Genomic DNA, 112349 nt, shown 5'->3' on the forward strand with positions numbered 1-112349 from the left:
GGATAGTGTAGCATTAGCTATGTGAAAGTAGGACATTCTACTGCGTAGCGCACCGACTTCAAATTGTAGAAAGCCCGACTAGCGATAGTTGGTTTTTTTACGTCTGCAGGAAAGTGAAATGTGTACAGTTAATATACACTTACCTGACAACAATTACGTAAGTTCGAGGGAGCGAAGCGACTCCCGATGCTAAAGTCACATCGGTAATAGCTATAATGTTCTTATTTCACGAGCTGGATTACCCGCTACTACGGTATTAGCCGTTACATTTTTAGTAACGACAGATCCCGCCCCAATAACACTGTTATTCCCAATAGATACGCCCGCCAAAATAATAGCGCCTGCGCCAATCCACACGTTATTTCCTATTGTGATGGGTGATGCAAAGTTTTCTTTATTGAGTCGCTGTGTAGGGTTAACAGCATGGGATACTGCTAACAACTGCACGTTAGGACCAATTAAACAGTCATCACCAATTGTAATTGAAGCTTCACTAATTGGGGCATCTAATACAGTACAGTTAATATTTATAAAGCTACGATCACCAATAGTTATTTGATTACCATAATCGCAATGAAAACCTGATTCTATAATTACCCCTTCACCGCATTGAGCGAATCGCTCTTTAATACGTTTTAAATTGCCTTTACTCGGGCTTTTATTAAAGAGTCGGCATATTTCACCTGTTTGTTTACGTAGGGCTAAAAGCTCTTTGTTTAAGCTATTAAATGGCTGCATTATGGTTTCTTTGTTTAGTTAAGAGATGCTAAAGCTATTTTACCTTTATTATTACTCGTTGAAAGCTGCTTTATTTTTGTTCGTTCACTTGCCATTTAACTTGTTTCGTTTAAACTTGCACATCTTTCGAAACGAAACTTAATATCTTACTTTATGACTAAACGAAACACACAGCAGCGTCGCCATAATATATTGGCTCAAGTTAATGAGCTAGGTGAAGTGGCCGTTGAAAAGCTTGCTGAGCAGTTTCAAACATCTGAAGTAACCATTCGTAAAGATTTAACCGCGCTTGAAAAAAGTGGCCTGTTACTGCGCCGTTACGGCGGTGCTATTGCACTGCCTAAAGAAATTGTAAGTGACGAAATAGACTCTAAGCGCAAAGTAGCAATAGCAAAGGCTGCTGCGGCACTTATAAAAGATCATAACCGTATTATTATTGATAGCGGGCGTACTACGGCCGCCATGATCCCAGAACTTGCAAATAAACGCGGGTTAGTTGTAATGACCAATGCGATTAAAGTGGCGAGCCGTTTACTTTCACTTGAGAACGAGCCAACACTTTTGATGACCGGTGGAACATGGGATCCGCATTCTGAGTCGTTTCAAGGCCAAGTTGCTGAAAACGTATTATGCTCTTATGATTTTGATCAGCTGTTTATTGGTGCTGACGGCATAGATGTAAAACGTGGCACGACTACCTTTAATGAGTTAGTTGGCTTAAGCCAAGTAATGGCAAAAGCAGCCCGCGAAGTAATCGTTATGGTTGAATCAGATAAGATTGGCCGAAAAATACCAAATTTAGAATTACCGTGGAAAATAGTAACCACTTTAATAACCGATACTGGCTTAGCAGAGGATAAACGCAAAGCGATTGAGGCGTGTGGTGTAAAACTAATTTGTGCAGAGATTATTGATTAGTAACTACAAAGTGAGTTACTAGAATTAAAAAATTAATGGAGACACTATGTGTGGAATAGTTGGGGCAGTTGCAGAACGTCCAGTAAACAAAATTTTAGTTGAAGGCCTTAAACGTCTTGAGTACCGTGGCTACGACTCTGCCGGTGTAGCACTACTAGAAGGCTCTACGTTAAATACTGTAAAAGCCGTAGGTAAAGTAGTAAACGTAGAAGCTGCACTTGAGAAAGCAGGCGTTAGCGGCCATACAGGTATTGCACACACACGCTGGGCAACACACGGCAGCGTTACTGAAGAAAATGCTCACCCGCACGTATCAAACAACCAACTAGCACTTGTGCATAACGGGATTATTGAAAACCACGCAAGCCTACGCGCATCGCTTAAAGAAGAAGGTTACGAGTTCCTATCTGAAACCGATACCGAAGTAATGGTGCACTTAATTCATAAGCTTCGTAAGCAACACACTACGTTACTTGCATCAGTACAAGCTGCGGTTAAGCAATTTGAAGGCGCGTTTGGCACGGTTGTATTTGATAAAGACAACGACAATGAAATTATCGTAGCGCGCTCAGGTAGCCCGCTTGTTATTGGTTTAGGCCTTGGCGAAAACTTTATTGCCTCTGATCAGTTAGCACTATTACCGGTTACTCGCAGCTTTATATTTTTAGAAGAAGGCGATGTAGCCCGCATTACACGTGACACTGTTGAAATTTTTGATGAAAATGGCGACGCTGTAGAGCGTGAAGTGATTGAATCAAATATCACGCAAGATGCCTCAGGTAAAGGCGACTACCGCCACTACATGCTAAAAGAAATTTACGAGCAACCACTTGCAGTACGTAATACCCTTGAAGGACGTTTAAACGACGACCGCGTAGCAATTGACGCCTTTGGCGACAGCGCTCAGCAAATATTTAAAGACGTAAAACACGTACAAATTATTGCCTGTGGTACGTCATACCATTCAGGTATGGTTGCCCGTTATTGGCTTGAGCAATTTGCAGGCGTTAGTTGCAATGTTGAGATTGCCTCTGAGTTTCGTTACCGCCAATCGTATGTACATGAAAACAGCCTACTTGTGACTATTTCACAATCGGGTGAAACAGCCGATACGTTAGCGGCATTACGCTTAGCTAAAGAGCAAGGTTACATGGCTTCAATGACCATTTGTAACGTACCGGGTTCATCGCTTGTACGCGAATCTGACCTTGCCTTTATGACCAAAGCCGGCGCTGAAATTGGCGTTGCATCGACTAAAGCGTTTACTACGCAATTAGTTGGTTTGTTAATGCTTACTGCGTCTATAGCGCAAGAAAAGCAGTTAGATCAAAGTGCTATTGTAAATGCTATAAAAGTACTTCCCGCTAAGCTTGAAGAAACCTTATTGCTTGCTGATGGCATTGCAGACCTTGCAGAAGAATTTGCCGATAAACACCACTCACTGTTTTTAGGTCGTGGTTCGCAATACCCAATTGCAATGGAAGGTGCGCTTAAACTTAAAGAAATTTCGTACATTCACGCAGAAGCTTACGCAGCGGGCGAGCTAAAACATGGGCCACTTGCACTTATTGATGCCGACATGCCAATTATTGTTGTAGCGCCAAACAATGAGCTATTAGAAAAGCTTAAATCAAACGTAGAAGAAGTACGCGCACGTGGTGGTATTATTTACGTATTCGCAGATAAAGATTCACACTTTGAGTCAGACGACACAATGCGTGTAATCAACGTAAACCACACTGACGACATTATTGCGCCAATTGTTTACACACTGCCATTACAGTTACTGTCGTACTACGTAGCGGTAATTAAAGGTACCGACGTTGACCAACCACGTAACTTAGCTAAATCGGTTACTGTTGAGTAAAATCAATAGGTTGGTAATTACCTGTTAAAGATAAAAAGGCGCTTAATGCGCCTTTTTTTGTGAATAATTTTAGCCGTGTTTTATTACTGCAAGGCACTTAAATTAAATAACAGTGAAAATAACTTCGTTTGAATACAAAGTTTCGTAATCAATGTCTTCATGGCAATATAGCTATAAACAAAATCAGGAACTCTGAAAATGACACCATGGAATGATGATAAGTTAAATAGAAAAGAAGACGCGGAGTATCTAACTACCTATTTACTCAGTAGGTTTACAATAAAAAAAGAAGAACCTTTTGTTTTAAATATTGATGCAGAGTGGGGATTTGGTAAAACCTATTTTCTTACAAATTGGCGAAGTGATTTAAAATCAAAAGGGTGCGAAGTCGTTTATTTTAATGCTTGGGAGAAGGACTTTACAAATAACCCTTTGCTTGGTTTTATTTCTGCAATCGATAAAGAGTTAAAACCTTTTTTTAGTAAAAAGGCCAACGCAAGTCAAAAAACTAAATGGGATAAATTTAAACTTGCCGCAGCCCCGCTGCTTTTATCCTTTATAGCACAAAGATTGACAGGTCTATCTCGCGATCAAATAAACGAGTTGATGTTGGGCAGCGATGAAGCAAGTAAAACATCCGATGTAGATAATAAAGCTACAAATAAACTAGTCGAAGGTTTAACTACTCAAGCAACAAATATTGCGTTAGAACATCAAGAAAGTATAGAAAATAGTATTATTACTTTTAAGGCTAATTTAGGGGAGATCGCGAAAAAGGCTGGTAAGGATATAAAGCCAATTTTCATATTCGTAGATGAGTTAGACAGATGTAGACCTAGTTATGCCATTGAACTACTAGAGACAATTAAGCATCTATTTCAAATACCACGCGTTTATTTTGTTGTTGCTACTGCATCCGAGCAATTAAGTCATTCAATAAAGGCTATTTATGGTAATAATTTTGAATCTAAAAAGTATCTAAATAGATTTTTCGATCAAATTTATCAACTACCATCACCAAATCTTTTGTCTTACTCAGTGTATTTATGGAAAACAGAGCTTATTAATGATGATAAGTTAATTGCTGTGCATAAAAATGGTAATGCTTATTTGTTGGCACAAACGGCCATTCTATGTGATGCGGGTTTACGAGATATTGAACAAGTCATTAAGGTTTTACAAGCTATTCAGCTAACAACTAAAGAAAAGCTATATACGTTACCGTTAGTATTTTTAGCTATTCTAAAAATAAGTAAGCCAGAATTATATAAAATTATGATACCAATGTGGAAAGATAAATTTCGAAATAACTCCAGTAAAAATTGGAGTATTTTTATTGAAAAAATGAATAATTCAGAATCGAATTTGGACCCAATGAGAGCCTCTAAAGGTAAAATTATTAGCATTATAAGTATGTTACTAGGAAAAACTGGAACAAAATCCTCAGAAATTCAACGTGGTACAACAGAGCTTGGCGATATGATCCTACATGACTTTAGCTATAACCAAAATCGACAGTTTTCGATATTACATTACCCTGAGTTAGTTGAGCGTGCAGGTCGTTTTATATCTTAAATAAAGGGGGAAACTCCCTTTTCGTATTAATGAGCAAAAATAATCAGAGCTAAAGTATGCTTAGAGCTTGTAGCTCGAATCGCGCAGCTGTTACCTATAAAAACATTAAAATCACTAATCCCTACTTAATAAGCGCTAAATACGCTAAAATTACAGGCTACTTTTTTAGCAATAAGCCCACAAATTTATGACCTCAGCAACAAGCCCTAGTACCTTTAACGATCTTGGCCTTATTCCAGAGCTACAAGCTCGTTTAACCGATTTGGAATATAGCCAACCTACGCCAATTCAAGCTAAGGCGATTCCAAGTGTACTGGCTGGTAGCGATTTAATTGCGGGGGCAAATACTGGCTCAGGTAAAACAGCAACGTTTGCGTTGCCTATGCTACAAAAGCTATTTGTAGAGCAAGGCGCTAATAAAGCGCCGAGCAAAGGTAATTTTGTAACTGGGCTTATTTTGGTACCTACCCGTGAGCTTGCAACGCAGGTGGCCGATAGTGTTAAGTCGTATTCTGCTAACTTTAATGGCGCAATTAAAACGGTGGCGGTATTTGGTGGTGTGTCGGTTAATACACAAATGCAGGCTCTACGCGGCGGCGCCGATATTATTGTTGCAACGCCTGGTCGTTTGCTCGATTTAATCTCAAGCAACGCGATTAAGCTCGATAATGTAACTACCCTTGTGCTTGACGAAGCCGACCGCATGCTAAGCCTTGGTTTTACCGAAGAGCTTGCTGAGTTATTAGCGCTTATGCCTGCTAAAAAACAAACTATGTTGTTTTCAGCGACCTTCCCAGAGCAAGTCACACAATTAACGCAAGAGCTGTTAACTAACCCTGTTGAAATACAAGTTCAAAGCAAAGACGAAAGCACCTTAGTACAGCGCGTATTTAGCGTTAATAAAGGCGAAAAAACCACGGTTTTAGCGCATTTAATTAAAGCGCATAAATGGCGCCAAGCACTTATTTTTGTAAACGCTAAAAAAGACTGTGAGCATTTAGCAGGTAAGCTTGAAAAGCGTGGTATTAACGCACAAGTATTCCATGGTGATAAAGGCCAAAGTGAGCGTACTCGCGTAATTGAAAAATTTAAAGCCGGTGAAATAGAAGTACTTATTGCCACCGATATTGCAGCCCGTGGTTTAGATATTGCAAAACTGCCTGTTGTTATTAACTTTAACTTACCGCGCAGCCCCGCTGATTACATGCACCGTATTGGTCGAAGCGGCCGTGCCGGTGAAGTGGGTTTAGCGTTATCACTGATTGATTACGAAGATTTTCATCACTTTAAAATAATCGAGAAGAAAAACAAACTTCGCTTAGAGCGTGAGGAAGTAACGGGTTTTGCGGTAAACCAAGCAAATCGTGACGCGGCCCTTGCACTTAAAAACGAAAAGCCAATGGCAAAGCCTGAAGGCACAGGTAAGAAAAAGAAGAAAAAATCCAACCAAGAAGATGACGTATGGAGCGGCTGGAGAAAAAGATAAGCCTTAATATATATAAGTTATTAAACTCGAATTAATAAAAACCCTGCAAATTTGCAGGGTTTTTATTATTAGCTAATATTGCTATACAGCAAATTAAAACTTAGACGGTGCTGGTGGCACTACTAAAGGTTGCTTAGGGTTTTCTTTAAGCTCTTTTAATAACTCTTGTACAGCACGTTCTATTGATGGATCTTGGCCTTTATAAATAAGCTCTGGGCGATCAACCACTTTAATATCAGGAGCAACACCTTCGTTTTCTATAATCCAGTTACCTTGTGTATCTAAAATACGGAATGTAGCCGCAATAACTTGCCCGCCATCTACAAGAGCAGGGTTGCCAGAAATACCAATTAAGCCACCCCATGTACGCGTACCAATTAGCTTACCTAAACCCGCTTGGCGGAAGTAGTAAGGAATTGCGTCACCGCCTGAGCTTGAATAGCCGTTTATTAGCATCGCTTTAGGACCGTCATGTGCAAACTGTGGTGTTTTAGTGGGCTCGGTACCGCGGCGTTTCCAATAGTTAAGTGGTTTACGCGCAAGCCACGTGATCATGTGCTCAGGAATAAAGCCACCACCGTTGTATCGGTCATCAATAATCATGGCGTCTTTAGTGGTTTGCGGCATGTAGTTTTTAAACATGGCGCGGTTGCCTTCATACGCGGTATTTGGCAAGTGTACGTAGCCAATGCGCCCATTTGATAGCTTGTCAACGTAGGCTGCACGCGAGTTAACCCACTCTAAATAACGTAAACCTTGCTCACTGGCGACCGGTTTTACAGTTACTTGCCACGCGCCTTTGCTACGCGGTTTGCTGTTTAGTACCAGTTCAACTTGCTCGCCTTGGGTGTTTTCAAGTAGTTCGTAAAAGTTAGCAACATCTTTAACCGAACGGCCATTTACCGCAATAATGTAATCGCCGTTATGTGCTTTTACGCCTGTGGTACCCAGCGGAGATCGGAAATCGTCATGCCAGTTTTCACCTTTGAAAATTTGCTCTATTTTTACGTAACCCGATGGGTCACTTGCAAGCTTAGCGCCTAATAAACCGTGGTTTTTACGTTCGACTTTTGGCATATCGCCCGATTGCAAGTAAATATGACCTGAGTTAATTTCGCCGGCAATTTCACTCAGTACGTAGTCAAGGTCGCTACGGTGGCTAATGGCATCAGCCATAGGTTGGTATTTAGCTAAAATAGCATCCCAATCTTGACCGTGGTGGTTTTCATCGTAGAACCAGTCGCGCAGTGTGCGCCAACCTTCTACGTACATTTGTTGCCACTCAGCTTGCGGGTCAATTTTAAGCGTCATTTTGCTTAAATCGAGCTTATTAGCGTTTAGGTCTTGCTTTGGCTTAGGTTCTATTAAACTAAAGTCGTGACCGGCTTTCACTAAAATATGTTCAGCGTTGCTAGAAACAGTATATGTGCTTACATCTTTGGCTACGGTTTCTAGTTTACTGTCGTGCTCGGTACCTATAAGTTGCAATGCGCCATTGGCAAGCATCAGTACGCCGTCTTTTACTGCGGTTAAGCCGCGGTAATTGCCCGCTGGTGCGTTAAGTGCGGTAACACGCTGCATAAAGTCGCTGCTTTGCAGTGCGTTTTTAACTTTTTTGTCGTCTTCTTTCTCGTCGTCATCGTCTTTTACAATCGTGGTTTCGTCACTTTGTAAGGCTATAAGCGGTTTAACACTGTCGTTTACTGCGGCCGCATAAATACGGGTTGCACGGTTAAACATGTAGTCAAACTCGTAGCTGCTAAACGCAAGGTTAAAGTCGCGCTCTGAGCTAAAGTAAAGGTATTGCCCATCTGGTGAAAATGTTGGGTTTTGCTCATTACTCATCTCGTCTGTTAAGCGTGTAACCTTTTCTTTTTTAAGGTTGTAGTGCCAAAGCGATGCATATCGATTTTCGTTATTTTTTACATACACAATGTCTTGGCTGTTAGGCGACCAGGTATATTGAGTAATACCGTCTTCGTCGTAAATGCCGGTATCAATTTTATGTTGCTTGCCCGATTTTGCATCTAACCACCACAGTGTGTGGTTTTTATCTGCAAACAATAGCTTGGTGCTATCGGGTGACCAAATAGGTGTAAAGCGCCAAATAGTGCCATTGCTAGTAAGTTGTTTAATGGCATTATTTTTACTGCGATCTTTTAAGTAAATTTCGTACTCGCCGCTTTCATCACTCATGTAAGCAATGTAACGCCCATTTGGCGACCAGCTTGCGTCTATTTCGCGGCTCTTATCTGTGTACGATAAGTTACGCGTAGGGCCTTGTTTAACAGGTACGCTAAATAGCTCGCCACGGGCTGTAAATACAGCACGTTTGCCATCGTGAGAAATCGACATAGAATCAATAAAGTCGCTTACATTTTTGCTGTACGGCATAGCGTATTGGCGCACACCAGCAATATTAATGCTCAGCTTCGCGCTTTTTTGTGTTTTTGCGTCAAAGCGATATAAGTAACCGCCGTTTTCATACACAACCGCATTAGGGCCCGCTGAGGGCCAAAGTACGTCAAAGTTCTTATAGTTTGTAAGCTTTTTAGGCTCACTGCCTTTACGGTATTGGTAAAGGTTTAATGTGTAATCACGATCAGATACAAAATAAATATTGTCGCCAACCCAGGTCGGTTGCTGGTCGGTAGCGCGGTTAGTAGTAAGTTGCTCTGAAGTGTTATTTTCTAAATCGTAAATCCATACATCTTGCGCACGGCCGCCACGGGTGCGTTTCCAGGTGCGAAACTCACGGTCAATGGGCGTATAAACATACTTGCTACCATCAGGGGAGAGCATACCGCCGCCAGTTTCTGGAATAGCTAAAGGTTGCTCAAGACCACCGTCGGCTGGGACCATATAAGGGCGGCCCATTCTTTTGCCCCACGGTGTACGGTTTGCTCTAAATACTACATTTTTGCCATCGGCTGTCCAATCTAAAACGCGGTAATCAAAACCACCACGCGGTGGCATTGGGCCAACATCGTTATAGTAGGTAAGTTGCTTAAGGCCTGAGCCGTCGCTGTTAATTACATAAATTTGGCGGCTGCCGTTATATTCGGCTGAAAATGCAATGCGTTTACCGTCAGGAGAAAATTTAGGAAAGGTTTCAAAACCAATGTGGTCGGTTAAACGTTTACTTGCGCCTGTTTGTGTATCAGCAATATAAATATCGCCACTGTAAACAAAGGTCACGTTTTGATTATGAATATCCGGAAAGCGCAGTAAGCGTGTGTCTTTAGTTTCATAAGCAGATACACCCGGTGCGATAACCGCAGCCAAGAGTGCTAAGGTTGTTATTTTTTTCATGGGATTACATCCTATATTAAAAGCGGTTACATCATAACAATCAGGTTATAAATAGCGATGCACTTGTGATAAAAGGTCTGTTACAAAATGTGAATAAAAAAGGTTGGCATTAAGCGGCCAACCTTTATGTAAATGCTCTTTATTTAGCGCATAAAATTAATGGTCGTGGTCATCTTCAACCTCAGCAATACCTAACCATGTTAAGCCAGCTGGTGGAAAAGTTAACTCTAGTTCACCTTCAACTTCTAAGTCTTCAAGGTGTACTTGCACAACATGCTGAGCAATAGGGTCAGCAACATAAGCAAACTCACCATTTTGAGCCACCGTCATGCTAAAGCTCATACCTTCAGGCATGGTTGATACATCTTGTTCGGTAATATCAACTTGGCCTGCAAGTTCCCAGTGCATTTCGCCATCATGGTCATGCCCCGTAAGTACATTTAAAAAGCCTAAGCTGTCGAGCACTAAAAAGTGTTCACCACTGGCCGAGAAAGAATAAGATACAGCACTTGCGCCATCGGCTAGTTGCCATTCTACTTCTTCCATTTCGGCATTTTCAGGATGAATATCCAGTAATACTGAGCCACTGCCATCGTGTCCTGCGGCAATACCAAAAATAGTGTCGCTATTTTCGTGGCCATATAAAGTACCAATGCGTTCAGTGCCTACCGCTTCTATATTTGCTACTTTTTGTGCTTCGTATACATCACCTTGCTGGTGAGCTATTAGCACACCATCACCACAACCAAATACAACATAGTCGTGATTTTGTGCTGCACCGTGTAAATCAGGGCACGTAACTTCTAAGGTCTGTTCAAGCTCGTATTCACCATCATGAAAGTGATAAACACCTACTTGATCTGGCAGTACTTTAGCAACCGATGTGTTATCTGCATCGTCGCGACGAATAGTTGATAGCAAATGCTCACCTCGTGGCTCTGCTACACCGTGCATATTTATATCGTAGCTAATACCAGGGAGTGTTGGCGTTGCGTTAGTGATATCGCTATCAGTTAACACTTCAACCGAAGCTGGCGCACCTGAATCTGCATCGCCATCGTAAAATATGGCTAATTGCCCGTCGTGTGTCATTAAGTGTGTAGGGCGGCTGCCACTTGTTAGCTCGTAGCTACTAAATGCAGGGCCTTGCTCGTAATCATGCAAGTGCTCACCGTGATCTTCGCGCCACATACCGCCGTCTATAAACCCTAGGTAATCTTGAGTTCGGTTTGTAATTACAGCGTAACGAAAGTCAGGCGAAGCTGACAACGTATTTGACTCATCGTTTAATACAAATGTATCAAGCAGTGCGTTATCGTCTAAATCAAAAAAGCTCGCTTCGTTGCTATCTCCAGCCAGTACGGCAAGTCTGCCAAGTGAGCTTATGGTAAAGCCGTCGTCATGGTCGTGATCATCATCATCATCGTCGTGATCGTGTTCATCTTCTACAACAATAGGATCTTGTTCCACAATGTTGGTTTCTGCATCACCACAAGCTGTAATAAATGTAGTGCTAATTGCCAGTGCAATAAGCTTTAATTGATATAGTTTTTTCATGTTTATTTCCTTTAATTATAATTTTTTAACGCTTAAAAATAACCGCGAATACCTAGCGCAAAGCTACGTCCTGGACGTGGCGCTATATCTTTTACAAACGAGCTGTGCACGCGTGCCTCTGTATCTGTTAAGTTGGTACCTCGCAGGTACACAGACATATCTTGGTTTAATACTGAAAGGTCGTAAGAGATGCTCGCATCAACCAATGTGTAACCGTCTGTGGCTGTTTCTTGTGGGGCTGTGCGGTCTTGCTTTTGATAGCGAGTAACGTGAATATGCGCACTGAGTTTATCTGTTTGATAGCTTAGCTCGCTACCAAAACGAAGCGGTGGTGTACGGGGTAAATCGCCACCGTCTTTAAGGCGTGCACGAACGTAATCTGAGAATAAATCTACTTTAAATTCATCAGTTAATTGCCACGCAATTTGCGCTTCAAACCCGTGTAAAATTACGTCGTCTGTTTTAAATAAATAAACCGGCAGTTCTGATGAATGGTCGTGTTCGTCAGCCCCTTCTTCTTCATCGCCATGGTCGTGGCCACTTTCGGCGAATAAACCGGTGTCTATTTGGTAATAGTAATTATCTACTTGGTTGTAAAAGGCATTTAAAATAAAGCCAACATCACCTTGGGTTTTACGCAGGGTTAAATCGATATTATTGGCTGTTTCCAAATCAATTGCTTGATCAGATAAACCCAAATGGCCGTCTTCATCTAAATCAAATAGTGCACCTACTTCGTAAGTGCCAGTACCAATGTGTGGCCCAAACGATAACAATTCAGAGGCAGAGGGCGCACGTTCAGAGCGCGATACAGAAAGGCCTAAGTTATAGTTAGGTGTAAAATCCCATACTACGCCTGCCGATAAACTGATTGGTGTAAATTCATGCTCTACGTCAAATACGCGGGTAATTTCTGCACTTTCTTCATGATCATGTTCGTCGGCTTCTTCTGCTTCATCGTGTGCGTGTGCGTCAATATTTGGCAGTAATACGTCGCCTGCTTCAATGGTTACACGCTCTATACGCCCACCTACTTGCACTAAAAAATCACCAAAGTGTCTTTCTTCCATTAGTGCTACAGCAAAGCTTTCGGTTTCTGATGGAGGCGTAAAGGCCTCTTCACCTTGTGCTTCAACATCGCTTTGTTTGTAATGAAAGCTAATGCCGCCATTCCACTCGTTAAATTGGTTATGTAGTAGGTCTATGCGTAATTCATTTGTTTCGTTTTTAAAAGTAGTGCCTACAGCGCCACCTTCAATTTCAGCGTGTTCGTAGTCGGTATGGCCAACGCGCAGGTTTACTTTGTTTAACCATTTATTATCTAGGTTGTACTCACCTAATAATTGCACCTTAGTTTGTTCTAAATCAGCAAATACGCTTTCTTCTTCGTCGCTGTGCTCTTCCTCTTCTTCCTCGCCGTGCGTATGGCCCGGAATACCGTATTGACGATTAAATTGCTCTACTGCTAAGCCAATAAAGCCGTTATCCATTAAGTAGCTAGCGCCAACAGTAAAACCGTCAGACTCTTCATTACTGTTTTCAACTTTGTAATCGCCACTATGGCTTTCACTATCGCTATCTATATCTGCGGCTACAGGTACCTCGTAGTCGTCGGCCTCACGCCAAAATGCATCGGCGTAAAAAGCCACCGAGTCTGTGCCTGTGGTGGCATTAAACGAGGCTACTTTTTGGTTATCTACCGAGTTATGTTCTACGTTCCACTCGCCGCGTGTTGTGCTGTCGGTTGGTACACGGCTATCTACTACATTAACCACACCACCAATCGCTCCGCTACCATAAAACAGTGTTGCTGGGCCGCGTAATACTTCAATTTGTTGTGCGGTAGAGGCTTCTGATGCAACAGAGTGATCAGGGCCAACGCGCGACACATCGCTTACATCAAGGCCATTTTGAGTAATGAGTACACGCGGGCCGCTTAAACCACGAATAATTGGTGTACTGGCTACTTTACCGTGAAAATTAGTATTAACGCCTGGGAGCTTTTCAAGGCTATCGCCAAGTGTTGCAGCTTGTTGTCGTCTTAGTTGTTCGCCAGATAAAACGCTAACAGGTGAGGCAGATTCCATTGCCGACATATGAATAGGGGTTGCTTCAATATCAATAACTTCAATAGGCGAGCGCTTTAAATTAAACGTAACCGATTGGTTTTCGGCATTCGTTATTGTTATATCGCGATGAAGATGCGCATAGCCAGGGGCTACAACGTGAAGTTCTTTTAAGCCATTGTTTAGCTCTGCTATAACAAATTTACCGTTTTCGTCGGTGGTGACTGTAAGGTCTGAGCCTTCAACTTCTATGGTTGCATTGGTAACTATTTTACCTTGATTGTTTAAAACAACGCCTTCAATTGTGGATGCCAGCACACTTGCTGGTAATAAAGCTGCGATGAGAACAGCTAATTGTGATCTAGGTTTCATTTGACTACCTTGTTAGATGTTATATTATATCAATAATGCGAGAAATGTTATAATGTATCAATAGTAATTAACTGTTGTTACTAAAATGTCTCCTTAAAGGTAACGCTTTTGAGTAGAGGCACTAATTTAGTAGAGGAAATAATGAAGTCGAGTCAAAGTGTTATGGATCGTATGGCGATTGGGTTATCGTTAATGTGTACAGTACATTGTTTTGCAACCCCGGTTATTTTAGCGCTATTGCCAAGCTTTGCTGTACTGCAAATAGATAGTGAACAATTTCATTTATGGATTCTTGCAGCGGTATTACCCACCAGTTTATTAGCACTGAGCTTAGGCTGTAAAAAGCATAAGCGTAAACGTTATATGGCCTGCGGCGTTATTGGGCTGTCTTTTATGATATGTGCGGTATTGCTAGGGCATGAAATAGCCGAAAAAGCGCTAACCTTAATAGGCTCAGCGTTTATTGCTGTGGCTCATTGGTTTAATTACCAACAATGCCTTAAACAAAATGATGATAATTGCCCGTGTTCAGGCGATGAATCTGATCAGGCAGCTTAGCGCTATCAGTGCTACAAACAGCTAATATGTAGCACTGTTCTAAATTTTAATAACCTAAAGCTAAAAGTGAGTTAAAGTAATCATCCAATATTGGTTTATTACGCTTGGTTTAGGTTAGGGCGTGCTGATCTTTGCGGATTGAAATTTGTTCAATCTAGGGGCGATTAAATCGCGGCGCGAGGTTTGTAACCTAGTGGGCTAAGTAAAAACCGAGTAACAAAGAGTTTATCGCCCCTAGGCAGAACCCGAAGGGCAGCGCATGTTTGGCATTTATGCTGCGTTATCGCCTATTTATGGGGAGTAACCACACTTCATAGGCTCTGCCTTGCCTAAAAACCAAACATACTGCTGCAAATTCAACCATCAAGGATCAACACGCCCTAATGAATACTGCTTTAAAATCCCTGCTGTTACTTTGCGCTTTAATGTGTTTTAAATTAAGCGCAAATACCCCGTACCAAATCCCTAGAAGCAGCGTTATTGAACTCACTGAGCCCGTGACCAATCGGGTATACCCTGTTTTTATTCAGCTTCCTAAGTCATATAAAAAGCACCCTGAAAAAATATATCCAGTTATTTATTTAACCGATGCGCCGTATACGTTTCCTATTGTGGCAGGTGCTACACGGTTTCCTATGAATAGCGGTAAAATGCAGCAGGCTATTATTGTGGCCATTAGCTATGAAAAAGGCTCTAAAGGGTCTAATAGCCGTATTAGAGACTACACACCAAATAAGGCTAAAAGCTGGAAAAAACAAACCGGTAACGCTAAAAACCATGCGCTGTTTTTAAAAAATACGGTACTGCCATATATAGAAAATGCCTACCGAGCAAGTAGCACACAAAAAACCTATATAGGTAACTCTTTAGGCGGCTTATTTGGTGCCACTATTTTATTTACGATGCCCGATTTATTTAACAATTATATTATTGGCAGCCCATCAGTTTGGTTTAATAACAATGCAATTTTAGCGCTACAAGCACATAAACCTAAAGTGCCTACTAAGGTTTATATATCGGTGGGGGCAAAGGAAACCCCAAGTTTTGGTGAAGGTCAAAATATGGTGGAAGGGGCAAAGCTGCTAACGCAAAAAATTAATGCACTTAGCAGTGAAAATATTGAATTAAAAAGCGTTGTTATTGAAGGGGCGAGCCATGCAACCGCGTTTCCTACTACAGCTATACAAGGGCTTGATTGGGTACACCAATCGACTTAAATATTTAATCATTCTAGCGTGCTAATAGAGCGCTAACAGTGTTATAAATTTCTCATGTAGAACACTACATGTCGATATTTATGCCTTGTTATCACGCTATTTATCTGTCGCTATAAATGCCTAATAACTTAACACGATTGGTGTAGCCAATAAGCTCTAAAAATTACTAAAAGCTTAAGCGCTTTCGAGATCTTGTTTCCAGTTTGCCAGTACTTCAATAAACTCTGGGCCAATACCACAGCAGCCGCCGATAATGCTTGCGCCCTGGCTGTGCCACTTTTTAGCAAAGCCTAAGTATTCTGAAGGTGAAATATCGCGGTACGCTTGCGATCCTTCGTTGGCTTTGTAGTCGCGCGCGATAGGCGTAAAGCCATTAGCAAACGCGCCTAAAATAACGCTTTTATTTTGCTTGGCTAATACCGCGTTGGTATCGCTAAAGGCTTGCTCTATAACCTCAGGAATTGAGCAATTAAAGAAAATACCCGCAACATTTTTCTCAAGCAAAGCCGCTACTGCGTCACTTACCAGTTCACCAGAGCGCAGTTTAGCTTGCTCGCTTATTTCATCATTTAGGGTAAATGCGTAATAACATGGCTTGTTTGAGCTTTTAAGTACGCTTGCCATAACGTGTGCTTCTTCAATGCTCGATATGGTTTCGCCAATCCATAAATCTACATACTCGTCTTGCGCTTTATATAACGTATCTAAAATAGTAAATGCGCGCTCGCTTTCAAATAGTTCAGGGCGGTAAGAGCCAAATGCGGGTGGTAATGAACCAGCTACTAATACATTTTGTTTAGCGTTTTGAGCGACTTCTTTTGCAATAACGGCCGCTTGCTGTGCAAGGGCTGCGCCTTGTGCTTGGTATAGCGCTTCACCTAAATGAAAGGGCACACAGGCATAACTATTAACGGTAATTATTTCAGCGCCGGCATCTATAAAACCTTGGTGAGCCTGCGTTACAAAATGCGGGGCTTCTATTAGTGCTTGTGCACTCCACAGTGGCTGTGTAAAAGGCGCGCCAATGCGCTTAAGTTCGCGCCCCATACCGCCATCTAAAATAGTGAGTTTATTCATAACAAGCCTTTGTGTATCTGTACAATATGGCGTTATTCAACCATGTTTTTAATAAAATCATAATGAAACTTCATCACCTTTAACATGAAAGAAGCTCAATGCTTTTCAATAGGTATAAAAAAAGCGACATCTCGTAGGAGAGTCGCTTATTTAAGTAAGATTGAGCTTACTTATAAAATACCTCTACCGTACCTTTTACTTTCATAAGTAATGGCTGACCGCGACGGTCTAGCGCTTTAGGTGCGGCAATTTTAATCCAACCTTCGCTAATGCAGTATTCTTCTACGTCAAAGCGTTCTTTGCCATTTAAGCTTACGCCAATTTCGTGTTCAAACACTTCTTCTACGTAATGCTTGCTGCGTGGGTTAATAGAAAGCTGATCAGGTAATGCTGGTTTTGTTGAATCGGTCATGGTTTTAATCTTTATTAAAAAGTGATGCGCTATTGTAGGCAATCCACTCAATACGCTCAAGGTTTAATACATTAGTGATTAAGGTCTGCTGACCTTTCAAGATTAAACTTGCAGCAAGCTATTTGGTATTTAGACCGGCTGAGACTATGAAGTGTGGTTATTCCCCACAAATAAGCGATAACGTAGCTTTAATGCCAAACAGGCGTCTTTTTGGTTCTGTCTAGGGGTTATTTACTCTTGTTGCTTACATGAGTGTAGATAAGGGAGAGTGGGCTGGACACGAAGGATTTGCCCGGTTTTTAGTTATTCTTACATGGATGTAAGTCATCTAGCTCAAAGCCTTGCGCCGCGATTTAATTGTCTGGCAGAAACCGTAGTTTCATGTCTAGTCCACTCTGGTTTAGGTGTAACATTTGTGCCAGTTTTAAATAACTCTTTTAATAATTTACCTTACATGTGTAGCGTTTAACCGCTGCGCTTTTTTTGTCTTATTTTTGTAATGGTTTAGTCATAGTTTCTTCATCAAAAAGTCCTTTGGTAGTCATCTCTGTTTTTTATAGTGCTGCGGTTACAAATTTGAAGCATGCGCTTCAAGCAAAAAATAACCACTACACTATGGGAATAATAAAGGATGAAAATTAAAAAAATTGCTGCGGCAGTTGGCTTAACGCTTATGTTAAGCACAGCAAGCCATGCCAATGTATTACCGCAAAGCCAAACAGATAGTAGCTGGTATACCAATGCCCAAACCACGTTAGCTGCTAAAACGGCTCAAGCACAAAATGAAAACACAACAAAAGCTAAAAACGTTATTTTATTTGTAGGCGACGGCATGGGTGTATCTACCCTTACGGCGGCACGTATTTTACAAGGCCAGCGCGCGGGTGAGTTAGGTGAAGAAGGTTATTTAAGTTTTGAAGAGTTCCCATACTCGGCGCAAGTAAAAACGTATAACGTAGATGCACAAACACCTGATTCTGCGGGCACAATGACCGCGATGATCTCAGGCGTTAAAACCGATGTAGGCGTAATTGGTGTAGATGAAGATATAGAGCGCGGCGCGTGTTCAACTGTTGCGGGCAATGAGCTTTTAACGGCTACGGAGCTTGCTGAAATAAAAGGCCTAGCAACGGGTATTGTTTCAACAGCGCGTATTACTCATGCAACACCTGCGGCAACGTATGCTAAATCGGCAGACCGTAACTGGGAAGACATCTCAGACATGCCAGAGGGCTCAGAAGCCTGTGAAGATATTGCTTCGCAGCTGGTAAATTTTGAAAAAAACCTAGAAGCACGCTTTGTAGGTACCGACGTAGATGGCCTTGATTTTGTAATGGGGGGCGGTCGTCGTCACTTTTTACCAAAAGATGCTGCCGCTAACTCAGCTGATGCAATAAGTGAGGTAGAGGGCGATCGTACTGATGAACGTAACTTAGTGACTGAGTGGCAAACTCAATACCCACAAGGTACTTATGTAATGGACCAAACGGGCTTTGATGCCATTGCTGACGACGCTACTAAAGTATTTGGGTTATTTAACGAATCTCACATGCAATACGAAGCCGACCGCGCAAACGATGTAGCGGGTGAGCCTTCATTAAGTGAAATGACCAGCAAAGCAATTGACGTATTAGGCAAAAACGAAAATGGTTTTTTCTTAACGGTTGAGTCGGGCCGTATTGACCACGCACATCACGCGGGCAATGCTTATAACGCACTTAACGACACCATAGAATTTGCAAAAGCAGTACAAGCTGCGGTAGATAACACCAACCCAGAAGAAACCCTTATTTTAGTCACCGCCGATCACAGCCACGTGTTTACGATTGCTGGCTACCCTAAACGCGGTAACCCAATTTTAGGCCAAGTAGTTGCCGTTGGCGAAACCACACCAAGCCTTGCTGCCGACGACATGCCTTACACCACAGTAGGTTATGCAAATGGCTTAGGGTTTAGAAACTTAGTTGATGAAACAGATGCCGATGCTGCTTATTTAACTGGCCCAGTTGCTGGACGTGTTGAGCTTACAGGCGTTGATACTACTACACCTGGTTTTCACCAAGAAACTACAGTACCCCTTGGCTCAGAAACCCATGCCGGTGAAGATATTTCATTGCATGCAAAAGGCCCAGGTGCACAGCTAGCTCAAGGCGTAATTGAGCAAAATGTAGTATTTCACTTAATTGATCAAGCTCTTGAACTAACTCAGCAATAATGGCGGCTAACATGAACAAATTAACAGCACTTTCTTTAGCAATAATGGTCGCGCTTGCAGGTTGCAGTGACAACGACAAAGACGAAAATAATATACTCGCGGTAGATAACACCATAGCCGTAGGCTCTGAGCAATGTGTTAATGGCGGAGTAGAAACTCAAACCGGCGTAGATACAAACGGCAACGGCGTGCTAGATAGCGACGAAGTTAGCTCTTCTAACTTGGTATGTAACGCACCGGCTACGTCACTTACCAGCGAGCAACTTGAATCACTCACCAGTAATACATGGTTTAGCGGCGCACAAGCACAGCTTGAAAAAACACAGCAAGCAAATGCAAGTGTAGTTACAGAGTCAGGTAAAGCTAAAAACGTTATTTTATTTGTAGGCGACGGCATGGGTATTTCTACCGTAACGGCTGCACGTATCTTAGCAGGCCAGCTTGAAGGCGGCTTAGGTGAAGACTACCAGCTAAGCTTTGAAAAAATGCCGTACTCAGGTTTTGTAAAAACCTACAACGTAGATGCACAAACGCCAGACTCAGCAGGCACTATGACGGCAATGGTATCAGGTGTTAAAACTGATGTGGGCGTCATTGGTGTAGATGAAGACATTGAACGCGGTGACTGTTCAACCGCCCAAGGTAATGAGCTAGTTACCTCACTAGAACTTGCAGAAATTGCCGGTAAAGCAACGGGCCTTATTTCAACGGCGCGTATTACCCATGCAACGCCTGCAGCAACGTATGCTAAATCGGCTGACCGTAACTGGGAAGATATTTCAGATATGCCAGCAGGTTCAGAAGCATGTGAAGATATTGCATCGCAACTGGTTAACTTTGAAGCCAATCTAGAAGCGCGTTTTGCCGGTATTGATGTAGATGGCATAGACGTAGTAATGGGTGGCGGCCGTCGTCACTTTTTACCAAAAGATGCAGCAGCAAATTCAGCCGATGCAGTCAGTGCGGTAGAAGGCGACCGTACTGATGGCCGTAACCTAGTGACTGAGTGGCAAACAACTTACCCAAGTGGCACATACGTTATGGATCAAACTGGTTTTGATGCAATCAGCGACGACGCCACTAAAGTATTTGGCTTGTTTAACGAATCGCACATGCAATACGAAGCCGACCGCGCAAACGATGTAGCGGGCGAGCCTTCGCTTTCGCAAATGACCGAAAAAGCAATTAACGTACTAGATAACAACGACAATGGCTTTTTCTTATCGGTAGAAGCAGGGCGTATTGACCACGCGCACCATGCGGGTAACGCATTTAATGCCTTAAACGATACTGTTGAGCTGGCTAAAGCGGTAAAAGTGGCAATGGACAATACCAACCCAGAAGAAACGCTAATAGTGGTAACTGCTGATCACAGTCACGTATTTACCATTGCAGGTTACCCTAAACGTGGCAACCCAATACTAGGTAAAGTGGTGGCCGTGGGCGAAACCGAGCCAAGCCTTGCCGCCGACGATATGCCATACACAACGGTTGGTTACACCAATGGTTTAGGCTACAGAGATTTAGGCGATGAAACTAACGCCGATGCCTCTTATTTAGCCGCACCGGTTACAGGGCGTGTAGATTTATCAGACGTTGATACAACTACACCGGGCTTTCACCAAGAGGCACTTGTTCCCCTTGGTTCAGAGACTCACGCAGGTGAAGATGTGGGCGTATACGCAATGGGTCCAGGCGCTCATTTAGTAACAGGCACTAATGAGCAAAGCTTTTTATTCCATGTAATGGACTTTGCGGCTGATTTAGTTAAAACAGCCGACGAAAAAGTAACGCAGTAAGCCGCTAACGTGTATGTTTAAAAACAACTCGTACGCTGTGCGAGTTGTTTTTTTATGTCATAAAAATGCCATTGTAAGTCGTTATTGTATAGCTATTACAGTGATGTTTAAAAAGAGAAAATTTAATGAAACTCGCATTATTTTTAATGGCAACACTTGCCAGTACCAGCACGTTAGCGCAGCAATGTAATATTGATAGCGCACATTTAAAAGCAGACTATAAAATTACGAATACTCATAACCATGAGCAAAGCACACAGTCGCTAACGCTTTGGCGAAACAACTCTCAAGTTGCGCACCAACGTGAGGTTATTACCGAGCTTTGGCAGCACTTAGCTAACAAGCAAATTCGCCCAATTCGTTATTTTAATGCTGAGCAACGCGGTATTGAGTATCAGCCGTCTGAGGTGCGTGGCATACAAAATTGGAGTGCTAAAAACCAGCTGGTGGATGCGCATTTAATCGAAAAAATGACCCTTTTAAACACCCAAGGCACAGGCTGCGATGAAGTAAAAAGCTACACACTTAATGAGGGTAACAACCAATTTAAACTCGCTTTATTTATCAAATCAAACTTAGTTAAAAGCTTTAGCGTAACTAATAATAAAAACCACACTCACACTTCACTTACTCTAAATGATGTAAGCAGTAATAAAGCAGAAATAACTGCACAGTTTGCCAAGTGGGATCGCTTTCAAACCACCGACTACGCCGACATAGGCGATAACGAAAACGACCCGTTTTTAGCAAAAATGATCAACCTTGGTTTTATAGAACACAGCGCAACGGGGTTTTATAACCAGCAAGGTAAAGCGATTCAAGGTGGTCACCACCACTAGGTTTTAGCGTTTTTAAATGTAGTAGCTCATAGCTGGAAGGATGATAGGTGGCTATGGGCTACAAGTAGGTATTAAAAAGTAGATTAATTAAGCCATTCCCGCCCAAGTAATACCGCAAACACTTTCCCATTTTTATAAAATACACACCGTCAGCCGCATAATATTTTTAGTTGGTAATGGATTACACTATTTGATATTAATAGAAGTTCACACAATAGGGACGTTTAATTGCTAAGGGAAGTTTATGTCAGAATTCAAAATCTTAAACAACATCCTTGATTATATGGAATCTAAGGGGCTTACGTATAAGAGTGTAGTAGTCACTATTGATGAGGAACTTGTTGAGGAAGTAAATACTATAAACAAAAGCTCCCACACTTTAGAAGAATTACAAAAGGCGGCAGATAAGTGTTTTGCTCATGAATGGCTCAAACGGAGAGGTGAGGGTGGGGATAAATATACCCATTTATATATAACACCAAAAGGCATTGGAGCTGCGAGGTCAAAACAAAGATCTGAGGAATTAAAAAAATCTCGTTCTTTTCTGAAAAAAACTTCTGATTATATTGAAGAGCACAAAGGATTATTTATTGTCTTCGGTTTCTTATTAACACTTGCTACATTCGCACTGAAAATCTTCGGAGATAAGTAATGAATAATAAAAAATTTACGATCTCTTTGAAATGTTTGTTTTGTGACAGCGAGCTTCAGAATGATTCTGAAATAGAGTTCAGTTCTGGCGATATGCTTGAGTGCAAAGAATGTGGTGAGCTCAATGATTACGATGCATTGGTTGACGTTGCAATTGATGAAAGCAAAGAGCTCGCTGAAAAACATGCAAAAGAAGAAATTGAAAAAATCTTCAAAAAGACATTTAAGTAAACATAATCTTATAAATAAAATACAAACACTATCGCCTGACGCTACTCCAAATGAGCATCATCAGGCTTTTTAGGCCTATCAGCTAGCTCTGTTAAGCCATCTTCGCAGTCGCCGCTGTCGCAGGTATTTAAATCGCTTTGTGCCTGTTTGTCTTGTTGCAGCACTTGTTTTAAATCTTCCATGCGTTGGCGCACGGCTACGCCGTAGCTGGCATCGTCGCCCCACAGCTCGGCAAGTTGCACAACGGCAGCGCGGTCGTGATCTCTAAATAGTTTTCCGGCGCGCTCGGCATCTTGTTTATTGTTACCTAACAGCTCAAGTGCCTCTACTGCAAGGTTAATGGCTGAGTCGACAGTTTCGCGGTTAAAGGCATCTACTTTTAAATTAAGCATTTGATACGCATGGCGGCGGTCTATTGCGCGGGCAACAATTTTAAGCTGCGGGTAGTTTTTACGCGCGAGCTTAATTATTTGTATGGTTTTATCTGGGTCGTCTATTGCTACTACTAACATTTGTGCGGTGTGTGCGCCTGCGGCTTCAAGCAGTTCTTGGCGGGCGGCATCACCATAAAATACGGTATTACCAAAGCGCCGTAGGAGTTCTATTTGGCTTGGGCTGTGATCAAGTACGGTAATGTCGTAGCCTTGGGCGTGTAATAAACGCCCCATAATTTGCCCAAAACGACCGTAGCCCGCAATAATTACGTGTTTTGCTGTGCTAATTTGCTCAGGTTTATCAAACTCAGGCTGAGCACTGCTGCTGCTGCGTTTTTGTATTTGCTCGTACACCATTAATAGCAGCGGGGCAATGAGCATTGAAACAGCGACCACTAAGGTCACTAACCCTGTTTGCTCTGGTGTTAAAATGCTTAATGTGGTGGTTACGCTTAGCAGTACAAAGGCAAATTCGCCGCCTTGCGCCAGCGCTAAGGCAAACAGTAAACGCTGCTTTTTACTAATATTAAAGGTAATGGCAAGGGCAAATAAAATGCAGGCTTTTACCACAATGAGAAGGGCAACGAGCGCGATCACAGTAGTAAACTCATCAGCTAATAATTCAAAGTTTATTGATGCGCCCACTGTGATAAAAAACAGCCCTAACAGTAGGCCTTTAAAGGGTTCTATATCGGCCTCTAACTCGTGTCTAAATTCGCTTTCGGCAAGCACTACACCGGCTAAAAATGTACCGAGTGCCGGAGATAAACCAATGCTTTGCATCACTAGCGCTATGGCCACCACTAAAAACAGTGCAAAAATAGTAAATATTTCGCGCATGTGGGTTTGTGCAATGTATCTAAATAGTGGCGCTGAGACATATTTACCGCCGGCAATAATAGCGGCAATAACCGCTACCGATACGCCTACTTGCTGCCATACCGGCCAGCTTGCAATAATAGAGTCGCTAATCTCTTTTGAGCTACTCTGCGGTGCAAAAGCCAGTAGTGGCAGGAGCGCTAAAATAGGAATAATGGCGATGTCTTGAAACAACAAAACCGAAAACGCGTTTTGCCCGGCTTCTTGCTTTAACCAGCCTTTTTCTTCAAGGCTTTGCAGCACAATAGCGGTAGATGAAAGCGCCAGCATTAAGCCTATTGCTAAAGCAGTTTGCCAATGCATGGTAAAAAACCAATAACAAAACGCAAAAATAGCTGCGGCGGTTAGTACCACTTGTAAGCCGCCAAGTCCTAATATTGAATGGCGAAGCTTCCATAAACGCGAGGGTTGTAGTTCAAGGCCGACCAAAAATAGCATCATCACTACGCCAAATTCAGCAAAATGCATTACATCAGTTTGATCGCCCACCACACCTAAGGCATAGGGGCCGATAAGTATGCCCGCAATTAAATAACCAAGTACCGAGCCAAGCCCAACACGCTTGGCAATAGGTACAGCCACTATGGCCGCTGCTAAGTAAATTAAAGCTATTTCTAACACGCGTATGTCCTAAGACCCTAATAATATCAAGGCTTTTAGCATGGCTTAGTCGCTTTTAAAATACAATGGGTCATGTGGCTGAAAATGCTAAATTAATCAGCTACTTTTACGGGGCCGTTAATGTTATCAATGCTTACATCGCCTGAGCCTGCCTCAGTAATAGTAAGCCCCTTAGCATGATTTACACGAATGTCGCCCGAACCATCTTCAATAGTTACGTTTGCTTGCACGTGCTCAATGACTAAATCGCCAGAGTTATCGTCTACATCAACCGGACCATTAATATTATTAATAGCCATGCTGCCTGAATCGTCTTCAACAGTTAAGGTGCCGCGCACATTGCTAATGCGCATATCACCCGAACCATCATCAACAACTGCATTGCCGCTAACATTATTAATATTTATGCTGCCAGAGCCGTCGGTAAGTGCTAAGTTACCGGTGATGTTTTCAAGGGTTATATCGCCTGAGCCATCTTCAATGGTGAGGTTTTTAGCGCTGTTTATAGATAAGCTGCCAGAGCTGTCTTCTACGTTAATGTTATTTTGCATGGCGCTTATAACAATGTCGCCAGAGCCATCATCAATATCTAGGTTTAAGTTGCTTGGCACGGTTACAACTACATCTATATGTGGAGATTGGCCGCTGTAAAAACTAAGACCAATGCGGCTTTTATTTTGGGCAACAAGCTTTGCCTGTTTACCGTCTTGCTCGAGCGTCAGCTCGTACTCATCTTCAATGTCGGCGGTAAAAATTGTGGCATCTACACTGATGCTGGTGGCATTGGGCGAGCCTTTTATTTCAAGAGAGCCTGGACCGCTTAATACGTTTAAATATTCTAGGTTATTGCTTGGCAGTGATAACTGCTGAGTTTGTTTTACTGAGGCAACGCTTGGCGATATATGAAATACACAGCCGCTTAATAATAAAATGCCGCCAATAAGTGAAAGTGGTTTTGTAATGTTAGATACAGTTGATGAGCTCATGTTTAGTCCTTTGTGTTTGTTATTTATGCTTGTTTTGTATAAGCATAGTAGAGCAAAAACGAGACCAACTGTAAGTTGTTGATTTTATTATGATGAGATGTGTTTATGAAAGATGGACTTACTAATAAGTGGTTAAAAACACTAAAAGTTAGCAAAAAGGATGCACATGGCATCCTTTTTAAGTGTTTGCTTTTAGGTTATTTATTAAAAGCTGTAAGTAATATTACCGTACAAGAAACGCCCGTCTAGTCCGTAAGGTGCATAGGGGCTGTATGGGAATATTTGGCCAAAATCAGAGTAGCCAATGTTATCTACCGTTGCTTGCGGGTACTGATCGAACAAGTTGTTTGCACCTACTGCAAATTTCCATGTTGCGTCTGGACGGTAGGCCACTTCTAGGTCGGTGATCCATTTAGGATCTAGGTATTCGTCGCCCGCTGCGGTGGTTGAAATATCAGCCACTTCACCGTAGCGCGTTGCGCGCAGGGTAGTTTGCCATTCGTTAAAGTTCCACACTGCCGATAAGTTCCATTTGCTATCTGGTGTGCCTTCTTCAAAGCGGCCTACTTCACGACGTGCAAATACTACGTAGTCGTCGCCTAGTGAGTTTAGCTCGCTTGGGTTGTCGTTTACGTGCGTTACTTCGGTGTCGTTAAAGTTAGCTGCTACGTTTAAACGTAAATCACCTAAGTTGTCTAAATCTAGGTTGTAGGTAGCAACAATATCAACACCTTGCGTGCGTGAGTCAATTGCGTTAGTAAAGTAACGTACGCTTTCTGTATTTAGCTCGCCGGCATTTTGTAGTATTTCTACTACGGCATCGCCTTCTAGGTTTTCAGACAATACAATACGGTCATCAATATCAATGCGGTACGCATCAACAGTTAAGCTAAAGCTGCCTTGGGTGTAAATAAAGCCCGCTGTTAGGTTTACCGATTCCTCTGCGTCAAGTGGTTGTGCGCCTAGTGCTTGTGCAGCGGCTGAATCGGTTGGGAATAAACCTACTTCAAATGGTTCGTTGTTTTCAAGCACAGTTGAGATTTGCTGGTACGAGCTTTGTGCAAGCGATGGCGCACGGAAACCTGTGCTAATTGCACCGCGTAGTGATAGGTTTTCGGTCATGCTGTAACGCGAGGCAAGCTTAGAGGTAAACGTATCACCAAAGTCGGTGTAGTCTTCGTAACGTCCGGCTAAAACTACGTTCCAGTCTTCTGTTAGGTAAGTATCAAATTCTACAAATAAAGCGACATTATGGCGGCTTCTATCAGTAACGCTTTGCGGGCTAAAACCTGCAAGTACTTGCGCGCCACCGGCTGCGATTGGGTTGCCATCGCTATCAAGGGCTGTAATGTAAGAGGCTTCTTCGCCTTGCTCTATTTTATAGCTTTCATGGCGGTACTCTGTACCTACCGTGAAGAATACGTCATCTGGTAAGCCTAAATCTAGCGTGGTATTGGCTGTGGCGTTAACTAAAAGCTGATCGTAAACCAGTGCGCCGTTGTCAAATTCGGTTGGGCTGTTTGCACCTAATGATGTATTAATACTGTTTACAACACCAAAGCCAAAGTCGTTACGGCCGTAGTTGGTACTTACATCCCACGTCCACTCACCGGTTTCGCCTTTTAGGCCAAGTGCTAATGAGTAATCTTGGACGTCGGTTTCAATTTGCGGTAAAAAGCCGTCTGGGTAAACTTCTAAGACGTTGCGGCTGTCTTGTGCGCGGCGGTAAAAACCACCTGAATTACCTTCGCGTTTTGAGTAGCTACCAAATGAGTAAAGGTTATAGCCGTTATCTAAATCGTAACCCATGTTGTAAAACAAGGCGTAGTCTTCAAGGTCTGCTTTACCAAAGCGATGATTGTAACGGTCGAAGGTAAATTCGCGCGGGTCTAAGCTGCCATCTTCTAGGCGGTCGTATTGTTCGCGTGGATCAAAACCTGAACGTTGCGTTGAGTCGTTATCGCGATATTCAATAGAGACGTTTACAAAGCCGCTATCTGCTAATGCAAAACCAGAGTTTGCGCTAATTGTGCGAGTTGCGCCGTCGTTTACTTCACGGTCGGCGCCGGTATTAAATGCAAGGTTACCATTTGCGTCGGCGTAAGTGCTTTCTAGGTTAGGTACACCTGCCATTTGGGTGTCGTATTCGCCGTAGGTTACGCTTACGCTGCCGCCTTCGGTGGCATCTTTAAGTACAATGTTAATTACACCGGCAATTGCATCAGAACCATATTGCGCTGCTGCGCCATCACGTAATACTTCTACACGTTTAATGGCTGATGTTGGGATCATGTTTAAATCAACTGCCGTTGAGCCACGACCAACTGTACCACCTAAGTTTAATAAGGCGCCTGAGTGGCGGCGTTTGCCATTAATAAGCACTAAGGTGTGATCGGGTGCTAAACCACGTAAAACAGCAGGTTTTGCGTGGTCGGTACCATCTGCAAGTGTTGCACTTGGGTAGTTAAAACTAGGTACTTGGTTTGCAAGTACTTGGCTTATTTCTAGCTGACCGGTGCTTTGCATATCACCGCTGGTAATAATATCTACAGGTACTGAGCTTTCGGCAATACTGCGTAAGCTACGGCGAGTACCTGTTACTGAAATCACTTCAATGCTTTTTTCGGCTTGAACATCTTGCTCTGCAGCAAATACAGAAGAATAGGGTGCACTAAGTGCAGAAGAAACGGCCAGGCTAAGTGCTACTTTTTTGGCTGATAATGGCTTTAACATGATGTTGATTCCCTTAAGGGCTGCTGACTATTGATTTTAAAAAGGAGCGCATAATATAAAAGGCGCTACCTGTGTGCAAAGATAAAAACTGTCTAAGATATGCTAACTTGTTAACACATGAGGTCACTGTTTACGTGTGTTAAAGGCGTTTCGATCGCTGCAGTTGCAATCTTGTGTCGAATGGTTACGAATTCAAGGTAATTGTGATGAAAAGTTAGGGATAAGTAAAAAGGCCAAGTTAGGGCGTGTTGCACCTTGCGGATTGAAATTTGTTCAATCTAGAGGCGATTAAATCGCGCCGCGAGGTTTGTAACCTAGTGGGCTCAGTAACTGCTCCTGCGTTACCCTACTGGCTTACATCCATGTAAGAATAAGTAAAAATCGAGTAAAGCTTCCGCGTCCTGCTCACGCCCCTTACCTACATCCATGTAGGCAACAAAGAGTTTATCGCCCCTAGGCAGAACCCGAAGGGCAGCGCATGTTTGGCATTTATGCTGCGTTATCGCCTATTTATGTGGAATAACCACACTTCATAGGCTCTGCCTTGCCTAAAAACCAAACATACTGCTGCAAATTCAACCATCAAGGTACAACACGCCCTGAAAGCTTGACCTTTATTTATTTTATAAATTACGCAAAAAATTATTCAGGCGCTACTTCAAGTGTTGTAAATAATGCATAACGACCTGAATCTACGCCTGCTTCATTAACGTCCACATCTGATGATGTTTCAATTAGGTATAAGCCAGGCTCTTGCCATGTTGCTGTGAAAAAGCCGTCTTTGTCGGTGGTTACTTTTACTTCGCCACGTTCATTACGGTAGCGTGTGTCGCCTTTTAAAATACTTACTTCAATACCAGAGCCTGCAGGCTTACCATCTTGTAAAAGCTGAAATTTAGCGCTCTCACCCACAAATAAGTCATTTGGGTGTGTAGGGCCGCTTAGTTCTAATCCTTTACCAAGTAATGCTGGTTTTGATGTGCCGTTACGACTAACAAAGGTATCGACTGTTGAAATCATTTTGGTTGTTTTAATTTGAGTTGCATCGCTTGGTAGTTTTGCTTCTGACTTTTTACCAAATACACGTTTACGTTTGCCTTGTGCGTCTTTGTAAAAGGTCATGTAGCGAGGCGTTTGTGTCATTGCAATGTGATAAGTGCCTTCTTCGCTAAGGCTCACTGCTGCTGAGCTTTTACGCTTTAGGTAATAAGCACGAATGGTGTCGCTTACTGGTTCGCCATTAGGTGCAAGCGCCATTAATAAGTTGTCGTCGTACTCTGCACCTTTCTCTTTTGGTTTAAAGGCTTTGTCTGGTGCAAAAATTTCGTTAGAGATGCTGGCATCAATCATAACGTAATGTGCTTTGTCACCAGATAACGATGTGTGCGAAGGGTGTAACCAACGACCATGTGCACTTGCCGATGTAGACACAAGCGCTGATAAACTAAGTGCGCCGATTAATGCAGTTTTCAATAAATTAATTTTCATTGTATTTCCTTAAATTCAAATAATTAAATAGCAGCTACTTAGTGCTTACTGTGACGAAACTTGTCGAAAATTCTTTTTTACCCGCAATGGTAATTTTACCTGGTTTTGTTAAATCAAGCTCAACGCGGCTGTAATCACGGCCACCTTCTTCACGAACTACTTCAATATTTAAAAGGTATTTACCCGGTGCGACGGCGTTGCCCTCTAAATCTTTGCCATTCCAATTAATTGTATAAGTACCAGCGCGCTTAGTGGCACCGCTAATGCCGTCAAAGTTAATGTCGGTTTTACCCGCTTTACGCCACCATTGGCGTAGGTCTTTAAACCATTCTGCTTTTTGTACCCATAGCGCAAGCGTTGTTACGTGTTTGCGCTCTGGGGTTTCTAGCCATATAGCTACGTACGGGCGATGATACGGCTGTACGTCAAGGTCGGTTTGGGTAAATTCAATTTCTAGCTGTGGCGTTTGTGCCTGCGCTGTTGTTTGAAATAAAGCGGCAACTAATAATAGGGCTGCGCTAAATACAGTACTTACTTTTAACATTAAGACACTCCTTTAATTTGTGGCACCCAGCATAAATAAATAACTAACGGCGTTGCGATGCCGAGAACAGTTATCCATACGCCGAGAAGTCGTTTTTTTCTATTTTGAAATAAAATAATCATGCCGGTGATGGCAAAAATAATCATTAATACTGCTGATATATCAATTACCCAGCTCCATACTTCACCGGTGTAGCGACCTTTATGTAAGTCGCCAATAAGGCTTAAAAAGCCTCCGGTTTGATAATCTAGGTTTAACTCGCCAGTTGTAAAATCAAGTTCTGCGTAGGCAAAACCCGCTGGCAGTGGGTAGTCAATCATCACTAGTGCGTCTTCTTTTTCCCACTCAATGCTTTTTACTTTGCTTAAAGAGTATTGCTTGGCAAGAAAGGCTTCTATTTCTGGGTAAAGCGTTGGCAGTGTATCTAGTTGCGCATTAGCTTTAGTGACTAACTCTGCTGGAATAGCCGCAGTTACTTGACCATTATTTTTATCGTTTTTAAGCCAGTCGACATGGTTAAGCACAATGCCACTTACGCAAAACAAAATGAGCAAAAAGAATAAAGCTGTAGAGATATAAATGTGTAGTGTGCGACTAGTGCTATACAAAGTACGCTTGTTTATAAACGCCATAAAAACAGTAATTAAGTTAATTTTACAACATGATAATGATTTGCATTAACCATTACAAACTTACTTACTTAACTTTACGTTAAAAATTTATAAACACAGTTTATACGGCAAATTTAAATGGTAATTAATGAGCTTTTGGTGGGTGAGAAGGTCTTAAAATTAGATAGATCATGACTGATATTTCTATTGCGGCGACTAAATACACAACCCAAATTGGAGCCCCGGAATAAAGTAAAAATATAAATCCGACAGTCATACCAATACCCGCGTAACATTTTGCCTTTACAGGCACTACTTTATAGGCTTGCCATTGTTGTAGAGTAACGCCGTAGCGAGGGTGGGTTAATAGCCATTGTTCAAGCGCGGGGGATGAGCGCGTAAAACACGTAAGGGCTAAAATAAAAAAGATGGTGGTAGGCATCACTGGCAATAAAATACCAATAATGCCAAGGGCTACTAACAATAACCCAAGTGCTTTAAGCCATAAGTTTTTATAACAAATAAATACTGATTTTATATTCACTTAGGCTCTTTGAGTTATGGCTGATACTTTGGATTGTAGGCCAAATAACTATAAAACCGAAGTCTAAAACCAATAAAAAAGGACAAACTAAGTTTGCCCTTTTAAAATACTAAACATGTTTAATTGTTTAGAAGTAGTAACCTACATTAATGTTAAAGCGACGCTCTGTGTCGCCATCACCAATAATTGTGCCGCCGATAAATGGCTGGTTACGTGCTTGAATGAAGTCAAAGTAGGTAAACAATGGGCCAGCCGATACGCTCATACCGGTAACGTTCATCCATGTATCTGCACTGTCGTCAGATTTGTCGTAGATGATGCCGTAATCGTTATAAAATTGAACACCTGATACAGGGCCCCAATCAAGCGATAGGTCGTAAGCTACGTTAAAGTTAGTCATTGTTGCTTCGCTTGATACGGTGTCGTAGTAATCAAACGCACCTACAACAAAGCGGTTGCTGTTGTCATCTAGGTCGTAGTCGTACTCACCGTGCTGAAATTGAACATTCCAGTTGTTAATTTGGCTATTTACGTGGAATGCCCAAGCACTGTAGTTACCTGCGCGGTCGTTTCCATCGTGTAGGCCACCACTTAATAGTGATACACCAACATCAGTTTTTGCGTTTTCGCTGTGCTCAATTTGATATACCGTACGCGCTGCAAACGTGTTGTATTCACCAAGGCGTGAACCTGGCGCATCGTACGTGCCTTCAGTTGTTGCACGGCTACCAACTATATCAAAAGAGTAACGCTCGTTAACTTCTGAACTGCCATCAACGCCACCGACTTCATCATTTTTGAAAAAGCCTAGGTCTAGTTTCCAGTTGTCTTTAAGTTTACGGTTTACTGTTACACCTAAATCAAAGTCGTCTTCTAGGCCAACATAGTAGTTAGTGCTAAAAAAGTAGCTGTGTGAATTATAAGGGCCGTTACCAAACGGAACTGGAGCAATACCTGCTTGTGCTTCCCAACCATCTGTAAATTCATAACCTAAGTAGGCATACTTCACCACGGTCATGTAGTCGTAAAAACGAAAATCACCATTTACAGAAATATCGCTTATTTCGCCTGATAAGTTGATGCGAAATACTTCAAAATCTAAATCGCCACTGCGATCTTGTGTGTCTTCATCGTACGAGTTAGTGCTGTAGTTAAAACGTACTGCGCCGCCAACCTTAACACCTTCGTCTTTTTTCTCAGATTCTGCGGCTGCTACTACAACCTCTTTTTGGTCTGCTTTTTTACTAATTTGTGCAACTTCTTGTGCGTGTTGCTCATTAATTTTTTGCTGTTTAGTTTTTTCGTCAGCTAGCTTGTTTTCAAGCTGCTGCATTTGCTGCTTAAGCAGTTTAAGCTGTGTTTGAAGTGCGTCTAGATCTTCTGCTGCATAAGAAGTGCTTGTAACACCACCTAAAATTAGTGCTAGTGTTAATTTTGAGAGTTTAGTCATAATTGCCGCTCAGATTTTGATTAAAAAATAAAAAATTCAAGACGTCGAAAAACGCCTTACGTTTAGAGTAAGTACTAAATTATTGTATTTTTTTTATTGTTTATTCTTTAGGAGCTTGAGTAAGTGCACCGACTTCTAGAAGGGGTGATGCATCTAATTTATCTGCATCCATCATAGCGGCAACTCGCTGCATTGATGAGAGTAAAAGACTCTGTTCCCACTCAGCTAACGCAGAAAACTTTTCAATAAAGTGTTCTTGCAATGGCTGAGGTGCTTTTTCAAGTAACTCTTTTCCTTGCTCGGTGAGGTATAAGCTCACTCGGCGTTTATCCATTTGACTGCGTACGCGTGTTACTAAGTTTCTGCTTTCTATTCTGTCGAGAATATTGGTGACCGTTGCCGGGCTTAAATTTACATTTTGAGCAATACGGCTCGCCGTAATTCCATCGGTTTGGGAAACTTCTTGCATTATAAGCAATTGAGGCCCGGTTAAACCTGAAGTTTTATTTAGTTGCTTAGAATGTAAATCAATCGCGCGGATTACTTTACGTAAAGAAACCAATAACTCGTCATATCTTTGCATTTGCTTATCTCGTCGATGGGGCGGTGGTATGCCGTAATCGCGAAATGTTACACATCAAATAAATTGAATTCAAATAATAAATTGCACTTTAGGCTGCTTTTATTGGTTTTTAATAGTTAGAGCAGTAACTAATGTACAACTGTGTTGTTTAAATTTTATGAAATATTCTTTGCATCTTGTATGCATTAAGTTGCGCACATTACGTATGTTGCGAATAATTGGCAAGCCTTATTATATAGACTTTAGTATTATTCATTTACAGCTGTTAGTACGAAGTAATTGTTTGTAAGTTAGCTGTGTATGTATTAATCGGCAATGAACAAATTCAGCAATCAGTATTTAATGCGTATAGCGTATACTTTGAGTATGCATTATTGTTTGTGTGTATATGTTAAAAATCTTTAGTATCAATATTATAGGGGGAAATATGAAATTATCGCCATCGGTTAGCATTGAACAAAGCAATACAGGCCTTGAGTTTATAAAAATAGCTAGCGAAAAGTGTGATGCAAAGATATTTTTGCAAGGCGGGCAAATTACCGAGTTTATCCCTAAAAATAAAAAGCCACTTATTTGGGTTTCTCAAAATGAAACCTATCAAGAAGGCGCAAGTATTAGAGGCGGTATTCCAATTTGTTGGCCTTGGTTTGGAACACATAAAAATGATGGTTGGCCTGCTCATGGCATTGCGCGAACTAGCTTATGGCAAGCCGACGAAGTACATGAAGATGATGAGCAAATTACTATTAGCCTAAAGCTACCAATGAAATTGGTAAACACGACATATTGGCCGCACCAATCATCGTTAGCTGTTGAGTTTATTTTAACGGATAAACTGCAAGTGCGTTTAACTACAACTAATTTAAGCACTGCTGCATTTAATTATACTCAAGCACTGCATACCTACTTTCCTACATCAGATATTAAAGAGACCGTTGTTGATGGCCTGCAAGGCTCGCAATATATTGAATTTGGCGAAGGGCCTTTTGCACAAAACGAGCAGGTTAGCTTTGCACGTGAAACTGACATGGTATATACCGGCGCAGGCAGCACTCAAAATATACGCACCCCAGAAGGGGTTATTAATGTGAGCCGAGAAAACTCAAGCTCGTGTGTGCTGTGGAACCCGTGGATCGAAAAATCAAAACGCTTATCTAATTTTGCTGATGATGAATATTTAACTATGGTGTGTTTAGAGGCTGCTAATGTACTGGAAGATGAGATAACACTTGAGCCAAAACAAAGCCACACATTAGTAACGACTATTGGCTGGGCAGATTAACTTAATAAATAAACTCGATAGGAAGCGATTGTGTTTAAAAATCAACAAATAATGGATTTACCAACGCATAGCGCCATTAGCTTTATGCCTTTAGCTGATAAGGCGTTACTGCATAAGCAGCTAAATTGGCTTGCGTTTTATATCCCGCTAATTGGTGTGCTAATAGCCCTTTGTTATTTTAACGAAGCGTTTGCCAATAATACGCAAACACATTTATTGATTGGCATGCCCATTTTGATTGCAGTCTCTATGTTATACAACATGGTTAATATTAGGCTGCAAGGCTTTGCTGTGAGAGAACACGATGTTGCCTTTAAAAAAGGGGTGATTTGGCGCCAAGTAACTATTTTGCCATTAGCGCGTGTACAGCATATGGAAATCCATCAAGGGCCTATAGAGCGCAAGCTTGACCTTGCGAGTATAAAATTATTTAGTGCAGGAGGCGTTAGTGCCGATTTACAAATAGGCGGCTTAACGCATGCTGATTGTAAAAATATGCGCCAGTTTGTGCAAAACTACCGCCAAGAAGATACAAACTCTCGAGCTGAGTTTATTAATGAGTAACACAATTAATGAGGAGCTAAAGAGTTCTCTTCACTGGCAAAAAGTGTCGCCTTGGGCACTATTATATTTTGTGGTGTATTTTAGTGTGCGCTTTGTAAAAGATGGCCTTTTAAACTTGTTGCCTATGCTTGTGGTGTTTGTAACACAGGTGGAAAATAAATTATTTTGGGCACAGGTGGCCGGTGGCGCTGCATTTATTTCGTTGCTAGTTTATTCATTTTTATACTATTTGAATTTTAGGTTTTGTATAAGCGAAGATCACGAAATACTGCTAAACAAAGGCGTATTCAAAAAAGAGCGACTAACGCTTAAATTTGGCCGCGTACAAAATGTAAATATTGCCGAGCCATTTTATTTTACCCCTGTAAGCTTGGTTAATTGTATTTTTGATGCCGCAGGTAGTGTGTCGCAAGAAGTTGTTTTACCGGGCGTCACTAAAGACTACGCGCAGCAAATGCGTAAGCAAATTTTTGCATTCAAGGCGCTACAGCAAAATGAATATGAGCAACCAGCGCCAAGCGAAGCCGACTTAGCTGAAAACAGCCTACGTATTAGTAATAAAGAAATAGCCAAGTTTGGTTTAATGTCGAACATGGCTATTTTAGCAATTGCAGCACTTGCACCGTTTATAAATGTGTTTATTGATTTTTTAGAGCAAAAAATAATTTATAAAGTTGAAGGGTTTTATCAGCAAGAACTTGGCATGCTAGCAAACGCAGCCACTTTTGCGATGATTACTCTAATTGTAATGCTTGTTTTGATGGCTGTTATGCTTTCAGTGACCATGTCGCTTATTCGTTTTTATAACTTTGAGCTTTATTTTAAGGGGCAAAAGTTTAAACGTATTGCAGGCTTATTAGAGCGGCACCAGCTTTCTATGAGCATGGATAAGGTGCAATCTATTGTTATAAAGCAAAACCTAATGGGGCGGTTACTAAAGCGATTTACCGTTGAGTGCTTGCAAACAAGTAGCGGAGGAATAGCTGCTGGGGTGGCTGCTAAAAAAAATAAACAAACCTTAGTATTGCCAGTATTAAATAGCGAACAAGTAGATAGCGTGTGCCAATGGATTTACCCTTGGTTTAATAGTAAAAAACTGCTTTTCAAACAAGCCGAACGTGCATTACTTTATAAAAACCTTGGTTTTTATGCTGTGCTACCGAGTGTTGTAGTGCTTTTAGTATGTTATTTAGGTGAGTTTAATTACTGGCTAAGCTTAGGCGCATTCGTTATTTTTACTGGGTTGGTAAGCTTATCGTATCAGCGCTATGGTTATTATTTACATGAAGATAATGGCCGTTTTTATATGGTTGTACGAAGAGGAATGATAGGCGTGCATTATCGTGTATTTGAGCTTTATAAAGCACAAAGCGCACGCAGTATAAGTACATATTTAATGCGCCGTGCGGGGCTTGAAAGCCTGTATATACAACTTGCGTCAGGCCAGGCGTTTATGCCGTATATAAAAAAGCAAGACGCTGACTTTATTATAGATTTTACTCTTTATCAGGCTGAGTCAAGCAACCGTAGCTGGATGTAAACCCCCTCTAATAAAACATGTGCAAACGCATATTTGCACATGTTTTATTACACTTTTTTATCACTAGCCAGTTCGACAAGACTTTGTTTAGAGGGGGCATCGAGTTTGCTAAACAATGAATGATTAAATAGCTTGCAAGCCTTACCTATGCTCAAATAGCTGAGTTTCAGTTGTGTTACACTCAACTAAAATAAAAAAGTAATACTGACCGCTATTTCTTTAACTCATAAAGCCACCTCACTGTGATTTTTAATCATTACAATGAGATGAACTGTTAATCAAGCACTTACAGTGCGGTGCTTACTTAAGCGATTTTTTTGTGATTGCTTTTTACGTTTACGGCGGGTAAACCATAAGTAAAAACCTGTACCACCAAGCCACACTGGGCTTAAACCAATAACACACCACAGTATTTTACTAATTAAACCTGCAAAGTAACCAAAGTGAAGTTTTCTAAAGCTATCAATCACTTGCCAACCTACACCCACTTCGCGGATGTCCCAGTTTGCCATATGCTCGCCCGTTAGCTTGTTGTAAGTAACGGTGTTGGCATATTCACTCGCAAGCGGATTAGGGGTATCTACTTCACCAAATAACGTTATGTTTTCGTCAGGCTCAAGGGGCATCACTAAAAAAGTACCGTTAAAAGTGGGGATTTGTTTTTGGCTGTCATCAAGCACATGTTGAAAAGAGATTTCCTCATTGTATAAGTTTTTAGTTAATACAAAGTGCTCTTCTTCTGCATGCTCAATTACTTCGTGATACCACACAGCGCCGTTAAAGTAGCCACCAGTTATGGCTAAAATAATAATAATGGGTGAGCCAATCACGCCTGTCATTTTATGAATGTCGCTAAGTACTATTTGCAGTGTTGCACGCCAGCGCACACTAAATAAACGCTGCCAAAACTTACGATAAATAATAAGACCGGTAATACCTAGTACCAAGAAAAACACGGCAAAAAAGAAGCCTAAAACAGTGCCGGTTTGCCCTGGTAAGCTTTTTAAGTCGTTAAGTAAAAAAGTATAGTGTAAGTCTAAAAACCAGTCGGTAAAATAATGGCTTGTGCCCACAGGCTCAGAAAGGATGTTTCCAGTATATTGATCTAAATGAAATTTATACCAATCTTCCGTGCCGCGTTTTATTAAATAAACCCGATCAGCGGTATCATCGTTAAATATTTCCCAACTACCAACAACATACTCGGGGTAAGCCATTTGCGTTTTTTCTATGAGTATATCTATTGGTAGGCGCTGGGTCTGTTCTTTAACTACAAAGTGACTATCGGGCATTAGCAAGCCGTCTATTTCACTTTTAAATACTAAAACGCTACCTGTAATACTAATTACAATTAGTGGTATGAGCGCTATAAGTGCAACCCAGCTGTGAATTTTAAATAGTGTTTTTCTCATAGTCGCTATAGTAATAAATTGTTAATGACTTGCACATGATAACAATTATCAGTTTTATTTGGTAGTTATGCGTTCATTCCTTAAAAACTATATAGCTGTTAACTTAAGGCAACGCTTTTTGTATGCTCAAGTTGCCAGTACCAAATATAAAAACACGGTAATTAGTTGAGTAAATTTTATTCACCATTACAATGCCGCGCTCACATTAAAATGTTATTAAAAACAGATGCTTATTATGTGTTTTTATTTAATGTTTTATTAACAGTTACGTAACGGAAGAGGTGTGTTTTGGCGCATTATTTGCCTATCTTGTCAGCTTTTATTTTAGTTTTTAGTTTTTTACCGCTATTAAATAAAATAAGAAAAAACCGAAGTGTGTCTGGCTTATCATTACTAATGATGACCTTTGGTTTAGCGCAAAGCCTCTACTTTATAGCGTACAATATTTATTTTGAACGCTTTTATATAGCACTGCCATTTTTTGTGACGGGGGCGCTTAGCAGCTTAATTTTATACTTTTTTGCACGTTATAACGCAAAAAAAACAGAGCGAATGCAGCTCATCGCTATGCTTACCTTTTCATTGTTGCCTTTTGCATTACTGCTTAATCCTAATTTAGATACAGCGGCAGTTTTAAATGGTTTAACCTACGTGGGCTTGGTAATGAGCTCAGTACGTGTAATGCCACAAACTTATAAAACTCTTCGCAGCGGCAATATTAGCAATTTGAGTGCGCGTTATTTTAGCTTGCAATTTATAGCTGGTATTTGCGGCCTAACAGTTGAGCTTTCTATGGCTGTGCCAAGTACATCACATGTATTAATGTTTATTATGCTATTGCTTACCAATGCTGTGCAATTTGCATGTATGCAGTATTATAAAATTCGCCCAGCAATGGCTTAACTTACTTATTAAAATAAACGTGATTAATGTATCCGTATATGGCAGTTTTATATTTTCTGACTATTACGGGTTTAAATTATGCAGTTAACTATTCATCAAATTGATGCATTTACGAGTGAGTTATTTAAAGGTAATTATGCTGCGGTGATCCCACTTGAGTCATGGTTAAGTGATGAGTTAATGCTTAACATTGGCGCTGAGAACAATGTATCCGAAACCGCTTTTACCTGCAGGCAAGATGATGGTAGTTACACTATTCGTTGGTTTTCGCCTTTGATGGAAATTGACTTTTGTGGGCATGCGACTTTAGCGGCTGCGTATGTTTTATGTGAAGAGCATAATATATCGCAAGTGCGCTTTACTGCCGAAGCCGTTGGGGAGCTTATTGTAAATAAAAAAAGCGATGGTAGTTTTGCCATGACCTTTCCTAAGCAAGCACCCACAAAGGTTGATGATATACCTGATGCACTATTAAAGGGCTTGTCTATACAACCATTGCAAGTGCTCAAAAATCGTCAAGCTTACTTTGCCATTTATGACAATGCCCAGCAAATACATGAACTAACTACCAACTCAGCGCTTTTAAAAACGTTACATCCATTTGATGTTGTGATTAGTGCAAGCTGTGCTGAATACGACTTTGTATCTCGCTATTTTTGGCCTGCCAGTGGTGGAGAGGAAGATTTTGTAACAGGGTCTATTCATACCGGGCTTGCTCCTTATTGGGCACAGCAGTTGGGTAAAAATAAATTAAATGCATATCAGGCCTCAAGCCGAGGTGGTTTTATACAATGTGAAGTGGGTGATGCTACTGTTACATTAACAGGCCATGCTGTTAGGTATTTAAAAGGCACTATTTATATTTGAGTTATTCCCTTTGCAACTATTTTTGTTTATTTCATATCTTAATTGTTTGATACAACACTTTTGTAACAGTTGCTTACAAATGTCACATTAATGTTTTATCTACCTCTGTTATTATGGCGTTAATAGAAATTTGGGATAATAGGATATGCAAACAAATTCACTTAGATGGGTTTTCCCATTTGTAGCGCTGGCCATAGGTATTGTTGGCTTTATGGGTGTTAATGCTATAGCGCAAGAACCAGAGCAAAAAAAGGCGGTAGATACGCGCCCTACGGTGCAAGTTGAGCCTGTAGCAGCAAACGATCACCAAGTAATTATAAATAGCTATGGTGAGATAAAGCCGCTTGAGAATACACAACTTTCGGCGCAAGTGTCGGGTGAAGTATTAAGTTGGCACCCTAACTTTGTTGCCGGTGGTGTGGTTGCTCGTGGTGAAACATTATTCACTATAGAAAAAGATAACTATGAAGCTGCAGTACTTGTTGCTGAGGCTGATGTTGCTCGAGCACAGGCTGCACTTATTGAAGAGCAGGCTCAGGCTCAGGTAGCCGAAGACGAAGCAAAGCGTTTTCCTAGTAAAGCGCGTACCGATTTATTTTTACGTAAGCCGCAAGTGTTAAGTGCTCAAGCTGCAGTTAAATCGGCGCAAGCAGCTTTAAAGCGTGCGCAACGTGATTTAGATAATTGTGAAGTGACAGCGCCATACGATGCTTTAGTGGTTAGCCGTAATGTAGGTGTTGGTCAGTTTGTTACTATGGGCTCACAAGTTGCTGAATTAAATAATATTGAAACCGCTGAAGTGATCATTCCTATTGCAGGGTTCGATAGCGTGTTTTTACCAGAGCGTATTAAAGGCATTACCGCTACCGTGATTCAAAAAGGGCTAAACAGCTTTACGCGCGAAGGGATAATAGACCGTGATTTAGGAATTGTAGATAGCGCTACACGTATGAGCAGCTTAGTTGTGCGTATTGAAGACCCATATGGTTTAAAAACAAAACAACCTGCTATTAAGTTTGGCAGCTACGTACAAGTTAATTTTGCTGGGGCTACGCTTAATAATATTTACCGCTTACCGCAAGAGTTAGTTAATAACAAAACCGTATGGATCGTTAATGAAGAGCAGCAACTTGAGCCGCGCAAAGTTACAGTTATTCGTGAAGAGGGTGAGTACTTTTACATCAGTGATGGTTTGCAAGCTAATGACAAGCTGGTGATTACGTTGCCAGAGTATCCGCAAAAAGGTATGGCTGTAAAAATTGCGGGCCTTCAAGATACTAAAAAAACAGAGGCACTTGAAAATGCTTCCACTGAAAAATTATAAAGGTAGGCTGAGTTATGAGTAACACTGAACTACCAAATACAGCGTCTAACGCTGAAAAACAAACCGGTATTATTGCTTATTTTGCCAATAACTCCGTTGCTGCCAACCTAATGATGATTTTTATTGTGGTGATGGGGATTATTAGCTTTCTAAATATCCAACGCCAAATGTTCCCTAATGTAGAAATTAACTACATTAATATTGAAGCTAACTATCCTGGCGCTTCACCACAAGAAATAGAAGAAAGCATACTTATAAAAATTGAAGAGTCGCTAAAAGATGTGACCGAAATTAAAAAAGGCGTGTACAGGGCATTTAGAAATGGCGGTACAGCAAGTCTTGAAATTAATACTGATGTAGAGCTGACCGATATACTCGATAAAGTTAAATTACGGGTTGATGGTATAGCAACGTTTCCAGCCGGTATGGAACCGGTCACCATAAGTCAAGTTGAGTTTAGGCAAGATGTTATAGGTATGACGCTCGTTGCTGACTTACCGCTAACTGAGCTTAAGCCTATAGCAAACCAAATAGAAGATGAGTTACTACAGCTATCTAACGTGTCGTTAGTGGTAAACGATGTTCCTCTTGATGAAATAGCAATTGAAATCGAACCCGATACGCTGCGTCAATATAACCTAACGCTTAGTGATGTAATGAATGCAGTGCGTCGTTACTCAGCTAACTTTTCGGCGGGGCAGCTAAAAACAGACGCAGGTGTTATTTCTGTTCGAGTAGAAAACCAATTTTACTCTGGTGAAGAATTTAGACAAATACCGGTAAAAATAGGGGCTAATGGCGCTAAAGTGTTACTGCAAGATATTGCCGTGATTAAAGATCAGTTCACTGAAGGTGAGCGTTACTTTAAATTCAATGGTGAAAATGCAGTTTATATATCGGTAAAAGCGACTGAAGAGCAAAGTATTATCCCAGTTGCTGATTCAGTAAAAGCATTTATAGAATTAAAAAACAAAGAGCTACCACTGGGGGTTCGTTTAGAGCCACTAATGGATTTTACGTATTACTTAAATGCCCGCTTGGATATGATGGTTACAAACCTCATTCAGGGCGCTATTTTGGTTGCAATTATGTTATCAATCTTTTTACGCTTTAAGTTGGCATTATGGGTGATGATTGGTTTGCCAGTGTGCTTTTTGGGCGCAATGATGATGATGCCATTGTTTGGTGTAACCATTAATATTTTATCACTTTTTGCCTTTATTATGGTGCTAGGGATTGTGGTGGACGACGCCATTGTCATAGGCGAAAGTGCCTACACCGAAATAGAAAAAAAAGGCGGTGGTGTTGTTAATGTGGTTAATGGCGCAAAACGCGTAGCAACCCCTGCAACTTTTGGTGTACTAACGACCATTGCAGTATTTGCTCCGTTTACGTTATCTACAGGCCCAGAAAGTGCCTTCTTTTATGGTATAGCCGTGGTGGTAATGTTGTGTTTAGTATTTAGTTTGATTGAATCAAAGTTGATACTGCCAGCCCATATTGCTCACACTCATTTTTCACCAATAAAAGAGGGTGGCTGGCGAGATCGGTTTAATACGCGATTTTTTGGTTTTGTAAATGGCCCATATAAGCGCTTTGTTATACGTTGTGTTGAATGGCGTTGGTCAGTGTTATTTTCATTTATTGCCCTATTGATCGTAACCTTTGCTTTGATCTCATCAAATCAAGTTCGTACTGGGTTTATGCCAAAAATTCCGCATGACTACCCACAAATAAATCTAGAAATGAATGACAATGTATCTGACATACAAACAATAAATGCTATTCGTGAAATAGAGGCGATGGTGATTGCGATTGATGAAGATACCGAGCGCAAATATGGTCAAAAGCTCATAAGAGATATTTTAGTCTATAACCAAGGCCGAACTGAAGCACAAGTGCTTGTACCTCTTGTTGATGAAAGTGTACGGCCTTATAACGCATTTGAATTATCACGCCGTTGGCGCGAAGCCATGCCTGATATTGCCGGTGTTAAATCATTAACCATTTATGATGATGTAAATGGAGGGGGGAGTGACGGCGAATTTGGTTATTTATTATATGGCTCTGATATTGATACATTAAATAATGCAGGACGTCGTTTTATAGAGTTGCTGCAACAGCAAGAAGGTTTGTTTGATATTAGCTCAACAATAGATCCTGCAAGTAAAGAAGTGCAAATGAGCCTAAAACCTGTCGCTTACGATTTAGGTTTAGACTTAGCTTCTATTGCAAATCAAGTTGGGGCAAGCTTTTACGGTGGTGAGGCTCAACGTGTTATTCGCCGAGGCGAGGAAGTACGTGTAATGGTGCGTTACCCTAAACTGACTCGAGAGGCATTTTCGTCACTTAAGCATGCGGTTGTTACTACCCCGCAAGGTCGAGAAGTGCTTCTTGGTGATGTAGTAGAGCTAACAGAAACACCAGGTATTAGTTATATCCGCCGCGAAGGGGGCTATCGTACAGTGTATGTTTATGGCAACATTGATGAGGAAGTGATTGAGCCAAACGAAGTTGTAGATCAAATTAAAGAAAAATTACTACCACAGCTTAAAGAAGAGTACCCAGGTGTTAAGTCTGAACTTGGTGGCGCCATTGAAGAGCAACAAGATCAAGCTAATCAGCAGAAGATGTTTTTCTTCGGCGGCATGATTTTGGTGTATATCTTATTAGCCGTACCCCTTAAGAGTTATGCGCAACCACTTATTGTTATGTCGGTGATTCCATTTAGCTTAACGGGAGCAATATGGGGGCATTACTGGTTTGGTTTGGATATAACTTTAATGTCAGGCTTTGGTATTATTGCTGCAGCTGGGGTGGTTATAAACGACTCACTCGTTATGACCGATTATGTGAATCAAGCCCGTAAAGCAGGTGTTAGTATTAAAAATGCTGTAATAGATGCCGGTTGTGCTCGATTCAGACCTATATTACTTACTTCAATCACTACATTTGCAGGCGTATTGCCCATTATGTTTGAAACAAGCCTGCAGGCTAAGTTTGTAATACCTATGGCGGTAGCGCTTGGTTTTGCAGTGATGTTTGCAACATTAATAACGCTTATATTGGTACCATGTTTGTATATCATATTAAGCGATGTTGGTAACTTGTTTAAGCGCTTGTCGGGGCTTATTAAGCGTATATTTAAACGCAGCCCAGTTAAGGTTTAGTTTAATAAGTAATATATGTATTTCAAAAATAGATACAAAAAAGCACGGAACGGTTAACCGTTCCGTGCTTTTTTATTACTTATTGTTACTTCATCAAGCAGCTAAAACAATAATAATTAATCTTTAAATTGTTTATGGCAATCTTTACAGCCTTTAGCCCATGCACCAAAAGCTTTACCGATTACAGCTTTATCGCCTGATTGAGCAGCTAACGCTAGCTTATCTGCATTTGCTGCAAAAGCATTCGCTTTTTCAACGAAGGTTGCATTTTCAGCCCAAACAGCAGCAAGTGCAGCTGTGTCGCCTTTATCTGTGCCTTCATAAAACGCTTCCCATGGCATTTTTGAAAGTGCAGCTGCGTTGTTAGCACGCTTTTTAAATTGCTCTGCGTCAAAAGGTACTTTGCCTTTTAGCATAGCGCCCATGTTACCAATTTGTACTGAAATCATTGAGAACGCAGCTTGACGGTATTCAATCGCGTCACTTGGCTCTTTAAATGCAGAATTTGCTGATACGCTAAGTGTACATGTTGCTAAAGCAACCCCTGCTAAAACTTGTTTTAATTTAATCATTGGAATCCCTGTTAATTATGTCTCGACTATTGCTTTTGTATCTTAGCTACTGCTTTTATTCAAGCTAATAAGACAAAATCAACTAAAAGTTAGTCGTTTATGTCTATATCGGCAAATATCATTCCTCGGCGCATACTTCGGGTTGCTAGAAACACCTCCCCAAGTAGCGACATAAAAGCGCATATTAGTAATGCCATTGCAGCTACAAAACAGCTAGCAATAGTAACTCCTAAATTAACAGATTGAATATGTGATAAAAATAATAGCATTACCACAGCACAAACCAGCAGAGCGCTTAATACACTTAAACTAAAAGCTATATGGATACAACGTGAGCGTTTTAAAAGTGCACGTAGCTCAGTGGCGAGAGATTTATTAAAGTCTTCATCAATACTGATTTTTAATTTGCGTTCAAGCTGGCGAGCTCGGTCTGTTATGCGTGCCAAACGATTAGATAAGACCCCTAAAGTGGCTGCAATACCGGTTATTAAAAAGACAGGAGCTACAGCTGTTTGTATTACTTTAGCCATAGTTAAAATGTTAATTACGTCATTGCTCATTCATTTTCCAGAGAATTTAGGGTTTGGTTTACAGTGGTTTACAAAGTTAATTTTGCTAAAGTGTTTAATTAACAATGGTTTGAGTTTTTTTTTAGTTTTTTGTTAGTCGTAATGTAACCAAGCTGTTGCTAGTTTGTATGTCTAGGATTTATATTAAATTCACAATTCTAATTACATTGAATTGAGTAAATACAATAATATAAAACTTATCCCAGGGGAAATAATGTCTCATATAACAATGAAAAGAACCGCTCTTTCATCGGCTATTGGTTTAGCAATGATGTCATACAGTGCTGTTGCCGCACCTGACTTATCAAAAGGTTACGTGCCAGAAACATCAAGTGTAAAAACGTACTCTCAAGATAAAACTATTTCTACTAAAGCACGCTATATCATTCAGCTTGAAGATGAGCCGCTAGCCACTTACAAAGGTGGTATTGTAGGGCTTGAAGCAACGTCAGCAGCTGTAACCGGCGATAGTAAAGTTAAGCTATCTTCAGCACCCGCCTTAAAATATAGCAGCTACTTAAAAGCAAAACAAAAAAGCGTAGCACAAGTTGCAGCATCAGTAAGTGGTGGTTCTGTATCACATTCATTTAGCACGTTGTTTAACGGTATTGTTATTGAGGGCGAACAAGGTCAACGCGAAGCGCTTTCTAAACTTTCAGGCGTTAAAAAAGTATTTTTAGATACCGAGTACCACACCTTAATGGATGCCTCTATTGATGTGATCAAAGGTGTAGAAGCATGGCAGGCCTTAGGTGGTCAATCTGAAGCAGGTAAAGGTGTTAAGGTTGCTATTATTGACTCGGGTATTCGCCCAGAAAACCCTATGTTTTCAGATATTGGTTTTGCTGCTGCAGAATTTAGCGAAGAAGAAGCTGCTTACATTGCAGAAAACCCTGATTACTGTCGTATTGACGGCGGCGAAGCTGATTTTTGTAATAACAAACTAATTGTAGCGCGTGCATTTGGTCCAACCCCTAGTGATGTGCACCCTGATGAATATATTGGTTCTCCTTTAGGCTATGATGGTCACGGTACTCACGTAGCAGGTACTGCTGTTGGTAACCCTATTGAAATTACGTACCAAGAGAATAACGTATCAATTTCAGGCGTAGCACCTGCAGCGCAGTTAATGGCTTATAAGGCGCTTTGGCATACAGCGGATGGAAATGGTAGTGGTACAACAGTTGCATTGATGTCAGCTTTAGAAGCTGCGATTAAAGATGGTGCCGATGTTATAAATAACTCTTGGGGTGGCGGCGCAGGTGGCAATCCTTCAAGCAGTGCATACAGTGATTTATTTACCGCCGCTGAAGAAGCGGGTGTGGTAGTTGTAACTGCTGCAGGTAATGATGGTAATGGTCCACAAACGATTGGTTGCCCTAGTTGTATAGAATCTGGCTTAACAGTCGCGAATACGCAAACTGGACGTTTTTTCTCTCAGCAAATTGAAGTTGCTGGCGAAACGTATTTAAGCATAGAAGGAAGTAATGGTTTATTAACTGATCCTATTTCATTGCCTATCATTTCTGCGCAAGTGATTGCCCCTGATAACTTTGAAGGGTGTGAAGAGTTTGCTGAAGACGTATCGTTTGCAGATTCTGTAGCACTAATTTCTCGTGGTAGCTGTGCATTTTCAACTAAAGCAGCAAACGCAGAGAAAGCCGGTGCAACAGCGGTAATTATCCACAATAATGTTGCAGGCGGTGCAATGGGCATGTCTATGGATGATGCTACAATCCCAGCCTCATCGGTGAGCAAAGAAGATGGTTTAAGCTTAGTTGATCTTTTAACTGATGCTGAAGAGCCGATTATTGCTTCTCTCGATCCAAGTGTTAAAAGAACGATTCAAGAGAAATTTACTGATGCAGTAAATTCTTCAAGCTCGCGTGGACCTAATGGCGAGCCTAGCTTCTTAAAACCTGATATTGCGGCGCCAGGTACAGATATTCTTTCAGCGTACTCGCCAGATGAGGGAAATGGCATTACCTTTAATGCGATTACGGGTACAAGTATGGCTAGCCCGCATGTTGCCGGTGCAGCAGCATTGATGAAACAAGCTCACCCAGAGTGGAATGCGATACAAATCAAAACAGCACTTATGAGCTCATCTAAAATGGATGGCTTACATAAAGAAGATTTAGTTACTAAAGCTGATGCCTTCGATGTAGGTGCTGGCCGACTGGATATGCCTAGTGCATTAGATGCTGCACTTACATTTGACCACGGCTCTTACGCTGACCCGAGTTGTTTAAGCGTTTGTAGCTTCTCTAACACAGTTCAAAATATGACTGATGTTGCTGGCGAGTGGACTGCAAAAGTAGTAACCGATATGGAAGGCGCTGAAATTACAGTTTCTCCTAGCACAGTTATGCTTGGCGCGCATGGTTCTACTTCAGCAGATGCAGAAGGTACAGAAACAAGTACTGATGTAGCTGAGTTTAACCTTGATATTGATTCAACGTTTAATGATGTCAAAGGCTGGAACTTTGGTCATGTGGTATGGACTCATACTGAGACAGGACAAGTCGCGCATTTACCGTTTGCCATTTATGATAACGAAGCGACCAATAGCAGTGTATTCAGTGCGACAGTAGATGCAGATTCTTTAAATTCCTCTACTCCAGCTAAAGTAGGTGTGCAATTTAACAACACTCTATTTACTGACGAGCTATCAATAAATGTGAAGCTGGATGAAAATGCAGAGTTACTGACAGGTGCTGAACCTGTAGTTGACGTAACTAATGGTGCTGGTGAAGTAACATTCAGTGAAAACAATAAAGAGTTGACTTGGACTGGTACACTTGGGCCGAAAGAATTTGCTATTAATAGCGATGAATTTTTAGGTACATTCTCACTTGCAGACGAAGGTTTTGAACCACAATCTTGCCCTGATGGATGTGATGAGATAACGATTACCGTAGAAGCTGACTTTATTTTTGATGGTAAAGAGTACTCAGCATTTACAATCTCAGATAATGGCTTTATAGCCGTTGGCTCAGATATAAATACAGCTGGTTCATATGCTCCTCAAGCAATGCCAAATTCCGAAGCTCCAAGTGGTGTAATTGCTCCACTATGGGCTGACTTCGACTTAGCTGGCGGTACTACTGGCGGCGGCGATATCTATGTTGCTAAATTTGAGAGTGGCTATGTAGTAGTTGAGTGGCATGATGTTGAGCTTTGGAATAGCGCTACTGGCGATAAGTACACGTTCCAAGTAATCTTAAACGAAGGAACAGATGAAGTTCGTATTAACTACATTGACGTACCTACTTTACCAACTCCGTTCTCTGCGGGTGTAGAATCAGCTGATGGGAATGTAGGTGCAATGTTGGACACAGTGCCTACAGGAACTGATATTGGTGGTGGTTACTTAGTTGAACAGATTAAAGGCGGAACTGTTGATATTCAGTACCAAGCTTTTGCAAAGGATCGTAGCCATTACACGACTGCAGACTCAGTGGAAGTTGATGAAGAGCAAACTGTTAATATCAATGTGTTAGCTAACGATATGGCTGAATCTCGCTTTGTATTTGATGCGGTGGCTTCATCAGAAACAGAAAATGCGGAGTTTTCTGCGCATAAGGGTGTAAGAGTTAAGGGAAGTCTTGTAGCATCGACTGTTGAAGTTGTATCTGCACCTGCAAATGGTTCAACAACGATCAATGAAGATGGCACTATCGACTACACGCCAAATGCACAGTTCTCAGGTGAAGATAGCTTTACATACACAGTGCGTGAAGCATCAGGTACAAGCGCTGAAGAAACAACAGTATCAATAGTGGTTAACGATACAATTGCAGATCCTCAGCCAGTAACACCAACAGAGCCTGAAAGTAATGGTTCGTCTGGTTCACTAGCTTGGCTTACATTGCTAGTAGCGCCGTTTGCATTTATGCGTCGTCGTAAACAAAAGTAATTAAATAACTAATTAGTTATTTTAAAGGGAGCTTCGGCTCCCTTTTTACATAGCTTCACAAACTAAATCACACCGTGCTTTATAATTAGGTATATTTAATATTACCAATAATAACAACGACTGAGATTTATAAATGTTCCGTTCTTCATTCACACTAGCCGCATTATCACTAGCTGTTTTAGCTGGGTGTGACAAAGCACCACAAGGTACATCTACCGATACTTCAACAACCAATACTATGCAAACACAGCAAGCACCAAAAACAGTTAATGCAGTGGCGCCTATCGCTAAAAAAGTACCTCACGAAATGACTATTCATGGCGACACGCGTATTGATGATTACTACTGGCTACGTGATGACGAGCGCAAAGCGCCAGAAGTTATAAGTTACCTTGAGGCTGAAAATATCTACACAGATACCATGCTTGCACATACTAAAACACTCCAAAGTGAATTATTTGAAGAGCTAAAAGGGCGTATTCAAAAAGATGATGACTCAGTACCAGTAAAAAGGGGGGACTATTTTTACTCAACACAAACACGTGGTGATAATGAGTATGCAACATACCTTCGTAGTAGCGACTTTAACGGTGCTGATCAAGAAGTCATTTTAGACGTAAATGAGCTAGCTAAAGGCCATGACTATTATAATGTAAGTGGTTTATCTGTAAGCACTAATGGCAATTTAATGGCCTATGGGGAAGATACTGTTAGCCGACGAGTTTACACAATAAAAATAAAAGACTTAAACACAGGTAAGTTGCTCGAAGACACACTTGAGGGAACGAATGGTGGCGTTATTTGGGCAAACGATAATAAAACGGTCTATTATATAAAAAAAGATTTACAAACTTTACTTGGCTATCAAGTTTATCGCCATACGCTAGGTACGCCTCAAAGCGATGATGAACTAGTTTACGAAGAAACTGACACCAGTTATTACACTGGAATTAGTAAAAGCAAAGACGGCACTGAAATTTATATTTGGCACAGCAGTACTGCGGCTTCAGGTATGTCAGTGTTAAACGCAGACGATATAAATGCGATGCCTAAGCGTTTTATTGAGCGAGAAGCAGACCTTGAATACAGCATTTCTAAGTTAGGTAATACGTATTACATTGTCACTAATCTAAATGCCGTTAACTTCCAGCTTATGAAAGTAGACGTTGATAAAGCGCATGATAAAGCCAACTGGCAAACAGTGATAGCGCCACGCGAAGAAGTGAAATTAGAAGGTATTGATTTATTTAAAGACTACCTAGTTTATCAAGAGCGAGAAATGGGGCAGTCTAAGTTGATTGCTCGTCATTTAACAACGGGTAAAGAGCTGCCGCTTAGTTTTAATGATAGTGCTTATACAATTGCAGCTTATGGTAACAACGATATAGACAGTGACACATTACGTGTTTACTACACAAGTATGACTACACCAGGTACGTCTTACGATATTAACCTTAAAACGGGTGATAAAACGCTTCTTAAACAGCAAACTGTATTAGGTGACTTTAATGCTGATAATTATGCGTCTGAACGTATTTTTGTAACGGCTCGCGATGATATAAAAGTTCCGGTAAGCTTAGTTTACCGAAAAGATGCATTTAAAAAAGATGGCACTAACCCATTACTGCAATACGGTTATGGCTCGTATGGCGCCACTATGGATCCTACTTTTTCTAGCTCACGTTTAAGTTTGTTAGACCGTGGTTTTGTATATGCTATTGCCCATGTACGTGGCTCGCAAATGTTAGGCCGCCCTTGGTATGAAGATGGCAAATTACTCACTAAAAAGAATACCTTTAACGACTTTGTTGATGTAACTAAATCATTAGTTGCACAAGGTTATGGCGCTAAAGATGAAATATTTGCTTACGGCGGCAGTGCTGGTGGCTTATTAATGGGCGCGGTAGCAAACCAAGCACCTGAGCTTTATAAAGGCATGGTTGCCGCTGTACCGTTTGTTGATGTAGTTACCACCATGCTTGATGCGAGTATTCCACTTACTACCAATGAGTATGGAGAGTGGGGTAATCCAAATGAAAAAGAGTATTACGACTATATGCTTTCGTATTCGCCATACGACCAAGTATCCAAACAAGCATATCCAAATATGTTAGTTACAACCGGTTTGCATGACTCACAAGTTCAATACTTCGAGCCAGCTAAATGGGTTGCTAAGCTGCGTGATTACAAAACAGATGACAATAAGCTACTGTTTAAAATAGATATGGAAGCAGGGCACGGTGGTGCTTCTGGCCGCTTTAAGCGCTTAGAAGATACCGCGCTAAACTATGCATTTATGCTTGATTTAGCGGGTATTAAAAAGTAATTGATCTTCTATTTAACGCCAGTAGATTAAACTCATTAAAAGGTGCTTTTTAAGAAAGCACCTTTTTTTGTGGTAAATTAAAGCTAAACATAGTGCCTTTGCCAATTTCACTTTGCACGTATATTTCGCTATCCATAAGCTTTAATAATCCTCTGCAAATAGCCAGTCCTAAACCACCTTGCTGGCGTCCCTCTTTATTAGAATTACTTGCTTGATAATGGGGATCAAAAATAGCATTCAGCTCATCTTCTTTTATACCTACGCCAGTATCTGATACATGCACAAATAGTTGATTATCGTCACTGCGTTTTACATGTATGCCAATGTTGCCTCCACGATGGGTATGCCTAATGGCATTATCTATTAAGTTACTCAATACTCGCTCTAATTTTGCTATATCTGCTACTACAGGGAAATCGCATATAGCAGGCTCTACAGATAAGTTAAGCCCTTTCTTTTCGGCGGTAATACTAAACTTAGCAATGCAGTCGTAAATGAGTTCACCTAAATTAAATGTTTCTTTATGTATGTTTATTTCGCCATTTTCTAAGTGCGCAAGTTCAAATATTTGCTCTATGAGTAATTTAAGCTGTCCGCAATTATTAAGTGATACCTGTAAGTACTCTTGCTGTTCTTGAGGGCTCAACTTATCTTTTGACTGATTTAATACCTCTAAAAAACCTTGCAGTGAGGCAAGGGGGGTACGTAAGTCGTGAGATAAATGTGTTAATAAAACTTTGCGCTGCTTGTCGCCTTGCTCTAGTGCTTTAAATTGCTCATTAATACGAGTAAGCATAGCTTGAATACTGCGCCCTAAACTATGTACTTCGTTACTTTTTTGCGTTGAGTAGTTACTAAGCTTTGTGTCTGTAAGGCTATAATTAGCGGCTTCAATATTACTTACATCACGGGCCAATCGTTGAATAGGATTGGTAAAAAAACGCAGTAAAATAAGCATTGCAATGAGTAAAAATGCAAGTGCAGATCCAAGCCATAAAGCAGCTAGCCATAGCTTGTCATTATTTTTAATGGTGCTTAAAGACGTGTCGTAAGCTTCGCCCCCAATAATTACATATAAGTATCCTTGCAGCTTATCGTTATTAAACACAGGGGCGACTGAAAATATTTTTTGCTGCTCTTTATTTCGTGGATTATCACCATAAATTGGCGCTGCATCTGGGTTATTAATCAGCTTTTTTAAGGGTGCTAAATTAATATGAGTACGTTTAACTTTGCCAGGCTCTGCTGAGTAAGTAAGAATTTTGCCGTTATCATCTACAAAATAAAATTCAAATGCGGGGCCTAATAGCATTAAGGTATGAAAAAGGTTTTCGAGTGCTTTGTAGTCGTACACCCCTTCTTTTATTAGTGGATTATCTTGTACTAAGTGCTCGGCAAGCGCCAAATGTAAGTTTTGCTCAGCATGATGTTTTGAGGTGAGCTCCAGTTGTTTGCTCCAGCTGTAAACTAATGCGCAAATAAAGCAAAATATAACAACTAACGACACTGCTAATTTTTTATATAAAGATAGTTTCATTGTTAAAGCTCTTAAGTGAGTTGGCTTGGGTTGAGTTTGTAGCCAACCCCCCAAACTGTTTCGATAATGGGTGCTTGGTGATGCTGCTCAAGCTTTGCGCGTAGCCTATTTATATGTGAGTTAACGGTGTGCTCGTATCCGGTGTGTTGATACCCCCACACTTTATCGAGCAGTTGCTGGCGACTAAAAACATGGTTTGGATGGCGAGCAAAATACACAAGCAAATCAAATTCAGTGGCGGTTAGGTTGAGGGCTTGTTCGTCCAAATAAACTTGGTGTGAGCTAAATTCAATATTTAGCGATCCTACGTTTAGTGTTTGCTCATTGTGTGTGGGGTCATTATCGTTATTTTGAATGGCAAGTAGTTGTGCTCTGTGGCGTAGTTGGGTTTTTACCCTGGCCTGTAATTCGCGTGCAAAAAAGGGTTTACAAATATAATCATCAGCGCCCATTTCAAGACCAATTACACGGTCCATATCGCTGCTAAGGGCTGTCAGTAAAATAACTGAAATAGTGGGGTAATGTTCTTTTATTTTACGGCATAGGCTTAACCCGTCCATTTGTGGTAGGTTGATATCAAGTAAAATAAGCCCGTAAGGTTGTTTTGCTATTTTTTTTAGTGCGAGTTCAGCGCTTACAACATGATCTACGTGCAAATTTAATGAAGCAAGCTGTGTTGTGATTAATTGCCCTATTTCTCTGTCGTCTTCTACTACCAATAATTTTTCGTGTCGCATGATCAACCTCGTAAAAAGGGGACGTCCATGTCACCTCACTTCCCCATTACAAGCTGTTTTACTGTGTACGAGTGATCACGATTTTTGATACTGGGTTATCAAACTTCAGTTCAGCACCAAGTGCTGAGGTTGATAAGCCATCTTGATTAGACACAATACCTGGATGCATTGTGATCATATCGGCAATATCGTCGCGTATTTCGTTAAATCCTTCGCCGCCAGCGGCGGGACCAGGCACAGTGTCAGCCGTTTCTGTATTTGCTTCCGTACCTGCATCGTAAGCAGCGGTTGTTCTTGATATTGAACTGCCTACTTCCAATGCTGATACATCTACAGAACTAAGACCGGTAAAAGCGTCATTTGTATTCCCAAGCATTGCAGCAAAAGATAAATTAAGAACATCTTGTGCATCTACAGAGATAGTTACAGAGGTTGTTTCTCCAGGACCAATGGCGCCTTCAGCTGATACTGCAGCAAGTGCATTTTCGTCGCTAAGGTATTCTTCATTAGCGCCGCTTTCTGCAATCATTTCTAAACCGACAGAAGCCGATTCACCAAATTGCCATGGCGCGGTATCATCAAACGCAATAACAGATAATGGCGATAGGGGCTGACCGGCTGTTAGGTTACTAAAGGTAATAGTAAACTCATAAACTACTGGTTCTGGCTCAACAACAACGACAGGTTCTTGATCTTCAATAGGGTCGTTATTATCGTTATCGCCACACGCAGCTAATGAGCCGGCTAACATTAAAACAAGCGCACTTTTTTTGAAATTAGAAAGAGATGACATAATTAACTCTCCTATTTAACCGTCACAGTTAATTTTGCAACTGGGTTTAACCATCTGTGTACAGTGTTACTTAAATCACTATTACCACCTTCTAGGTCGTCATCGCCTAAACTACCAGGGTGAATGTGCACCATCGTATTTGTATCGCCCATTGTGACACCTGTACCCGCAGTACCTGCATCAGCACCTGGTGCTGCTGGAATACCTAAAACACCCGGTGCGCCAGAGCCTTCTACAACAAGCTCGTTATTTGCTTCTGTACCTGCATCATAGCCATTTAGGTAAACAGTATAAGTACCCGCTTCAGTAGGAACTTTCCAGCTATCAAGACCTACGAAGCCATCGTTCGTTGGAAGTAGCATAGCGGTTACAGATAGGTATTCGTTGCCATCGGTCGTTGTTAATTCTGCTGTTGCTGACGCCGCAGGGGCTAATAAGCCAGCTGCTGGGTTTTCTGCAATATCGCTACTTGATGCTGATGCCTGAGTAACAAGTGCTGAAATATCGCCGCCTTCAGCCATTGCTTGCAATGCAGAAGAGGCTTCGGTCGCTACTTCGAATAATTTGTCTTCGCTGTCGTGCGCTGTAATTAGTACCGGCGTAAAGTAAAGGCCTTTTGTAAGGTTTGTAATTTTAACGTCTAGCTCTGCTGCCATAGTTGATTGGCTAGCTACTGCTAGAAGGGTTGCAATTGTAAATGCTGAAGCTTTCATTGTTATTTCCTGTAAGTGATGATTCAGGTTAAGTATTAAATAACCACCTCAAGAAACTCTCACGAAGTTATCACTTTTTTATCACAGCATTTTGCGTTGTGATATTTAGCCTTATATAGGCTAATTTGTAGACACATAGCGAATAAAAAGGCAGTATAGATAAAATAAAAAGGAGAGCGTAATGCAAGAAAATCAACAGGTTGAACCAATCAATAAAGATGATAGAACATGGGCTATGCTCTGTCATTTAAGTGCCGTAGCTGGGTTTGTGATCCCGTTCGGCTCTATACTGGGGCCATTAGTAATATGGCTTATTAAAAAAGATGAAATGCCAATTGTAGATATACACGGTAAAAAATCACTTAACTTTCAAATTACTATGGCTATTGCTTACTTTGTATGTTTTTTACTAGTATTTGCCGTAATAGGCTTGGTTTTGTTACCTTTAGTGGCTATTTTTTCTTTTATTATGGTTGTTTTAGCAAGTATTAAAGCCAATGAAGGTAGGGAGTTTAACTACCCGTTTAGCTTAAATTTGATAAAATAAATCTTTAGTTATTATTCTGCAAGCCCAGCTATAAGCTGGGTTTTTAGGTTTAGCCTAAGGGCATTATGCTGTATTTAACTTTATTTATTAGTGCATTTATATCGGCCACTTTATTACCAAGCTCCTCTGAAGTTGTTTTAATAACAATGATTACTCAAGCAAAGGCAAACCTATGGTTATTATGGTTAGCGGCCACGTTTGGTAATGTATTAGGCAGTTGTATAAATTATTGGTTGGGTACGCAAGTATTACGCTTTAAAAATAAAAAGTGGTTTCCGGTATCGGCCAAGGGGCTTGAAAATGCGCAAAATCAATTTAATAGATACGGTGTGTATAGTTTGTTGTTTGCATGGCTCCCCATAGTAGGCGACCCGCTCACCGTGATTGGTGGGATATTTAAAGTACGTTTTAGTGTGTTTTTAATATTAGTTACACTTGGCAAAGGCGCACGCTACTTAGCGGTTATTGCCCTGGCCATAGGTATAAATAAAATAATTTAATGTTATTTTACCCAATCAAGCGTAAGTGACACCGAATCGGCAAAACGCAGTGCATGCGGTTTATCTACACGTGCTTTGGCATAATGCACGCTTGGATGTTTGTGGCAAACAGCAAGTATCTCCGCAACGAGCTTTTCAAGTAGTAAAAAGTGCCCTTGCTCTACTAAGTTGATTACCTCTTTGGTAATCACTTTATAGTTAAGTGCTTGCTCTACTTCATCCGTTTTACACGCATCGTCAGCAGGGTAGTGAATCTCAAGGTTGATGACCACGTCTTGCTTTTTTTCACGTTCATCAGGGTTAAAGCCAATAAATGTACGCAAGCGTAAGTTAGTTACGTTTATAATTGCGTTAGCCATAATTAACCCTTAATAAGCTGTAAAAACTCGTTACGCGTTTTAGAGTCTGATCTAAAGTTACCTAGCATTACAGAGGTACGCATACTCGAATTTTGCTTTTCTACACCGCGCATCATCATACACATGTGTTTAGCTTCAACAATAACACCCACGCCTTTTGCACCTGTTACTTCTTCCACTGCTTTAGCTATTTGGTGAGTAAGCTGTTCTTGAATCTGAAAGCGACGAGCAAACATATCAACAATGCGCGCAAACTTAGATAAACCAAGTACCTTACCATCTGGAATGTAGGCAATATGGCAGCGACCAATAAATGGCAATAAATGATGTTCACACATAGAGTAAAGCTCTATATCTTGCACAAGCACCATGTCATCAGCATCAGAGGTAAATACCGCATTGTTAGTAATTTCATCAAGCGTTTGACGATAGCCTTTAGTTAAATATTCCATCGCTTTTGCTGCGCGTTTTGGTGTGTCTAGTAAGCCTTCACGGTTAGCATCTTCGCCTACAGCAGTAATAATATTTTGGTAACTTTGTTTTAGTTCGTCGTGCATAAGTTTCTCAGTTTAATGTGTGTTTTACTTTAAATGGCGTCCGCCATCTACAGGTAAAGCGCGGCCTGTTATGTAGTGGCTTTGCAGTAATAAATCAATACTGTTAATAATTTCTTGGCAGCCGGGCTCAATACCCATTAATGACTTTTTAAGCGTTTTTTTGCGATACGCTTCATCGTCATGCTCATTAAAAATAATGAGCGATGGTGCAACAGCGTTCACTTTTATTTTAGGCGCATATTTAGCACTAAACGATTTTGTTAAGTTATCTAAAGCCGCTTTACTTGCGGCGTAAGCTAAATGTTTAGGGCTGCCAGTTTCTACAACGTAGTCAGTAAGGTGAATAATATCTGCAGGTACGTTACTACTTGCTTGATAGCTAAGTAGTAAATCAGCGCACATTAAATTAAGTAAATAAGGCGTTTTAGCATGAATACGCATCATGCTATCAAACAGCTCGGCAAAGTTTGGGTTGTTAGCTTCGCAGTCCCAGCTTGAAGCGTTATGAATCATAGCGCGCAAGCTACTGGTGTGCGTCTTAAGTGTATTTATAAATGCGCTAATGCCTGCATCGCTATTAAAGTCAGCAAAAATACACACAGCTCCTTGTTGCTCTAATAAATCAACAGCCTTGTGACGAGTGCGATAAGTAATAATAACGCTTTGCCCTTGGGCTAAATAGTGCTTGGCAAGTGCGAGGCCAATGCGCTGGCCTGCGCCGGTAATTAAAATAGGCGATGTCATATAATGCAGTATTCTCTATGGCGGGCAGTTAAAAATATTGAATGCGTTTACTGGGAACAATATACGCAATACAGTTATAGCGCGATCAAAAAGCAACTAATGCATAGTTGCACTAGTTGCTTTTAACCGTTGTTTACAAATCGTCGTAAATAGTAGGGATGGCTTGGCGCTTATGTTGTGTGCGCAAGTATATATCTACAAGCTTTTGTTCAACGTCTGCCGCGACTTCTTTACCTTCTAAAAAGTCATCTATTTGTTCATAGCTCAACCCTAGCGCTTCCTCGTCAGTAAGGCCTGGTCTGTCGCTTTCTAAATCGGCGGTAGGCGCTTTAGTAACGAGTAAATCAGGCGCACCCAATGCTGTTGCAAGAGCACGTACTTGGCGTTTTGATAAACCAAATAATGGTGCTAAATCGCAGGCACCATCACCAAATTTGGTGTAAAAGCCAGTTATGTTTTCAGCACTATGATCGGTACCCACTACTAAGCCTTGGCAAAAACCAGCAATTTCGTATTGAGCAACCATGCGCTGGCGTGCTTTTACATTACCTTTAATGAAGTCGATTTTTGCTTGTTCAGGTAAGTTTTCGCCGCTACCTACAACAGCTGCGATTGCTTGGTCGTGCAGTGCATCAGCTGCTGGCTGTACATTTACTGTCATACGCTTGCTTGGCTTAATAAAATCGACTGCCATTTGCGCTTCGTCTTCATCGGCTTGTATACCATAAGGTAAGCGCACCGCAATAAATTGATACTTGTCGGTACTTTGCTCGGCATTTAATTCATCTACCGCTAATTGGCACAAGCGACCGCAGGTTGATGAGTCAACACCACCGCTTATACCTAGTACTAGCGATACACTATGAGCGGCCACTAAACGTGCTTTAATAAAGTTAACTCGGCGGGTTATCTCAGCGTTTACATCAATACTTGGCTGAACTTTCATTTCAGCCATAATTTCGGCGCGCATGGCCAGCTCCTCGTTGGTAAATAATTTTGTTTTTAAGCTTAATTATATTATGTGATTTAGTTAGGCGTAATTAAAGCCCTAAATGTGCTTTAATCTGACGAAGTTCTGCTTTTAACTCATCTATTTCAGTTAGCAGTTCATTTAATTCATCGCTTCTAACGGATTCGCTTGGTAGCCGAGTAGGTGTTACAGCTTGCGTTATTTTCTGATCGCCAAATAAGTGAATATAGCGACTTTCTCGCTTTCCTGCTTCTCGTTCTAACTTGCTGACGTAATCATCTTGGGCTAATAATTTAAGTGCATTTTCAACTTCACTCACATTATTAAATTCAGCTAGGCGTGTGCAGCGCGTTCTTAACTCGCCAGGGGTTTGTGCCCCCCTTAGTAGCAATAAGCACACTATGGCACGTTGTTGCTCGGTGAATTGTAAGTTACTAAATTCGGTATTACAAAAGCGATGATCATATTTGTTTACTCGCCCTGAAAGGCCTTCATCAACCGTAACTAAACGCATTTCAATTAATTCATCAAGGGCATCTTGTACGTCGGTTTCGCTGAGAGATAAAACGGGATCTCGGTTAGATTTTTGGTTACACGCGTTGGTAAGCCCATTTAAAGACAGCGGGTAATGCTCAGGTGTGGTGCTTTGTTTTTCTAATAAGCAACCAAGAATACGTTGTTGATTTGCTGATAACTGCATAAATAATCTCAAATTAGTAAGCTTATTTAATTAGCTTACACCTTTATTGAGTGCCAAGCCATTGTTGAAGTTTTGGTTGTAATGCAGCGAGATCAAGTGGCTTACTTAAATAGTCGTCCATGCCTGCTTCTAGGCATTTTTCTTTGTCGCCCTGCATTGCATTAGCCGTTAAAGCGATAATCGTAATATCTTGATTATGCTTACCTGCATCACCTTCTCGAATAGCTCTTGTTGCTTGATAGCCGTCCATTTCAGGCATTTGGCAATCCATTAAAATAAGCGTGTATGGGTTACCTTGTTTTGCATTAAGTTTAACTATTGCATCAAGACCGTTTTCTGCAATATCAAAAGTAACACCTGCCTGTTTTAACAGTGCAGAGGCAACTACTTGATTGATTTTGTTGTCTTCTACAAGCAGTAATTGAGGCTCTGTTGAGCTGGTTATAGGTGCTTTTGTTAACTTGTTCTGTAGCTGTGCTTGACGCTGTTGCTGCTCTATAAATTTATCGTTGGTAAGAGAGTCAAATAAATCAGATGGCGTTAATGGTTTAAAAATCATGCAGTCAACGTTCATACCTAATTTTGAGCTTTCTTGGGAGTAGCTCATAGGTGCCATGATCACCAATTTACAGTTATGCAGATTTATAAAGTTTTTTAAGGACGTAATATGAGATTGCTGAGCTTTTTCAAAAAAGTAGTAATCAACTAAAACCGCACTGAGCTTAACGTCTGGATTATTAAAGTGCTCTGTTACTTGGCTGTAGTCGTTAATGCACTTTACTTTTGCACCCCAAACATTAAGTTGTTTATGGGCTGTATTAGCATTTAACGTGCACTCATCAATAATTAAAATATGCTTGTTTTTAATTAAGTGACTCGGTAAATCTTGCTCTTTACTCAGGCGAGGTTGTATTTGTATGGTGAACGAAAATGTACTGCCTTCGTCAACCATACTTGTCACGCTTACTTCACCATTCATGAGTTCACAAAGCTGTTTAACAATAGCCAGCCCAAGTCCGGTACCGCCAAACTGACGAGTAGTTGAAGCATCAGCTTGTGTAAATGAGTCAAATAACGAATTTTGTTTTTCAGGCTTTATGCCAATGCCTGTATCAATTACGGAGCACTGCAAAAACGAAGCATCTGTGGTTTCCTCAATGCGCGCAGTTACAATTATTTCGCCATTTAAAGTAAATTTAACGGCATTGCCGATTAGGTTATTTAATATTTGGCGTAACCTATTTGGGTCACTAATTATTTCACTTACCGTGATTTGAGTTGCATCTAAAATAAGCTTAGTTTTATTTTGTTCTACCTTTAATGCAAACGACTCAACAACTTCGCCTAGTAGCCTGGGGAGGTTAAATTGTACATTTTCAATATCTAATTTACCGGCTTCAATTTTAGAAAAGTCTAAAATATCATTAATTATATTTAAAAGTGATTGAGCCGATGATTGCGCCAGTTCTATGTGGTGCTCTTGCTGCTGATTAAGTTGGGTCTGCTTTATAATATTTAGCATACCGAGTACACCATTCATAGGGGTACGGATTTCGTGACTCATACTCGCTAAAAATTCACTTTTAGCTTCTACTGCTTGTACTGCAGCATCTTTAGCTGTAACGAGTTGCTCTTCTGTTTCAATGCGTTTTTGACTTGAATGTAGACTACCAATAAGTGCCGCAACGGCTATTAAAAAGCTCTCCTCATTACGAGTCCATAGTTTAGTGCTTTGACATTGTTCAGCACATACTACGCCTAATGCACCACTTCCCCCTGGAATAACCACACTTAACATGGATTGAATCTTTAATGGGTCTAAGTAATGTGCTCTCAAAGGTTTTAGAATAGGGTGATTAAGTGCATCAGGTGCGCTAAACACGGCTTGATGATCTATAGCGTTAAAAAAATCTTTAGTGTTTTTTCTTAGCCAAATAGGGTCGCTGTTATCACTCGAGGATAGAGTGCTGTGTATCGCAAAAGGGCTTAATTGACTTTTATCATCATTAAAAAACCAAATGCTGGCACGTGTTACATCAAATGCTTGGCAAATTGCCTGAGTGATTACGTCTTTTGCTTGGCTTAACTGCCCACTCAATATGAGCTTGTTAACCGTTAAAGAAGCTAAAATTTCATTATGAAGTGCAATTTGGTTATTTTCGATTTCAACCTTTTTACGCGTATCTATATTTTGTATTGAGCCAAAAATACGGATACTTCGACCATTTTTTTGCTCTACCTCTCCATGGGCTAAGACCCATATTGGTTTGCCTTGAGCGTTAATTACTTCCAGTTCAACTTCATAGCTTTGCCCTTGTTTTATTGCACGTTCAATTAGCATCGCTACTTTTTCGCGGCTTTTGCCTGCTTTAAAGTAACCTAAATCACTAGGCCATTCAGGTTGCGTATCGAGTGGGTATTTAAATATTTTTTTGGTCATATCTGACCAATAAACTTGCTTGGTATCTAAATTAAATGACCATGCCCCTATTTGAGCAAGATCGCTCATAGCCTCAAGCATTTTTTCGTTTTGTTGCTGACGGTTAAGCATTTTTAAAAAGAAGAAAAATGCCCATGTTAGTAATCCACATATGATTATGATGGCGAGGCGAAGTGGCAATATAGCTGAGCTTGGTGGGCTCCAACCTCGTTTTGGGGCAACATAAAGTTGCCAAGTTCCGCCTTGAAAATTTAAAGTAAACTCAAGCGGTTCTTGTTGTGTAATATCTTGGTCACCGTAAAAAAATTCACCTTTTTTACCAAGGCCGTGTCGGCCCTGTAAGGCAACGTTATATTCTTTTTCAAGCTCATAGATACCCGAGTTTTCATACACTTTATCAATATCTAAAACAACAGAAAGCAATCCCCAAAAACGATGTTCAGGTGGTATATATACAGGGACGCGTGCGATAAGTGCAATATCGCCTTGTATTAACTTAAGTGGGCCTGCCATGACAATCGTATTGGTGTCGCGTGCCCTAATTGCATCGGCACGTTGGTTTTTTGCTTCTAAAAAATTTAGGCCGAGTGCTTTTTCGTTACCTTTTAAAGGGTACGTCATTTGAATAATCATATTGGGAGCCCCACCGATATTACGAAGCTCCTTAGAGGTTTTGAATAGTGGCCCAGCAATTTGTTCAAATCGTGTTTGTTGTAACTCAGGCTCTGCTGCAACAGCAACACCTAAACCTCGTACTAGCTGAATATTAGAAACCAAAATAGATTCAAGCTGTGCACGATAGGTGCTTACTTCAGAGAGGATTTGTAGTCGATGCGCATCTTTCACGCGATTGTAATTAATACGATCAAGCACAATGCTTACTAATACTGTAAGAGTAAGTGATAACCAAAAGGTGCGCTTAAAGTTGTGAACTTTATTTTTATTGTTTTTTGGTGGTGACATTAATTACATCGTGCTTTTATTTTAGGCAATTTAACTATAGCTAATTTATTGCATAAATAAAAATGGCGCTAATACATTAGCGCCATTTTATTTTTATAATTAGTAGTTTAGCTTTATTAGCTCAACTATTAGTATTAACTATCGGCAACGTCTCGTGCCCAGTGGTTTTGCTTAGCTACATGTAGCTTGCGGTAACCATCAAGTAGCGCCGCATGCTTTTTAAAGCCGTTAAGCGATAAACCAGGGAAAGTTAAACCGTTAAATAATTTACGACCTTCTGCAATCTCAATGGCAAGTGTTACGTTGTCGCTGCCAAACATTAAACCAAGTGCATCTTGGTAGTCGGCGTATTCACGCTCGTCGTCATATTTAATTTCAAGGATGGCTTTTAAGCAGCGGAAGTGGCGCATGGCCTCTTCGTTTACTTGGCCTGTGTGCAGTATCCAATCAACCCAATCGATTGCTTCTTCGCTGCCTGCGGCTAAACATAGGTGCGCTTTAAGCTCACCAATACGTAGTGTATGCCAAGGTGTATCGGCATCGGTAGCTAAGCCAATAAATTCAGCCGCGCGAATAATATCGCTGTGACCTGCTTCTTCTAGATTGTCGTAAATCTCCATCCATTGCTCAGCATCGTACTGATCAAGCGATAGGAATGCTTCACGGAATTTAGCGCCTTCGTTGTTGTTGCGCCAAATAAGCTCATCTACTGGGTAAATATCTGACATGCCCGGTACTAAAATTCGACATGCATACACGTTAAGGTGCGTGTAATCCATGATATAGATATCGTGGTTCATGCTGTGTATTAGGTCAGTACAGAAGTTATATTCTTCTTCAGTTGTACCGCTAAAGTCCCAGTGTACAAAGTCAAAATCAGGCTTTGCACGGAAAAAGTCATGCGATATTAAACCACTTGAATCAATAAAGTGCAGCTCAATGTTCTCAGGTGTTGCGACTTCGTCGTTGTCAAACGTGGCAGGTTGAAAAACATCGAGCTGATCAAGGCGGCGACCTTGCAGTAATTCAGTAACGGTACGTTCTAGGGCTACTTCAAATGAAGGGTGAGCACCAAATGAAGCAAACACTGAACCATCAACAGGGTTAATCAGCGTTACGCTCATTACTGGGTATTTACCGCCTAATGATGCATCGGCAATACGTAAATGAAAACCATGGCTGCGCAGTTCTTCACATGCTTCGTGAATTTGAGGATACTGTTTAACAACGTCCTCTGGCACAATTGGTAAACAAAGCCCTTCAGCGATGATGCGGTTTTTTATAGCGCGTTCAAATACTTCTGATAAACCTTGTACGCGCGCTTCAAACTTAGTGTTACCTGCGCTCATGCCGTTAGATACAAAAATATTACCAATTACATTTACTGGAATGTAGACGTCTTTGTTATCGCGCTGACGCGTGTATGGCAGTGTACAAATACCGCGCTCGTTATTACCCGAGTTAAAATCAAAAAGGTGTGATGCGTTAAGTTCGCGCTCTGGGTCAAAGTAATCCCAAAGGCTTTCATCCATAATGCCCTCTGGCACTTCATTCCCTTCAACTTTAAACCATTTCTCATTTGGATAATGAGTAAACTCACCATTGGCAAATTCTTCACCTAGGTAAAAGTCGGCAAAAAAGTAGTTGCAGCTTAAACGCTCAAAGTACTCACCTAGCGCAGAAGCGATAGATGCTTTATCGGTTGCGCCTTTGCCATTGGTAAACATTACACCGCAGTCGCTGTCTTTTATATGCACTGAATAACAGTTAGCTACAGGGTTAAGCCAAAGCGCTTCTTCAACATTGATGTTTAGTGCTTTTAGCTTGTTTTGCATGGTAGAGATTGACGATTCTAGGTCGCGGTCTTTACCTTTGATAAATGTTTTTTCAGTCATATAAGTCTCAACTAGATCTGCACAAAATGTGGAATGCCTATTATCGTGGATTTTGATGTTTATTTCACCCTTTGCGAGCAAGAACATTATTATTTAATAAAACTCTGTTTATTATATGCTCATACTGCGTAGTATAAATTTTTATAGGGAAGGCTGATGTTTAAAGTAATCAAACGGTTATTGTTATTAATTGTGATTTTAGCGCTTGCAAGCACGGCGGTAATATATGGTGTGCTGACTTTAAGCCTGCCAACACTTGATGGCAAAGGTCAAAGTAATCATGTGAGCGATAACGTTAAAATATCGCGTGACTCACTAGGTCAAGCTGTCATTAATGCCAATAATAGAAACGATGCCGCTTATGGATTAGGTTATGCGCACGGACAAGACCGATTTTTTCAAATGGATTTATTAAGGCGCAACGCCGCAGGTGAGCTAAGTGAGCTATTTGGCAAAGCGGCCATTGGGCTTGATAAAAAAATGCGCTTTCATCAATTACGCAAACGCAGCCGCGCTATTTTACAAACCCTACCAGAGGCCGATAAACAATTATTAAAAAGCTACGCACAAGGCGTTAACGAAGGATTAGCCCAAGTTGGTTATCCAAGCTTTGAATACTTACTTACAGGCGCGATGCAAAAACCATGGCAAAGTGAAGACAGCCTGCTTGTGATATTTAGCATGTATCTTGATTTACAAAGTGCAACGTTTGAGCGTGACCAAGCGCTAATACAGATTGAGCAAGCATACGGGCAAAAAATGGTTGAGTTTTTAACGCAACCAAGCCAATACCAAGCTGCGCTTGATGGCAGTAAACTTACGCCTTTTACAGGCGATATACCTACTCTTCCAGCGCAAGCACAGCACACAGTTACAAACATTCAAGCAAACCAAGAGCGCGGCAGTAATAACTGGGCCGTAACCAGTGCGCATACTCAAACGGGAGCAGCCATGCTCTCAGACGATATGCATTTATCGATGGCAGTGCCAGTTATTTGGTACAGAGCGCAGCTTAATTACATGCAAAATGCTAAGCAACCTCAAATAACAGGCGTATCGCTGCCTGGCGCACCCGCTATTGTAGTGGGCACAAATAATAAAATTGCGTGGGGCTTTACTAATGGCTACATAGATACCGCTGATTGGATAGCGCTAAATGATGACAGTAAAACATGGCAAGTTGATGAACCCATTGCACTACCCAATGGCGAAGTTGAAAACTACCCATTAACGTTAAGCGAATATGGCCCAGTAAAATACATTAATAAAAAGCCTTATGCACTTAGCTGGGCTGCGCATAAGCCTTACGCGGTTAATATGGAATTAGTAAAACTTGAACAAGCAAATACGGTTGATGATGCATTAGCAATAGCGATCAATGTGGGTATTCCGGTGCAAAACTTGATGGTGGTTGATAGTAAAGGTAGTGCCGCGTGGCAACATATGGGCGGTATACCTGCACGTAAAACGCCAAGCGAGTTAAGTGTAAACGCAAACGAATATTCTGCACTTTTTGAGAAAAATGAAAATGAGCGCCCATTTGTTAAAAACCCGCAAAGCGGGCGGTTATGGACGGGTAACTCACGTGTTGTATCGGCTACTGATAACGCACGTTTTGGTAATGGTGGTTATGCATTAGGGGCACGTTCAAGCCAAATACGCGATAGGTTATTTGAAAAGCAAACTTTTGCTGAGAGCGATTTTTACGCGCTACAGCTTGATAACCAAGCCCGTTTTTTAATGCCTTGGCATACATTACTGCTTAATCAGCTTAAAAAAGATAAAAGCAAAAATAAGCAATACATTAGCGAGCTTGAAAACTGGCAACAGTGCGCATGTGCAAGCTCTGTAGGTTATACCTTAGTTAAGCGCTATAGAAGTGCATTAATAAATACTGCTTTTGCAAACATAGAAAATAAGCTTAATAAGCAAAACGGAACCCTTAAATATGTAAAGCGCGATCTAGAACCCGCTATATGGCAGCTTATTAAGGCAAAGCCAGATTCATGGGTAAATCCTGAGTATAAAAATTGGAATGAGCAATTATCCGGGGCATTTAATCACACAATTACAACACTTAAAGCTGAGTATGGAGATAACTTACAAAATTGGCAGTGGGGAAAAATAAACGCGCTTACTATTGAGCACCCGTTTGCTAAGCAAATACCACTACTTGCTAAGTTTTTAAATATGCCAATAGCGCCTGGGTTCGGCGATAGCTACATGCCTGCAGTGCAAGGTAAAAGCTTTGGTGCGTCGCAGCGCTTTATTGCCCAACCTGGGCATTTAGAAAATGCCATTATGGCAGTGCCAGGTGGGCAATCGGGGCATCCGCTATCTGAGTTTTATCGTGCAGGCTTTAGTGATTATGTAGAGGGTAAACACACGCCTTTATTGCCACAAGAATTAGTGCATCAAATAGTAATTGAACCGGTGAAATGAACTAAATGAGCGCTAAGCACGTTCTATATGGGCTGTGATAATTAAAAATAAACAGGAAAACAACAATGAAAAAAATACTACCCGTATTAATTACAGGCTTATTATTCAGTAGTACTGCGCATGCAGATGAAAGCCCAGTTACCGCTGAAAAGTTAAGTGACCACGTATACGTATTATTTGGTCAAGGCGGTAACATTGCAGCAAGTGTTGGGGACGATGGTATTTATATTATTGATGACCAATTTGCTAAGCTCTCAGACGACATTAAAAAAACCATTAGTGATTTAAAACCCGGTAGCGCGGAGTTTGTAATTAATACGCATCATCATGGCGACCACACTGGCGGTAACGAAAACTTTGCCAAAGCCGGCGCGCATGTCATTGCGCATGACAACGTTCATAAGCGATTAGAAGAAAAGCATGGTGCAAACTCAGATTACCTGCCACGCATTAGTTTTGGCCACGATTTAAAACTGCATTTTAATAACGAACACGCACATGTAGTGCATTATGCGCATGCACATACCGATGGTGACTCGGTTATATTTTTTAATAACGATAACATAGTGCACATGGGCGACATTTATTTTAACTTTGGCAGCTTGCCGTTTGTTGATGTAGATAGCGGCGGCAGTGTCGACGGTATACTTGCGGCCGTAGATGATGTTATTAAACAAATAGACGAGCGCACTATAGTGATACCCGGGCATGGGCCGGTAAGTGACCGTTCAGGGCTGGAAACGTATGCTAAACTAGTTCAAAAGGCTAAAGACTTAATACTAAGTTCAATGCAAAACAATGCAAGCCTAGAGCAAGTACTAAAAGCCGATCCGCTGGCTACGCTTAATCTTAAGTACGCAGGCTGGCTGCCAAAGGAGAAAGTGACTACACTTTTTTATCGCAGTTTAAAGTAGTTCGCGTAACGTAAAAAACATGATACAAAGCTGAATGTATTTTCGTACATTCGGCTTTTATTTTCTTATGCCCAAAGGAGTTGTGTATGTCGGCAGAAAAAACCCACCTAGAAATTTGTAACTTAACAAAAGAGCAGTATCCACAAATTAAAACATTGATGGATCAGGCTTACCCCGACTTAGGTGGCGCATGGCCAAGTCATACCATTTTTAGACTCATAGATCAGTTTCCCGAAGGGCAAATAGGTATAGTCGATGACGGCGTGCTGGTGGGCTTAGCACTGAGTGTGCAAGTAGACTACACACGCTTTTCAAACCCGCATACCTACGAAGACATAGCCGACGGGCATGATCGCGTATTTAGCGATGCTGCAGGCGATGCCTTATACGGTTTAGATGTTGCCATTAGCGATACTCACCGAGGCATGCGTTTAGGGCGTCGTCTTTATGATGCCCGTAAAGAATTGTGCCGCCAATATAACTTGCGCGCTATTTTAGCGGGTGGTCGTATTCCATGTTATTTCAATCACAGCAGCGAAATGACACCAATGGAATACATTGAAAAGGTAGACCAAAAAGAGCTTTACGACCCAATTTTAAGCTTTCAGCTTTCTAACGACTTTCAGGTAAAAAGATTACTTAAAAAGTATTTGCCAGAGGATCAAGAATCGGTAGGTTACGCCACGTTACTTGAGTGGAATAATATTATGTACGAGCCAACCGACACCGTGCTTGAATCGACTAAGTCGATAGTGCGTGTAGGTGCAGTACAATGGCAAATGCGCTGTGTTGAGTCGGTCGAAGAGCTACTTAAGCAAGTTGAATACTTTGTGGATACGGTATCTGACTACCAGAGTGATTTTATATTATTCCCAGAGTTTTTTAATGCGCCATTAATGGGACTCACAGAGCAAAGCAATCAAACCGAAGCTATTCGTTATTTAGCGGAATATACCGAAACATTTAAAAATGCTATGTCGCGTATGGCAATTGAGTACAACGCCAATATTATTACCGGCTCTATGCCACTTGCCGAAGACGATAAAATTTATAACGTCAGTTACTTATGCCATCGTAGCGGTAAAATAGATGAACAACGAAAAATACACATAACCCCTCACGAGCAAAATGATTGGGTTATTCAAGGCGGTGATAAAATTGCCGTGTTTGACACCGATGCTGGACGTGTAGGCATTCAAATTTGTTACGATGTAGAGTTCCCTGAGCTTTCGCGAATATTAGCCAAACAGGGGCTTGATATACTCTTTGTGCCGTTTTGGACCGATACTAAAAATAGTTATTTACGTGTGCGCCACTGTGCACAAGCGCGTGCAATAGAAAACGAATGTTATGTGGTTATTGCAGGCTCAGTAGGTAACTTACCCGAGGTAGAAAGCCTAGACGTACAGTACTCGCAATCAGCTGTGCTAACGCCATCTGATTTTTCGTTCCCGCACGATGCAACACTCAACGAAGCCACACCTAATACCGAAATGTTATTATTTAGCGACCTTGATATGGATAAGCTAAAAATTCTTCATAGCGAAGGTACGGTGCGCAATTTAAAAGACCGCCGTGAAGACTTATACGACGTAATTTTGAAAAAGAGAGATGTTTAATGGCATGGGTTTATTTAGTCATTGCTGGCCTGCTTGAAATAGGCTGGCCAATTGGCTTAAAAATTTCACAACAACCCGACACTCGCTGGCAGGGTATTGCAATGGCTGTGGCATTTTTAACAGCCAGTGGCTTTATGTTGTGGCTTGCACAAAAGCAAATATCAATGGGCACTTCCTACGCGGTATGGACCGGAATAGGTGCTGCGGGTACGTTTTTAGTGGGTATATTATTTTACGGTGATGCAGCCACGTTTGGCCGTATTGCGGGTGTACTCATGATTATTTGCGGTGTGATAACGCTAAAAATAAGCGCTTAAAATGAACGTTAAAGTTATAAGTAGCTTTATAGCAGCGCAGGTTTAAAAGCCTGCGCTTTTTTATGCTGTATTAACTCGGCAGCATCACTAAAATTGCGGCAATGGCTATGAGGGTTAAGCCTGCGGTGTCTTGCTTTTTAAGCGGTTGTTTTAGCCAAAGTACAGCAATTAGCATCGTAAAAAATACTTCAACCTGCCCAAGCGTTTTAACATACGCCACGTGCTGTAAACTCATTGCACTAAACCAGCCAATAGAGCCTACACAGCTAAAAATACTAATTGCAGTTGTGGTGCCTTTATATTGCCAAAGTTTACTAAGAGTATATGGCTCTTTTAGTAATAAATAGCCAAGTAATATAAGTGTTTGTAAGCTTATTACAAACAGTAAAACCCACGCCGCTGAGTGCGGAAATAATAACCCTGAATTTAAACTCGCTTCACGAACCCAAAGTGATGTAAGAGCAAAGCTAGTACCGCAGGCAAGGCCAAGTAATGCTGTTTTAGCATCAAAGTGTTTCACGCTGGTTATACCGCTAAGTAAAAGCACTGCTATGGCGCCTAAAAATACGCCCAGCCAACCAAATAAACTAAGCGCAGAGCCAAAAAATAATACCCCTAAAATAGCTGCGACTAACGCCTCACTTTTAGCAAGCCCTGCACCTACGGCGTAATTATTCATTTTAAATAGCTTTACCATTAAGCTTGTCGCAAGTATTTGCATAACACTTGCGCCAATAATAAAACCCCAAAAGGCATTATTAAAGGTAGGCATGGCTGTATTTTGATATTGATACAAACCATACAAATAAACTGCAGCGATAGGGCCTGCTAAAATAAAACGCGAAAGGGTAACGCCAGCCACACTTACATGTGCGCTTAATTTACTTTGCAGCGCATTACGCCAAGCTTGCATAAAGGCGGCTAAAAATGTGAAAAATATCCAAGTCATGGTGTTCGTCGATAAAAAATAAGGCCTTTAAGTTAACAATCTTTAGTGATTAATGCGATGTATTAAGGGTGATAGTGAATATTCATCATCTGCGACATTATGCCGCACTGTTTTATGAGTAAACTTCGTTATAGTAAGTGTGATGCTATTGTTTAGCCGCCAGCGTATGTCATAAAACGTTCGGGCGGCTTTTTTTATGCGTGTATGTTATATGTATTGGTTAAATAATCAGGTTTTATAATAAGAGAATAAATTATGACGACGTTAATTGTATGCGCATTATTAGCAGTGTTAATGCCTTATTTTGCAAAAGTACCAGTGGCGGTTGCGATGGCAAAACTTGGGCAATATGACAATAAACACCCACGTTCCCAACAAGCAAAATTAACGGGCTTTGGTGCTCGGACGCTCGCTGCTCATCAAAATTGTTTTGAATCGCTTGCTGTGTTTGGCGTTGCTACTGCGGTGGTATTGGGTACTAATTCGGTGAATGCGGTAACCGAAACCTTGGCGGTTACTCATATAGTCTCGCGCACTTTGTATTGTATTTTTTATTGGTTGAACCTAGATATTATACGTTCGCTCGTGTGGTTTATTGGTTTAGGTACTGCCATTGCCATGATTGTAGTGAGTATCTAATTTTATTGTTAAAACCACAAAGCAAGCGGCCTAAAAGGGCGCTTGCTTTGTGCTCTTGCATAACTAAATAGTATTAATGCGATACTTTAATTCGCTCGATTAAATCGGTATTAGCAACCTCGCTGTTTATAGCAAAATCTAACTGTATGAGTACATCATTAAAGCCTGCCTCAGACATTTTATATTCCCACTTTGCCAAGGCTTCCTTCGCTGATTTATCAAAAACGTCTGACGGCTTAGATTGAATGACACTAATGTTTTTTGTTCTGCCATTGGCGGTAATATCGTATTTTAATACAACCGAGCCGCTAATGCCTTGCTTAGCTGCTTGGGCAGGGTAGACAGGTTCAATACGTATTGTTGGTGAAATATGATCCTCTTTCGTTATTTCAGCTTGGGGCTGTTTTGCAATGGCTAAACCGCTAAGCATGCTTGCTGCTATTAGCAGTAAGCCACCTTTGGCAAAGCGAGAGTTGCTGCCACTGTGCTTTATATTAGTAAGTCTTTGTAACATGGTCTTTTTATCTCCGTAGTGTGAATAAGCCATTAGGCCTGCGGGCGTTGCTGCTGCGCAGTTAACTAAGGCTTTGCTGTATAAAATGTGTTGATGTGTGGTTTTATTAGCAAGTACCCGTTCATCACAAGTCAGCTCTTGCAAGCGTCTACAGCTTGCGTAAGCCATCCAAGCAAGTGGATTAAACCACAACAAAATAGTAGGCAGTAATATGAGTGCGTTTGTTAAATTGTCTTTGCGTTTAATGTGTACGTTTTCGTGTTCTAAAATAAGCGCTAATGTAGCTTTATCAAACTGGGTATTATAATTACTAGGTAACACTAGCTTGTTGTTTAAAATACCGACCACCATTGGCGTGGCTACATGTTGGCTGATATAAGTTTTAGCACTTGTAGTAAGTGTATGGTTAAAGTGTGTTAGTTTAGTTAGCTGCAGGCTTTTAACAAAACGAGTATGTGTAATAAAGCTGGCTATTAATAACCCCGCAGTAATAAGTACATACATGAGTGCCCAGCTAATACCCATTTCATGTGTAAAAGGCTGGTTAGGGGTAATTAAGTAATGGCTAATATTGCTATTTTGCAGTGGTTTTATCGCATTAGGTAAATTAGCAATAACTAATGCCGTAGGCAGTAACCACGCTAACTTGTATACAAACCGCGCGCCAAGGGTTTTTAAACCAAATCGCTCGAGTAAAATAAATCCACAAAACAAAATACTTAATAGTAGTTGTTGCTCAATTAACCAATTAAACCCAGTTTGAGTAACCATGTTAATCCCTTACTTTTGGTTTTTTTCCCAGTCATCAATGACTTTTTTAAGCTCATTTATATCTTGCTGAGAAAGCTGCTCCGATTTAGCAAAACCGCTTACCAGCGGCGCTATGCGGCCACTAAAAAAGCGCTCAATAAAGTTTTGGCTCTCTTTTAGGGTGTAGTCTGCGCGCTCCATACAGGGAGTATAAATATATTGGCGACCGTCTTTTTCAAAAGACAGTGCGCCTTTTTTAACTAATCGACTCAGTAAGGTTTTAATGGTTTTTCCGTGCCATTGCTTATCACCGCTTAAGCGCTCAATAATTTGGCTGGCGGTTGCTGGGTAATTAATCCAAAGTGCGTCAAGTACTTCGAATTCTGCTTTTGATAACTCAATCATTTTGTTGCCTACAAATGTAATCTTTAATTCAAGACTACACCTGTAATCTATTTTTGCAAGGTTATTTTTTAACTTTTTTGTGCGCTATTTAAACGAAGGTTAGATTTTTGAAATATCAGTTTTACTAATTTGTATGTAGTGGTTTTCAGGGAGGTTTAGTTTTGAAAGAGCAAGATCGCTAAATTGCACTCTAAATAAATCAATTACTTTAAAGCCGCAGTAATGCGTCATTTTGCGTATTTGCCTGTTAAGCCCTTGTTTTAGAATAATACTAAATTGGTTGTCAGTTATTTTAGTTACTTCACAAGGCAAGGTTACTTGCTTATCAACAGGTACGCCAGCGGCCATTTTTTCACAAAATTCATTATTAATAGGTTTATTTACCGTGACTAAATAACGTTTGGGCTGGTGGAAGTCAGGGTGAATAAGTTGATTACAAAAATCACCATCGTTGGTCAAAATAAGTAAGCCCCGAGAGTCTTTATCTAATCGGCCAATGGGGTAAATACGGGTAAGTGTAGGTAAGTGGTGAATAAGGCTCGTAGGGTCATCTTTATTTAATTTGCAGTCAATACCTACTGGTTTGTGGTAGGCAAAATAAACTAAATCGGCCGCACCTTTAACTGCTTGGTCATTAACTATTACTAAGTCTTGCTCATCAACGTGATCAATATGATTAGCAGGGCGATTATTTACCGTTACTACTCCTTCATCTATTAAGCGCGATGCCTGTTTTCGTGAGCACACACCAGCGTGAGCAATGTATTTAGCGAGTCGAATTTTATTGCTCATAAGCTTTAAAAGGTAGTGATGTAATAATTTGATCGCGATTATAGCAAAGGTGCGTATCTATAAAGTTACTTTTTATTTAAAGGCAATTGCTATGGGTATGAAATTTTCTGAGCTAAAAAAACACGAACCATTACAAAAAGTGGTGGCGCACTCACTTGAAATGGCGCTCTATCAGGTGTCTGTCATTATAAATAACGTAGAGTATTACATTACCGAAGAAAATGGCGAGTTTGTAAAAGCGCTCAGCCCGTTGCATATTCAAAAACGATTTGAAAAAATAGCCTATGCCGAAATGGTACTGCGCCATACCAGTGCCTACGATGAAATGTGTGGCCAACCCGAAAAAACAACAAGTAATTTGCTCGAAGTACCTTATGGAAAAAATAACCTGTTTTGATAGAGCTAGTTTGCTAGTATCTGCTCCTTTAAGGGCATTGCATGTACCAATTACAAGCCGATCACAGCGATGCATTAAACTCAGCACTGCGTAGTAAAATAGTTGAGTTTAACGCGCAACATTTTGATGCGCAAAGAGTGCCATTAGGCTATAAATTTGTTGATGAGCAAGGTGAGCTTGTTGCAGGTATTAGTGGGTGTGTGTTTGGAAATTGGCTGATGATTAGTTGGCTTTGGTGTAGCGATGTAGCGCGAGGTCAAGGGCTTGCAGATAAGTTACTAACGGCACTTGAACAATCAGCTGTTGAACTCGGTGCAACGACCGCTCAGCTTGATACACTCGATTTTCAGGCTAAGCCATTTTACGAAAAGCGCGGTTATAGTATTAAGTATCAACTTAATAATTATCCGCGCTCTGGGACGCGTTACTTTATGGAAAAGTCGCTTTAATTTTTGCTGACTATTTTGCTTTTAGCGACTTGCCTTCAAAGGTAACGCCCAAAAATGGCGTTGCCTCCGGCGCTAACATAAACGTGCGAATGTTCATGTGATCATCGCCCTTAGGGTTTTGCAGTACGTCTTCACGGTAAAACTTACCAAAGCAATCCAACGTATTTTGTTTACTTAAATCGTTTAATTTAGCAAACGCAAAAATTTTACATGAACCGTTGTTTTCACTTGCTGAGCTAAGTAACCCGTGGTTATTAAATCCACATGCAGTAAAATCGTAATTAGCTTCTATCACCGCCATTGTATCGGTAAATTGAATGCTTTTAGGGTTGTCTGTAAGTTGTTGTAAAAAATCTAGTAGTAACATTTTTATCCTTTTAATATAAATAACATAAGGGACTAGTAATCGTTGCTAGTAAGCTCTGCACTTAAAAGCTTTCCGTCATAAATATAAAAATAACCATCCCAGTGTTGAGAAGTAAATTCTGCTGAGTCAAAAAACTCGTCGTAATCGCCTAACTTAGCAAGGCTTGCAATAGGGTCGTTATATTTCACACCTGAAAAATTCCAACTGTGTCCTTGTTTAAAGTAATTTGCTAATGCCGAGAGTTTTATATTGTTAGTAGAGATAGGTTCAAAAAGTTTTAACTTGGCAATAAAGTCAGCCTTTTTATATAAGAATTCGCTGCATGGAGTAACACTGATATTGTCTTCAGATGAACTGATTAGCTTTAATGATGTGTTTATATTTTTATCAATATTACCATCTTTTTTGGCGATAAAGCTTTTAATGCAGTGCTTATTGAATGCGATTTTGCCTATTAGCTGCCCATGAGAAAGTCCTATTAGCCTTTGATCTACTTCAGTGTCTGATGACTTATAATATGCGGTTTCAACATCTGCAAACTCTTTCTTTAATACCGTTATTTGTAAAGGCGTTATAGAAGTGGCTGCTTCTACAATCTCATTATTACTAAGTTTGATCTTAAGCTTTTTATTTTCCAGCGTGAGCACATTATTAATTTGCATGGGTAATAAGTTTAAATGGAACTGATAGCCTACTAATTGATTATTAACAAAGTGAAAAGCATGATGCCTACCATATACACGTATTCTTTTGCTTTCATTTTTTAGTTCAAGGCTGTGTAACCCCAGCAGCTGAGTTACTTCTTGTGTGCTTTGCCCAAATTTGGTGTCAAAAAAGTGCTTTGATGTAATTAACTTACTATCAAATTTTTTGAATGCAGGTCGGTCATCACTATTTGAAAGAATTATTATCTTTTTTTCTTTTGATTTCAAAATTCTGAAGGTATGTTCTCCTGCAATAAAAGTAGCTTCAGACATTGCTTGGTTTTCATTGCAATTTTTGGAAGGTGTGAAGTGAGCGGTATAAAATAAACGTTTTTTAATTGAGTTAGAAGAGGTCGATTCTTGGTTAACGTCCCTATTCATTACGAACCTTTCTTTAACGTAGATTTGAGAGTTAGCAGCTAACGAATTTTTAATTTTTTTGTACTCAAATAAAGCTTCGGTTCTCAAGTTTTGCTGTGCTTTAACTTCACTATCTAACTGAAATAATGACATTTGAGTCTTAATTGTAAGTTGCTCTGAAATAGCCTCACAGCTTTTGTCTTTTACAAAATAACTTGTTGCCAGAGCACTACATTGCCAAAAACAAAGTAGTGTAAATAGTAGAGTACGCATAAACTTCCTTTTATTATTTTTGTTTATTTAGTACTCAACTCTAACTCATTTGTTTGTTGATTTATATTAAACTTAAATTGCGATAAAAAGTTCATCCCTAACAAACCTTGGCCGCGGGTATTTTCGATACTGAGCACTTCAAAACCGTAAATAATTTGCATCCCCACTTTAAACGACTCAATTTGATAACGCTTAACTTTAATTTGCCCATTTGCCGTGTTTACGGTTACATCGCCTAAATAAAGTGGTCTTGGTGAGAGTTGGCTAAGCACATCACTCGAAAGAGAAGTAATGCTTGCACCAGTATCTATCATTAGTTCGCTTTGCAGTGAGTTATTTAGCTCGCTACTAATTAAATAATGTGCGCCGTAAGGGGTAAGGGTAATAAAGTCATCTTGCGATTGAGCTTTATTAATTAGTGTTTTTAGTGTATTTACGTCTGTTTTAAGAGGGTTATTACGTGGCATTCGCTCAAGAGTGGTTAATGCGCTTATAAAGTCATTTTGCTGGTAATAGGCATAAGCCAGTGCGTATAAAAAATGACTATTGTCGTTTTGATAATCGAGCCAAATTTGGGTTTGTTCGATAATTGCTTGCCAATTTTGCTGCTCACTTAAACTATGAAGCTCGTTTTTAGTCAAATTTTCCAACCGCACATTTGCAGTGCTTTGCTGTTGCTCATTTAACAACGGGTATAGTTCAAATAAAGCAATAATTGCATTTTGTATTTGCCCACTATTTATTAAGTAATCGACCTGCAATGTAAGTAGCTCTGTATTGTAAGGGTCTTGATCTAATAGTGTGTTTAACAATGGCTCGCTAAGAAATAAGTTAGTATTTAGCCACGTTTTTAATTGCAAAACCCACGAAGAGTAGAGTGTGCGAGCAAGGGCTGGGGAGCGTTGCTTTAGTTGCTGGTAATTATTAAACGCCTCATCAAATTGGTGTTGCTCAAATTGTTGTTTAGCCTCAGTAAGCAGCTCATTATTAGGCGCTTTAATTGGTCTTGCAGAGGTTTTTTGGATTTCTTGTTTGCCAACAACCGCTACTTGTTCTGGCCATAGCAGGTAAGCATTGAGGCTAAGTGAGCCAATTAATAGTAAGGTTATTAGCTTGGTATAATGGCTCATTGCAATCTCGTCGTTGTATTTTAGGTTATTTAATAAAATGTGCTAAGGCATGAATATTCGCAATTTCAACATCGGCAAGTCCTTTATAGGTATAGGTAGCGCCTTGATCGTTTAGCCATACCGATTGGCAGCCAGCATTATTAGCACCTTGTACGTCGGTATCTAGACTATCGCCAATATGTAAAATTTCACTTTTAGGAATATCTAAATGCGTCGCGGCTTTATCAAATAATGTTTTATGAGGCTTTGCTTTACCGTGCATGCCCGCTTGTAACACGAGCGAAAATTTATTGTGTAAATTAAAGCGTTCTATTTCCACATTACCATTAGTGATGGCAACAAGCGTAAAATGCTGAGCTAAATTATCAAGTAGTGTTAGTACGTCGTCACTGACGACTATTTTGCTACGTGCGTCAGCAAAAGCGTTATACGCTGCATTTGCATGGTGCTCTACATCATCGGCGTTTAAATTTAATTTAGAAAGCGCTAAACGCAGTGTATGTTGGCGCCATTTGGTCACGTTATCGGCAAGCTCAGGTGATTGTAATACTGCTTCGTTACGACATTGCTGCCAATATTTTGGGCCTTGCTCTAGGTAGCTTGGCAGTGCGCTTAAGTAATCTTGCTGCGCTTTAACCGCCGCTTTTATTATTGGGTGGTTGTTGTACAGCGTGTCGTCTAAATCAAAGCTCATAACAGAAAAAGGGCGAAGAGCACGATTAAATCGGATCATAGTTATTTCCTAATCGGTTTGTTTTTTAGCACGAGGATGGGTGTTGTCGTACACCTTGGCTAAATGCTGAAAATCCAAATGCGTATACACTTGTGTAGCCGACAAACTACTGTGCCCTAATAGCTCTTGTACGGCACGTAAATCGCCAGAGGATTCTAAAATATGAGAAGCGAATGAATGGCGTAATTTATGTGGATGAACCTGCGAGCTTATCCCTTGTTTGATGCCCCACTCTTGCATACGAAGGCGAACCTGACGCACCGAAATACGGTTTTTTTTACTACTTAAAAACACGGCTATTTCATCGGGTTTTGCAAATTGGCCGCGTATAGTAAGCCAATTTTGCAGGGCATTTAATGCTTTTTTGCCAACCGGAATTAAGCGTTCTTTGTTGCCTTTACCACGTACTAAAATCTCTCCGTTTTTAGTGTTTATGTCTTGCATGTTAGCGCCAACTAACTCACTAATGCGCAGCCCAGATGAATACATTAGTTCCATCATGGCTTTATCTCTTATGGCTAATGGATCGTCGTCATTTATTTCCAGCAGGCTTGCCATTTGATCTACATCGAGATTTTTTGGAAGTGGCTTTGAAAACTTAGGCCCTTTAATTCCTTGTGCAGGGTTATGGTAATGCGATTGCTGTGCAATATTTTTGGCTTTCAAAAATTTATACAAACTACGAATACAGCTTAATTTTAAACTAATTGTTCGCCCGCTTAATTGCTTTGAACGAAGCGCCATACTGTAGCGACGAATATGCTCGCCTTGCACGCCAAACCAGTCATCACATAATTTACTAAAATAAAGCGCTGCAAAGCCAAGTTGGCTTACATACTGATTTACAGTGTGCGCTGAATATTGCTTTTCGTATTTTAAATATTCGCTAAATAAATTAATAGGCGTACGCCAGTTATCGCTTAAATCGCTAATATTTGGCGTGGGGTTTTCGTTCATGCAAGTTCCAACAGCCTTAGCTGCAGGGCACGTACAAAATCCAGTACAAAGAGGTTGTCTTGTGCGGGTTCAAAGTGGTTAGCATCGTTACTACCAAAGGCTAAAATAGCTACTGGCTTTTTACTATCACCAATTAAATAAATAGCTGCCGATTGGGTTTTATCGCTAAATAATAGCTCGCACTCTTGTTGATTAATGCGCCCTAAATAATGCGTAGAATGTGTAAGGCGGTGCTCAATAAGGCTCTCATACTGTGCTGTATATTTAATTAACTTACAATTGCTTATATTTGGACTTGTACAAATTATATTGGTTAAGTTACTGGCAAGCGTATCGAAGTCGTAATTGCTCCAAAGCTGACTATGGCACTGGCTAAATAATCTATATACAAGCTCGTTTTGTGTTGCATGTTTACTCATGCTCTCTATTTGATTTTTTAACAGCGTGTTGTGCTCACGTAGCTGGCGCTGCTGTATATGAACTAAAGAGGTCGCGCCATTTTCTTTTTGCTGTAGCTCAAGCTTTGCAAGCAGCTGTGGTTGCTCAATTAAAAAATCAGGGTGATGAGCTAAATACTCAGCAACTTGCTCTTTAGTTAGCTCGCTCATAATGCTACTTGTCCATCAAATACATGCTCGGCTGGGCCGGTCATGCGTACTGGGTGGCCTTCGCCGCTCCAGCGCACTTGCAATGTACCGCCAGGTAAATCAACTTGTACCGTGGTGTTAAGTTTGCTTTGAATATGGCCAATAACCATCGCTGCACATGCGCCAGTGCCACAAGCAAGGGTTTCGCTAACGCCGCGTTCCCATACTCTTAACTTTATATGATCTTGCGATACAACTTGCATAAAGCCGATGTTGGCACGATTTGGAAAACGTTCATGGTTTTCCAGCAGTGGACCAAGTACATCAACTTGCGCGGTCGTTATATCATCAACTTCTAATACGCAGTGCGGGTTACCCATAGACACTGCGCCACTAAATACAGTGTGCTCTTGTGCTCTTATAATATAGGTCAGTTCACGTTTGCTGGCTTTAAGCGGTATTTTTGCAGGCTCAAAGTTAGGATGGCCCATATTTACGGTAACTTGGCCATCTTTTTCTATGTATAGCGTTAAGTTGCCCGATTTAGTCGATACGCTAATTTTATGTTTGTTGGTTAAGCCTTTCATACGCACAAAACGGGCAAAACAGCGTGCGCCATTTCCGCACTGTTCTACTTCGCTACCATCGGCATTAAATATACGATAATGAAAGTCGAGATCGGGTGAGTATGGCGCCTCTACCATTAGCAATTGGTCAAAGCCAATGCCAAAGTGGCGATCAGCCAGTTTTTTTATTTGATCGCGAGACAAAAATACATTTTGTGTAATGTTATCAATTACAACAAAGTCGTTGCCTAAGCCGTGCATTTTGGAAAAATTAACTAACATAGCGCTCTAATTCGGTTTTGCTCTGTGCTAATCATGCCACAGAGCAGCGAGTTGGCAAAAACGTTTATGGTAAAATTTTCTCGCCTTGATAAAGGCTTTCAATCGTTTCGCGTTGGCGAATAAGGTGGTGTTGCTGTCCGTCTACCATTATTTCTGCAACACGAGGGCGAGAGTTATAGTTTGAGCTCATAGTGAAACCGTATGCGCCAGCACTACGCTGTGCTAGTAAATCGCCCTGTTTAAGTGCAAGTTCGCGGTCTTTACCTAAAAAGTCACCGGTTTCACATACAGGGCCTACAATATCAAAGTTATGTTTTGGCGTGTCATCGTTTCGCACTGAAACCGGAATGATTTTTTGCCATGCCTGATAAAGCGAAGGGCGTAGCATGTCGTTCATACCCGCATCTACAATAGCAAAAGACTTCTCTTGATTTTGTTTAATAAATTCAACTTGGGTTACTAAAATGCCGGCATTGGCAGCTATAGCACGCCCAGGCTCGAAAATAAGTTCAAGGTGTTTGTAATTAGCTAAACGTTCAGTCACTTGTGCTGCGTATTCACTTGGGTGTGGCGGTTGCTCGTTGTTATACGGTACTCCTAACCCTCCACCAATATCTAAATGCGTAAGCTCAATACCGCAAGCTTTTAGCTCATCAATTAGCGCCATTAATTTATCTAACGCTTCTAAAAAGGGTCTTACTTCTGTTAGTTGCGAACCTATGTGGCAATCAACACCGGTAATTTTTAAACCCGGTAAAGACGCTGCATGCTGATAAACACTCACTGCTGTTTGAATATCAATGCCAAATTTATTTTCTTTTAAACCGGTAGAAATATACGGATGCGTTTTTGCGTCTATATCAGGGTTAACACGAATAGAAATAGGCGCTTCTAAATTTAACTCGCAAGCAACCTCAGAAATACGCTCAAGCTCAGAGGCCGACTCAACATTAAAACATTTAATGCCTAGTTTTAGCGCATACGCTATTTCGTCGGCTGTTTTAGCCACGCCCGAAAAAACGACTTTAGAGGCGTCGCCACCTGCTTTAATTACACGTGCAAGTTCACCCTTCGATACAATATCGAAACCTGAACCAAGGCGCGCTAATATATTAAGTACGGCAATATTAGAGTTTGCTTTAACGGCGTAGCACACCAAGCTTTTATGATTTTTAGTGGCATTAGCAAACGCTAAGTAATGACGTTCAAAAGTAGCGCGAGAGTACACATAGCAAGGTGTACCATATTGCTGAGCAATAGCTGCCACACTTACGTCTTCGGCAAATAATTGGTTGTTTTGGTAGTTAAAATAATCCATTTATTGCTCCTGACTTTGCTGCGTGTTGTTTTGCTCTGAAATAGTTACTGGTTTAACTGTTTCTTGAGGTTGATTTTGATCAGCTTGTTGCTCTGGTAAATAAAGAGGGCCACTTTGACCGCAACCAGCTAATGCGCTTAGCAGTACAGTGCTCATTAATAGTTTTTTTAATTGTAAGGTATGTGTCGCTTTCATTAGATTAATATGGTTGCTGGCTTTATAATCGCAGAGTAACAGAATATCTAAAAAATGCAGCTATTCGCGGATGATTTTATTCCTGTTACACTAGCTGCACACTTTTAAAGCTAATTATAAGCTGAAATGTACCCAATATTAGGCGGCTCGCCTGCAAAGGAAAATTACAATGACTGAACACGAATATCACCAATTAGCCGAAGCTCTTATGTTCACAATTGAAGAGCAAGTTGATGATTGCGAAGCTGATTTAGATTATGAGTCGGCGCAAGGTATTTTAGAAATTATATTTGCTGATAAAAGTAAAATTGTAATTAATAAACAAGCGCCTTTACATCAAGTATGGGTGGCAACTAAATTTAATGGTCACCACTTTGAAATGCGCGACGGCCAATGGATTGATAACCGTTCTGGCGCTGAGTTTTGGGAGTTTATGAATCAAGCATCTACTCGCCAAGCAGGCCAAGAGATTAAGTGGCAATCATCACTATGAGTTTAGAATTTGTAGAATATCCGGCGCAATCAGAACACAAAGCAACGGTAATTTGGTTACATGGTTTAGGTGATTCAGGCGATGGTTTTGCGCCTGTAGCACCGCAGCTTAATTTACCCAGTGAGCTAGGTATACGATTTGTATTTCCACATGCACCAGTGCAACCGGTCACCATAAATGGTGGCATGGAAATGCGTTCTTGGTACGATATTAAATCTATAGAATTAGATAAGCGTGCCGATGAGCAAGGCGTAAGAGATTCAGCTGAGAAAGTTCAAGCGCTTATTAATCAAGAAATGGCTAACGGCATACCTGCTCATAAAATTATTTTGGCTGGTTTTTCGCAAGGCGGCGTAGTGTCGCTACATTTAGCGCCACGTTTTGAGCACAAACTAGGTGGTGTTATGGCGCTTTCTACTTATATGTGTGTGCCTCAAAAATTTGCAGACGAAGCAAAACATACCGATTTAAACGTATTTATGGCGCATGGTAGTCAAGATAACGTAGTGCCGCATAGTGCGGGAAGAAGTGCGTATGAAGTATTAACAGCACATAACATGGATGTAAGCTGGCAAGATTACCCAATGGCTCACCAGGTTTGCGCAGAAGAATTGCAAGCTATTCGCCAATGGTTAATTGCCCGTTTAAGCTAATTTTGGAGCCGCTGAGGTCAATATGAGTCAAAAAATAGTAATTAAAGCAAATGTTAAACGCGAACCACAAAATAATGTGCCTACGGTTAGTTATGAGTGGCACTGGCGTCGTATTGTGAGTATTTCTATGTTGGTGGTAATGACCTCTGCTGCTGTAGCGTATGGGCTAACTGCATCGGTAAATGCTGACCAAGGTGAGCATGCTAACGAGCAAGCGCAATTTTTAAGCGTTGATGAGAGCCTGCAAAATAGCGAAAAAGGCGACGAGGCAAATATAGATAGTGAAGCACAGCAAAGTGATTTACTTGATGAGCCTGATAACATGACACAAGCGAGTATTGACCCGCTGTTAGCTTCACAAAATTTACAAAATGAAGAGCCTCAATCTGTGGCTTCTGAGAATACAGATTTTGTAGGCGATGAAAATGCGTTAGCGGCAAATAATATACCGCAAGAACAAGAACCTGAAAGCGAAAAGCTACAAAGTAGCGAGCAACCTGTAAGCGCTAGCGATTTATCAGTTGAATTAGACAGTGATGATGGTGCCTTGACTAGCACAGAAGGGTTTTCTGCTGATGCACATGTAGCAAGTGTAGCGTTAGGCGCACAAATAGATACAGGCAAAATTAGCCGTGCAGTACTTACTCGCGAAGTAAGTAAACGCGAGCCTACAAATGTATTTGCAGCCGATATAAGGTTAAATCAGTTTGATGAGGGTTTGTCATTTTTTAGTGAGCTTAAAAATTTACAAGGGCAACAAGTTAAACATGTATGGTCCTTCGAAGGTGAAACTATGGCCGAAATATCACTAAGCGTGACCTCACCCCGTTACAGAACATACTCAACAAAAAAGATTATGGATACACAAACAGGCCACTGGCGTGTAGATGTTGTGGATGAGCAGGGCAACTTAATTGCTCAAAAAGAATTTAGAATTTTAGCTGACTAAGCTTAGCTATTTAGTAGTAACTATTTGGATACCCCTATGACAGAAAAAACAAAACTAGTACGCATTGCCACCCGTAAAAGTGCTTTAGCACTTTGGCAGGCTGAATTTGTAAAAGCACAACTTGAGCATTTTCATAATGATGTGCGTGTAGAATTAGTCCCAATGTCGACTCAGGGGGATATTATTTTAGATACTCCACTTGCTAAAATTGGCGGTAAAGGCTTATTTGTTAAAGAGCTTGAGCAAGCTATGTTAGATGGTCGTGCAGATATTGCCGTACACTCTATGAAAGATGTACCAGTAGAGTTTCCCGAAGGGCTTGATCTACATACTATTTGTGAGCGAGAAGATCCACGCGATGCATTTGTTTCAAATAACTTTGCTAATTTAAGCGAGTTGCCAAAAGGTGCTATTGTAGGAACTTCGAGTTTACGTCGTCAGTGCCAAGTAAGAGCGCTTCGCCCAGATTTAGAAATTCGTGATTTGCGCGGTAACGTGAATACACGTTTGGCTAAATTAGATGACGGTCAATATGATGCTATTATTTTAGCGGCTGCAGGGCTTATTCGTTTAGAAATGGGCGAGCGTATTGCCGATTATATTGAGCCAGAAGTATCATTACCTGCAAATGGTCAAGGTGCTGTAGGCATTGAGTGTCGTATTGATGATGAAGTAACTAAAGCATTACTTGCACCGCTTGAACATACGCAAACACGTATTCGTGTAAATGCAGAGCGCGCAATGAACCGTCATTTAGAAGGCGGTTGTCAGGTACCAATAGGCGCTTATGCATTAGTTGATGGCGAACAGGTACATTTACGTGGCTTAGTTGGCGCCGTTGATGGCAGTGAAATTTTACACGATGAAGTTACTGGTCATATAAATGATGCAGAGGAAATTGGTATTGAGCTTGCTAAAAAGCTACTAGCTCAAGGTGCAGATAAAATATTAGCTGAAGTTTATAGAGACGCATAAATGACACATATTCTGATAACTCGGCCCGAAGGAAAAGGCGCAGCCCTTGCTCAACAACTTGAGGAAGCGGGTTATCAGGCGTCATTATTTCCTGTTTTAAAACTGACTCATTTAACGCCCTCAAGTACCGAGTTGAGTCCCCTGTTAAATGCCGATAAAATTATATTTATATCGCAAGACGCTGTAACCGCTCTTGCTCAATTAAAGCCAAATATAAATACTAAAGCGCAATTTTATGCCATTGGGCAACAAACAGCCGATACTATTTATGAGCAGTTTGGTGTTAGGGCTGCCGTACCTAAGCAATATGATTCAGAAGGTTTATTAGCATTAAAGTCACTAGCTGAGGTTGATGGCAGCAATATAGTGTTAATAAAAGGCCAAGCGGGTCGTCCCGATATAGCCAAAACACTAAAGGAACGCGGCGCTTTTTTAAATAATTGCGTTGTTTACAAAAGGGAGCCCGTATCCGCTGAAAAAGCCAACTGGACAGACCACTGGCAAAGCCTGAAGGTACAAGGTATAGTCATTACAAGTAATGCAGCAGTAGATGCAATATTTGATAATCTAACTCAAGAACAATTACAGTGGTTACAACAGTGCCGATTTTATGTTGCTAGCGAGCGCATTGCCGCTTATTTACAGCAGCAACAGGTAAGTTCGGCTAATATACACATTGCAGCAGGGGCAGGCGACAACGCTATGTTTTCCTGCATCAAACAGCAAGGTAGCAACATGAGCGAACAGTCAAAGCCAGTAACGGCAAATAGCAAAACCCCAGCTAAAGCAGCCGCGCCTTCAAATAAAAAAGATCCTGTAAATACAGCTAATAAGCCTAATAATAGTAAGCAAAAAATAAGTAAAGTAGCGGTACTTGCGCTTATTATTTCACTTGTTGTAGCAGGTGGGGTAGGTTTTGAGTTTTACCAAAAATTGAATGCAGGTAAGGCTCAAGATAGCGCAGTTAATGAGCTGAATGAACAAAACAAGTTACTGGCTCAAGAGCTGCAAGCGCTTAAGTCTGCACAATCTAATTTGCAGCAAGCGCTGTTTAATAGTGAGCAAAAGGTAACGGCAGCGCTAAAAGAAAGTACAGCCAATAATCAGCAGCAATTAAAAGCAGCTCTTCAGCAAGCGCAGCAACAAGGTGTTTCGCTTAACCCGCAAGAAGTAAATAGCTTACAGCGTATGGCTGAATTTAAGTTATGGGCTGAAAAAGATTACCAAGGTGCAAGTGCTGTACTTAAGCGTTTAGATTCATTACTAAGTGAACATCCAGGGACTGTAGAAGTTCGCCAAGCCATTATGCAAGACATGCAAATGCTTGATAGTTTAAAACCAATAGCAACAGAGGCTATTTATTTACAATTAAACAGTGTTTTAAACAGCATTGATGACCTAGTTTTTAATGCGGTTAATGTGCCTTCGGATAAAGAAGAAGTTGAGAAAAACGCACTAAGTGAAGACATAAGCGATTGGCAGCAAAACTTAAGTAATAGCTGGAATAAAATAGTTGATAGCTTTATCACCATTCGTCATCACGAAGGTGTGGCAATTGAGCCGATGTTAACTGACCAAGAACGCCATTTAATTAATCAGCGTATTAAACTTAATTTAACTCAGGCGCAAGATGCGTTAATGAGTAAGCAAGCGAGTATTTATTTTAATGCCCTAGGTGAAGCTAAGCGCTTGGTTACTGAGTACTTTAAGCAAGACGATGATGCAACTAAATCAGTATTAAAAGTACTAGCAAATCTTGAAAAGGAGCAGCTAAACTTTAACCCTAAAGTGACCTTAAAAAGCACAGAACAGGTTAAGGAGTGGATGCAATGATAGGGATAATTATATTAATTGTAGCTATTGTTGTAGTACTGGCGGTCACTCCGTTTGTATTAGATGAAAAAGGCTATGTGCTTATTTCGTTTAATAATACAACGATTGAAGGCACTATAGTGTCGTTTTGTATTATGGCGGTGATTACAGCAGCTGTGCTGTACTTAACTTATAAGTTAATACGTTATTTACTATCGATATATCATAATACTAAACATGGCTTTTTTGCGCGTAGCCAAGAGCGTAAGCACGCTGCCATAGAGCAAGCTCTTTGGAGTGCTATTAACGATGATTACGAGCATGTAGAGCAGGCATTATCGGGTAATGGCGTGCCAAGTAAATTTGAAGATATTCGCTTAGCATTATTGGCCAAAGCAGCCCTCACTAATAACCAAGCAGATAAAGCACTAGAGCGTTTATTTGAAATAAGCCCAGAAAACCAGCTCAAAGTAGCAAAGCTGTGGCTTGCAAGTGGCGATAGTAGCGCAATTGAGTCGCAAATGCGTACCAGTGCAGATGCTAAAAAAGCAACGCCTTTGGAGCTTAAACTTTATGCCGAAGTGCTGGTGCAACAACAGCATTTTGATGCCCTTGAAGAGTATTTGCCGCGCTTGTATCGTAAAAAAGTGCTCAACGAGACGCAGTGGACACAATTATTTAATGCTTATTTTAGTGCGATCGATGACGACAAACTCACTAAAAAGTATAAACAGTTACCTAAAAAGTTACAGGCTCATGCCCATAATGCTTATTTAATGCAAATGGCACAAGCTGGTCAATTAAGCGTAATTGAGAACGATTTAATTAAAATGGTCAAACATAATGAGCAGCACTTATTACTTGCTAATATATTAAGTAAAACCACTGCTGCCGATGCTGTTAAGTTACAAACAACTATTCAAGAACGCCTTAAGAAAGACGATTCAAACAACGCTTTATTGCTTTCACTCGCATGTTTAGCTAATGCGCAGGGCGATTATACATTAGCTGCAAAGGTGTTTGATAAAGCGCTAAACGCAGAAAATAAAAAACAATTTAGTGAACAGGCGGCATTGAGTTATAAGCAAACAGCTCAAGCCGATAAAGCACTCGTTTTGTATCAATAAAGGCTACACTGTAATTTATTAAATTTGATGTTCAGGAGCGCAGGCGTTGAAACAGCTTTTTTTTATTACTTTTGGTTTAGCGTGTGCTTATTTTTTTACTGGATATTTTAGCAATTCACTTTTAGCAATAGACGGTTATGCAGTTGCAGCATGGCCGCCTTCAGGCATTGCGCTCGCAGGTTTTTTGATTTGGGGGCGAAGGTCTTTTTTAGGTGTATTTGTTGGTGCTTTTTTAACTAACTTTATACATTTAGAAAATGTATTAGAAATTTTTAAGCTCAGCGTATTCGTTCATGCTGCGGCTGTAACTCTTGCCTCTACTTTACAAGCGTGGATTGGTGCACAGCTTATTATAAAAGTAATAAAAGCCCCGCTTGATTTATCTTCTTTAAAACACTGCGTTCAAAGCTCGATTGTTGCAGGTCCTCTATGTTGTGTTTTTGCCGCTGGCGTGGGCACTAGTTTATTAATTTTTAACGGCGTGATCCCAAGTTATGCTTGGTCTGATACTTTTATTGCTTGGTGGATAGGAGATAGCATTGGTGTGCTTATCTTTACTCCACTTATGCTGGCGGCATTTAATTATTCAAATGTAAATTACCGCCTACAAGTAATACTGCCTTCGTTGTTAATTTATGCGTTAATCAGTATTAGTTTTTACGGTGCTGCGAGCGCAAAAAAAGAAAAAAACATTCAAAAATCAGAGCTTAAAATATTAGCCACGCAAGATGCCATAAATAACCAAATCAACGAAATAACAGCACATTTAGCACTTTTAGCAACGTTTTTTTCTAGCAGTGATGAAGTGAGCTTTACCGAATTTAAGCAATTTACCTCTAAACAGCTTAGTTATAGCGAAGATATTTTAGCTTTTGAATGGGTGCCGTACCTTCCACACAACCAATTAACTGCATTTAAACAGGCTAATAAAAACACTGAGCTGGCTGGTTATGATTTAAAAGAAGAAGCTGAGAACGGACGTTGGCAGCCAGTTACTCCACGAGACTTTTATTACCCCGTTCAATACGCGCACCCCTTAGCAGGAAATGAAGATGTTATTGGTTTTGATCTTGCTTCAAATGAAATTAGACGCTCAGCGTTAATTAAAGCTAAAGTGCTCAATGAGCTTGTAATAAGCGAGCCGCTAAATTTAGTGCAAAATGAATCTGAGCGAGGTGTATTGTTTTTTCACCCTGTGTTTGGAAATAATATAACAGAGGATGACTTTAAAGGCTTTGTGGTTGCCGTTGTTAGCTTAGAGCGGTTATCTAACTCGTTATTATTTAATAAAAATAACAATGTTGCAGTGAGCTTTACCGATACGACGCTAGAGAATAGCGCGCAACCTATTTTTATTGCTAAACACCAACAACTACTGCCATTAAAAGAATATAAGTTACTCGTTGGTAAGCGCGTGTGGCATGTAGAGCTTTATCAGCCGATACAAAGAGAATCTTGGTTAATTTACTGGCTCGCACAAATTGTAGGTATGTTATTTGTTTGGTTATTAATAATATTTTTAATTTCGGTCACCGGCACTAACATACGAATTCGTGAGCAAGTTGCAAAGCAAACTAAAATATTGCGACTTGAAAAACAAAAAGCAGATGAAGCGAATCAAATAAAAAGCCAGTTTTTAGCTAATATGAGCCATGAAGTGCGTACGCCTATAAACGGTATAAAAGGGCTTCATTATTTAGCGTTACAGCAGAGTGATTGGCAACAAGCGCGAAGTTATATCGAACAAGCAGACGGCGCACTGAGTGTGCTGCTAAGGGTGTTAAATGATGTGCTCGACTTTTCAAAAATGGAGGCTGGAAAGCTCGATTTAGTACAAGAGCCTATAGGAGTAGATAAGCTTACTGAAGAGGTGGCTAATTTACTGCAATTTGATATTGAAGCAAAAGCATTAGACTTTAATATTGATTACGATAAATCAACTAATTTAGTTATTGAAACCGATCCTATTCGGTTAAAACAAGTGCTGTTAAACCTAGTTAATAATGCAATTAAGTTTACTGCTAAAGGCAGTATTACGCTTAAGGTATGGCAGTCTAAAAAAATGACTTATTTTAGTGTTAACGACACCGGTATAGGAATTAGTGAAAAGGCACAAAAACAGTTATTCAAGCCATTTGCGCAAGCTGATAGCTCTACCTCTCGTCAGTATGGCGGTACAGGCTTAGGCTTAAGTATATGCAAAAAATTGGTCGAATTAATGGGCGGGGCCATAGATTTAAGTAGCCATGAAGGGCATGGATCTACTTTTACATTTAGCTTACCTATTTATTCACCGCTTCCTAAAGCTGAGCAAATAAAACAGCAATACGATGAAATAGATGTAAGCATGCTTACACTCGATACCTACAAAATACTGCTCGTAGAAGATAACCCGTTAAACCAACATGTAGCGAGCGCCATTTTAAAAACAAAAGGATGCGTTGCTGACATTGCTAATGATGGTTTTGAGGCTATTGAGAAGCTCACAGAAAATACATATGACCTAGTGCTTATGGATATACAAATGCCAAAAATGGACGGGCTTGAAGCTACCCGAGTTATTCGTAACGAGTTAGGTTTACTTGAACTCCCAATTATTGGGCTATCTGCTAATGCACATGATGATGATGTAAAAAAAGCAGTCGCAAGTGGCATGGATAATTATATTACCAAGCCCATAGAAGCGAATACCTTATTTAAAACTTTATGGCATCACTTATCTCATCAACGTTAGTGAACAACTTTTATTTTGTTCACTTTTTGAGTAAAAAGCAGACATATGACCGCTAATATTTACTTTAACTGCTCTACACTTGAAAAATAACTGTACCTGCGTATCATGCGCGCAATTTTAACCTAACCGAGTAGCTATTATGATAAATAAAAAAATACCTCTGCTAGACATTCATCGCCACTTAGATGGTAATGTACGTGCGCAAACCATATTAGAACTTGGTCGTCAGTTTAATATTGAGTTACCTGCAGATAACGTAGAGGCGCTTATTCCTCATGTGCAAGTGATTGACCCTGAACCAAACTTAATGGCTTTTTTACAAAAGTTAGATTGGGGCGTTACAGTACTCGGTGATTATGATGCATGCAGACGTATTGCAATTGAAAACATTGAAGATGCTCAGGCACAGGGCTTAGATTATGTTGAGCTTCGCTTTAGCCCTTACTACATGGCACAAAGCCAAGGTTTACACCCACAGGGCGTAGTCGAGGCTGTTGTTGACGGTATTAAATCAGCAACACAGGGCACAAATATAAAAGCCAATTTAATTGGTATTTTATCGCGTACTTATGGCGTAAAAACATGTCAGCATGAACTTGAGGCATTACTTGCTTTTAAAAACGACTTAGTTGCTGTTGATTTAGCGGGGGACGAAATTGGTTTTCCGGGCGAGCTATTTATTGATCACTTTAAGCAAGTTCGTGGTGCTTATTTAGCGTCAACTATTCATGCAGGTGAAGCGCTCGGTGCCCCAAGCATTTGGCAAGCAATTAATGAATTAGGTGCAAGCCGAATCGGCCATGGCGTTAAAGCTATTGAAGATCCTAAATTAATGGACTACTTACGTGATAACCGTATTGGTATTGAATCGTGCCTAACAAGTAACATTCAAACAAGTACAGTCAACGACTTAACTAAACATCCGCTTAAACAATTTTTAGACCATGGGATTTTGGCGTGTATTAACACCGACGACCCTGCTGTTGAAGGGATTGAAATTGAACATGAGTACTTAGTAGCAGCACCTAAAGCAGGCCTAACGCAAGCCGATATGGAAAAAGCCCAAGCAAATGCCTTAGAAATTGCATTTTTAAGCGACGATGACAAAAAAGAGCTTTCAGCGCTCGTTAGTGCACGTTAATTTTAGAGTATTAAAAATGCCGCTTTAAAGCGGCATTTTTGTAACTATTATTTAGTGCGTTTGGCAGCTAATGTAGTTATCGTAGAGTGCCTTAAGTACATCTGCTCTACTAATCATGCCTATAACTTTAACGCCGTCTACTACAGGGTAATTTTTAGGTTTACCTGTTTTCATTTGCTCTGCAAGCTCAATAATGTTGGTATCGCCACTAACGGTGACCACATTAGTTTGCATAAGCTGAGACACTTTAACCATTCCGTCGCAAAAATAACTGCTTTGCGTCAGTGGTTTAAGTAGCTCTTGCTCGGATATAAATCCAACTAGTGATTTGTGCTCGTCAAATACAGGGGCGCCAAGTAATTTAAATTTTTGTAGCTCTGCAATGGCTGTGGTCATTTCTGTATTAGGTGTAATGTTTGGCAACTTGCGTTGCATAAAATCTTTTACTTTTGTATTTAGCATTTGGGTCTCTCCCGCTGATGTTCTATACAAAGTATGGTTTATAGATGTGTTTTTAGGAAATTGTTTATATTGATATAGTTGATAGGTAATACCGATTAACTGTCTAAAGTTTATGCAATAAAAAAGGCACCGAGGAGGTGCCTTTTTTCAATATTTTATGCCTTGTTACTTAATAAAGGCAAAAGCATCTGCGTACATGTTTTCACGTATCGCGCCGTGAGTGATAAAGTCATCACGAACAATGCCTATCATGTCAAAGCGACCCGCCATGTAAATATCGTAAGGTTCGAGCGATACAATATCTTGCATCACAGCTTTATGTACGTAGCCAGTATGACCTTGCCAATTAGCCGATGGGTTTTCTACAACAGGAATAAACTTAAAGTTTTCGTTACTGTCTGCCCAGGCTTGCATTTCAGTGTGTGCATATAAAGCTGATTCTTCTTTTACACCCCAGTAAAATAATACCGGGCGATCACAATTAATTTCAGCTAAATGATCAGCCATTGATTTTGCGTAAGAGAAACCAGTACCACCGGCTAGTAAAATAATAGGGCGTTCGCACTGAAGGCGTAATTGCGATACCCCAAGGCCTGCTTCAATATCTACCGGAGTATTATCAGCATAGGCACTACGAAGATGTTCAAGCGATTGCATAGCATATGAGTCTGCACCCGAGGCACCAATGTGTAATTCAATTTCGTCACATTGTGAAGGGCGGCTAGCAATAGAAAACGCACGTTTGTCTTTTTCACCTAGTACTAATTGCATGTATTGGCCTGCTTCAAACGTAACAGGTTGTTGAGGCTTTAAAATTACTTTATGTACAAATTCTGTAAGTGGGCTGATAGCTACAACTTCAGCTTTTAATGTTTGCATTTTTTACCTTTTAGTAGCGCTTTAAGCAGCAGATACGCAATAGAATGTATAGATTCTAGCATATCTGCAGGGTTACTTTATAGCCTGTTATGTACTTACATATAAACGTTTACAGAATATTCAAGCTTTGCCAAATATCATCTACACGCTCTTTCGTGGCTTTATCCATAACAATAGGTTCGCCCCATTCTCGTGTGGTTTCACCAGGCCATTTGTTGGTCGCATCCATTCCCATTTTTGAACCGAGCCCTGATACAGGTGATGCAAAGTCGAGATAATCAATAGGGGTGTTTTCTATTAATGTAGTGTCGCGTGCAGGGTCCATGCGGGTAGTAATAGCCCAAATAACGTCTTCCCAATCACGCGCGTTAACATCGTCATCGCATACAATTACAAATTTTGTATACATAAACTGGCGTAAAAATGACCATACACCCATCATTACGCGCTTGGCGTGGCCTGGGTATTGTTTTTTCATAGTTACAACAGCCATGCGGTACGAACAGCCTTCCGGTGGTAAGTAAAAGTCGACTATTTCAGGAAACTGTTTTTGTAATATAGGCACGAACACTTCGTTTAGTGCAACACCTAAAATAGCAGGCTCATCAGGCGGACGACCAGTAAAGGTGCTGTGATAAATTGGATCTTTACGGTGTGTTAGGTGAGTCACCGTCATTACAGGAAAGTCGTCTACTTCGTTGTAGTAACCGGTGTGATCGCCGTATGGCCCTTCTGGTGCCATTTCGCCTGGCATTATATAGCCTTCAAGCACTATTTCAGCGCTGGCGGGTACTTGTAAGTCGTTAGAGATAGACTTTACTACTTCCGTTTTGCTACCACGCAATAAGCCTGCAAACGCATATTCGCTTAATGTGTCTGGCACAGGCGTAACCGCACCTAAAATAGTGGCAGGATCTGCGCCTAATGCTACCGATACCGGGTACGGCTCGCCTGGGTGTTCTTTACACCACTCTTGAAAATCAAGCGCTCCACCACGGTGTGACAACCAGCGCATAATAATTTTGTTTTTACCTAATAACTGCTGACGATAAATACCTAGGTTTTGGCGTTTTTTGTAAGGCCCTTTAGTAACGGTTAATCCCCATGTAATAAGCGGAGCAGCATCCCCTGGCCAACAATGTTGAATTGGTAGTTTGGTCAAATCAACCTCGTCACCCTCCAAAATCACTTGCTGACAAGGCGCTTTTTTAACTTCTTTAGCTGGCATATTAAGTACTTGCTTAAATACCGGTAATTGCCCTAGTGCTTCTTTAATACCTTTTGGCGGCTCTGGCTCTTTTAAAAAGGCGAGTAATTTACCTACTTCGCGAAGTTCGCTCACATCTTCTTGGCCCATTCCCATAGCTACTCGTTTAGGTGTACCAAACAAGTTAGCAAGCACAGGCATGCTGTGTCCTTTAGGATTTTCGAACAATAATGCCGGGCCTTTTGCACGCAATGTACGGTCGGCTATTTCGGTCATTTCAAGATACGGGTCGATTTCTTGGGTAATGCGTTTAAGTTCGCCTCTTTTTTCCAGCAAATCGATAAAATCACGTAAATCTTTGTATTTCATTATGGGCCGCTATTAAGCAAAAAGTGAAAGTATTATACCCAACTAAATAGCAAATGCATGTGCAGTTATTTAGCAAAGGCGATGGTTAAAGCTCGGCTAGTATTACGCAGGTTAATAAAAAAAGGATTAGTACAATAAGACTTTTATAGGCAGCATCACGCTATTACAAGTTAGCGTTTGTTAGTTTACAGCGGTATTTATTGCCAGATACAAATAACATGGCTTCATTCGCCTTTGACCAAAACAACACGCGTTCACTAATGTACTTTACTCCAGAAGCGCTGGGCTCTTTTGTTAACGAATAGGTCTGCTTATTTAAGGTAAGAGTTGCAGCCTCATTTTGAGTTGTTAGCTCTACAGTGTGGTTATTACATAAATAGCGGGTACTCGTAGACTCGTTGTCACAGGCAGATAAAAAAAACATACTTATTAAAATAACCGCGAGTGCTTTCATTAATATCTCCCTGTTTAAGTTTGTCACAAGCTATTACTGCTTTTTATCAGCATAACAAAGCAAAATTAACCGTTGGTGAAAATGTCTGATTAAGCTATGTTGATAGCATTATTTTTTAGCTAGGAAGCAACATGGCAGGTATAAACCTTTTAACTTTATTAGACGATATAACGACCTTACTTGATGACATAGCAACAATGAGTAAAGTTGCTACTAAAAAAACCGCTGGTGTATTAGGTGATGATTTAGCCCTCAATGCACAACAAGTAACGGGCGTGGCTGCAGAGCGAGAGCTACCAGTAGTGTGGGCTGTCGCTAAAGGCTCGTTTTTAAATAAAGCTATTTTGGTACCCGCAGCGCTATTAATTAGTGTGTGGTTGCCATGGTTAATAACACCGCTTTTAATGATTGGTGGATTATTTTTATGTTTTGAAGGGGCTGAAAAAGTATTCGCTAAGTTTTTACCTCATCATGAAGAAGTAACAAATGAAGGTGAGAAACTTGATTTAGTTGAGTATGAAAAACAAAAAGTAAAGGGAGCTATACGCACTGACTTTATTCTTTCAGCCGAAATTATAGTCATTACTTTAGGCACTGTTGCCGGAGCTACTTTAGTTAATCAAGCATTAGTACTTTGCGTAATCGCAATTATTATGACCATAGGCGTCTATGGTTTAGTGGCAGGTATTGTTAAGCTTGATGATGCAGGGCTTTATTTATTAAATCAATCAAAGGTATCGGCTAATAAATTTAAAGAGTTACTAGGCAAAAGCTTACTTGCGGCGGCGCCTCGCCTTATGCAATTTTTAGCCTTTGCTGGCACCGTTGCTATGTTTTTAGTGGGCGGTGGTATTTTATCTCACGGTATTGAGTTACTTCATCATTGGCAGCTAGAAGTCACTAGCATTGGTAAATCTTTATTTAATGGTACTGGAGAGGTTTTAGCTCCCCTAATTTTTGATGGTTTGCTAGGTGTGATAGCTGGTTTATGTGTTGTTCTTATTCACGTGACTTATACAAAAACATTTAAAAAATAGCTGTTATGTAAATTTTTTAGGCTGCGCTTAGCTTTGTATTTGCATTAAAGCGCATACTAATAATTATTTAACCACAATTTAGCTTATTTACATTGGTTGTTTTCACAAAGCTGTTCTAGCTCATATTTAGCTTTGCTATTTCCTTGTGCTATTGCCTGCTCGAACCAATGTTTTGCTGTTTGCGTATTTTTAGTTACGCCTTGCCCATCTCTGTACATTTGCGCAAGATTTAACTGCCCCCATTGCGATCCGGCATTTGCTGCAATAATAAAACTCTCAAGCGCATCGCTATACTGTCCGTTTTTAAAATACGTAATGCCTTGTTGGTTATTTTTGTCGAGCTTTAAGCCTTTATATAGGGGTTTTGGTTTAGGCGGAAACATTACAAACCCACCATATAAACTATTTGCTGATGGGCGCAGCACATCGTAAATCACATCGTCGTTATAGAGCCTTCTTACTTCGCTACGAGGCAAAGTAATTTTGTCAGTTGAAAAGTAATCTCTTTGTACTAATAGGCTGGTACGCATTGCTGTAGTAATGCCATTATTACGTTTATAGCTGTAGTTACTTACCTGAAAAGTAATAAATTGATCGTCAAAACTTAAAACTTGCGCCACTTTTAAATTGGTTAGCGTTAAGGGTTCGTGTGTGAATTTGTCTGCTTGTACCAAGTAGGTATCGTAGGCTTTAGGGTTATTTAAATACTCTAGTTTTTGTGTTTGTGCATCTAAATACTGTTGATAAAAAAAACAGATAACTAAAAGTATTAAAAAAATCCCAATAAAGTATTTAGGTAAACTGAGTTTTTCAATTAAGGGAAGGTGTTTTACTTGAGTCGGTTCACTGTATCCACATTGATAGCATTCATGCTTATAGCTCAGCTTTAAAGGAATGACAGGTATAATAGTAAAGCGTAAAAAGCAGCTTTGATTTACTAAATGGTAGGCATCACTTTTACAGTTTGGGCAGCACTGTGTTTGTGTAAAGTGAGGGAAAGATTGACTCGTATTGAAAAGCAACATACAAACACACTCCTTGTTTTACCTAATTAATTTATGTTAAAGGTAATCCAAGGAGCGTATTAATTAAAGCTGCAAACTGTAAGTAAGTATGTCTGTTATTACTTATTTTGAGTTTTTGGTTTAATTGTTGTTTTTGCATCTGCTGCCATTAAAGCAAATACCGCGTAGGCAGCTGTATTTTGGCGCAGCTTTGCAGGCGTTACTTTATCAAGCGTATCATCAGCTGTGTGGTGGTAATCAAAGTAGTCGGTACCATCTTGGGCAAGTTCAAATATAGGTGCCGATGTTGCCTTTTTAAGCGGAATCAAATCAGGTCCGCCATTGGCTTGATTTTTACCAATATACTCAACATTTAATGACGCCAGTTCTTTTGCTATAGCACGTACAACAGGGAGTGATGCCGCATCTACATTCGATTCAAACCCGTATACTACATCTGCGCCAAAATCAGACTCAGTAGCTGCAACTATGTTGTGTAAATCGTTTTTATGTTTTGCAAAATAAGCTTTTGCTCCCCAAAGGCCAAGTTCTTCTGCTGCAAAAAGCACAACGCGAATACTGCGCTTAGGGCGTTTTACATCGCTAATATGTTTAGCAGCTGCCATAGTTAGTGCTACGCCAGCACCATCATCTAATGCACCTGTGCCTAAATCCCAAGAATCTAAATGGCCGCCAATTAATACATATTGTTCAGGGTTTTCAGTGCCGTTAAACTGGCCTATTACGTTATAGCCTGTGCCTTCACCTAAATTTTCGGTTTGCACGTTAATGTTTACTGACACGTCTTTGCCTAAGGCTACTAAGCGGGCAATTTGATCCGCATCAGGGTTGGCAATCGTCACGTTAGGTATTTTTTTAACGCCGTCTTTATAGTAACTACCGCCAGTATGAGCAAAACGATGATGGCCAGTGCTTACTGAGCGCATCATGTAGGCAACAGCGCCTTTTTTAGACGCCTCTATCGCACCTGTACCGCGTGCTTTTACCGCAGGGCCATAACCATTACCGTCGATATGGCGGTTCATACGGTAATTAATATAGGCTATTTTACCTTTTAAGCTATTTGCTGGGGCTGCGATTAGTTCATCAAGCGTTTCGAACAACACTACGGTGGCTGTAATTCCCTCTTTTGGTGTGCTAATACTGTTACCAAGTGCAGTTAAATGAAGCGGCTGCTCGCTTGGGGTTAGTATTTTTCCGCTTTCGCTGTATCGACGCCACTCAGGAAAGGTTGCTTCTTCAAGCCATACTTTATCAAAACCAAGTTGGTTAAATTTTGCTTTGGCCCATGCCACTGCTTTTTTATCGTTGTCTGTACCGGGTAAACGCGGGCCAACTTCAGTAGTCAAAGACTCAAGCAGTTCATAGCTCAAACTGCTATTAAGCGCGGTTGTTCGAACCTGCGTCACTTGTTTTAATTGCTCAGTGCTAAATTCGGGCTCAGCGGCACTGGCTAAAAAACTGCTGGCGAGCAGTATTGTTGTAATTATTTTCTTCATTGTTAACCTTGGCTTGTAAGAAACTTAATAGCTATTAAACCATTAAATACCTTGGCTAAAAAATACAATGAGACAAAATACAAAAAGCCCGCACTTTTTTACACAGTGCGGGCTTTTTTAACGTATTTAATCTTAAAAATTAAATTGTGCCGCTAGGCGTAAGTTAGTGCCTTCGCCAATAGTTACATTACCATTGCCGCCGCCACCTAAGTAATCAGTATCAAATAGGTTTTCAACGTTAAGGCGAAGATTTATATCAGTATTACTCATAATAAATTTATAAGTTGCACCTACATCTACACGTGTATAGGCATCTTTGGTAATAGAGTTATCGCTATCAGCAAAGCGTTCACCTTCATAAAAGGCACCCGCATTAAAAGTAATTGCATCATTTAACTCATAACGAGTCCACAGAGATGCTGACCATTTAGGGGCATCTACAGGGCGTTTACCTTGTAGGTTTTCGTTCGCTCTTTCATAGTTAGCATCTAAATACATAGTTGATGCCATAACAAATAAGCGGTCAGTAGCTGCACCTTGCGCTGCCATTTCAAAACCTTTATGGCGCTGTTCACCAACTTGGTTTGTTTCAGAGGTAATTGAACCGATAGGTGTTTCAAGTTGTTCTGTAACTAAGGTTCCATTTTTACTTATATCGAAAATAGCACCGCTAAGCATTAAACGCTCATCAAATAGCTGCCATTTAATACCAAGCTCTCTTTGTTCAGAGGTGACAGCATCTATTTTCATACCAAAGTTGATATCTTCTTCGTTAGTAATGGTTTCGTTTTGTGGCTCAAAACCTTCTGTATAACTGGCATAAATAGTTGCAGATGCATTCGGGTGATAAAGTACGCCGAATTTAGGCAAAAACGACTCGTTATTTTGTCCTTCACGTGTTTGCTTATCAAAGCGACCGCCAACAGACACTTGCCATTGTGGTGAAAAAGTAATTAAATCTTGGGCGTATACACCGTAGTAGTCATATTCAGTTTCGCTTTTAGTGAGATCAGTTTTATAGCTGACATCTGGGCGGGCAGGTTCATTTTGGCCTGCTGTAAAACTAAATGAATCAGCAGATGTGCGTAGTTGACCATAATAGTAGTCAAGCGAGTTAGCACCAATTAGAAATTGGTGCTGTATGCCAGCCGTTTCAAATTCACCAATAAAATCAATAAATGCAGTGGTGAATTGCCAATCATCAAAACGATCGTATGGGTTCGAAGTGTATGTGTTAGTTTGAGTGTCGTAAGAATTGCGACTAGGAGATGACTCAAAGCGTTGGCGCTCAAAAGTCTGCTCATTATAACCTAGGTTTACTTTCCAGTTGTCAGATAAGAATACGTTAAAATCGATACCTACGTTTTCTACAGTGATATCAGTAAATGCCCATGACATATCACGAATAGTTTTATCGTCGCCAATAACATTGGCGTTATCATCAATCCATGCACCCGTATCTAGGCCTGCTTTGTCATCTGTACGGTCATAATGAACACGTACAAGTGCATTATCGCTAATTTCATAATCGACGACTACAGCACCTAAAAAGCGGTCTCGCTCACGGTTTTCACCATTTTGATATTCACGCCAGTAGTCTACATCTTGCTTAACTAATATGCCGCGTGCACGTAAATCTTCAGCTTCTGTTAGTGCGCCGCCAGCATCAACCATAAAGCGAGTTGAACCATGCTGGTCAACATCAGCTGAGGCGTTTAGTAACGTTTTCGTCGTTGGTTTTTTTGTTACCATATTCACCAAGCCACCAGGACCTGATTGACCATATAAAATGCTTGAAGGACCTTTAATAACTTCAACTTGTTGAAGGATTTCGATTGGTTGTTGATAGTGCGACCAATGCTGGTGTCCATCACGTAGATAGCCAGTACCTGAGCTTAACTCAAAACCACGAAGGTTAAATACTTCACGGTTACGTTGCTGTGATCCTGCCGTTAAACTTGCATCGTTGGTAAGCACTTCGCCAAGCGTGGTTGCTAATTGCTCGCTAATTATTGTATCGCTAATAACAGTTACTGATTGCGCTGTTTCTAATAATGAAGCTGATGTTCTCATAGCACCATTAGCGTTATCGACTTTGTAGTCGTTGAAGTAGCTACCTTTAACTTGAATTCGCTCTATATCGGCGGGGGCAGCAAAAACGCTTGAGCTTGCAGCTACAAGTGCTAGGTATAAAGAGTTCAGTTTCATTCGTTACATCCAATGTCATTGTGTTAATTTTTCACGGATCTTAATGAAAACTAGTATCATTTTCAACATCTTTATTAACAAGGTTTAACAAGCTATCTGAAAATTGGGTATTAATGGTTGCCCAATATGAATTCTGCTATTATATGGACCATATTTGTGGGCTATGCCCTGTGTTGTTTTTTATTATTTTGGAACTAACTGTGACTTCTACTGCATTTTCATCTTTGGCTTTACCTGCTGGTTTAGTTGATAACTTATCAACACTCGGCTATTCGCAAATGACACCTGTGCAAGCGCAAAGCCTGCCACCTGTACTTGAGGGTAAAGACATTATTGCGCAAGCAAAAACCGGTTCAGGTAAAACGGCTGCGTTTAGCTTAGGTGTATTGGCTAAATTAAACGTAAAACGCTTTCGTATTCAGTCGTTAGTTTTATGCCCAACCCGAGAGCTTGCTGAGCAAGTTGCGGTTGAAATGCGCAAATTAGCGCGCGGTATCCACAATATTAAAATATTAACGTTATGTGGCGGTGTATCAATTGGACCGCAAATTGGATCGCTTGAGCATGGCGCGCACATTATTGTGGGTACGCCTGGGCGTGTAGACGACCACATTAGAAAAGGTACATTACGCTTAGATGATGTTGAAACGTTAGTACTTGATGAAGCCGATCAAATGTTAGATATGGGCTTTCAAGACACCCTTGACGCTATTATTGAACGTATACCGCAAAATCGCCAAACCTTACTATTTAGCGCTACGTTCCCCCGTGCAATAGAAGCTATAGCAAAGCGTGTGCTAAAAAACCCAGAAATGATTAAAGTAGAAGAAGAGCAAGCAAAAAGTACTATCAAACAATACTTCTACAAAATGGATAACAATAAACAGCGTTACCCAACCCTTAAATTATTATTACTTAAATTTACACCGCAAAGCTGCGTTGTGTTTTGTAATACTAAGGTAGAAACACAACAGGTGTGTGACGATTTAGCCGACGAGGGCTTTAGTGCAGTTGCGCTTCATGGTGATTTAGAGCAGCGCGATCGTGAGCGTACACTTATTCACTTTGCTAATAAAAGTGCGTCTATATTAGTGGCAACCGACGTAGCTGCCCGTGGTTTGGATATTGATGATATGGATATGGTGATTAACTACCATTTAGCACACGATACGCAAACTCATGTACACCGAGTAGGGCGTACTGGTCGTGCCGGTAAAAAGGGCATTGCATGCTCTATTTATGGTGAAGCTGAAGTATTTAAAGTTGCGCAAATTGGCGATCATTACGAGCGTGATATCACGCCAGAACAAATGCCATCATTTAACTTATTAGATAAACCACCGTACCGCCCTGAAATGGTTACGCTAATGATTGATTCAGGAAAGAAACAAAAAGTGCGCGCTGGTGATATTTTAGGTGCCTTAACGGGTAAAGATGGTATTGCAGGTCGCCAAGTAGGTAAAATTAATGTGCTTGATAACGTTGCATTTGTTGCCGTAGAGCGCAATTCGTCTAAGCCTGCGTTACGTAAGCTAACAGAAGGCAACATTAAGGGCCGTAAAATTCGTGCTCGTCGTCTTACGCGTTAATTTAAACGACTAAATTAACAGATTAACGAGCAGCGGTTTTAAGCTGCTCGTATTGTAACTTTATTTTTTTAAACTTTTCCGCACAGCCACTTAGTTTGTCGGGGTGGTTTTGCAGCGCAAGTTGTCGCCAGCGCTTTTGCAGGACCTTAAGTGTAAAATTCTCAGGTAAATTCCAATTTAAAATCAGCTTATTGTATTCTTTATCTGTTAATACATGCTTTTTAGGTGTTGCTTTAAAACGATGCCAAAAGCTATTTAACAACTCTTCTACTTGCTGCTCACTTGTGTCGTAATTCTCCCAATTTAAATAGTAATCTCGTAAATTATTGCTGGTTGCGAGTGAATGTTTGGCCTCTTTTTCTATAAGCTCGATATGTAAAGTTGAAATAATTAGGTTTTGCGGCTTTAATTGTACCTGTAGCTGGTACAATGCGTTCATAATTAAAAAGTTACGCTTAAATAAATCGCGCTCAGGGCTTTGATCAAGCGTTGCTATGGCTCCTTGATGGGACAACTGCGCTGCTAAAGTATGAACTTGCCAAACTTGCTTTGTTAATATTAGCTCAAAAATCTCATCAATCAGTGGGTTAAGCATTGTTTAGGGCCTAGTAATTGGTGTATCTTCAATAAAGATTACACTGATATAAGTAACGGTTTGAAGGATTAAAATTATGCTGGGCAAGTTTAAGTGCCTCTTATTTACTATATGCTGTGTACTAATGGCTTCAAGCTATGCCCAAAATGCCGACTCGTTATATGCACAATTTAAAGATGAAAAGCAATGGGAGCCAAAATTACAACTGGCTAATACTTTACTTGCCAATCAAAACCTATCTAAAAAAGAGCGTGTCGCTGTTTACTCTGCATTAGGTGACTCTGCGTTATCGATTGATAATTTTAAAGAGTCTTTACGCTTTTTTAAATTACTTGAGCAGCATACGTCAGATTCATTTTTTCCTGAAGAGCACTTTCGTGCAATAAAAATGCAAGGTGTTGTGCTTTTCTATCAAGGATTATTTCAAAAAGCGATTATCGAATATACTCGCACTCTTGCACTTGCCAAACAAAATGAACAATTATTAGAGCAGGCTAACCTATTTAATAACATTGGTTTAGCTTATTTTAATATGAATAAATTAGGTGAAACACTAGAGTATTATTTAAAAGCTAAAGCAATTTATGAAGAGCATGGCAGTGAGCAAGACCAGACGGATATTTTACTCAATATAGCGGGTGTTTATATTCGCTTATCGCGCTATGACAGTGCATTTAGTTTATACCAAGAAGTGCTTAAAGTTTATAAACGCTTGGGTGATAAAAGTGGAATAGCGCAAGTTTATAATAATATGGGCGTTGCTTATAGAGAGAGTAATCAATTTGACTTAGCGCTTCACTACTATCAATTAGCGTTGAGTTATTATATTTCAGCTAATGATTACAATAAGTTGTCTACACAATACACTAATTTAGCAAATGCTAATCTTATTTTAGAAAAAGTAGATGAGGCATACGAGCAAGCTAAATTAGGAGAGTTCTATGCGCTTAAAATAGATAACCATAATTTAGAGTTGAATGCGCTTCATGCACTAGCCAAAATTCAATTTGTAAAAGGGGATTTAGAACAAGCGCAGGTAAGCTTAGAAAGAGCTATTTTACTCGCTCAGGAATATGGCAGTGAGCGCATAATTAGAGATAGCTATGGAACAAAAGCCCTACTAGATGCGAGTAAAGGTGATTACTCAAGTGCAATGATTCAACAGCAAAAGTATATTAGTGAGCAGCGTAAGCTCAGAAGTACCTCAATTATAAATGCACTAGCTGTTTTACAGCATCAATTCAAAGCCACCCAATTAAATCAAGAAATAGAAAAACTTAAGCAAGATCGCAAAGTACAAGAACTTAAAATGTCGCAGCGCTCTCAGCTTACTTTATTTATATTTTTGCTATTACTTTTAGTTGTTGTTACAGGCATAGCTCTTTCACGACGAGGAGCTGAAAAACGTGCTAAGCAACACTTAACGGAACAAGTGGCACAGCGTACTGCAGAGCTACAAGCTACGGCGCAAGAGTTAAGAGAGGCCAATGATGTTAAAAGCCAATTTTTAGCTAATATTAGCCACGAGATCCGCACACCATTAACGGCTATTTTAGGGCAAACAGATGCCTTAATTAATGAGTTGTACGAGCCAGAATCACTTAAAGATGAGCTTAGAGTGATCCAGCGCCATAGCGATCATTTAAAAAGCTTAATTAACGATGTACTTGATTTAAGTAAAATAGAAGCTAACCGTTTAGAGCTAAATATTTCGTGCTTCGATATTGTTGAGCTTATAAACGATGTACACGCTATGTTTTATACTCAAGCTAAAGCTAAGAGCTTGCAGCTTATTTTAGATAACCAAGTGGGTAATGAGTTCTACACTAAGCTGGATCTTATTCGTGTTAAGCAAGTTCTTATCAATTTATGTGCTAACGCTATTAAGTTTACTCACTCTGGGCAAATTATTATCGCCTTAAATAAAACAGAGCAAGGGCTGGTTATTATTATAAAAGATACTGGTATTGGCATGAGTTCAAAGCAGCTTAAGCTTATTTTTGAATGCTTTAGCCAAGCCGATAACAGCATTAGCCGTCGATTTGGTGGCACCGGCTTAGGTTTAAGCTTATCGCAGCAACTTGCGTCAATGATGGGCGGTTATATAAGTGTGCAAAGCGAATATAAAAAAGGCAGCCAGTTCTCGTTCTTTTTGCCCTGTGCAGAGGTTGATAAATCACAAAGTGTGGTTGAAAAAAACAAATCGTCTAAAGTTAAAAAGCTACTATCAGGTCGGGTGGTGTTAGCTGAAGATCATCCTGATAATAGGCGTCTTATAAGTCGTTACCTGCGTTCTTTAGGGCTGGAAGTAATTGCGGTTGAAAATGGCGAGCAAGCTGTAGAGCAATGCTTGCAAGAATACCCTGACTTAGTGCTGCTAGATATTCAAATGCCTGTAATGGATGGGCGGGCTGCATTTCAATTACTTAAAAAATGCGGCTTTGAGCAGCCTATATTTGCGTTGACCGCAAACGCTATGAGTCATGAAGTAGATGAGTACTTAGCACTAGGTTTTACTGGTTATTTAGGTAAGCCTATTGATAAAGACTTATTTTATAAAGCGCTGAGTGCTCATTTAGACAGCAACAACAATCAACCTTCATCAAAATACAGTGAAGTTGACATGAGCGATTTGGTTATTAGCTTTAAGCAAAGCTTTGCTTTAGAAAGTGAAACGATTACTCAGCACTTTATTAATGAAGATTTAGAAGCATTACAAAAAGACAGTCATCGTATTTTAGGGGCTGCACAAATGTTTGGCTTAGATGAAATTGCACAAGCGGCTAAAAATCTAGATAGAGCACTGTTAAATAGAGTAAAAAGCAACACCGTAAACGACTTTAAAATACTGGTGGATGAACTACAACATGTACTTAAAAAATACAATGAAAGCTAAGCGGTTCTATATTTAGCGAATAAAAAAAGCGCCTTAGGCGCTTTTTTTATTCAATTTAAACGCGCTTATTGGCGTCTCATTGAATCAAAGAATTCATCGTTGGTTTTACTCATCGATAATTTATCGATTAAAAACTCCATCGCATCAATCTCTGACATTTCATGAACAATCTTACGTAAAATCCAAAGCTTTTGTAGCTCATCTGGTTTAGTAAGTAATTCTTCACGACGAGTACCTGAGCGATTAAAGTCGATAGCAGGGAATACACGCTTTTCAGCAATCTTACGATTTAAGTGTAGTTCCATGTTACCTGTACCTTTAAACTCTTCGTAGATAACTTCATCCATTTTAGAGCCAGTATCGATAAGGGCCGTTGCGATAATAGTTAAACTACCACCTTCCTCAACGTTACGTGCAGCACCAAAGAAGCGCTTAGGCTTGTGAAGTGCATTAGCATCAACACCACCGGTAAGTACTTTACCTGATGAAGGAATAACCGTGTTATATGCTCTCGCTAAACGGGTAATTGAATCCAATAAGATAACGACATCTTTTTTGTGCTCAACTAAGCGTTTTGCTTTTTCGATAACCATTTCGGCAACTTGCACGTGGCGAGAAGCTGGTTCATCAAACGTTGATGCAATTACTTCACCTTTAACTAGGCGTTGCATCTCTGTAACTTCTTCCGGACGTTCATCAATAAGTAAAACCATTAATGTAACATCAGGGTGATTATGAGTGATTGATTGCGCAATATTTTGCAGTAGCATTGTTTTACCCGCTTTAGGCGGTGCTACTAACAGACCACGTTGGCCGCGGCCAATTGGAGATGCTAAATCAAGTACACGGGCGGTAATATCTTCTTTACTGCCGTTACCACGTTCCATACGAAAGCGTTCGTTTGCGTGTAGTGGGGTAAGGTTTTCAAAAAGAATTTTTGTGCGAGAGTTTTCAGGTTTATCAAAGTTAACTTCGTTTACTTTAAGTAAAGCAAAGTAACGTTCGCCATCTTTAGGTGGGCGGATAAGGCCTGAGATAGAATCGCCAGTACGCATGCTGAAACGGCGAATTTGGCTAGGTGAAACATAAATGTCATCTGGGCCAGCTAAGTAAGAGGCTTCTGATGATCTTAAAAAGCCGAAACCATCTTGTAAAATCTCTAATACACCGCCACCGAAGATATTCTCTCCGCCTTTGGCGTGGGCTTTAAGAATGGCAAAGATAATATCTTGCTTTCTTAAGCGGGCTACGTTTTCGAGCCCCATGGACTCAGCTAAGTTTACAAGTTCTTTTATAGACTTGTCTTTTAATTCGCGTAAATGCATATTGGTGGGTTCTTTATTACAATTGTCATACTCAAAATCGCTTTGATAGTTGAGTGAGGTTTGTTGAATATAACTAAGGATTAGTTGGCTTTATAAACTAGCAGTTCACTGGCATAGCGTCCAGTCTTTATACAAAATAAACACAAAAAAAGGGCAAAAAGCCCTTTTTTATGGTTTTAACCTAGATATTGTTTTCTAAAAACTCAATTAGTTGAGTTTTAGAAAGTGCACCAACTTTCGTTGCAGCAACTTGGCCATCTTTAAAAAGAAGCAACGTTGGGATACCACGAATACCAAATTTTGGTGGTGTACCAGCATTTTGGTCAATATTTAGTTTAGCAACAGTTACACGGCTGTCGTATTCATCAGCAACTTCATGAAGAATAGGGGCGATCATTTTACAAGGTCCACACCATTCAGCCCAGAAATCTACTAGTACTGGTTTGTCTGATTGTAATACGTCAGCTTCAAAGCTATCGTCAGTAATTTGGATAATTTTCTCGCTCATTGCGCTCTCCGATTTAGTTAGGCGAAATATTTAGTGCGTATTTAAACACTCTTGTTTCTTATTGCAAGTTTAAACGTTATGCTTAAACGCTATGACTAAGACACATTTAACCGATAAAAAGTTTTCAGACTTTGCTATCGCACCGGAAGTGGTTGCCGGTTTAACCGAGAATGGGTTTGAATATTGCACACCTATTCAAGCAAAATGCCTACCTTTTATTTGTGATGGCCGCGATATTGCGGGCCAAGCTCAAACAGGTACAGGTAAAACGTTAGCTTTTTTAACAGCTACGTGCCATCGGTTATTACAATCTAGCAAAGCACCTAGTAAACATCCAAGAGCCCTGATCATGGCCCCAACGCGGGAGCTTGCGATTCAGATACACAAAGATGCTAAAATTTTAGCGCCGCACTGTAATCTTAACTTAGGTTTAGTATATGGTGGCGAAGATTACGAAAAACAACGTGCACAATTAGAAAAAGGCGTTGATATTTTAATTGGTACTACAGGTCGCCTTATCGATCTGTATAAGCAAGGCTGTTACACCCTTAATGAAATTGAGGTAGTCGTGCTAGATGAAGCTGATCGTATGTTCGATTTAGGCTTTATTAAAGATATTCGTTATATGTTCCGTCGTATGCCTGATACAGCGCAAAGATTGAACCTATTATTCTCTGCAACGCTTTCTTATCGCGTGCAAGAACTCGCGTTCGAACATATGACTAACCCCGAACACGTTCAAATCGAGCCAGACGTGAAAACAGGCAAACGGATTAAAGAAGAGCTGTTTCACCCTTCGCAAGAAGATAAAATTAAGCTCTTGTTAACTTTAATTGAAGAAGAATGGCCAGACAAAGCAATTGTATTTGCTAATACTAAGCACAGCTGTGAAACAGTTTATGCGTGGTTAAAAGCTGATGGACATCGTGTAGGTATGCTAACTGGTGATGTTAACCAGAAAAAACGCCAGTCTATTTTAGCTCAATTCACTAAAGGTGAATTAGACTTTTTAGTCGCGACAGATGTTGCAGCACGTGGTTTGCATATTCCTGAAGTAAGTCATGTGTTTAACTTTGATCTACCTGATGATTGTGAAGATTACGTTCATCGAATTGGCCGTACCGGTCGCGCAGGTGCCTCTGGCCATGCAATTAGTTTTGCTTGTGAGCAATATGCTTATAACTTGCATGAAATTGAAGAGTATATAGAGCACAGCATTCCTTTATCACATTATGATAAAACAGCATTGCTAGATGATTTAACAAAGCCTACTATTCAAAGAAAGCGCAACTATTCTTCAGGCCCACGTAATCGTAGTAATAACAACGGACGTCGCCCAAATAATAGTTACCAAAAAGGACGGTCGTAATTCGGCCGTTACTATAAGTAGTAGTAACTAGAGGTTTTTGAACGGTGGGGCAACTTATACCGCAAAAAAATGTGTATGCAGTTATTGATTTGGGCTCAAACAGCTTTCATATGCTTATTGCCAAATCAATTGCTGGCGGCCTACAAACAATAGGTCGCGTAAAACGCAAAGTAAGATTAGCAGCAGGGCTTGATAAAGATAACGTATTAAGCACTGAAGCAATGCAGCGAGGCTGGGAATGCCTTGCTCTTTTTGCTGAGCGTCTGCAAGACATTCCAAAGCAAAATATCACCATAGTGGCAACCGCTACACTGCGTTTGGCAACTAATGCCGATGTATTTAAAACTCAAGCCGAAAAAATACTAGGCCACACTATTAATGTTATTAGTGGTGAGCTAGAGGCGAGAACTATTTATAAGGGCGTAGCTCATACATCATCATGTAATGGTAAGCAGCTGGTTATAGATATTGGTGGTGCAAGTACAGAAGTGGTTATAGGTAAGGGCTTTGAAGCACTTCACTATAAAAGCTTAAATATGGGATGTGTTACTTATTTAGAGCGCTATTTTAAAGACTGCAAGCTAAGTACTAGCAACTTTGATGCAGCAATTAAAGCGGCGCGAGATGTAATAGGTGATATTGCCGATGAATATAAAGTAACGGGATGGCAAGTTGCTTCTGGTGCTTCGGGTACCGTGCAAGCTATCCAAGAAATTATGGTCGCTCAAAATCTTGATGATCTCCTTACTCTCGAAAAGCTTTACACTATTAAAGAGCAATCTATTGCGTTTAGCACTATTGCAGCACTAGACCTACCAGGTTTAAGTGAAGAGCGTAGGCTTGTGTTTGTATCTGGGCTTGCCATTCTAATCGCGTTATTTGAATCACTTGAAATAGAAAAAATGGGCCTTGCAGGCGGAGCACTTCGAGAAGGTGTTTTGTACAGTATGGTGCCAGAGCTTCACAATAACGATATTCGCAAACGCACTATCGATGGCTTTATGGATCGTTACCATGTTGATCAAAAGCAAGCATATCGTGTTTCGAGTCTTGCAATGCAGTTAGCAGGTAAAATTAACCAAAGCTGGCCCATAGAAAGCTTAAATGGATTGCCCTTGTTAAAAGCGGTGGCTGAACTTCACGAAATTGGATTGCTAATAGAGTATAAGCAGTACCATAAACACACAGCCTATATTTTAGAAAACACAGATATGCCTGGCTTTTCACAATCAGAGCATAAAGTTATTGCAGCAGTAGCTAATGCGCATCGTTCAGATATCCAAAAAGGGTGCTTTGATTCGCTAGGAGCTAACAGCATACTTGCGCAGTATTTGGTGCGATTACTCCGTATTGCTGTAATCCTATCAATGCGTCGCCAAGATGACGTATTACCTAAAATAGAGTTAATTGCTGAAAATGAAGTCTTAGACCTTAAGTTTGAAACTAATTGGTTAAAAGATCACCCATTAATGGCAAGTGAGCTACAACAAGAGTCTAAACAACAAAGTAAGCTCGGTTGGAAACTCATAGTTAACTAGAATAAAAGGCCCGAAAGGGCCTTTTTAGTGTTTAAAGTAATCACTTCGATGTAAAATTGCGCGAACAGTCATTTATTTCACGTTTTCTTCAAAAAAGGGTTGATCTGTTTTCGGATCTCCCTATAATGCGACCCCACTGAGACGGCAGAGCAGGCAACGCTTAGCGAGGCAAGCAAACCG

94 protein-coding genes are annotated in these 112349 nt (G+C 40.5%); 42 read left to right on the plus strand and 52 right to left on the minus strand.

What is annotated here, in order from left to right; genetic code table 11:
• Positions 1–210: 210 nt before the first annotated feature.
• Complete coding sequence (locus J8L73_RS12270) at positions 211–738, minus strand: sugar O-acetyltransferase (RefSeq protein ID WP_211017400.1); 528 nt, start codon at positions 736–738, stop codon at positions 211–213.
• Between the two features lie 153 nt (positions 739–891).
• On the opposite strand from J8L73_RS12270, the gene J8L73_RS12275 reads away from it, so the two are divergent.
• The 4 genes from J8L73_RS12275 to J8L73_RS12290 all read left to right on the plus strand — a co-directional run bounded on the left by J8L73_RS12275 (position 892) and on the right by J8L73_RS12290 (position 6584).
• A complete protein-coding gene (locus J8L73_RS12275; protein ID WP_211017402.1) occupies positions 892–1656 on the plus strand; it encodes a DeoR family transcriptional regulator in 765 nt (254 codons plus the stop codon).
• A 46-nt stretch (positions 1657–1702) separates the two neighbouring features.
• Positions 1703–3523 carry a glutamine--fructose-6-phosphate transaminase (isomerizing) gene (glmS, locus tag J8L73_RS12280; RefSeq protein WP_211017403.1) on the plus strand — a complete coding sequence of 607 codons (1821 nt, stop codon included), beginning with the start codon at positions 1703–1705 and terminating at the stop codon, positions 3521–3523.
• 198 nt (positions 3524–3721) lie between these two features.
• Positions 3722–5098, plus strand: coding sequence for a P-loop NTPase fold protein (locus tag J8L73_RS12285; RefSeq protein ID WP_211017405.1), 1377 nt, complete (start codon positions 3722–3724; stop codon positions 5096–5098).
• A 187-nt stretch (positions 5099–5285) separates the two neighbouring features.
• Positions 5286–6584, plus strand: coding sequence for a DEAD/DEAH box helicase (locus J8L73_RS12290; protein WP_211017407.1), 1299 nt, complete (start codon positions 5286–5288; stop codon positions 6582–6584).
• Positions 6585–6677: 93 nt separating this feature from the next.
• On the opposite strand, the gene J8L73_RS12295 is transcribed toward J8L73_RS12290, so the two are convergent.
• From J8L73_RS12295 to J8L73_RS12305, 3 genes are all read right to left on the minus strand, one after another.
• Positions 6678–9896: a S41 family peptidase gene (locus J8L73_RS12295; RefSeq protein WP_211017409.1), complete on the minus strand. Its 3219-nt coding sequence runs from the start codon at positions 9894–9896 to the stop codon at positions 6678–6680.
• A gap of 156 nt (positions 9897–10052) precedes the next feature.
• Complete coding sequence (locus tag J8L73_RS12300) at positions 10053–11453, minus strand: 5-methyltetrahydrofolate--homocysteine methyltransferase (protein WP_211017411.1); 1401 nt, start codon at positions 11451–11453, stop codon at positions 10053–10055.
• Between the two features lie 32 nt (positions 11454–11485).
• The gene (locus J8L73_RS12305; protein WP_211017413.1) at positions 11486–13891 is read right to left on the minus strand and encodes a TonB-dependent receptor; all 2406 of its coding nucleotides are present in this window, start codon (positions 13889–13891) and stop codon (positions 11486–11488) included.
• A 141-nt stretch (positions 13892–14032) separates the two neighbouring features.
• Between J8L73_RS12305 and J8L73_RS12310 the strand changes: the two genes are divergently transcribed.
• Positions 14033–14449 carry a MerC domain-containing protein gene (locus tag J8L73_RS12310; protein WP_211017415.1) on the plus strand — a complete coding sequence of 139 codons (417 nt, stop codon included), beginning with the start codon at positions 14033–14035 and terminating at the stop codon, positions 14447–14449.
• 383 nt (positions 14450–14832) lie between these two features.
• Positions 14833–15666, plus strand: coding sequence for an alpha/beta hydrolase-fold protein (locus tag J8L73_RS12315; RefSeq protein WP_211017417.1), 834 nt, complete (start codon positions 14833–14835; stop codon positions 15664–15666).
• 174 nt (positions 15667–15840) lie between these two features.
• Here J8L73_RS12315 and J8L73_RS12320 read toward each other — a convergent pair whose 3' ends face one another.
• Together J8L73_RS12320 and J8L73_RS12325 are read right to left on the minus strand one after the other, a co-directional pair.
• Positions 15841–16743, minus strand: coding sequence for a homocysteine S-methyltransferase family protein (locus J8L73_RS12320; RefSeq protein WP_211017419.1), 903 nt, complete (start codon positions 16741–16743; stop codon positions 15841–15843).
• Between the two features lie 166 nt (positions 16744–16909).
• Positions 16910–17155 carry a DUF3297 family protein gene (locus J8L73_RS12325; protein ID WP_004586033.1) on the minus strand — a complete coding sequence of 82 codons (246 nt, stop codon included), beginning with the start codon at positions 17153–17155 and terminating at the stop codon, positions 16910–16912.
• 631 nt (positions 17156–17786) lie between these two features.
• Here J8L73_RS12325 and J8L73_RS12330 point away from each other — a divergent pair.
• The 5 genes from J8L73_RS12330 to J8L73_RS12350 all read left to right on the plus strand — a co-directional run bounded on the left by J8L73_RS12330 (position 17787) and on the right by J8L73_RS12350 (position 22890).
• A complete protein-coding gene (locus J8L73_RS12330; RefSeq protein WP_211017421.1) occupies positions 17787–19370 on the plus strand; it encodes an alkaline phosphatase in 1584 nt (527 codons plus the stop codon).
• An 11-nt stretch (positions 19371–19381) separates the two neighbouring features.
• Entirely contained in the window at positions 19382–21169 is a 1788-nt protein-coding gene (locus J8L73_RS12335; RefSeq protein ID WP_211017423.1) for an alkaline phosphatase, read from the plus strand.
• A gap of 125 nt (positions 21170–21294) precedes the next feature.
• Positions 21295–22008, plus strand: coding sequence for a hypothetical protein (locus J8L73_RS12340; RefSeq protein ID WP_211017425.1), 714 nt, complete (start codon positions 21295–21297; stop codon positions 22006–22008).
• A gap of 244 nt (positions 22009–22252) precedes the next feature.
• Positions 22253–22660, plus strand: a complete 408-nt coding sequence (locus tag J8L73_RS12345) for a hypothetical protein (RefSeq protein ID WP_211017427.1) — start codon at positions 22253–22255, stop codon at positions 22658–22660.
• Complete coding sequence (locus tag J8L73_RS12350) at positions 22660–22890, plus strand: hypothetical protein (protein ID WP_211017429.1); 231 nt, start codon at positions 22660–22662, stop codon at positions 22888–22890. The genes J8L73_RS12345 and J8L73_RS12350 overlap by 1 nt, the downstream gene beginning before the upstream one ends.
• A gap of 41 nt (positions 22891–22931) precedes the next feature.
• On the opposite strand, the gene J8L73_RS12355 is transcribed toward J8L73_RS12350, so the two are convergent.
• The 9 genes from J8L73_RS12355 to J8L73_RS12395 all read right to left on the minus strand — a co-directional run bounded on the left by J8L73_RS12355 (position 22932) and on the right by J8L73_RS12395 (position 33763).
• Positions 22932–24824 carry a monovalent cation:proton antiporter-2 (CPA2) family protein gene (locus J8L73_RS12355; protein WP_211017431.1) on the minus strand — a complete coding sequence of 631 codons (1893 nt, stop codon included), beginning with the start codon at positions 24822–24824 and terminating at the stop codon, positions 22932–22934.
• 92 nt (positions 24825–24916) lie between these two features.
• Entirely contained in the window at positions 24917–25810 is an 894-nt protein-coding gene (locus J8L73_RS12360; protein ID WP_211001278.1) for a DUF4097 family beta strand repeat-containing protein, read from the minus strand.
• Between the two features lie 204 nt (positions 25811–26014).
• The gene (locus J8L73_RS12365) at positions 26015–28546 is read right to left on the minus strand and encodes a TonB-dependent receptor (RefSeq protein WP_211017544.1); all 2532 of its coding nucleotides are present in this window, start codon (positions 28544–28546) and stop codon (positions 26015–26017) included.
• Positions 28547–29185: 639 nt separating this feature from the next.
• Positions 29186–30031 (minus strand): DUF4198 domain-containing protein, encoded by an 846-nt coding sequence (locus J8L73_RS12370; RefSeq protein WP_211017433.1) that lies wholly within the window; start codon positions 30029–30031, stop codon positions 29186–29188.
• A 34-nt stretch (positions 30032–30065) separates the two neighbouring features.
• The gene (locus J8L73_RS12375; protein WP_211017435.1) at positions 30066–30575 is read right to left on the minus strand and encodes a DUF2271 domain-containing protein; all 510 of its coding nucleotides are present in this window, start codon (positions 30573–30575) and stop codon (positions 30066–30068) included.
• A complete protein-coding gene (locus J8L73_RS12380) occupies positions 30575–31207 on the minus strand; it encodes a PepSY-associated TM helix domain-containing protein (RefSeq protein ID WP_211017437.1) in 633 nt (210 codons plus the stop codon). Before J8L73_RS12380 ends, J8L73_RS12375 begins: the two co-directional genes overlap by 1 nt.
• A 124-nt stretch (positions 31208–31331) precedes the next feature.
• Positions 31332–31730: a YbaN family protein gene (locus J8L73_RS12385; protein WP_211001274.1), complete on the minus strand. Its 399-nt coding sequence runs from the start codon at positions 31728–31730 to the stop codon at positions 31332–31334.
• A gap of 127 nt (positions 31731–31857) precedes the next feature.
• Positions 31858–33180 (minus strand): FlxA-like family protein, encoded by a 1323-nt coding sequence (locus tag J8L73_RS12390; RefSeq protein ID WP_211017439.1) that lies wholly within the window; start codon positions 33178–33180, stop codon positions 31858–31860.
• Between the two features lie 100 nt (positions 33181–33280).
• Complete coding sequence (locus J8L73_RS12395; protein ID WP_058547750.1) at positions 33281–33763, minus strand: MarR family transcriptional regulator; 483 nt, start codon at positions 33761–33763, stop codon at positions 33281–33283.
• Positions 33764–34190: 427 nt separating this feature from the next.
• Between J8L73_RS12395 and J8L73_RS12400 the strand changes: the two genes are divergently transcribed.
• Genes J8L73_RS12400 through J8L73_RS12410 form a run of 3 tightly spaced genes read left to right on the plus strand, consistent with a single transcriptional unit; the run spans position 34191 to position 37149 of the window.
• Positions 34191–35045: a D-hexose-6-phosphate mutarotase gene (locus tag J8L73_RS12400; protein WP_211017441.1), complete on the plus strand. Its 855-nt coding sequence runs from the start codon at positions 34191–34193 to the stop codon at positions 35043–35045.
• Positions 35046–35075: 30 nt separating this feature from the next.
• The gene (locus J8L73_RS12405) at positions 35076–35609 is read left to right on the plus strand and encodes a PH domain-containing protein (RefSeq protein WP_211017443.1); all 534 of its coding nucleotides are present in this window, start codon (positions 35076–35078) and stop codon (positions 35607–35609) included.
• A complete protein-coding gene (locus J8L73_RS12410) occupies positions 35602–37149 on the plus strand; it encodes a PH domain-containing protein (RefSeq protein ID WP_211017445.1) in 1548 nt (515 codons plus the stop codon). Before J8L73_RS12405 ends, J8L73_RS12410 begins: the two co-directional genes overlap by 8 nt.
• Positions 37150–37427: 278 nt before the next feature.
• On the opposite strand, the gene J8L73_RS12415 is transcribed toward J8L73_RS12410, so the two are convergent.
• On the minus strand, positions 37428–38561 hold the full coding sequence (locus J8L73_RS12415; RefSeq protein ID WP_211017447.1) for a PepSY-associated TM helix domain-containing protein: 1134 nt from the start codon (positions 38559–38561) through the stop codon (positions 37428–37430).
• Between the two features lie 288 nt (positions 38562–38849).
• Between J8L73_RS12415 and J8L73_RS12420 the strand changes: the two genes are divergently transcribed.
• From J8L73_RS12420 to J8L73_RS12435, 4 genes are all read left to right on the plus strand, one after another.
• Entirely contained in the window at positions 38850–39464 is a 615-nt protein-coding gene (locus J8L73_RS12420; RefSeq protein WP_211017449.1) for a PQ-loop repeat-containing protein, read from the plus strand.
• Between the two features lie 78 nt (positions 39465–39542).
• Positions 39543–40331, plus strand: a complete 789-nt coding sequence (locus J8L73_RS12425) for a PhzF family phenazine biosynthesis protein (protein WP_211017451.1) — start codon at positions 39543–39545, stop codon at positions 40329–40331.
• A 145-nt stretch (positions 40332–40476) separates the two neighbouring features.
• Positions 40477–41655: an efflux RND transporter periplasmic adaptor subunit gene (locus J8L73_RS12430; protein WP_211017452.1), complete on the plus strand. Its 1179-nt coding sequence runs from the start codon at positions 40477–40479 to the stop codon at positions 41653–41655.
• 14 nt (positions 41656–41669) lie between these two features.
• The gene (locus J8L73_RS12435; protein WP_211017454.1) at positions 41670–44825 is read left to right on the plus strand and encodes an efflux RND transporter permease subunit; all 3156 of its coding nucleotides are present in this window, start codon (positions 41670–41672) and stop codon (positions 44823–44825) included.
• Between the two features lie 116 nt (positions 44826–44941).
• On the opposite strand, the gene J8L73_RS12440 is transcribed toward J8L73_RS12435, so the two are convergent.
• Positions 44942–45394 (minus strand): cytochrome c, encoded by a 453-nt coding sequence (locus J8L73_RS12440; RefSeq protein ID WP_211017546.1) that lies wholly within the window; start codon positions 45392–45394, stop codon positions 44942–44944.
• A gap of 92 nt (positions 45395–45486) precedes the next feature.
• Positions 45487–45957, minus strand: coding sequence for a DUF2721 domain-containing protein (locus J8L73_RS12445; protein WP_211017456.1), 471 nt, complete (start codon positions 45955–45957; stop codon positions 45487–45489).
• A 223-nt stretch (positions 45958–46180) separates the two neighbouring features.
• On the opposite strand from J8L73_RS12445, the gene J8L73_RS19455 reads away from it, so the two are divergent.
• Both J8L73_RS19455 and J8L73_RS12455 read left to right on the plus strand, forming a co-directional pair.
• Positions 46181–49885 (plus strand): S8 family serine peptidase, encoded by a 3705-nt coding sequence (locus J8L73_RS19455; protein ID WP_211017458.1) that lies wholly within the window; start codon positions 46181–46183, stop codon positions 49883–49885.
• Between the two features lie 133 nt (positions 49886–50018).
• Positions 50019–52211 carry a S9 family peptidase gene (locus J8L73_RS12455; protein ID WP_211017460.1) on the plus strand — a complete coding sequence of 731 codons (2193 nt, stop codon included), beginning with the start codon at positions 50019–50021 and terminating at the stop codon, positions 52209–52211.
• A gap of 49 nt (positions 52212–52260) precedes the next feature.
• On the opposite strand, the gene J8L73_RS12460 is transcribed toward J8L73_RS12455, so the two are convergent.
• Genes J8L73_RS12460 through J8L73_RS12475 form a run of 4 tightly spaced genes read right to left on the minus strand, consistent with a single transcriptional unit; the run spans position 52261 to position 55991 of the window.
• Positions 52261–53748 carry a HAMP domain-containing sensor histidine kinase gene (locus J8L73_RS12460; RefSeq protein ID WP_211017462.1) on the minus strand — a complete coding sequence of 496 codons (1488 nt, stop codon included), beginning with the start codon at positions 53746–53748 and terminating at the stop codon, positions 52261–52263.
• 11 nt (positions 53749–53759) lie between these two features.
• Positions 53760–54485, minus strand: a complete 726-nt coding sequence (locus J8L73_RS12465; RefSeq protein WP_211017464.1) for a response regulator transcription factor — start codon at positions 54483–54485, stop codon at positions 53760–53762.
• 58 nt (positions 54486–54543) lie between these two features.
• On the minus strand, positions 54544–55278 hold the full coding sequence (locus J8L73_RS12470; RefSeq protein WP_211001251.1) for a spondin domain-containing protein: 735 nt from the start codon (positions 55276–55278) through the stop codon (positions 54544–54546).
• Positions 55279–55289: 11 nt separating this feature from the next.
• Entirely contained in the window at positions 55290–55991 is a 702-nt protein-coding gene (locus tag J8L73_RS12475; RefSeq protein WP_058547730.1) for a spondin domain-containing protein, read from the minus strand.
• Positions 55992–56172: 181 nt separating this feature from the next.
• Here J8L73_RS12475 and J8L73_RS12480 point away from each other — a divergent pair, with 181 nt between their 5' ends.
• Together J8L73_RS12480 and J8L73_RS12485 are read left to right on the plus strand one after the other, a co-directional pair.
• A complete protein-coding gene (locus J8L73_RS12480; protein WP_138683411.1) occupies positions 56173–56538 on the plus strand; it encodes a DUF4870 domain-containing protein in 366 nt (121 codons plus the stop codon).
• Positions 56539–56603: 65 nt separating this feature from the next.
• Entirely contained in the window at positions 56604–57038 is a 435-nt protein-coding gene (locus J8L73_RS12485) for a YqaA family protein (RefSeq protein ID WP_211017466.1), read from the plus strand.
• Between the two features lie 2 nt (positions 57039–57040).
• Here J8L73_RS12485 and folX read toward each other — a convergent pair whose 3' ends face one another.
• From folX to ycaO, 7 genes are all read right to left on the minus strand, one after another.
• On the minus strand, positions 57041–57397 hold the full coding sequence (gene folX, locus J8L73_RS12490; RefSeq protein WP_058547727.1) for a dihydroneopterin triphosphate 2'-epimerase: 357 nt from the start codon (positions 57395–57397) through the stop codon (positions 57041–57043).
• Positions 57398–57399: 2 nt separating this feature from the next.
• On the minus strand, positions 57400–57954 hold the full coding sequence (gene folE / locus J8L73_RS12495) for a GTP cyclohydrolase I FolE (protein ID WP_055015863.1): 555 nt from the start codon (positions 57952–57954) through the stop codon (positions 57400–57402).
• A gap of 24 nt (positions 57955–57978) precedes the next feature.
• Entirely contained in the window at positions 57979–58698 is a 720-nt protein-coding gene (folM, locus tag J8L73_RS12500) for a dihydromonapterin reductase (RefSeq protein WP_211017467.1), read from the minus strand.
• A 133-nt stretch (positions 58699–58831) separates the two neighbouring features.
• Positions 58832–59668 (minus strand): ammonia-dependent NAD(+) synthetase, encoded by an 837-nt coding sequence (gene nadE, locus J8L73_RS12505; RefSeq protein ID WP_211001248.1) that lies wholly within the window; start codon positions 59666–59668, stop codon positions 58832–58834.
• A gap of 70 nt (positions 59669–59738) precedes the next feature.
• On the minus strand, positions 59739–60368 hold the full coding sequence (locus J8L73_RS12510; RefSeq protein WP_211017470.1) for a YceH family protein: 630 nt from the start codon (positions 60366–60368) through the stop codon (positions 59739–59741).
• Between the two features lie 43 nt (positions 60369–60411).
• Positions 60412–63771 (minus strand): ATP-binding protein, encoded by a 3360-nt coding sequence (locus J8L73_RS12515; protein WP_211017472.1) that lies wholly within the window; start codon positions 63769–63771, stop codon positions 60412–60414.
• A gap of 134 nt (positions 63772–63905) precedes the next feature.
• A complete protein-coding gene (ycaO, locus tag J8L73_RS12520; RefSeq protein ID WP_211017474.1) occupies positions 63906–65666 on the minus strand; it encodes a 30S ribosomal protein S12 methylthiotransferase accessory factor YcaO in 1761 nt (586 codons plus the stop codon).
• A 156-nt stretch (positions 65667–65822) separates the two neighbouring features.
• Here ycaO and J8L73_RS12525 point away from each other — a divergent pair, with 156 nt between their 5' ends.
• From J8L73_RS12525 to J8L73_RS12540, 4 genes are all read left to right on the plus strand, one after another.
• Positions 65823–68108, plus strand: coding sequence for a penicillin acylase family protein (locus tag J8L73_RS12525; protein WP_211017476.1), 2286 nt, complete (start codon positions 65823–65825; stop codon positions 68106–68108).
• Between the two features lie 65 nt (positions 68109–68173).
• The gene (locus tag J8L73_RS12530) at positions 68174–69022 is read left to right on the plus strand and encodes an MBL fold metallo-hydrolase (RefSeq protein WP_211017478.1); all 849 of its coding nucleotides are present in this window, start codon (positions 68174–68176) and stop codon (positions 69020–69022) included.
• Positions 69023–69108: 86 nt separating this feature from the next.
• Entirely contained in the window at positions 69109–70641 is a 1533-nt protein-coding gene (locus J8L73_RS12535) for a carbon-nitrogen hydrolase family protein (RefSeq protein ID WP_211001242.1), read from the plus strand.
• A complete protein-coding gene (locus J8L73_RS12540) occupies positions 70641–70958 on the plus strand; it encodes a multidrug efflux SMR transporter (RefSeq protein WP_211017480.1) in 318 nt (105 codons plus the stop codon). Before J8L73_RS12535 ends, J8L73_RS12540 begins: the two co-directional genes overlap by 1 nt.
• A 70-nt stretch (positions 70959–71028) precedes the next feature.
• Here the strand turns inward: J8L73_RS12540 and J8L73_RS12545 are convergent, their stop codons facing one another.
• The gene (locus J8L73_RS12545) at positions 71029–71907 is read right to left on the minus strand and encodes a DMT family transporter (RefSeq protein WP_211017482.1); all 879 of its coding nucleotides are present in this window, start codon (positions 71905–71907) and stop codon (positions 71029–71031) included.
• Between the two features lie 255 nt (positions 71908–72162).
• On the opposite strand from J8L73_RS12545, the gene J8L73_RS12550 reads away from it, so the two are divergent.
• Positions 72163–72546: an MAPEG family protein gene (locus J8L73_RS12550; RefSeq protein ID WP_211017484.1), complete on the plus strand. Its 384-nt coding sequence runs from the start codon at positions 72163–72165 to the stop codon at positions 72544–72546.
• 73 nt (positions 72547–72619) lie between these two features.
• Here J8L73_RS12550 and J8L73_RS12555 read toward each other — a convergent pair whose 3' ends face one another.
• The 3 genes from J8L73_RS12555 to J8L73_RS12565 form a co-directional block, all read right to left on the minus strand.
• Entirely contained in the window at positions 72620–73831 is a 1212-nt protein-coding gene (locus J8L73_RS12555; RefSeq protein WP_211017485.1) for a M56 family metallopeptidase, read from the minus strand.
• A 9-nt stretch (positions 73832–73840) separates the two neighbouring features.
• Positions 73841–74215: a BlaI/MecI/CopY family transcriptional regulator gene (locus tag J8L73_RS12560; protein ID WP_211017487.1), complete on the minus strand. Its 375-nt coding sequence runs from the start codon at positions 74213–74215 to the stop codon at positions 73841–73843.
• A 99-nt stretch (positions 74216–74314) separates the two neighbouring features.
• The gene (locus tag J8L73_RS12565; protein WP_211017489.1) at positions 74315–75007 is read right to left on the minus strand and encodes a pseudouridine synthase; all 693 of its coding nucleotides are present in this window, start codon (positions 75005–75007) and stop codon (positions 74315–74317) included.
• A 91-nt stretch (positions 75008–75098) separates the two neighbouring features.
• Here J8L73_RS12565 and J8L73_RS12570 point away from each other — a divergent pair, with 91 nt between their 5' ends.
• On the plus strand, positions 75099–75404 hold the full coding sequence (locus J8L73_RS12570; RefSeq protein ID WP_211001235.1) for a DUF6482 family protein: 306 nt from the start codon (positions 75099–75101) through the stop codon (positions 75402–75404).
• A gap of 41 nt (positions 75405–75445) precedes the next feature.
• Positions 75446–75853, plus strand: a complete 408-nt coding sequence (locus J8L73_RS12575) for a GNAT family N-acetyltransferase (RefSeq protein WP_211017491.1) — start codon at positions 75446–75448, stop codon at positions 75851–75853.
• Positions 75854–75863: 10 nt separating this feature from the next.
• Here the strand turns inward: J8L73_RS12575 and J8L73_RS12580 are convergent, their stop codons facing one another.
• From J8L73_RS12580 to J8L73_RS12620, 9 genes are all read right to left on the minus strand, one after another.
• Positions 75864–76220: a HopJ type III effector protein gene (locus tag J8L73_RS12580; RefSeq protein WP_211017493.1), complete on the minus strand. Its 357-nt coding sequence runs from the start codon at positions 76218–76220 to the stop codon at positions 75864–75866.
• Positions 76221–76252: 32 nt separating this feature from the next.
• On the minus strand, positions 76253–77557 hold the full coding sequence (locus J8L73_RS12585; protein ID WP_211017495.1) for a hypothetical protein: 1305 nt from the start codon (positions 77555–77557) through the stop codon (positions 76253–76255).
• Between the two features lie 23 nt (positions 77558–77580).
• Positions 77581–78687, minus strand: a complete 1107-nt coding sequence (locus J8L73_RS12590) for a retropepsin-like aspartic protease (protein WP_211017497.1) — start codon at positions 78685–78687, stop codon at positions 77581–77583.
• A 25-nt stretch (positions 78688–78712) separates the two neighbouring features.
• Complete coding sequence (locus tag J8L73_RS12595) at positions 78713–79420, minus strand: HAD-IA family hydrolase (protein ID WP_211017499.1); 708 nt, start codon at positions 79418–79420, stop codon at positions 78713–78715.
• A gap of 9 nt (positions 79421–79429) precedes the next feature.
• Positions 79430–80377, minus strand: coding sequence for a tyrosine recombinase XerC (locus tag J8L73_RS12600; RefSeq protein ID WP_211017501.1), 948 nt, complete (start codon positions 80375–80377; stop codon positions 79430–79432).
• A complete protein-coding gene (locus tag J8L73_RS12605) occupies positions 80374–80985 on the minus strand; it encodes a DUF484 family protein (RefSeq protein WP_211001229.1) in 612 nt (203 codons plus the stop codon). Before J8L73_RS12605 ends, J8L73_RS12600 begins: the two co-directional genes overlap by 4 nt.
• Complete coding sequence (dapF, locus tag J8L73_RS12610; RefSeq protein WP_211001228.1) at positions 80982–81812, minus strand: diaminopimelate epimerase; 831 nt, start codon at positions 81810–81812, stop codon at positions 80982–80984. The genes J8L73_RS12605 and dapF overlap by 4 nt, the downstream gene beginning before the upstream one ends.
• 64 nt (positions 81813–81876) lie before the next feature.
• Positions 81877–83130 (minus strand): diaminopimelate decarboxylase, encoded by a 1254-nt coding sequence (lysA, locus tag J8L73_RS12615; protein ID WP_211001227.1) that lies wholly within the window; start codon positions 83128–83130, stop codon positions 81877–81879.
• Positions 83131–83325 carry a lipoprotein gene (locus J8L73_RS12620; protein WP_211017503.1) on the minus strand — a complete coding sequence of 65 codons (195 nt, stop codon included), beginning with the start codon at positions 83323–83325 and terminating at the stop codon, positions 83131–83133. It lies immediately after the preceding gene.
• A 169-nt stretch (positions 83326–83494) separates the two neighbouring features.
• On the opposite strand from J8L73_RS12620, the gene cyaY reads away from it, so the two are divergent.
• The 8 genes from cyaY to add all read left to right on the plus strand — a co-directional run bounded on the left by cyaY (position 83495) and on the right by add (position 93209).
• Positions 83495–83818, plus strand: a complete 324-nt coding sequence (cyaY, locus tag J8L73_RS12625) for an iron donor protein CyaY (protein WP_058547701.1) — start codon at positions 83495–83497, stop codon at positions 83816–83818.
• Positions 83815–84471 carry a dienelactone hydrolase family protein gene (locus J8L73_RS12630; RefSeq protein WP_211001225.1) on the plus strand — a complete coding sequence of 219 codons (657 nt, stop codon included), beginning with the start codon at positions 83815–83817 and terminating at the stop codon, positions 84469–84471. The genes cyaY and J8L73_RS12630 overlap by 4 nt, the downstream gene beginning before the upstream one ends.
• Before the next feature lie 22 nt (positions 84472–84493).
• Entirely contained in the window at positions 84494–85420 is a 927-nt protein-coding gene (locus tag J8L73_RS12635; protein WP_211017511.1) for a DUF2914 domain-containing protein, read from the plus strand.
• Positions 85421–85456: 36 nt separating this feature from the next.
• Entirely contained in the window at positions 85457–86395 is a 939-nt protein-coding gene (gene hemC, locus J8L73_RS12640; RefSeq protein ID WP_211001223.1) for a hydroxymethylbilane synthase, read from the plus strand.
• The gene (locus tag J8L73_RS12645; protein WP_211017513.1) at positions 86396–88228 is read left to right on the plus strand and encodes a uroporphyrinogen-III C-methyltransferase; all 1833 of its coding nucleotides are present in this window, start codon (positions 86396–86398) and stop codon (positions 88226–88228) included.
• Positions 88225–89334 carry a heme biosynthesis HemY N-terminal domain-containing protein gene (locus tag J8L73_RS12650; protein WP_211001221.1) on the plus strand — a complete coding sequence of 370 codons (1110 nt, stop codon included), beginning with the start codon at positions 88225–88227 and terminating at the stop codon, positions 89332–89334. Before J8L73_RS12645 ends, J8L73_RS12650 begins: the two co-directional genes overlap by 4 nt.
• Positions 89335–89380: 46 nt before the next feature.
• A complete protein-coding gene (locus J8L73_RS12655) occupies positions 89381–92068 on the plus strand; it encodes a CHASE domain-containing protein (RefSeq protein WP_211017522.1) in 2688 nt (895 codons plus the stop codon).
• 139 nt (positions 92069–92207) lie between these two features.
• Positions 92208–93209, plus strand: a complete 1002-nt coding sequence (gene add / locus J8L73_RS12660; RefSeq protein WP_211017524.1) for an adenosine deaminase — start codon at positions 92208–92210, stop codon at positions 93207–93209.
• A 51-nt stretch (positions 93210–93260) separates the two neighbouring features.
• On the opposite strand, the gene J8L73_RS12665 is transcribed toward add, so the two are convergent.
• From J8L73_RS12665 to J8L73_RS12680, 4 genes are all read right to left on the minus strand, one after another.
• Positions 93261–93671 carry a CBS domain-containing protein gene (locus tag J8L73_RS12665; protein ID WP_211017526.1) on the minus strand — a complete coding sequence of 137 codons (411 nt, stop codon included), beginning with the start codon at positions 93669–93671 and terminating at the stop codon, positions 93261–93263.
• A gap of 165 nt (positions 93672–93836) precedes the next feature.
• Positions 93837–94550: an NAD(P)H-flavin reductase gene (fre, locus tag J8L73_RS12670; RefSeq protein ID WP_211017528.1), complete on the minus strand. Its 714-nt coding sequence runs from the start codon at positions 94548–94550 to the stop codon at positions 93837–93839.
• Between the two features lie 109 nt (positions 94551–94659).
• The gene (gene ubiD / locus J8L73_RS12675; RefSeq protein ID WP_211001216.1) at positions 94660–96126 is read right to left on the minus strand and encodes a 4-hydroxy-3-polyprenylbenzoate decarboxylase; all 1467 of its coding nucleotides are present in this window, start codon (positions 96124–96126) and stop codon (positions 94660–94662) included.
• A gap of 163 nt (positions 96127–96289) precedes the next feature.
• On the minus strand, positions 96290–96580 hold the full coding sequence (locus J8L73_RS12680; protein WP_211017529.1) for an MliC family protein: 291 nt from the start codon (positions 96578–96580) through the stop codon (positions 96290–96292).
• A gap of 131 nt (positions 96581–96711) precedes the next feature.
• On the opposite strand from J8L73_RS12680, the gene J8L73_RS12685 reads away from it, so the two are divergent.
• A complete protein-coding gene (locus J8L73_RS12685; protein WP_211017532.1) occupies positions 96712–97617 on the plus strand; it encodes a DUF808 domain-containing protein in 906 nt (301 codons plus the stop codon).
• Between the two features lie 83 nt (positions 97618–97700).
• Here the strand turns inward: J8L73_RS12685 and J8L73_RS12690 are convergent, their stop codons facing one another.
• The 3 genes from J8L73_RS12690 to J8L73_RS12700 all read right to left on the minus strand — a co-directional run bounded on the left by J8L73_RS12690 (position 97701) and on the right by J8L73_RS12700 (position 102349).
• Complete coding sequence (locus J8L73_RS12690; protein WP_211017533.1) at positions 97701–98642, minus strand: tetratricopeptide repeat protein; 942 nt, start codon at positions 98640–98642, stop codon at positions 97701–97703.
• 98 nt (positions 98643–98740) lie between these two features.
• Positions 98741–100141 (minus strand): M20/M25/M40 family metallo-hydrolase, encoded by a 1401-nt coding sequence (locus J8L73_RS12695; protein WP_211017535.1) that lies wholly within the window; start codon positions 100139–100141, stop codon positions 98741–98743.
• Between the two features lie 132 nt (positions 100142–100273).
• Entirely contained in the window at positions 100274–102349 is a 2076-nt protein-coding gene (locus J8L73_RS12700) for a TonB-dependent siderophore receptor (RefSeq protein ID WP_211017537.1), read from the minus strand.
• Positions 102350–102549: 200 nt separating this feature from the next.
• Between J8L73_RS12700 and dbpA the strand changes: the two genes are divergently transcribed.
• Positions 102550–103938: an ATP-dependent RNA helicase DbpA gene (gene dbpA, locus J8L73_RS12705; protein ID WP_211001210.1), complete on the plus strand. Its 1389-nt coding sequence runs from the start codon at positions 102550–102552 to the stop codon at positions 103936–103938.
• A gap of 22 nt (positions 103939–103960) precedes the next feature.
• On the opposite strand, the gene J8L73_RS12710 is transcribed toward dbpA, so the two are convergent.
• The gene (locus J8L73_RS12710) at positions 103961–104533 is read right to left on the minus strand and encodes a DNA-J related domain-containing protein (protein ID WP_211017538.1); all 573 of its coding nucleotides are present in this window, start codon (positions 104531–104533) and stop codon (positions 103961–103963) included.
• A 76-nt stretch (positions 104534–104609) separates the two neighbouring features.
• Between J8L73_RS12710 and J8L73_RS12715 the strand changes: the two genes are divergently transcribed.
• Positions 104610–107429: an ATP-binding protein gene (locus tag J8L73_RS12715; RefSeq protein WP_211017540.1), complete on the plus strand. Its 2820-nt coding sequence runs from the start codon at positions 104610–104612 to the stop codon at positions 107427–107429.
• Between the two features lie 65 nt (positions 107430–107494).
• Here the strand turns inward: J8L73_RS12715 and rho are convergent, their stop codons facing one another.
• The gene (rho, locus tag J8L73_RS12720; protein WP_058547681.1) at positions 107495–108754 is read right to left on the minus strand and encodes a transcription termination factor Rho; all 1260 of its coding nucleotides are present in this window, start codon (positions 108752–108754) and stop codon (positions 107495–107497) included.
• Positions 108755–108935: 181 nt separating this feature from the next.
• A complete protein-coding gene (trxA, locus tag J8L73_RS12725; RefSeq protein ID WP_002960942.1) occupies positions 108936–109262 on the minus strand; it encodes a thioredoxin TrxA in 327 nt (108 codons plus the stop codon).
• A 91-nt stretch (positions 109263–109353) separates the two neighbouring features.
• Here trxA and rhlB point away from each other — a divergent pair, with 91 nt between their 5' ends.
• Entirely contained in the window at positions 109354–110631 is a 1278-nt protein-coding gene (gene rhlB / locus J8L73_RS12730) for an ATP-dependent RNA helicase RhlB (protein ID WP_058547680.1), read from the plus strand.
• Between the two features lie 44 nt (positions 110632–110675).
• Positions 110676–112169 (plus strand): guanosine-5'-triphosphate,3'-diphosphate diphosphatase, encoded by a 1494-nt coding sequence (gene gppA, locus J8L73_RS12735; RefSeq protein WP_211017542.1) that lies wholly within the window; start codon positions 110676–110678, stop codon positions 112167–112169.
• Positions 112170–112349 lie beyond the last annotated feature (180 nt).

The sequence above is a fragment of the Pseudoalteromonas sp. MMG006 genome, from assembly GCF_018101025.1.
In the GTDB taxonomy this organism is placed as follows: Bacteria; Pseudomonadota; Gammaproteobacteria; order Enterobacterales; family Alteromonadaceae; genus Pseudoalteromonas.

Bases quoted from the DNA above. Each gene is read 5' to 3' on its own strand.
- J8L73_RS12270 (WP_211017400.1), bottom strand. From the start codon at position 738: ATGCAGCCATTTAATAGCTTAAACAAAGAGCTTTTAGCCCTACGTAAA.
- J8L73_RS12275 (WP_211017402.1), top strand. From the start codon at position 892: ATGACTAAACGAAACACACAGCAGCGTCGCCATAATATATTGGCTCAA.
- glmS (WP_211017403.1), top strand. From the start codon at position 1,703: ATGTGTGGAATAGTTGGGGCAGTTGCAGAACGTCCAGTAAACAAAATT.
- J8L73_RS12285 (WP_211017405.1), top strand. From the start codon at position 3,722: ATGACACCATGGAATGATGATAAGTTAAATAGAAAAGAAGACGCGGAG.
- J8L73_RS12290 (WP_211017407.1), top strand. From the start codon at position 5,286: ATGACCTCAGCAACAAGCCCTAGTACCTTTAACGATCTTGGCCTTATT.
- J8L73_RS12295 (WP_211017409.1), bottom strand. From the start codon at position 9,896: ATGAAAAAAATAACAACCTTAGCACTCTTGGCTGCGGTTATCGCACCG.
- J8L73_RS12300 (WP_211017411.1), bottom strand. From the start codon at position 11,453: ATGAAAAAACTATATCAATTAAAGCTTATTGCACTGGCAATTAGCACT.
- J8L73_RS12305 (WP_211017413.1), bottom strand. From the start codon at position 13,891: ATGAAACCTAGATCACAATTAGCTGTTCTCATCGCAGCTTTATTACCA.
- J8L73_RS12310 (WP_211017415.1), top strand. From the start codon at position 14,033: ATGAAGTCGAGTCAAAGTGTTATGGATCGTATGGCGATTGGGTTATCG.
- J8L73_RS12315 (WP_211017417.1), top strand. From the start codon at position 14,833: ATGAATACTGCTTTAAAATCCCTGCTGTTACTTTGCGCTTTAATGTGT.
- J8L73_RS12320 (WP_211017419.1), bottom strand. From the start codon at position 16,743: ATGAATAAACTCACTATTTTAGATGGCGGTATGGGGCGCGAACTTAAG.
- J8L73_RS12325 (WP_004586033.1), bottom strand. From the start codon at position 17,155: ATGACCGATTCAACAAAACCAGCATTACCTGATCAGCTTTCTATTAAC.
- J8L73_RS12330 (WP_211017421.1), top strand. From the start codon at position 17,787: ATGAAAATTAAAAAAATTGCTGCGGCAGTTGGCTTAACGCTTATGTTA.
- J8L73_RS12335 (WP_211017423.1), top strand. From the start codon at position 19,382: ATGAACAAATTAACAGCACTTTCTTTAGCAATAATGGTCGCGCTTGCA.
- J8L73_RS12340 (WP_211017425.1), top strand. From the start codon at position 21,295: ATGAAACTCGCATTATTTTTAATGGCAACACTTGCCAGTACCAGCACG.
- J8L73_RS12345 (WP_211017427.1), top strand. From the start codon at position 22,253: ATGTCAGAATTCAAAATCTTAAACAACATCCTTGATTATATGGAATCT.
- J8L73_RS12350 (WP_211017429.1), top strand. From the start codon at position 22,660: ATGAATAATAAAAAATTTACGATCTCTTTGAAATGTTTGTTTTGTGAC.
- J8L73_RS12360 (WP_211001278.1), bottom strand. From the start codon at position 25,810: ATGAGCTCATCAACTGTATCTAACATTACAAAACCACTTTCACTTATT.
- J8L73_RS12370 (WP_211017433.1), bottom strand. From the start codon at position 30,031: ATGAAAATTAATTTATTGAAAACTGCATTAATCGGCGCACTTAGTTTA.
- J8L73_RS12375 (WP_211017435.1), bottom strand. From the start codon at position 30,575: ATGTTAAAAGTAAGTACTGTATTTAGCGCAGCCCTATTATTAGTTGCC.
- J8L73_RS12380 (WP_211017437.1), bottom strand. From the start codon at position 31,207: ATGGCGTTTATAAACAAGCGTACTTTGTATAGCACTAGTCGCACACTA.
- J8L73_RS12390 (WP_211017439.1), bottom strand. From the start codon at position 33,180: ATGACTAAACTCTCAAAATTAACACTAGCACTAATTTTAGGTGGTGTT.
- J8L73_RS12395 (WP_058547750.1), bottom strand. From the start codon at position 33,763: ATGCAAAGATATGACGAGTTATTGGTTTCTTTACGTAAAGTAATCCGC.
- J8L73_RS12400 (WP_211017441.1), top strand. From the start codon at position 34,191: ATGAAATTATCGCCATCGGTTAGCATTGAACAAAGCAATACAGGCCTT.
- J8L73_RS12410 (WP_211017445.1), top strand. From the start codon at position 35,602: ATGAGTAACACAATTAATGAGGAGCTAAAGAGTTCTCTTCACTGGCAA.
- J8L73_RS12415 (WP_211017447.1), bottom strand. From the start codon at position 38,561: ATGAGAAAAACACTATTTAAAATTCACAGCTGGGTTGCACTTATAGCG.
- J8L73_RS12425 (WP_211017451.1), top strand. From the start codon at position 39,543: ATGCAGTTAACTATTCATCAAATTGATGCATTTACGAGTGAGTTATTT.
- J8L73_RS12430 (WP_211017452.1), top strand. From the start codon at position 40,477: ATGCAAACAAATTCACTTAGATGGGTTTTCCCATTTGTAGCGCTGGCC.
- J8L73_RS12435 (WP_211017454.1), top strand. From the start codon at position 41,670: ATGAGTAACACTGAACTACCAAATACAGCGTCTAACGCTGAAAAACAA.
- J8L73_RS12445 (WP_211017456.1), bottom strand. From the start codon at position 45,957: ATGAGCAATGACGTAATTAACATTTTAACTATGGCTAAAGTAATACAA.
- J8L73_RS19455 (WP_211017458.1), top strand. From the start codon at position 46,181: ATGTCTCATATAACAATGAAAAGAACCGCTCTTTCATCGGCTATTGGT.
- J8L73_RS12455 (WP_211017460.1), top strand. From the start codon at position 50,019: ATGTTCCGTTCTTCATTCACACTAGCCGCATTATCACTAGCTGTTTTA.
- J8L73_RS12460 (WP_211017462.1), bottom strand. From the start codon at position 53,748: ATGAAACTATCTTTATATAAAAAATTAGCAGTGTCGTTAGTTGTTATA.
- J8L73_RS12465 (WP_211017464.1), bottom strand. From the start codon at position 54,485: ATGCGACACGAAAAATTATTGGTAGTAGAAGACGACAGAGAAATAGGG.
- J8L73_RS12470 (WP_211001251.1), bottom strand. From the start codon at position 55,278: ATGTCATCTCTTTCTAATTTCAAAAAAAGTGCGCTTGTTTTAATGTTA.
- J8L73_RS12475 (WP_058547730.1), bottom strand. From the start codon at position 55,991: ATGAAAGCTTCAGCATTTACAATTGCAACCCTTCTAGCAGTAGCTAGC.
- J8L73_RS12480 (WP_138683411.1), top strand. From the start codon at position 56,173: ATGCAAGAAAATCAACAGGTTGAACCAATCAATAAAGATGATAGAACA.
- J8L73_RS12485 (WP_211017466.1), top strand. From the start codon at position 56,604: ATGCTGTATTTAACTTTATTTATTAGTGCATTTATATCGGCCACTTTA.
- folX (WP_058547727.1), bottom strand. From the start codon at position 57,397: ATGGCTAACGCAATTATAAACGTAACTAACTTACGCTTGCGTACATTT.
- folE (WP_055015863.1), bottom strand. From the start codon at position 57,954: ATGCACGACGAACTAAAACAAAGTTACCAAAATATTATTACTGCTGTA.
- folM (WP_211017467.1), bottom strand. From the start codon at position 58,698: ATGACATCGCCTATTTTAATTACCGGCGCAGGCCAGCGCATTGGCCTC.
- nadE (WP_211001248.1), bottom strand. From the start codon at position 59,668: ATGCGCGCCGAAATTATGGCTGAAATGAAAGTTCAGCCAAGTATTGAT.
- J8L73_RS12510 (WP_211017470.1), bottom strand. From the start codon at position 60,368: ATGCAGTTATCAGCAAATCAACAACGTATTCTTGGTTGCTTATTAGAA.
- J8L73_RS12515 (WP_211017472.1), bottom strand. From the start codon at position 63,771: ATGTCACCACCAAAAAACAATAAAAATAAAGTTCACAACTTTAAGCGC.
- ycaO (WP_211017474.1), bottom strand. From the start codon at position 65,666: ATGACTGAAAAAACATTTATCAAAGGTAAAGACCGCGACCTAGAATCG.
- J8L73_RS12525 (WP_211017476.1), top strand. From the start codon at position 65,823: ATGTTTAAAGTAATCAAACGGTTATTGTTATTAATTGTGATTTTAGCG.
- J8L73_RS12530 (WP_211017478.1), top strand. From the start codon at position 68,174: ATGAAAAAAATACTACCCGTATTAATTACAGGCTTATTATTCAGTAGT.
- J8L73_RS12535 (WP_211001242.1), top strand. From the start codon at position 69,109: ATGTCGGCAGAAAAAACCCACCTAGAAATTTGTAACTTAACAAAAGAG.
- J8L73_RS12540 (WP_211017480.1), top strand. From the start codon at position 70,641: ATGGCATGGGTTTATTTAGTCATTGCTGGCCTGCTTGAAATAGGCTGG.
- J8L73_RS12545 (WP_211017482.1), bottom strand. From the start codon at position 71,907: ATGACTTGGATATTTTTCACATTTTTAGCCGCCTTTATGCAAGCTTGG.
- J8L73_RS12550 (WP_211017484.1), top strand. From the start codon at position 72,163: ATGACGACGTTAATTGTATGCGCATTATTAGCAGTGTTAATGCCTTAT.
- J8L73_RS12555 (WP_211017485.1), bottom strand. From the start codon at position 73,831: ATGGTTACTCAAACTGGGTTTAATTGGTTAATTGAGCAACAACTACTA.
- J8L73_RS12560 (WP_211017487.1), bottom strand. From the start codon at position 74,215: ATGATTGAGTTATCAAAAGCAGAATTCGAAGTACTTGACGCACTTTGG.
- J8L73_RS12565 (WP_211017489.1), bottom strand. From the start codon at position 75,007: ATGAGCAATAAAATTCGACTCGCTAAATACATTGCTCACGCTGGTGTG.
- J8L73_RS12570 (WP_211001235.1), top strand. From the start codon at position 75,099: ATGGGTATGAAATTTTCTGAGCTAAAAAAACACGAACCATTACAAAAA.
- J8L73_RS12575 (WP_211017491.1), top strand. From the start codon at position 75,446: ATGTACCAATTACAAGCCGATCACAGCGATGCATTAAACTCAGCACTG.
- J8L73_RS12580 (WP_211017493.1), bottom strand. From the start codon at position 76,220: ATGTTACTACTAGATTTTTTACAACAACTTACAGACAACCCTAAAAGC.
- J8L73_RS12585 (WP_211017495.1), bottom strand. From the start codon at position 77,557: ATGCGTACTCTACTATTTACACTACTTTGTTTTTGGCAATGTAGTGCT.
- J8L73_RS12590 (WP_211017497.1), bottom strand. From the start codon at position 78,687: ATGAGCCATTATACCAAGCTAATAACCTTACTATTAATTGGCTCACTT.
- J8L73_RS12595 (WP_211017499.1), bottom strand. From the start codon at position 79,420: ATGATCCGATTTAATCGTGCTCTTCGCCCTTTTTCTGTTATGAGCTTT.
- J8L73_RS12600 (WP_211017501.1), bottom strand. From the start codon at position 80,377: ATGAACGAAAACCCCACGCCAAATATTAGCGATTTAAGCGATAACTGG.
- J8L73_RS12605 (WP_211001229.1), bottom strand. From the start codon at position 80,985: ATGAGCGAGCTAACTAAAGAGCAAGTTGCTGAGTATTTAGCTCATCAC.
- dapF (WP_211001228.1), bottom strand. From the start codon at position 81,812: ATGTTAGTTAATTTTTCCAAAATGCACGGCTTAGGCAACGACTTTGTT.
- lysA (WP_211001227.1), bottom strand. From the start codon at position 83,130: ATGGATTATTTTAACTACCAAAACAACCAATTATTTGCCGAAGACGTA.
- J8L73_RS12620 (WP_211017503.1), bottom strand. From the start codon at position 83,325: ATGAAAGCGACACATACCTTACAATTAAAAAAACTATTAATGAGCACT.
- cyaY (WP_058547701.1), top strand. From the start codon at position 83,495: ATGACTGAACACGAATATCACCAATTAGCCGAAGCTCTTATGTTCACA.
- J8L73_RS12630 (WP_211001225.1), top strand. From the start codon at position 83,815: ATGAGTTTAGAATTTGTAGAATATCCGGCGCAATCAGAACACAAAGCA.
- J8L73_RS12635 (WP_211017511.1), top strand. From the start codon at position 84,494: ATGAGTCAAAAAATAGTAATTAAAGCAAATGTTAAACGCGAACCACAA.
- hemC (WP_211001223.1), top strand. From the start codon at position 85,457: ATGACAGAAAAAACAAAACTAGTACGCATTGCCACCCGTAAAAGTGCT.
- J8L73_RS12645 (WP_211017513.1), top strand. From the start codon at position 86,396: ATGACACATATTCTGATAACTCGGCCCGAAGGAAAAGGCGCAGCCCTT.
- J8L73_RS12650 (WP_211001221.1), top strand. From the start codon at position 88,225: ATGATAGGGATAATTATATTAATTGTAGCTATTGTTGTAGTACTGGCG.
- add (WP_211017524.1), top strand. From the start codon at position 92,208: ATGATAAATAAAAAAATACCTCTGCTAGACATTCATCGCCACTTAGAT.
- J8L73_RS12665 (WP_211017526.1), bottom strand. From the start codon at position 93,671: ATGCTAAATACAAAAGTAAAAGATTTTATGCAACGCAAGTTGCCAAAC.
- fre (WP_211017528.1), bottom strand. From the start codon at position 94,550: ATGCAAACATTAAAAGCTGAAGTTGTAGCTATCAGCCCACTTACAGAA.
- ubiD (WP_211001216.1), bottom strand. From the start codon at position 96,126: ATGAAATACAAAGATTTACGTGATTTTATCGATTTGCTGGAAAAAAGA.
- J8L73_RS12680 (WP_211017529.1), bottom strand. From the start codon at position 96,580: ATGAAAGCACTCGCGGTTATTTTAATAAGTATGTTTTTTTTATCTGCC.
- J8L73_RS12685 (WP_211017532.1), top strand. From the start codon at position 96,712: ATGGCAGGTATAAACCTTTTAACTTTATTAGACGATATAACGACCTTA.
- J8L73_RS12690 (WP_211017533.1), bottom strand. From the start codon at position 98,642: ATGTTGCTTTTCAATACGAGTCAATCTTTCCCTCACTTTACACAAACA.
- J8L73_RS12695 (WP_211017535.1), bottom strand. From the start codon at position 100,141: ATGAAGAAAATAATTACAACAATACTGCTCGCCAGCAGTTTTTTAGCC.
- J8L73_RS12700 (WP_211017537.1), bottom strand. From the start codon at position 102,349: ATGAAACTGAACTCTTTATACCTAGCACTTGTAGCTGCAAGCTCAAGC.
- J8L73_RS12710 (WP_211017538.1), bottom strand. From the start codon at position 104,533: ATGCTTAACCCACTGATTGATGAGATTTTTGAGCTAATATTAACAAAG.
- J8L73_RS12715 (WP_211017540.1), top strand. From the start codon at position 104,610: ATGCTGGGCAAGTTTAAGTGCCTCTTATTTACTATATGCTGTGTACTA.
- rho (WP_058547681.1), bottom strand. From the start codon at position 108,754: ATGCATTTACGCGAATTAAAAGACAAGTCTATAAAAGAACTTGTAAAC.
- trxA (WP_002960942.1), bottom strand. From the start codon at position 109,262: ATGAGCGAGAAAATTATCCAAATTACTGACGATAGCTTTGAAGCTGAC.
- rhlB (WP_058547680.1), top strand. From the start codon at position 109,354: ATGACTAAGACACATTTAACCGATAAAAAGTTTTCAGACTTTGCTATC.